The sequence below is a fragment of the Blautia sp. TF10-30 genome (genome assembly GCF_003481245.1).
GTDB lineage: Bacteria > Bacillota > Clostridia > Lachnospirales > Lachnospiraceae > Fusicatenibacter > Fusicatenibacter saccharivorans.
This window is the reverse complement of record NZ_QUKM01000001.1, coordinates 230687-346029: the sequence shown is the minus strand read 5'-3', so window position 1 is coordinate 346029 and position 115343 is coordinate 230687. Positions and strand designations below refer to the sequence as shown.

The window sequence follows — 115343 nt, the reverse complement described above, 5'->3', positions numbered from 1 at the left end:
GGCCATCCGCAAGAAAGTGTCCCCGTCCACTCATTAAGGTATTGGACCCACCCGCCCTCCCGATACTCCTGAGCGTCCCTTTCCCACAACAAAAATACAACTTGTCACGACAACCGTACAAGTTGTATTATAAATTCCAGAAAGGGGAATCACCAATCACATAGAACCAACCACCGGCAAAGCCAAATACTACACCCTGATGGAAGCCCTAAAAGAGCAGATTCTCTCCGGAACCATAAAACCCGGCCAGAAGCTTCCCTCCGAAAACGAACTGACCCGGGAATACGCCCTCTCACGCCACACCGTCCGAAAGGCCCTCGCTCTTCTCGAAAATGAAGGCTACATCACCGCCCAGCACGGCAAAGGAACCTTTTGCTCCGAGCGCGTAATCCAGCGTCATAATTCAAAAAACATCGCCGTCACCGGATACGACAACTCGCTGATCGGCCAGAGCAGTCCGATCGGGATCACGACCATTGCCCATCCGCAGGAAAAACTCGGTGAGATGGCAGCAGAGCTCATTCTCGAAAAAATCAGAAAAGTCCCGGAAGAAGAAAGCAGCGTCAAACGCCTGATTTCCCCGGAACTCATCGTAAGAGAATCCACCGCAGGAAAAAATCTGTCAACAGAGACGAAAAAATAGAAAAGAACCCAAGGGAGGAAAAAACAATGGGAATGGATGCAAAAACAGCAATCCTCGAACAGAAAACAGCACTTGGCATTGAGTTCGGCTCAACCAGAATCAAAGCCGTCCTGATCGGCGCAGACAACGCCCCGATCGCATCCGGAGATCACGAGTGGGAAAACCGCTATGACAACGGCGTGTGGACCTACACCCTCGAGGACATCTGGACGGGCCTGCAGGATGCCTATACCAAAATGGCAGCTGATGTCAAAGAAAAATACGACATTACCCTGACCCGCGTCGGAGCCATCGGCTTCAGTGCCATGATGCACGGCTATATGGCATTTGACAAAGCAGGAAACCTCCTCATGCCGTTCCGCACCTGGAGAAACAATATCACAGAAGAAGCAAGCGAGAAGCTGACCGATCTTTTCGGATTCCACATCCCGCAGAGATGGACTATCGCCCATCTGTATCAGGCAATCTTAAACGGTGAGCCGCATGTGGCAGATATCGACTACGTGACAACCCTTGCCGGATACATTCAGTGGAAAATGACCGGCGAGCGTGTCGTTGGTGTCGGCGAGGCATCTGGAATCTTTCCAATCGATTCTGAAACCAACACTTACTTTGCCGACATGATCGCCAAATTTGACGAGGCAGTCGCAGACAAAGCATATTCATGGAAAGCACTCGATGTTCTGCCGCACGTTCTGACCGCAGGTGACAATGCCGGTGTTCTGACAAAAGAAGGTGCCGCACTTCTCGACATGTCCGGAAATCTGGAAGCAGGCATTCCGCTCTGCCCGCCGGAGGGAGATGCCGGAACAGGTATGGCAGCAACAAACAGCGTCCGTATCAGAACCGGAAACGTGTCTGCCGGAACTTCCGTTTTTGCTATGATCGTTCTGGAGAAGAACCTCTCCAAAGTATACCCGGAGATCGATATGGTAACAACCCCGTCCGGTCATCCGGTTGCCATGGTGCACTGCCAGAACTGTACTTCTGATCTGAATGCATGGGTCAATCTCTTCCGTGAATTTGCGCAGACCTTCGGCATGGAAATCAGCACGAATGATCTGTTCGGCAAGCTGTACAACAAAGCCCTGGAGGGCGACGCAGACTGCGGCGGACTCCTTGCCTACAACTACTTCTCCGGCGAGCACGTAACCGGCTTCAACGAGGGCCGTCCTGTCTTCGCACGTACTCCGGATGCGAAATTCAATCTGGCAAACTTTATGAGAGTCAACCTGTTTACTTCCCTTGGCGCCCTGAAAGTCGGCCTTGATATCCTGATGAAAGAGGAGCATGTGCAGGTCGACCAGATTCTCGGCCACGGCGGTCTCTTCAAGACAAAAGGTGTCGGCCAGAAGATCCTCGCAGGTTCAATCGACGCACCGGTTTCCGTCATGGAGACAGCAGGAGAGGGCGGAGCCTGGGGCATCGCACTGCTGGCTTCTTATATGATCAATAAAGAAGAGAATGAAACACTCGAGGATTACCTCGATGCAAAAGTCTTCGCAGGAAATGCCGGAACCAAGATGGATCCGGACCCGGCAGACGTCGCTGGATTTGAAGTATTCACCGAGCGCTACAAAAAAGGCCTGCCGATTGAGCGTGCAGCAGTAGAGAGCTTAAAATGAACCATCGTTTGGGAAAGACAGAAAGGACAACACAATGTTAGAAGAACTGAAAAAAAGAGTATACGAAGCCAACATGCTTCTTCCAAAATACGGACTGGTTACCTTTACCTGGGGAAATGTCAGCGAGATTGACCGGGAAAGCGGTCTGTTCGTCATCAAACCAAGCGGCGTGGATTACGACCTGCTGACACCGGACGATATGGTTGTCATGGATCTGAACGGAAACAAAGTAGAAGGACGCTACCGTCCGTCTTCTGACACCCCGACCCATCTGGAGCTGTACAAAGCATTTCCAGAGATCGGCGGCATTGTTCACACCCATTCCTCCTATGCGACAAGCTGGGCACAGGCGGGAAGAAGCATTCCGTGCTACGGAACAACCCATGCAGACTACATCTACGGTGAAGTACCGTGCCTGCGCTGCCTGACAAAAGAAGAGATTGACGAGGCATACGAGGAAAACACCGGCCATCTGATCGTCAATGAGTTCAAACGGATGGGAAAAGATGTAAAAGCCGTTCCGGCCGTTCTTTGCAAGAACCACGGACCGTTCACCTGGGGCAAAGATGCGCATGAGGCTGTTCACAATGCTGTTGTCCTCGAAGAGGTTGCCAAAATGGCATACCGTGCCGAGACCATCAACCCGAGAATCCAGCCGGCACCGCAGGAGCTGCAGGATAAACACTATTACCGTAAACATGGTGCAAATGCTTATTACGGACAGAACTAAAAAAGAGTAAGAAGATAAGAAAAGTGTCATCCACAAACTGCAGGGCACACAGCCCGCAGGTGGATGACACTTTTTTGATAAAAACATTTTTATGATAGAAATCTGCTTTTAAAATCAAGTGGTCGTCTGACGCCGGATCAGAAGCGGCGGAACGGTCTTGTGAACCGGCTCGGCAAGCGGCACCGGGTGGCGTTTTTTCCGTTCCTGCATCTGGGAGACCAGAAGGGAAACAGCCTCGTCTGCAATCTGGTCAATCTGCTGGCCGACAGTGCTGATCGGATAGATAGCCTGCTCGGAAATCGGCGCACCGTCGAAGCCGATGAGTTCGTAATCGTCCGGCAGGGTATGGTATTTGCGGATCAGAAGATTTAAAAGAATATTGGCATGATCATCGTTGGAGAGGAAGATGCCCTTTTTCTGACCGGCATATTTTTGTTCGATGTTGTCAAAGATTTCCTGCAGCGGTGCTGCGGCTTCCTGATAGGAGAGTCCAAAATCCCGAATGATAACCTTGTGCGGTACACCGGCCTTTACACAGGCATCCTGGAAACCGGCGAGACGGCGGTAGGCAGGAACATTTTCTTTGGTCGGTGAGTTCAGATGAATCAGGACATCACAGTGGTTATGAATCAGAAGCGAAGTCGCTTCGTACGCGCCGAGGTAGTTGTCTGTATTGACACTGCTGACGAACTGGTCTTCGCGCTCAATTGCAACGACCGGGATCTGCAGATCGGAGAGTTCGCGGGAGGAGAGTGTATGGGAGAGGACAATGAGGCCCTCGATTTTGTACGACATCAGCTCCTGAATGTAGCGGTGCTCCGTCTCGTCGTGGCCGTTTCCGGCGAAGACGAGGAATTTATAGCCATATTTCTCATAAGAAGCAAGAATCTGATTCAGCATCTCGGAATAGTAGTTCATGGAGAGGCTCGGGATCAGGACGCCGACAAATTCGGTCTGTCCGTTCGCGAGAATTTTTGCCACTTTGTTTTCTTTATAGTTCAGTTTATCCAGTGCATCGGAAATGATCTGCTGATTTTCCGGTGTCAGGGAATCCGGGTTGTTGAAATACCGGGAAATGGTTGTTTTGGAAAAATGCGTGTACTGTGCAATATCATTAAAGGTTACATTTTTTTTTCGTGCCATAAGTTCAAGTGTCCTTCCCTTCAAAAGTGTTGCGTGAATCATGTAAGCTTTCAGAAAAAAACAAATAATATATGAAGATAGTATAACATTTCTCGCCCGCCGGAACAAGCGGGAATCGGTTAAGTAACCGGTTTTGTAAAAGTTCCACAAAAGCCAAAAACAAAATTATGGAAAATCACGAAAAGTAAAGAAAATATTGACGAAACCCACTGTCAATGCTATGATAAAGACAATGAAAGTAACCGGTTACTTGACCGGTTACACAAAACGAAGGACAGGACCAGCTGTCCAGAGATAACAGGAGGAATTGTGATGAGAAAGAAATTTAGTGCCAGGGCGGCAGCTCTTGGAATGTCTGGCGTGCTTCTTACTTCTGCACTGACCGGATGCACCTTCGGCTTCGCAAGCGATCCGGATGACCCGAACGCAGTAAAAGAAGAAGTGCCGATCGACATGACCACCGATACTTTCCAGTACGATACGTCGCTTTCCGGAACGAGTATCGTCATCATGAACACAAAAGCAGAAATCCAGACAGCACTGGAAGAGATTGCAAAAGTGTTCGAGGAGAAAGCAGGCGTACATATTGAGATCATGCCGGTAACAGACGGCGATTCTCCTTATACCAAAGTAGTCAGCCTCTACAACTCCGGAAACCCGCCGACACTTTCCATTCTGGATACGACCGATGTCATTGCACTGGCAGAAGAAAAAGCAGCCGACTTAAGCAATGAAGCATGGACCGGCGAGGCAGAAGAGTACCTGACCAAAATCAACGGAAAGGTTTACAGCTTCCCGCTCTGTATCGAGGGCCGCGGTATTATCTACAACAAGAGCGTGATTGAAGATACCTTAGGTACCGAGTTCGATCCATCCGATATCAAAACCCGGGACGATTTCGCAGCACTTCTCCAGAGCCTGCGGGACAACGGAATGAAGAATCCGATCTCCATGGCAAAAGAAGACTGGTCCCTTGGAGCACACCAGCTGCAGTACATCTACGAGACATACAACGGAACCTCCGACGGTGCAGCAGAAGTCATCAACGAGCTGAAGGACGGAACCTTATATCTGCCGGACTACACCCGCATGAACGAGTTCCTGAATACCTTTGACCTGTTAAAAGAGTACAACGTAGCAAAGGGCGATCCACTCGGCGCAGATTACGATGAGATGGCAATTGACCTGGCAGACGGAAAAACCGCTTTCTGGTTCAACGGAAACTGGGCATGGCCGAACCTTGAGGAGGCAGGAGCCGAGACGACCGACGAGTACGGTTTCCTTCCATACTTCCTGAACAATGATCCGGACGACTTCGTCAACAGCAAAATCCAGGCATCCCCGTCCAAACAGATCATGCTGGATGATATCGTGGCTACCGACGAGCAGAAAGCAGCAGCAAAAGAGTTCCTGAACTGGCTGGTTTACAGTGAGATCGGACAGCAGATGGTTGTAAAGACCTGCAGCCTGATTCCTCCGTTTAAAAACAACCCGAACGAGCCAAGCGATCCGTTAAGCCGCGACATTTACGAAAAAGTACAGAACGGCGGAGCATTCAACGCATCTGCGATCGTGCCGAACGATCACTGGTCTGTCCTTGGTGCGGCAATGCAGAAATATCTGGCCGGAAGAAGTGACCGCGAGGAACTGATAGATTCCATCCAGGCATACTGGGATGAGCAGTAAGCCGGAGGATATGAAGGAGGAACGAAAATGAAATCAAGCAACAAGGGAAAAGATTTCTGTGTATTTGCGCTGCCGGGCCTGTTCTGCTTCCTGGCAGTCGTCATGGTACCGTTTATCTACGGTATTTACCTGACCTTAACCGACTGGAACGGTGTTTCCAGCGTGAAAAACTTTGTAGGACTTTCCAACTTTGCAGCCGTTATGCGCGACGCGCAGTTCTGGAAATCCCTGCTGTTAACCTTTAAATATGTCATTGCGGTTGTTGTTCTCGTCAATGTGATCGCCTTTTTACTGGCTTACATCCTGACCCGCGGCATCAAAGGTCAGAACTTCTTCCGCGCCGGATTTTTCACCCCGAACCTGATCGGCGGTATCGTACTTGGATACATCTGGCAGTTCGTATTCTCCCGTGTTTTCGTCAGCATCGGCGAGACCACAGGATGGAGCCTGTTTGAAATTTCCTGGCTTTCTACCCCGAACAAAGCATTTGCAGCGCTGGTGCTCGTTTCAGTATGGCAGCTGGCAGGCTATATGATCCTGATCTACGTTGCCGGCTTTATGGGACTTTCCGAGGACGTGCTAGAGGCGGCAAGCATCGACGGTGCATCCGGCTGGGTAAAAATGAAAAACATTATCCTTCCGCTGATGATGTCCTCCGTTACTATCTGCCTCTTCCTGACCCTGTCCCGCGCGTTCATGGTATACGATGTCAACCTGTCCTTAACCGGCGGTGCTCCGTACGGAACCACCGAGATGGCAGCCATGCACGTATATGAGAAAGCATTCACATCGAGACAGTTCGGTGTCGGCCAGGCAGAAGCCTTTATCCTGTTTATCATTGTAGCCTGCATCAGCGGTATTCAGGTATACACCACCAAGAAGAGGGAGGTTGAAGCATAATGAATCAGAAGAAAATTGGCGGAACAAAGAAAAAAGTAACTGACGCGCTGGCTATGCTCCTTATGATCATCGTTTTCTGTGCGTTCATGTTCCCGTTTGTCATGGTTATCATCAACTCCTTAAAACAGAAACGTGATATCATCAAGAGTCCGTTCTCCTGGCTGTTTACGATCAAAGGTCTTTCGTTTGACAACTTTGTAAAAGCATTCAATCAGATGAACTTCCTGAATGCCTTCAAGAACTCTCTGGTTGTAACCGTAACAGCAACCGTACTGGTTACGGTACTCGCAGCCATGCTGGCTTACTACATCGTGCGTAATGTCAACGTATTTTCCAATATCATCTTTGCACTGATGGTTGCATCCATGATCATTCCGTTCCAGGCAATCATGATCCCGCTTGTCAGTGTATACGGCGGAACCTTAAACATTCTGAACCACAGACTGACCCTGATCTTCATGCACACCGGATTTTCCATGGCGATGTCCGTGTTCATGTTCCACGGATTCATCCGCGGAAGTATCCCGCTGGCGCTGGAGGAGGCCGCTTACATCGACGGCTGTACCCACACCCAGACCTTCTTCCGCATCGTGTTCCCGCTGTTAAAGCCGATCATTTCCACCATGGTAATCATGAATGCGATGGCATTCTGGAATGACTTCCTGCTGCCGTCCCTGGTGCTGACCGACAAAAAGCTGCTGACTCTGCCGCTTTCCACCTACAGCTTCTACGGAACTTACTCCGCAGATTACGGAACCATCATGGCAGGTCTTCTGCTCTGCGTCATCCCGATCCTGATTCTGTACGTGGCACTGCAGAAACAGATCATCAACGGTGTCGTAGCCGGAGCAGTCAAATAAGTAAATCATAGAAATCAAGAACAAGCCGGGCAAAGGAGGGCGGAATTAAAAATGCTTTCTTTTTCCGGCTTTTCTTATCAGAGACAACAAGAAAGAGACAGAAAGGAAATCAAACACATGAAAAACAGATTACACGTAAAAGCGCCGGGCAACTGGGTGAATGACCCGAACGGCATGATTTATTATAAGGGACAGTATCATCTTTTTTATCAGCATTTTCCGTACGCGCCGCGCTGGGGCACCATGCACTGGGGCCATGCGGTGAGTCCGGATCTGATTCACTGGGAGCATGTCGGCGTTGCCCTGTTCCCGAGTCTTTCCGAGGACCAGAACGGCTGCTTTTCCGGAAGCGCAGTAGAAGAGAACGGCGTGATGCATCTCTTTTACACGGGTGTTCACTATAATCAGGTAAATCCGAAGGATATTCATCAGTGCCTTGATCAGGATTTTACCTCGGCGCAGCTTCACCTTACTTCGAAGGACGGCATGCATTTTGATGTCTTCGGGGATAAGGAGGTTGTTATCCCGGCACTCACCAATCCGGAAATCGGCGACAATACGCACACGCGTGACCCGAAAGTCTGGAAGGGAAGCGACGCATGGTATATGGTGCTTGGAAGCACGACGAAGGATCACAAGGGCGAGGCATTATTCTATAAGAGTGAGGATCTTTCCCACTGGCATCTGGCCGGACAGGCGACGACGAAACAGAAGCTCGGCTGGATGTGGGAGTGCCCGGATCTCTTTAACGTAAACGGACGCAGCGTCTTTGTATTCTCCCCGATGGAACTGATCGAGGGCACCGACGGCTATGCGGATCGGGCGATCTGTATGCTGCCTGAGTTTGATGAAAAAACCTGCACAATGAAATTTCCGGAGAACTGGCAGCTTCTGGACTGCGGCGGTGACCTCTATGCACCGCAGACCATGACGGATGCGGACGGAAACCGGATTTCCATCGCATGGCTTCGGATGCCGGAACCGGTAGATGGTATATGGCAAGGCATGTTCTGCCTGCCGCGTGTGGTGGATGTACAGAACGATCATATTTACTTCCGTGTTCTGCCTGCCATCCGCGACGGATTCTGCAAAAAGACGGATTCCCTCGTTTCGGCATGCGGAGAGTGTGCCATGATCCGCGCCGAATTAAAAGAGGGTGAAAGCCTGGAAATCGGCGGCTATAAGATCTGGCGGCAGAGCGGAAAAGTCTGCGCAGACCGCACGGATGTCTATCCATCCGGTGCAAAAGGATGGCTTCATGCCGAGACGCCGCAGTTAAAAGAGGGCGATCTTCTTGAGATTTTCGTGGATCCGAATATGATCGAAATTTATGCAAACAACGGCGAGTACGTATTAAGCCAGGCGGTTTACGGGCTTGGAGAGACATTCTCCTATAAAATGGAGAAAAAACCGGAAATTTATCTGTGGAATGAATGAATCAGCCAAAAAAGTTCTTGACGCATACGGGATTTTGTTCTAATCTAGTACGTAACAGCTTTCTAACGTTAAAGTGACGGGCTGAAAAACGAGATTTCGAAAGATATCCGAAAAGAACGCAAGGAGAGATTATTATGAAGAAAGTAGTAAAATTCGGCGGCAGCTCCCTCGCAAGCGCAGAGCAGTTTAAGAAGGTCGGAGACATCATCCGCGCAGATGAGGGAAGAAGATACGTGGTACCTTCCGCTCCTGGAAAACGAAATTCTGCTGATACGAAAGTAACCGATATGCTGTATGACTGCTATCGCACTGCAGTTGCCGGAAGAGATTTCAAGAAGAAACTGCAGAACATCAAAGCGAGATATCAGGAGATCATCGACGGTCTGAACCTCAGCCTGGATCTTTCCCCGGAATTTGAAAAAATCGCAGAAAACTTTGCCGCAGCAGCCGGAGAGGACTACGCCGCATCCCGCGGAGAGTACCTGAACGGTATCGTGATGGCAAATTATCTGGGATATACGTATATTGATTCTGCAGAAGTGATCTGCTTCGACGAGAACGGAAACTTCCTTGCAGACAAGACTGACGAAGTGCTCTCCGAGCGTTTAAAAGATCTGGATAACGCAGTCGTTCCTGGATTCTACGGCGCAAAACCGGACGGAAGCGTAAAAACCTTCTCCCGCGGCGGATCCGATATCACTGGTTCCATCGTGGCAAAGGCCGTACACGCTGACATCTACGAGAACTGGACCGATGTTTCCGGTTTCCTGGTAACCGATCCGCGTATCGTCAAGGATCCGGAAGTCATTTCCACCATTACCTATCGTGAGCTGCGTGAGCTTTCCTACATGGGAGCTACCGTCCTTCATGAGGACTCCATCTTCCCACTCCGTCAGGAGGGAATCCCGATCCACGTGCTGAACACCAACGCACCACAGGATCCGGGAACCATGATCGTGGAGAATACCTGCAGTAAACCGAAATTTACAATCACCGGTATCGCAGGAAAGAAAGGCTTCGCATCCATCACGATTGAGAAGAGCATGATGAATACCGAGATCGGCTTTGGCAGAAAAGTACTTGGCGTCTTTGAGGATAACAATCTTTCCTTTGAGCATATGCCGTCCGGCATCGATACCATGACGGTATTTGTTCATCAGAGTGAGTTTGCAGCAAAAGAACAGCAGGTTATCGCAGGACTGCATCGTGCCGTACAGCCGGATTCTATTGATCTTGAATCCGATCTGGCGCTGATTGCTGTTGTAGGACGCGGTATGAGAAGAACGAGAGGCACAGCCGGAAGGATTTTCTCTGCACTTGCGCATGCACACGTTAATGTCAAGATGATCGATCAGGGTTCCAGCGAGCTCAACATCATCATTGGCGTTGAAAACCGCGACTTTGAAACAGCAATCAAAGCAATTTATGATATCTTTGTCGTAGCGCAGATCTAAAATGAATCTATAAAAAATCTCTGTCAGGAGTCTGAACTTCCGACAGAGATTTTTTATGGTTTTTATGCCGCCGTATCGCGGAATTCTTTTCGAATGGTGAATGTAAAAATACAGATTACCACACAGCAGATGATCCAGGCCGTCGGTTCGCAGAAGCCGCCGCAAGCGTTCACCTCTCTCCACGGGAATGTCAGCGGATTTTCAAAGCGTATCTGCACCGGACGCCGATGGAATGATGGAATATCTGCAGTGGAGACGGATTCTCGCAGCGGCAGACGATCTGCGGAACACAAACGAATTTTGCCCTTGTCGTTTTTGGGAACAGATGGTATAATCATTTCATAAATGCAAGACATTTGTGAAAAAATATCATAAAGGAACGAGGATGCAAGATGAAACGACGAGTATTACTGAAATTGAGCGGAGAAGCTCTTGCAGGAGAGAAACACACCGGTTTTGACGAGCCGACCGTCACAAAAGTGGCAAAACAGGTAAAAACTCTGGTAGACCAGGGGATTGAAGTCGGCATCGTAATCGGAGGAGGAAACTTCTGGAGAGGACGCAGTTCCGAAAATATCGACCGTACCAAAGCAGACCAGATCGGTATGCTGGCAACCGTTATGAACTGTATCTATGTATCAGAAATCTTCCGTTCCCAGGGAATGATGACCGCAGTTCTGACTCCATTCCCATGCGGAGAGTTCACAAAAGGATTTTCCAAAGACCGTGCAAACAAATATTTCCAGCACAACATGGTTGTATTCTTTGCCGGCGGTACAGGCCATCCATATTTCTCAACCGATACGGCAACCGTACTTCGCGCGATCGAGATCGAGGCAGACGAGATTCTGCTTGCAAAAGCAGTAGACGGTGTCTACGACAGCGATCCGAAAACAAACCCGGATGCAAAGAAATTTGACGAGATTTCCATTCAGGAAGTCATTGAAAAGGATCTGAAAGTGGTAGATATGACCGCATCCATCCTTTGCAAGGAAAACAAAATGCCGATGCTGGTATTTGGTTTAAATGAAGAGAACAGCATTGTAAATGCTGCAAACGGAAAAATCAACGGCACAAGAGTGACGGTATAATTAATAAAAATTCAGCAGTAAAACACTTGCTGTTTTACTGCGTAAGAAAATGATTCAGGTGTGAGCAGCTCTCCTTTTGCGAAGCAAAACTTTAAATGAGAGCTGCGAATGTCACAGTTCGCAGAACTGTGACCGTATAAGAGATAGCAGGAGGACAAATTTAATATGGCAAATCAGATCGACGAGAGAGTAAAACCGTTTGAGGTAAAAATGGGCAAATCCATTGCAAGCCTCGATTCCGAATTCGGAACCATCCGCGCAGGCCGTGCAAACCCGCACGTACTGGACCGCATTACTGTAGATTACTATGGAACACCGACTCCGCTGCAGCAGGTGGCAAACATCTCTGTTCCGGAAGCACGTATGATCCAGATCCAGCCGTGGGAAGCATCCCTGGTAAAAGAGATCGAAAAAGCGATCATGATGTCTGACCTTGGCATCAACCCGTCCGATGACGGAAGAGTCATCCGTCTGGTATTCCCGGAGCTTACCGAGGACCGTCGTAAAGAGCTGGTAAAAGAGGTAAAGAAAAAAGCAGAGGGCGCAAAGGTAGCCATCCGCAACATCCGCCGCGATGCCAATGATGCGTTCAAGAAACTTGCCAAAGAGGACGTTTCCGAGGACGAAATCAAAGAGCTCGAGGAGCAGACCCAGAAATTAACAGACAAATACATCAAAGAAGTAGATCAGATGGTGGACGTAAAATCCAAAGAAATTATGACCGTGTAATACAAAGAAAACGAGGGGCTGCCTGTCATTTGCAGGCAGCCTGTTATCGTTTACGGAGGAAAAAAGTATGGATAATGAATTAAAAGTGCCGAATCACATCGCCATCATCCTGGACGGAAACGGCAGATGGGCGAAAAAACGCAATATGCCGCGCGGCTACGGCCATATCGTCGGATGCGACAATCTGGAAAAAATGTGTGACGTGATCAAAGACATGGGTGTCAAATATCTGACCGTCTATGCGTTCTCAACCGAGAACTGGAAACGCTCCCGCGCCGAGGTGGAGGGCCTCTTAAAGCTGTTCCGCCAGTATCTGAAACGATGCATCAAAAAAGCACATAAAAATCAGATGCGCGTCAAAATCATCGGAGATCCGAGCGCATTCCCGCAGGATATTCAGGACAGCATTCATGAACTGGAGGAGTGCTCCAAAGATTACGATCACATGTACTTCCAGATCGCAATGAACTACGGTTCCCGCGATGAGATTCTGCGCGGCATGACCCGCATGATCGAGGATGTGAAAGACGGAACTCTCGCAGAGAATGCGTTTGATGAGAACGGAAAACTGACGGAGCAGTGTTTTGAGAGCTACCTCGACACCGCCGGAATCCCGGATCCAGATCTTCTGATCCGTACAAGCGGCGAGCAGCGCCTTTCCAACTACCTGATGTGGCAGCTTGCCTACACGGAATTTTACTTTACCGAGGTTCCGTGGCCGGATTTCCACGAAGAGGAATTGAGAAAAGCCATCGAACAATATAATAACAGAGACCGGCGTTACGGCGGCGTGAAGGAGGAATAAAAAAGATGTTTAAGACAAGACTGTTAAGCGGCATCGTGCTCGTCCTTGTGGCGCTGCTTACGATCTGCAGCGGCGGAACCGTGCTCTATATGACGGTTCTGTGCCTGTCGCTGATCGGTGCAGGAGAGCTGTTCCGCGTGATGAAGGTAAGAGAAGATAAATGGAATCTGTTGGAAATTACGGGCTATGCGGGCGTTGTGATTTTCTATCTGTCCCTGCTGCTTCATGACCCGATGTACCAGATGCTCGCGCTGATCCTGGATCTCGTGCTTCTGATGGCAGTATACGTATTTACTTATCCGAAATACAACGCCAATCAGGTGATGCCGGCGTTCTTTGCGATTGTCTATGTCGGCGTAATGCTTTCCTATGTATATCAGACCCGTATGCTGGACGGCGGAAAATTCCATGTATGGCTGATTTTCCTGTGCTCCTGGGGCTGCGATACGTGTGCATACTGTGTCGGCGTACTCTTTGGAAAACATAAAATGGCGCCGGTTTTAAGCCCGAAAAAATCCGTAGAAGGAGCTGTCGGCGGTGTCGTCGGAGCGATTCTGCTCGGCATCATCTATGCGGCTGCGACAAAGGGCGGCATGGTGGAATACGCCATCATCTGCGGTGTCGGCGCGCTGATCTCCATGGTCGGAGACCTTGCGGCATCCGCAATCAAACGAAATCAGGGCATCAAGGATTACGGAAAGCTGATTCCGGGCCACGGCGGTATTCTTGACCGCTTCGACAGCGTGATCTTTACCGCACCGATCATCTATTTCCTGTCGGTGCTTCTGATTCATTAAAAAAGCTTCCCCTACAGCATAAACGGGAAGCAGATGGGAGAAACTGGAATATGAAGAAAATAGCAATTCTTGGTTCAACCGGTTCGATCGGAACCCAGACCCTCGATGTCGTGCGTGCCAACGGCGATCTTGAGGTGGTCGGCATCAGCGCCGGAAGTAATATTACACTGCTCGAGCAGCAGATCCGGGAATTTCATCCGAAGTTTGCGGCAGTCGGCGATGAGGCGAAAGCGGCAGAACTCCGTGACAGAGTGAAGGATCTTCCTGTAAAAATCGGCAGCGGCATGGACGGCATGATCGAGCTTGCCACGATGCCGGAGAGCGAAATCCTTGTGACAGCGATCGTCGGCATGATCGGCATTCGCCCGACGGTTGCGGCGATGAAGGCAGGAAAAGACATTGCACTGGCAAACAAAGAGACACTGGTAACGGCGGGACACATTATTATGCCGCTGGCAGAGGAATGCGGTGTGCAGATCCTTCCGGTGGACAGTGAGCACTCGGCGATTTTCCAGTGCCTGCACGGGGAAAACAGAAAAGAAATTGAAAAACTTCTGATTACTGCATCCGGCGGTCCGTTCCGCGGAAAAACAAGAGCGGAGCTCGAAAACGTAACGGTAGAGCAGGCGCTCCGTCATCCGAACTGGTCGATGGGGCACAAGATCACGATTGATTCCGCGACACTCGTTAACAAAGGACTGGAAGTCATGGAAGCAAAATGGCTGTTCGGTGTTGATCTCGACCACATCCAGGTTGTGGTACAGCCAAAGAGCATTATCCATTCCATGGTAGAATTTAAAGACGGCGCTGTCATGGCACAGCTTGGCACACCGGATATGAAACTGCCGATCCAGTACGCACTGTATTACCCGGAGCGCCGCTTCCTTGCAGGCGACCGCCTCGACTTTGCGGCGCTGACACAGATCACGTTTGAAGAACCGAATATGGATACCTTCCTCGGCCTTCCGATGGCAATGCAGGCGTCCCGGACGGGCGGCTCCATGCCGACGGTCTTCAATGCGGCAAATGAACGCGCCGTTGCACTGTTCCTCGCGAAGAAGATCCGTTTCCTCGAGATTTACGACGTGATCGCCGGTGCAATGGAAGCACACAAAACGATTGCCGATCCGACGCTGGAGCAGATTCTCGCGGCGGAGCAGGAGACGTATGAATGGATTGCGAACAGATATAAGATGGGAGAATAAGACAGCATGATTGTAAAAATCCTGATAGCCGTACTCATTTTCGGAATCACCGTCATTATCCATGAGCTGGGGCATTTTCTTTTGGCGAAAGCGAATGGTATTACCGTGACGGAATTTTCGATCGGCTTTGGCCCGACGGTGGTAAAGACAGAAAAAGGAGGAACGGTCTATTCCTTAAAACTTCTGCCTTTCGGCGGTGCGTGCCAGATGCTCGGCGAGGACGGTGAAGAGGAGGGGGAAGGAACCTTTAACAGCAAATCCGTGTGGGCAAGAATTTCCGTCGTTGCGGCGGGACCGGTGTTCAACATGATTCTGGCATTTTTCTGCGCAATCTTTGTGATCAGTTACGCGGGAAGTTCCCCGGCGCGCGTCACAGAAGTGGCAGACGGTTCGCCGGAGGCAGAGGCAGGCCTGGAAGCGGGAGATATCATCACTTCCTATGAAGGAAGACATATTTCCATCGGAAAAGAGCTGAACTCTGTGATGACGGTACGGGGTGTGCCGACGGATGAGATTACGCTGGAGGTTAAAAAGGCCGACGGGGAAAAGAAAACGATCACATATGAACCGACGGTGACAACGCGGTATATGATGGGCTTTAACTACGATGACTGTGACCGCGGCATGGAATTCACGTATGTGCAGCAGAATATGCCGCTTGCCGCTGCGGGTGTTGTCGCGGGCGACCTGCTCGTATCGATCAACGGAGCGCCGATCACCTGTGTGGCAGATTTTACTGCTTACCAGACAGAGCATCCTTTCGATGGAAGCGCTGTGACGCTGGAGTATGAGCACAGCGGAAAGACGAAAGAGATTACGGTGACACCGGTTGAAAATACGTATGCGAATGTACAGTTTTCGTATCAGCTCCGGGAGAAACAGTCCCCGATCGGCGTGCTGAAATACAGCGTGCTGGAGATCAAATACTGGGTGCGCACCGTCATTGACAGTGTCAGTATGCTGATCACCGGACAGTATTCTGTGAACGATCTTTCCGGCCCGGTCGGCGTGGTGGATGCGATCGGAACCGCCTATGATGATGTAAAATCGCAGGGCGTTCTGGTTACGGTGATGACGATGCTGAACATGGTGATTCTGCTGTCATCAAACCTTGGCGTCATGAACCTGCTGCCGCTCCCGGCACTCGACGGCGGACGGCTTGTCTTTCTGATCATAGAAGCCATCCGCAGAAAACCAATCCGGCGAGACCTGGAGGGTATGGTTCACTTCGCGGGCCTGGTGCTTCTGATGGCGTTGATGGTCTACGTCATGATCCACGACGTCCAGCGGATCCTGTAAATCGAAAAATGAAAAGCAACAAAGCCTCATATTCTGCATACCATAAAAGGAGTGCAGGATATGGGGCTTTTTTATGAAAAATTTGCGTATGCAGCAGGAAATGACTGACCGCGGGCGGCTGGAAATCCGGGTAAATACAAGAATCCAGGCGCGGCCTGTTTCCGGGGCGCGGGTGACGGTTTCGTATACGGGAGATCCGCAGAATGTGATCGAGGAGCTGATTACCGACGGGGACGGCAGAACGGAGACGCTGGATCTGGCGACGCCGCCGCTCGAGTACAGTCTGGAACCGAATGTGAATCAGCCGTATTCCGAATATACGGTGAAAGTGGAGGCGGAAGGGTATGAACTGGTTGAAGTGACGGGCTCCGAGCTTCTTTCAGGAGAACAGTCCGTCCAGCAGGTGGACCTCAAACTGGCAGAGGGCGCAGCGTTTGCGGATGTGACGATCCCGGACCATACGTTGTTCGGCGAATATCCGGCGAAAATTCCGGAAAGTGAGATCAAGCCGACGAGGGAGAGCGGTGAGATTGTGCTGTCCCGCGTCGTGATCCCGGAGTATATCATCGTCCACGACGGAGCGCCGACCGACAGCACGGCACGCGACTATTATGTGCGGTACCGCGACTACATCAAAAACGTGGCGTGCTCGGAAATCTATGCAACATGGCCGGATGCGGCGATCCGGGCGAATATCCTCGCAATCATGTCATTTACGCTGAACCGTGTCTATACAGAATGGTACCGCAACAAGGGATACGATTTTACGATCACTTCGTCGACGGCCTACGATCACAAATGGATTTACGGCAGGAATATTTTCGACAGCATTTCCCTTGTGGTCGATGAAATTTTTGCTGATTACCTGTCGCGCCCGAATGTGAAACAGCCGATTCTGACGCAGTACTGTGACGGAAACCGTGTGAGCTGCCCGAACTGGATGAGCCAGTGGGGGTCCAAAAACCTGGCGGACCAAGGGTATTCAACGATTCAGATTCTCCGCAATTATTATGGAGACAATATGTATATCAACACGGCGGAGGAGATTTCCGGCATCCCGTCCTCCTGGCCGGGGTATGACCTCACCATCGGCTCGTCCGGGAACAAGGTACTGCAGATGCAGGAGCAGCTGAACGTGATTGCGGAGGTGTATTCATCGATTCCGACGGTCTATGAAAATGGCTATTTCGATGAAGAGACGCAGGACGCCGTCGAAGCGTTCCAGCGGCTGTTCGGCCTGCCGGTTTCCGGCATTGTGGATTATCCGACGTGGTACAAAATTCAGTCGATTTATGTGGCTGTGACGAGGATTGCGGAGCTGCAGTAGGTATACAAAAGTCTTTATAAGGGGCGTGTTTTCTGAGAAAAAACGCGGAAGATGCGCCCTTTGTGCGGCTTTTGAAACGGATCAGAAAAATTTTAAAACTGTCAAGAAAAAATACTTGACACCCAGCATCATTTCGTGTATGATAACCAAGGTGATCGCAATGGAAAAAATATTGGAACAGACATTACTGTATGATTTTTACGGCGAACTTCTGACTGAACATCAGCGTCAGGTATACGAGGACGTGGTGCTCAACGATTTTTCCCTGAGCGAGGTTGCGGCAGCGCGGGGCATTTCCCGCCAGGGAGTTCACGATCTGGTCAGACGCTGCAACAAGACACTGGAAGAGTATGAAGAAAAGCTTCATCTGGTACAACGCTTTGTGCAGATCCGGGAGAATGTAAACGAGATCCGAAAGCTGACAGACCCATCCGGTGATACCCCGAAAGAAGATGTGATGCAGCGGATTGCAGCAATTGCATCGGATATATTAGAGGAGCTTTGAGCATGGCATTTGAAAGTTTAACCGAGAAACTCCAGAATGTTTTCAAAAATCTCAGAAGCAAGGGCCGCCTGACTGAGGCGGATGTAAAGACTGCGCTGAAGGAAGTAAAAATGGCACTTCTCGAGGCGGATGTCAGCTTCAAAGTAGTAAAACAGTTTATCAAATCCGTACAGGAGCAGGCAGTCGGACAGGACGTCATGAACGGACTGAATCCGGGACAGATGGTCATTAAAATCGTAAATGACGAGCTGGTTAAGCTGATGGGCTCCGAGACAACGGAAATCGCACTGCGTCCGGCGAGTGAAGTTACCATTATTATGATGGCAGGTCTTCAGGGAGCCGGTAAAACAACCACAACCGCAAAGATTGCAGGAAAGTTAAAAGCCAAGGGAAGAAAACCTCTCCTTGCAGCCTGCGACGTATACCGCCCGGCAGCGATCAAACAGCTGCAGGTCAACGGAGAAAAGCAGGGCGTGGAAGTGTTCGCCATGGGAGATAAAAACCGTCCGGTGGATATCGCAAAGGCAGCGCTGGTGCATGCAAAGACAAACGGCTTTAACGTATTGATTCTGGATACCGCAGGCCGTCTGCACATCGATGAAGAGATGATGCAGGAGTTACAGGATATCAAAGCGGCTGTTCCTGTGGATCAGACCCTTTTGGTAGTAGACGCTATGACCGGACAGGACGCAGTCAATGTGGCCGAGATGTTCAGCAATAAAGTCGGCATCGACGGTGTAGTGCTTACAAAATTAGATGGTGATACCAGAGGCGGTGCGGCACTTTCGATCCGTGCAGTTTCCGGCAAACCGATTCTCTATGTCGGCATGGGCGAAAAGCTTTCGGATCTGGAGCAGTTTTATCCGGACCGTATGGCGTCCCGTATCCTCGGCATGGGCGATGTGATGAGCCTGATTGAAAAAGCGCAGGCGAACATCGACGAAGAGAAAGCAAAAGCCATGGAGCAGAAGATGAAGAAGGCACAGTTCGACTTCAACGATTATCTGGATTCCATGGAGCAGATGCGCAATATGGGCGGCATCTCCAGCATCCTGAATATGCTTCCGGGCGTCGGCGCGAAGATGAAAGGCCAGGACCTCGAGAGCATGGTGGATGAAAAAGATATGGCGAGAAAGGAAGCCATCGTGCTTTCCATGACGCCGAAAGAAAGAGAAAATCCGGATCTGATCAACCCGTCCAGAAAGCAGAGAATTGCAAAGGGCGCCGGGGTTGATATTGCGGAGGTAAACCGTTTCATCAAACAGTTTGAACAGTCAAGAAAAATGATGAAACAGATGACCGGAATGGTCGGTAAGGGTGGTAAAAGAGGAGGATTCAAACTTCCCTTTTAGCATAAAAGAAAAAATATAAATAAATACATGAATTTACAATGGAGGTAAAGAAAAATGGCAGTAAAAATGAGATTAAGAAGAATGGGACAGAAGAAAGCTCCTTTTTATAGAATCGTTGTAGCAGATTCCAGATCCCCAAGAGACGGACGTTTCATCGAGGAGATCGGAACTTACGATCCGAACCGCGAGCCGAGCGCAATCAGCTTCAACGAGGAGGCTGCTAAAAAATGGCTGGCTAACGGCGCACAGCCGACCGAAATCGTTGCCAAACTCTTAAAACAGGCTGGTATCGAGAAATAATTCATACGGGGGTATCTTGTAATGAAAGAACTTATCGAAGTAATTGCAAAATCTCTGGTTGATCATCCATCTGAGGTAGTTGTGACAGAAACCGTCAGCGGTGATGACCTTCTGCTGGAACTCAAAGTAGATCCGTCAGATATGGGAAAAGTCATCGGACGTCAGGGACGCATTGCGAAAGCAATCCGTACGGTTGTAAAAGCAGCTTCCTCAAAGAGCGACAGAAAAGTTGTCGTAGAAATTTTACAGTAAGTAAAAGATAGGAAAAGGAACCGACAGTTGTTGCCGGTTCCTTTCTTTACGCGGGCAACGAGACAAAGTCCGTGCTTGCACGGGACCTTGGCGACTGCCGCGATAACTTGAGAAACTCGCAAAGCGTGTTTCTCAAGTCGCAATACACAGTAGAACTGGTTGGAAAGGGTTTTTGAATGGAAGAATATTTGCAGATTGGCGTAATTACCACAACCCACGGCGTACGCGGTGAGGTAAAGGTATACCCGACGACAGATCCGGAGCGTTTTCTTTCTCTGGACCGCGTTTTTCTCGATACAGGAAAAGAAAAAAAAGAACTCCATGTAACTGGCGTGCGTTTTTTCAAACAGCTTGCCATTGTAAAATTCAAAGGAATTGACAACATCAACGATATCGAACGGTATAAAGGCTGCAGCCTCTATGTGACGAGAGAGGATGCCATTCCGCTGGAAGAGGACGAATACTATATCGCAGACCTGCAGGGAATGCAGATGTACACCGAGGACGGCGAACTGTTCGGCACGCTCCGCGATGTGATGGAGACCGGTGCGAACGACGTCTATATTGTAGATTCGAAAGAGCACGGAGAGGTTCTGATTCCGGCGATCCATGACTGCATTCTGGATGTGGACCTGGATGAGCAGAAGATGACGATTCACCTTCTTCCGGGCCTGATTGACTGATAAAGAGAGTAAAGAACGATGAAATATCATATTCTGACGCTGTTTCCCGAGATGATCGAGCAGGGGCTGCACACCAGCATCCTCGGAAGAGCCATCAACAACGGCTATATTTCCCTCGAGACGACGAATATCCGGGATTTTTCAGCAAATAAATTCAACCGCGTGGACGATTACCCGTACGGCGGCGGTGCGGGCATGGTCATGGAGGCGGAGCCGGTGTTCCGCGCCTACCAGTCGGTAGCCGAAAAGATCGGGAAAAAGCCGCGCACGGTCTATCTGACACCGCAGGGAAAAGTACTGAACCAGACGATGGTGGAAGAGCTGGCGCTTGAGGACGATCTTGTGCTGCTCTGCGGCCACTATGAGGGCATCGATGACCGCGTACTGCAGGAAGTGGTAACGGACTATATCTCGATCGGGGATTATGTTTTAACAGGCGGAGAACTCGGTGCAATGGTGCTGGTGGATGCGGTATCGCGGTTTGTGCCGGGTGTCTTAAGCAACGAGGAATCTTCGCAGTTTGAGTCACTGCAGGACAACTTGCTTGAGTATCCGCATTACACAAGACCGGAGACATGGCACGAGAAAAAAGTTCCGGAGGTGCTTCTTTCCGGTGACCACAAAAAGATCGAAGCATGGCGCCATGAGGCCTCTCTGGTGCGGACAGCCGAGCGGCGGCCGGACCTTCTGGAAAATGCATTCCAGATTTCCTGCGCATGCAATGAAAAAGAGGAATCGTCTGCCTGGGCGCACGATCTTTTGGCAGGCATGACACGCTATGGTGTAAGCCTTGATCTCGGACGAAAGAAGATCCGGAAACAGAAAAATCTGTTTGATGACCATGATCTGCTGATTCTGCAGCTTCCGGGAACGCTTGAGGAGGGTATGAAAGCAAAGAGCGAGTATATCCGCAGCTTTGCCGGAAAAGAAACACCGCTGGTGTTTTTGTGCCCGGACGGATTCTCGGAAGAGGAAGAAAAACTCGAAGAGCAGCTGGAAAAAAACGGTTTCCGTCTGGTCGCACGGCTTACCGGCATACCGTCCGCGGACGGCCTGCAGCGGTTTTCTTTCGCGCTTCGCAGTCTGCTGTACAGCGGCGAATGGAAAGTGAAAAAAATACTTGCATCTGCGGATGCATTATAGTATAATATATTTTGTTGTGAGTAAAGAGATGGTCCGCTGTTGCAAAAAGGCATTAAGAACATCCAGGGTAAAAAAAGGAGATAAAGAAATGAACGACATTATTAAGAAAATCGAAGATGCACAGTTAAAAGCAGAAGCACCGGAGTTCCGCGTTGGTGATACCGTTAAAGTTTACGGTAAAATCAAAGAGGGTAACCGCGAGCGTATCCAGGTATTCGAAGGCGTTGTCCTGAAAAGACAGGGCGGCGGAAGCAAAGAGACCTTCACTGTTCGTAAGAGCTCTAACGGCGTAGGCGTTGAGAAAACATGGCCGGTACACTCTCCGAACGTTGAGAAAGTAGAAGTTATCAGACGTGGTAAAGTAAGACGTGCGAAACTGAACTACTTAAGAGACCGTGTTGGTAAAGCAGCGAAAGTGAAAGAGCTGGTAAAATAATAAGTCGTTAAAAGGATGGCCGGAGGAACATGAGCAATTGTGTTTCTCCGGTTTTGTCTTACGGAGAATTACACTATGGGTATGAATACCAGATATGTAAAAGAATATTTCTACAAGAAAAAGATCCGTTCCATGCTTGTATGGAATCTGGAAATCATCGCAGCGATTCTTCTTGCGGCGGCATTTTCCTGGTTTTTCTGCAGAAGTGTCGTGGTGCAGGAGGGCTCGATGGAGCCGACTCTCGTGCCGGGGGAGCGTGTGCTGATGGACTCCGCCTGGTACCGCTTAAGTTCTCCGAAACGCGGGGATATCATCGCGTTCCGGACGAGTGAGGACAAGAAGGCGAGCATCCACATCAAGCGTGTGATTGCGCTGCCGGGCGAGACGGTACAGATCAAAGACGGACAGATCCTCATCAACGGGGAAGTCTATAATGAAAAAGATGAATTTCCGGCCATCACAAACGCGGGACTTGCCTCCGAGCCGATCACGGTCGGGAAGGGACAGTACTTTGTGCTCGGCGACAACCGGAACAACAGCGAGGACAGCCGCCACAACGGCATGGGACTCGTGGATTCGGACCGCATTGTCGGAAAGCTCTGGTTTACGATTTCGCCGTGGAAGAAAATCGGTTTCGTGTAAACGCAGCATAGAAGGAGAAGAAACATGAATTATCAGTGGTACCCGGGTCATATGACGAAGGCCCGCAGACAGATGCAGGAAGACTTAAAGCTCATCGACCTGATGATTGAGCTGGTCGATGCGAGAGTTCCTGCAGCGAGCCGCAACCCGGATATAGATGAACTTGGAAAGAACAAAGCACGGCTGATCCTGCTGAACAAATCGGACCTTGCCGATGAGCGCGGAAACGATGCCTGGATGGAATATTTCAAGGGAAAGGGATATTCTGTTGTGAAGGTCAATTCCCGTTCCGGAGCCGGCATGAAAGCGATCAACAGCGCCGTACAGGAGGCCTGCAAAGAGAAAATCGAGCGCGACCGCAAACGCGGCATCCTGAACCGTCCGGTCCGCGCGATGGTTGTCGGTATTCCAAACGTCGGAAAATCGACATTTATCAATGCGTATGCGGGCAGAGCCTGTGCGAAGACCGGAAACAAACCGGGCGTCACGAAGGGAAAACAATGGATCCGTCTGAGCAAACAGCTGGAGCTTCTGGACACACCTGGTATCCTGTGGCCGAAGTTTGAGGACCAGCAGGTGGGACTGCATCTTGCGATGATCGGTTCCATCAACGATGAGATCCTGAACGTGGAGGAGCTGGCGCTGTCCGTCATCGATTATCTGACGGCAGAATACCCGGGAACGCTGGAGAAACGCTTTGGCTTTGAAGGTGTGACGGATCGTGTGGAAATCCTGGGTGAGATTGCGCGTGTGCGCGGCTGCCTGAAAAAGGGAAATGAGCTCGATTACGAAAAAGCAGCACGGCTTCTGATGGATGATTTCCGGAGCGGAAAGCTCGGCAGAATCACGCTGGAAAAACCGGAATAAATGGATTTATCAAAATAAAAAATGCGGAGAACAACGATGACAGAGAAAAAACAATCGATATCCGCCATACGGGAAATTTTTGCGGCAGCTTCGGAGACGGAGCTGCCCGCCCTTTATCTGGAATATGAAGAGGATTCCCGTGCCGGCGTACAAAATCTGATTCAAAAATACCAGAAACAGGAAGAGGCCTTAAAAAAAGAGCGCGAGCGCACGGAACAGATGAAGATCTACGAACACAAATATGAGGATCTTGGCTGGATCTGCGGCATCGACGAGGTCGGAAGAGGCCCTCTGGCGGGCCCTGTGGTCGCAGGTGCGGTCATTCTGCCGCGTGACAGTAAAATCCTGTATCTGAACGATTCCAAGCAGCTGACGGCCAAAAAACGCGACGAGCTGTACGATGTGATCATGCGCGAGGCAGTGGCCGTCGGCATCGGCTATGCCTCCCCGGCGCGGATCGACGAGATCAATATTTTACAGGCAACGTACGAGGCGATGCGGGAGGCGATCAGCAAGCTTTCCGTGAAGCCGGATGTACTCTTAAACGATGCGGTGAAAATCCCGCAGGTGGACATCCGCCAGGTGCCGATCATCAAGGGAGATGCCAAGAGTGTTTCGATTGCGGCGGCAAGTATTGTTGCGAAGGTGACAAGGGACCGCCTGATGGAAGAGTACGACAAGGTGCTTCCGGGCTACGGTTTTGCATCGAACAAGGGCTACGGTTCGGCAGAGCATATCGCTGCTTTAAAAGAAATCGGCCCGTCACCGATCCACCGGCAGTCGTTTATCGGCCATTTCGTGTAAAGGCACTGCATCAAAAAAAGGAGAGGGTATCGCATTTGAACCAGCGGGAAGTAGGAACGAGACAGGAGAGCCGTGCGGCAGAATATCTGGAAAGCCTGGGATATCACATCCTGGTGCGGAATTTCCGGTGCCGCTTCGGTGAGATCGACCTGATCGCAAAACAGGACGACACATACATTTTTATCGAAGTAAAATACCGCACCGGCCGGACAGCCGGAGACCCGACAAGCGCCGTGGATGGAAAGAAACAGAAGAAAATTTCAAAAACAGCAGATTACTACCGCATGCTCCACCAGATCCCGATGGATGTGCCCTGCCGTTTCGACGTCGTGGCAGAGACACCGGAGGAGATCCGCGTATATGCGAACGCGTTTTATTATCAGGGGAGCGGCTGGTAGGAAGGGAGTTTTTATGATACCAATTCAATGGAAACAAAACGATAAAAAAACGATGCATGTCAACGAGGCGGAAAACGGCGTGGTCTATCTGACCTGGCCGGCGATTGAGAAAATTGAGGGCATCCGCCATGCATTTTCCACACGGATCGGCGGGGTGAGTAAGGAACATCTTTCCAGCATGAATCTCAGCTTTTCGCGCGGCGACGATCCGGCGAATGTGCGGGAGAATTACAGAAGATTCTGTGAGGCGGCGGGGTTTGAAGTGGAAAACATTGTTACCTCCGATCAGGCACACACGACGAAGGTCCGTTATGTGACGAAAGCAGACTGCGGCAGCGGCGTGACAAGAGACCGCGATTTTCATGATATTGACGGTATGATCACTGACGAGCCGGGCGTCGTACTTGCGACATTCTATGCGGACTGCGTGCCGCTCTACTTTGTCGACCCGGTGCACCGTGCAATTGGACTTTCACATTCCGGCTGGCGTGGAACGGTCCACAAGATGGGACAGGCAACGCTCGATGCGATGCACGAACGGTTTGGAACAGAAGCAAAAGATGTGATCGCAGCCGTCGGCCCGTCGATCTGCCAGGACTGCTACGAGGTGAGCGGTGACGTGATCGAAGAGTTCCGGGCAGCATTCCCGGAAACACTGCATGAGAAACTGTTCTACGGAAAACCAGATGGAAAATACCAGTTAAATCTCTGGGAGGCGAATCATCAGATCCTTCTTGCAGCAGGAGTGCCGGAGAAGCAGATTCATCTGCCGAACCTCTGCACCTGCTGCAACCCGGATTTCCTGTATTCCCACCGTGCATCGAAGGGAAAAAGAGGAAACCTCGCGGCATTCCTTTCCCTGGTCTGAAAACAGGATCGAAAACAGAATAGAAAGCATCAAAAAACGGACCTGGAAAAAACAGATCCGTTTTTTTGCTGTATGCATCCGGCGGACACAAAATCGATTATCTGTGTTTTGCCAGCAGTTTATTGATTTTCTCTGTCGTAGACTGTACTTTTGCAACGGATACGTCGTGGTTAAGCGTATCAATGATGCTTGCCATATATTTGCTCATTTCAGCCGGCTCATACCAAGGGCGGGAAACGAGTTCCGGTGTCCGGTAGGTCAGGTCGGTGGTGATGACCTTGCTGATATAGCCTTTCTCATAGTAAGCGTCGAATTTCTCAAGACCGTCGGTGAAGAGGCCGAATGTGGTGCAGACAAAGACATGTTCCGCGCCGCGTTCTTTGACCTGTTTTGCAACGTCGAGCATACTCTCACCGGAGGAGATCATATCGTCGATGATGACAACATCTTTTCCTGCTACGGAATCACCGAGAAACTCATGTGCCACGATCGGGTTCTTTCCGTTTACGATGGTGGAGTAATCTCTTCTCTTATAGAACATACCCATATCGACGCCGAGCACGTTGGAGAAGTATACGGCACGCGCCATCGCTCCCTCGTCCGGGCTGATGATCATCAGATGATCGTTGTCAATCGTCAGATCCGGAACAGAACGAAGAAGGGCTTTTAAAAACTGGTAGGTTGGCATGAAGTTGTCAAAGCCGCCGAGCGGAATTGCATTCATGACACGAGGATCGTGCGCGTCGAAGGTGATGAAGTTGGAAACGCCCATATTCATCAGCTCCTGCAGAGCAAGTGCGCAGTCGAGAGATTCACGTTTGGTGCGCTTATGCTGTCTTCCTTCATAAATGAAAGGCATGATTACGTTGATCCGGTGTGCTTTTCCCGTTGCAGCAGCGATGATACGTTTCAGATCCTGATAATGGTCATCCGGTGACATGTGGTTCTCGTAGCCGCATACCTTGTAGGTGATGCTGTAGTTGCAGACATCGACCAGAATGTAAAGATCGGCACCACGGACAGATTCGTTGATCTTTCCTTTTGCCTCACCAGAGCCGAAACGCGGGCACTCGCAGTCAATCAGGAAAGAATCCTCGGAATATCCGGAAAAGGGAACTCCGTTGCGGCGCTCGGAGAGCTCTTTACGGAACTGAACCAGATACGCATCGACTTTTTTTGCCATTTCCATGCTGCCCGGCAGAGCGGCGAGCTTTAACGGAGCAACCGGAATGGAATTTTCAAGTAAATCTAAATTAGCCATACAAACCTCCAGTAATCGACATTTTTTACAAACCATTTACTTCCTATTTATATCATCTTGGGAAAGGGTGCGTCAAGCAAAAAACGAAAGAATCCTTGCTTTTTGTGCAGGTTGTTGTTATTATAATGAATGAATGCCCGGAAGGTATGCAAAAAAAGCACGCTTTTTACTGGGCAAAGAGAAGTTATAAAGAAGTAAATGGAAAGGCCAAAACGTAAGATCTGTGAAAAACAAGACGAAACACATTATCAAGACAATAGAACCGGGCAGTATTGCTGAAGAACTGGAACTCGAACCGGGAGATGAACTGCTCCGCGTGAACGGGGAAATCATCGAGGACGTCTTCGATTACCACTTCCAGACCAACGACACGTATCTGGAACTCACGATCCGGAAAAAGGACGGCGAGGAATGGGATCTGGAAATCGAAAAAGAGTATGACGAGGAAATCGGCATCACATTCGAGAACGAGTTCATGGATCAGTACCGTTCCTGCAGCAACAACTGCATTTTCTGCTTCATCGATCAAATGCCGCCGGGAATGCGTCCCACCTTGTATTTTAAGGATGACGATTCGCGTCTGTCCTTCCTGCAGGGAAACTATATTACACTGACCAACATGAGCGACCATGATATCGACCGGATTATCCGCTACCATCTGGCACCGATCAATATTTCGTTCCAGACAACGAACCCGGAGCTCCGCTGCAAAATGCTGCACAACCGTTTTGCGGGCAATATCTTTCCGAAGGTCCAGCGCCTTTACGAGGCGGGAATCGAGATGAATGGACAGATTGTGCTCTGCAAGGGATACAACGACGGCGCAGAGCTGGAGCGCAGTATTTCGGATCTGTCAAAATATCTGCCGCATCTGAAAAGTGTTTCGGTTGTCCCGGTCGGACTTTCGAAGTACCGCGACGGACTGGCGCCTCTGGAACCGTTTACCAGGGAGGATGCAAAAGAAGTTCTTGCCACGATTCACAAATGGCAGAAAAAGCTGTATGAACAGTGGGGACTTCACTTTATCCATGCTGGTGATGAATGGTATCTGCTGGCGGGAGAGCCGATCCCGGAGGAGGAAAATTACGATGGCTATATCCAGCTGGAAAACGGAGTGGGAATGCTCCGGCTTCTGGAGGACGAGGTTGCGGAAGAACTTTCGAAACGAGAAGGGGATGACCGTCACCGCCATGTAACGATTGCGACCGGAAAAGCTGCGGCGCCGTCGTTGGAAAAACACATGCAGAAAATTCGTGAAAAATATCCGAATGTACAGGCGGAGGTTGTCACGATTATCAACTATTTCTTTGGAGAATCCATTACCGTATCCGGTCTGATTACCGGAAAGGATCTGATGGAGCAGTTAGAGGGAAGAGATCTTGGCGACTGCCTGCTGCTTCCGTGCAACATGCTCCGTTCGGGAAAAAACGTCTTTCTCGACGATGTGACGGTGGAAGAGGTGGAAGAGCGCCTGAAAACACCGGTACAGATTATCGATGAGCCGGGCAGCGACCTGGTGAAAGCCGTTGTGGAGGAAAACCAGGAGACGATACACAGAAGGAGAACAATGTATGAGCAAGCCGATTGTAGCAATTGTGGGCCGGCCGAACGTGGGTAAATCCACCCTGTTTAATGTATTAGCCGGAGACAATATTTCGATTGTAAAAGACACACCGGGTGTAACCCGTGACCGTATTTATGCCGACGTGGAGTGGCTGAACCACAAATTTACGCTGGTAGACACCGGCGGTATTGAGCCGGAATCCAAAGATATCATTCTCTCCCAGATGAGAGACCAGGCGCAGATCGCCATTGATACCGCAAATGTCATCATCTTCATCACCGACGTCCGTCAGGGCCTTGTAGATGCCGATGCAAAAGTAGCTGATATGCTCAGAAGAAGCCGCAAGCCGGTTGTGCTGGTGGTCAACAAAGTCGACAACTTCGACCGTCAGATGATGGATGTTTATGAATTCTATAACCTTGGCATCGGAGAGCCGCACGCCATTTCCGCATCCGGAAAGCTCGGCATCGGCGATATGCTCGATGAGGTGACAGGATACTTTGATCCGGAGATGGAAAACGAGGAGGAGAGCGAGATTCCGCGCATCGCCATTGTCGGAAAACCGAACGTCGGAAAATCCTCCCTGGTCAACAAACTGCTGGGCTCGAACCGTGTCATCGTATCCGATATCGCCGGAACGACGCGCGATGCGATCGATACCACGATCATGCACAATGGAAATGAATATATTTTCATCGATACCGCAGGTCTTCGAAAGAAAAACAAGATCAAAGAGGAGCTGGAGCGGTACAGCATCATCCGTACAGTATCTGCCGTAGAGCGCGCAGATGTCGTCGTTCTTCTGATCGATGCAACCGAGGGTGTCACAGAGCAGGATGCAAAAATTGCCGGTATCGCCCATGAGCGCGGAAAAGGTATGATTATCGCCGTCAACAAGTGGGATGCTCTGGAAAAGGACGATAAGACGATCTATCGTTTTACCGAAAAAGTAAGAAATACATTGGCTTACATGCCGTACGCAGAGCTTCTTTTCATCTCTGCGAAGACAGGACAGCGTCTTCCGAAGCTGTTCGAGACGATCGACATGGTTCTGCAGTACCAGAACCTGCGCGTACAGACCGGTGTCCTGAACGAGATTCTGACCGAGGCAATGGCAATGCAGCAGCCGCCGTCAGACCGTGGAAAACGACTGAAAATCTACTACATGACACAGGTTTCGGTCAAACCGCCGACATTTGTTATTTTCGTCAACGACAAAGAACTGATGCATTTCTCCTATGTTCGATATCTGGAGAATAAAATCAGAGAGTCGTTCGGCTTCCGCGGCACACCGCTGAAATTCATCATCAGAGAACGAAAAGAGAAGGAGCAGTAAAGAGTTATGGTACGGATCATATGCCTTTTGATCGGATACGCATTTGGCCTTTTTCAGACCTCATATATTTATGGAAGGACGAAGGGAATTGATATCCGGGAACACGGCAGCGGAAACGCAGGAACGACCAACGCGCTCCGGACTTTAGGGAAAAAAGCAGGCGCCATCACGCTTGCCGGCGACTGCATCAAATGCATTCTGGCGGTCCTGACGGTACGCCTGATCTTCGGTGCATCGCACCCGGAACTGCTGAAACTGCTGACGGTGTATGCTGCGGCCGGAACGATTCTCGGCCACAACTTCCCGTTTTACTTAGGCTTCCGCGGCGGAAAAGGAATCGCTGCGACCGCGGGTCTGATTATCTCGTTTGACTGGAGAATCACGCTGGTCTGTGCAGCGCTGTTTTTCCTGAATCTTGCAGTAACACACTATGTTTCCCTCGGTTCCATGATGGTTTACGTTGTCTTTTTTGCGATGGCCGTTATCATGGGACAGGCGGGCTGCTTTGCGCTGGAACCGCCGTATCTCTATGAGATGTACGTGGTGATCGCACTTCTTGCCGTGCTTGCCTTCTGGGAGCACCGTGCAAACATCAAGCGCCTCATCGCGGGAACAGAGCGGAAAACGTATTTATCCAAAAAGTCGGAGAAATAAAATATGGCAAAGATTAGTATCATCGGAGCAGGAAGCTGGGGAACCGCCCTCGGCCTCCTGCTCTGCAACAACGGGCATGACGTGACGATCTGCTCGGAAAATGAAAATGAAATTGAGAGCTTAAAGGAACACAGAGAGCATCTGACGAAGCTTCCGGGCGTAAAACTGCCGGATGAAATGAAGTTCACCTGCGATGTGCGCGGCTCCCTTTCCGGACAGGACATCCTTGTGATGGCAAAAGCATCCCCGTACGTGCGAACCACATGTAAAAAGTATGCGGCGGATATTCCGGACGGCCAGCTCATCGTCAATGTGGCAAAAGGCGTGGAAGCCGATACCCTGATGACGATGTCTCAGATCATCGAGGAGGAAGTGCCGGGAACGAATGTCGTTGTTCTCTCCGGACCGAGCCATGCAGAGGAGGTCGGCCGCGGCCTGCCGACCACGATCGTTGTCGGCGCGCATGACCGCGAGAGCGCACTGTATGTGCAGAATGTGTTCATGAGCCCGGTCTTCCGCGTTTACACAAGCCCGGACATCACGGGAATTGAACTTGGCGGAGCTCTGAAAAATGTCATCGCACTGGCAGCCGGAACGGCGGATGGTCTTGGCTACGGCGACAATACGAAAGCGGCTCTGATTACCCGCGGGATCGCGGAAATTGCACGGCTCGGCACGGCGATGGGTGCCCATGCGGAAACCTTCTACGGTCTTTCCGGTATCGGCGACCTGATTGTAACGTGTGCTTCCGTTCACAGCCGGAACCGGAAAGCCGGATACCTGATCGGCCAGGGCAGAACGATGCAGCAGGCGATGGATGAGGTTCAGATGATCGTCGAGGGCGTCTATTCCGCAAAAGCGGGTCTTACCCTGTCGAAAAAATTCGGAATCGAAACGCCGATCATTCAGGCAGTCAATCAGGTTCTGTTTGAAAACAAAAACCCGAAACAGGCTGTGGATGAACTGATGCAGCGTATGAAAAAAGATGAACTCGCCCCGGATCTCTGGGAGCGGTAAAAATAAGAAACCTGTCACTTCTGTGAAATGATACAGAGGCGGCAGGTTCTTTTTTTGTGCAGACCAAAATTTTTTCGGTAAAAATACGGGAAAAAGATGACAATGCTTTCGAAATCAAGTATAGTAATAGAAAGCGGAATAATTTTAACTGAAAAGATGCGGAGGAAAATACGGCAGGAGGAAGAAAGAATGAGAGGAGTAGAAACAAGAATTCAGGAAATCCGCCATGCCATTTTTACGGAAGTTGCAAAAATGGCGTATGACGTGGACTCCCCGGTGGAAAAGACGATCGAGGAAATTCCTTACCGTGTAATTCCCGGTGAGGTCGGAAATTTTAGAAATGATGTGTTTCTGGAGCGGGCGATTGTAGGAGAGCGGCTTCGCCTTGCAATGGGACTTCCGTGCAGAAGCGCGGCAGAGCACGCCCCGATCTCGGACAATATCAAACTGGCGGACCAGGCGGAGACATATTATACACCGCCGCTCATTAATGTCATCAAATTTGCATGCAACGCCTGTCATGAAAAACGGGTTCTGATCACGGAGGGATGTCAGGGGTGTCTTGCACATCCGTGCGTGGAAGTCTGTCCGAAAAAGGCCATTACGCTGGACCGCACCAATGGACGATCCTATATTGATCAGGATAAATGCGTCAAATGTGGTCAGTGTGCCAAGGTATGCGGATACCAGGCTATTATCATTCAGGAGCGTCCGTGTGCGAGAGCCTGCGGAATGGATGCCATCGGTTCAGATGAGAACGGAAAAGCAGATATCGATTACGAGAAATGTGTATCCTGCGGCCAGTGTCTCGTCAACTGCCCGTTCGGCGCTATTTCGGACAAATCCCAGATCTTCCAGGTAATCCGTGCGATCCAGTCGGGAGAGCGCGTCTATGCAGCGCTGGCACCGGCGTTTGTCGGCCAGTTCGGACCGAAAGTAACGCCTGGAAAACTGCGTGCGGCGATGAAAAAGCTCGGTTTTGCGGATGTCTTTGAAGTTGCGATCGGAGCGGATCTCTGTGCGGCACAGGAGGCAGAGGATTTTGTGAACGAAGTTCCGGAGAAACTGCCGTTTATGGCGACATCCTGCTGTCCGGCCTGGTCTGTAATGGCGAAGAAACTGTTCCCGGATTACGCAAACTGTATCTCGATGGCACTGACCCCGATGACGCTGACGGCGCGTCTGATCAAGAAACACAATCCGAATGCGAAGGTTGTCTTTGTCGGACCGTGTGCGGCGAAAAAACTGGAGGCCATGCGCCGGTCTGTCCGCAGTGAGGTGGACTTCGTTCTGACGTTTGAAGAGATGTCGGGCATTTTCGATGCGCGCCAGGTAGATGTGAGTGCACTTGAGGAAGATCCGGACGGCGTCAGCGATGCATCGGTGGACGGAAGAAACTTTGCTGTCTCCGGCGGCGTTGCAAAATCTGTGGAAAATGTAATCCGTGAAAAATACCCGGACCGCGAAATCAAGATGGCAAATGCAGAAGGTCTGAAGGAATGCCGGAAACTGCTGACAATGGCGAAGGCCGGAAAGTACAACGGTTATCTTCTCGAAGGCATGGCCTGTCCGGGCGGATGCGTGGCAGGAGCCGGCACGATGCAGTCGATCAAAAAGTCACAGGCGGCAGTCAACAAATATGCGGCGCAGGCAAAACACAAGATTTCCAGCCAGACAGAATATGTAAAAGAACTGGACAAGCTGGTAGACTAAAAAGAACAGCAAGGTGGAGAAAAAAGTGAAAAAGAAAAGAAAGATGGGCTTTGCGGCAGCGATTCTTGCAATGGTACTTCTGTTTGCAGGATGCGGCCAGACAGAGACAAAGTCGGAGAGCAGCGCAGCGGCATCGGAAACAGAAGATGAGACACTGGTCCATGTGCTTGCATTAAAAGGACCGACCAGCATGGGAATGGTAAAAATGATGAGCGATAACGACAGCAAAGAGTCACCTGCGGACACGTTTGAACTTGCCGCTGCCCCGGATGAGGTCAGCGCAAAACTGGTACAGGGAGAGGTGGATATCGCCGCGGTTCCGGCGAACCTTGCAAGCGTACTCTACAACAAGACAAACGGCGGCGTGCAGGTGCTCGCAGTCAATACGCTCGGTGTCCTTTATATCGTCGAGGACGGCGATACCGTACATTCCATTGCGGATCTGAAAGGCAGAACCATTTATGCGGGCGGCAAAGGTGCAACTCCGGAGTATGCTTTGAATTATATCCTCGAAAAGAACGGCCTCGTACCGGGTGAGGACGTAACGATCGAGTGGAAGAGCGAACACGCCGAGTGCGTGGCAGCACTTGCAGAAGATGCCGATGGAATCGCCATGCTGCCGCAGCCGTTTGTAACGACGGCACAGACGAAAAAAGAAACGCTGCGCACCGCACTTGACCTGACCGAAGAATGGAACAAAATCCAGGAGTCCGAAGGAACGGCGAGCACACTGGTGACAGGTGTTACCGTTGTGCGCACTGCCTTTGCCAAGGAGCATCCGGAAGCAGTTGCAGACTTCATGGAAGCTTACCAGGCATCCGTATCCTACGTAACCGAAAACACGGATGAGGCGGCAAAACTGATCGGGGATTATGACATTGTTCCGGAGGCAGTCGCAAAGAAAGCGCTTCCGGCATGCAACATTGTCTGCATCACCGGTGATGAGATGAAAGAGAAGCTTTCCGGTTATCTCGGTGTACTCAAAGACCAGAACCCGGAGGCAGTCGGAGGAGAACTTCCAGGAGATGACTTCTATTATTCCGAATAAAAACAAAAAAGAGAAACAGAGAAAAACGAAGCTCTGGCCGATCGTGTTCTGGCTTATGATCTGGCAGGCGGTAAGCGTTTTTGTCGGGCAGGAGATCCTTCTGGCATCTCCTGCCGCTGTTTTGAAACGCCTTTTTACGCTTGTAACAGAACCGGTCTTCTGGCAGTCCCTGCTGTTTTCCGGAGCACGCATCGGAGCCGGATTCCTTCTTGGTGCGGCGGTGGGAATTGCAGGAGCTGCACTTGCCGGTCGGTTTTCCATTGCAGAAGAACTCCTGACGCCGCTGGTTGCAGCAGTGAAAGCAGTGCCGGTCGCTTCTTTTGTGATTCTGATCCTGATCTGGGTTTCGTCGAAGAATCTTTCGGTTGTGATTTCGTTTCTGATGGTATTTCCGATCCTGTATACAAACACGCGGAACGGCCTGCGGGAACTGGACACAGCGCTTTTGGAGATGACAGACGTTTTTCAGGTTCCGCGGCCGGTGCGGCTGCGCTGGGTGATCCTGCCGCAGCTGTACCCATATATCCGGACGGGATGTTCACTTTCCCTCGGCCTTTGCTGGAAGGCCGGAACGGCAGCAGAAGTAATCGGCATTCCGAACCGATCCATCGGAGAGCATCTGTATCAGGCAAAAATATATCTCGACACACCGGGACTATTTGCCTGGACGGCAGCGATCGTGTACGTCAGCTTCTGTCTCGAAAAAGCTGTTTTAAAAGGAATGGATCTTGCAGAAAAAAGGATGCTGGTGATGAAATGAGAGAAGATACGATTGAAATCTGCCATCTGAAAAAAGCGTATGGAGAACACGTTATTTTTTCGAATCTTACGATGGAACTGAAAAAAGGAGCAGTGACCTGTCTGATGGCTCCTTCCGGGGCGGGAAAGACAACCCTGCTGCGGATTCTGGCAGGCCTGGAGCAGGCGGACGGCGGAAAAATCGGGGGACTGGAAGCCTTAAGAAAAAGTATGGTTTTTCAGGAACCGCGGCTGGCAGAAGAACTGACAGCTGCAGCCAATATCCAGCTCGCGGTAAGGCGCCGCATGTTTGGAAAAGAAAAAAGAAGCTTCCGTCATCTTTTGGAGGAGATGGAGGAACTCGGCCTTTCGGGCTGTGAAAACCAGGCTGTATCGGAACTGTCGGGCGGCATGCGCCAGCGGGTGGCGGTTCTGCGGGCCATGCGCATGGACGCAGATTTCCTCCTTTTGGATGAGCCGTTCCGGGGACTGGATGCGGGGACGAAAAAGAAAACGATGAACTATATCCGCAGAAAAGGAAAAGAAAAAACGATGCTTCTGGTCACGCATGATTTAGAAGAAGCCGAAGCAATGGGGGACTGGATCTGCACCTGCAGCAGACTGGATGGTATCCTCGAAATAAAGAGAAACAGAAAAAGCAGCACAGAAATCTGAAATGGAAAGAAACGGATTTTCTGTGCTGCTTTTGCTGTGAATCCGCAGTTACAGCAGGTCATCCGGTATGGAAGCAGAGCGGAGCTGTTCGTCCATCGTGTCGATGAGCGCCATGTCGGCTTCAGAAAGTTCGAAGTCGAAGACATCCGCGTTGGTAAAAATGCGGTCTGGATGTGTCGATTTCGGGATGACACTGATGCCCTGCTGGACGAGGTAGCGGAGACCGATCTGCGCTTCAGTGCGTACATACTTTTCTGCCAGCTGCTGCATAATCTCACGGTTCAGATAAAGACCTCTTGCGAGTGGCGCATACGCTTGAACGGCGATTCCATGTGAACGGCAGAAAGCGATGAGCGGTTTCCGGTTCCAGAGCGGATGACATTCGATCTGGTTGACGGCCGGGATGACGCCGGAAAATTCAAAGAGGGCGGTAAGGTGCGGCTCCTCGAAGTTGCTGACGCCGATCGATTTTGCACGCCCGGATTCGCGGATTTTTTCGAGTGCGCGCCACGTCTCCGGGTAGCAGCCCGGCACCGGCCAGTGAATCAGGTAAAGATCAACGTAGTCGAGACGGAGACGGTCGAGGCTGCGGTTGAAGGCACCTTCGATATCACCGACCCGCTGCGCGGTATTCCATACCTTTGTGGTAATAAAAAAGTTTTCCCGCGGAATCCCGCTTGCGCGGATCCCGCGGCCGATGCTGTCCTCATTTTTATAGGAGGAGGCGGTATCGATCAGACGGTAGCCGTATTTTGCCGCGGTGACAATTGCTTTTTCTGCCTCTTTTTCTGTCGATTTGTAAGTGCCAAGCCCCAGAAGCGGCATCGCTCTGCCGTCGTTCAATGTAATGGTTGGAATAGAAAGTGCCATAAAAACCCTCCGTATCTTGAATCAAAAAAAGATTTTGCCGTATTTCTCTCATAATTATGTTTAGTATAACATGAAAATTTAAAGAAATCAGACCAAATATATTAAAAAAGTTTAACACAATCGGGAAATGAAAAAAAATAACAAGCCATGCAAGAAAAAAGAAGGATGCCAGGACGGCCTGTACGGCGAATTGTACAGAAATTTTGTGGAGGCCGTATTGATTTTGTGCATGAAATAGAGTATAATAAATTTGAATTGATATTTATTTATCATTCCCTGTACAATCTGCAGGACGTTTCAGGAAAACAAAAGCGGACGAAACGGACGGCAGAGCAGAAAAACGGGGACAGAGGAGGCCATATTATGCATTTATTATATGACGAGAATGGAAATCCCATTCCGCACGGAGCTCACGACGAGCACCATCATCACCATGACCATCATCACGAGGGAGAAGACTGCGGACATGCCTGCAATGCATGCGGTTCCGAAGAAAAATGCAAGGACGAGAATCTTGCCCTTTTAACCTATATGCTGCAGCACAATGAACATCACGCAGCAGAACTCGACGAGATGGCCGACAAACTGGAAAAAGCCGGAATGGCGGACGCCGCAAAACAGATCAGGGAGGGAGTATCCGATTTCCAGAAAGGCAATATGCGCCTGTCCCTTGCACTGACACTTGTAAAAGAGCATTTGAAAGAAGTTAAGTAGAGGAGGCGTAAGCTATGTGCCTTGCAACGGTATACAAAAATCCGGAAAACACAGTTGTCTGTAAAAATGTGAGCCGCATCGATGTCGATGGAGAATACGTTCTGATCCGTGACATCATGGGTGAGGAGATCAGACTGCAGGGTAAGATCAAAATGGTAGATCTTGCAAACAGCATCGTAGAGCTGGACTGTGAATGATAATTGGTTGACGGAACCAGTTATTCTATAAAAGCGGTTTTAGGCCCCCGGGCTCTGCAAATCGGAACAAACAGAACAAGCGAACCGGGACTTAGAATAGGAATATATTATATTAAAGCGGAGGTAAATTGAATTATGAAACTTTCAGAAGAGATGAAAAACAAGACCCTTCTGTCTTTTGAGCTGTTCCCGCCAAAGACAGAGAAGGGATTGCAGAATCTGCCGGGTACCATCGACCACCTGATGAAGTACAACCCGTCTTACATTTCCTGTACATATGGAGCAGGCGGCGGAAATGTCGGAGCAAACCGTGAAGTATGTCAGATGATCAAAAATGCCGGAACTACACCGGTTACTCATTTCACCGTTATCAAAAACACAAAAGAAGGAATCAAAGAGCAGCTGGATCAGTATCTGGCTGACGGCGTAGACCATATGCTGGCACTGCGCGGAGATATTCCGCTTGGTGAGACTACAACCTGTGGTGACTTTGACTATGCTACCGATCTTGTAAAATTCGTACGTGATACCTACGGCGACAAATTTGAAATCGCTGTTGCAGGTTCACCGGAAGGCCACATCTCCTGCAGAAGTCTGGAGTCTGATATCGCAGTTCTGAAACAGAAACAGGACAACGGAGCAGACTACATCATGACACAGCTCTGCTGGGATATGGAGCAGTTCAAATACTGGCTGGATGCAATCCGTAAAGCAGGAATCACCATGCCGGTAGACGTTGGAGTAATGCCGATCCTGGATCAGGCCGCTACTATTAACATGGCACTTTCCAGAAACGGCTGTGTGATGGACAGAGAGCTTTCCAGAATGATCTCCAGACACTGGCTGTTCCCGAACCCATTTGCAGCAAAAGATGCAGAAGGAAAACCGTTCGACGTATTCTACGACAAGAAAGTTGCAGAGTTCAAAGAAGAGGGTATCGAATATACCGTAAAACAGATTGATGCATACCGTGCACTCGGTGTCAACGGAATTCATCTGTATGCACTGAATAAATGGAAAGACGTATCTGAAATCATCGACAGATCCGGCCTTTGCACACTGGTTTAATGAATTAATTACTTGAATTTGGGAGGCATCCGATTTTTATGGCACATGTAATAGCTGTCGCCGGAAAAGGCGGCGTTGGAAAAACAACATTATGCGGCTTGCTGATCCAGTATCTCTGTGAGACGGGAAAAGGACCTGTTCTGGCAGTCGATGCGGACGCAAACTCAAACCTGAATGAGGTACTTGGCGTAGAGGTAGAAGCTACCCTTGGAGATATCCGGGAGGAGATTGCCCGTGCAGAGATGGCATCCAAAAACCCGATTCCGGCAGGTATGAGCAAGGCAGATTATGCGGAATTTAAATTTGCAGGCGCTCTGACTGAGGAAGATGATTTTGACCTGCTTGTGATGGGAAGAACACAGGGAAAAGGCTGCTACTGCTTCGTCAATGGACTTCTGCAGAATCAGCTTGCAAAGCTGTATCCGAATTACCCCTTCATGGTTGTGGATAACGAGGCAGGCATGGAGCATATCAGCCGTGGTATACTTCCGGGAATGGATACAGCTATTTTGGTCAGTGACTGCTCAAGAAGAGGAGTACAGGCCGCTGCGAGAATCGCGGAGCTGATCAAAGAATGCGATATGAAGCCGAAGCAGGTAGGACTGATCGTAAACCGTGCGCCGAATGGCGTGTTAAATGAGGGAACCCGTGAGGAAATTGAAAAACAGGGATTAACTCTCCTTGGCGTTGTTCCGCACGATGATCAGGTTTATGAATATGACTGTGACGGAAAACCAACCGTACGTCTGCCGGAAGACTCTCCGGTACGCGCGGCATTAAAGAAAATCGTAGAAAACCTTGATTTATAAAAACAGAGAATCTGCCCTCCGCTTTGTACACGCTGCAGACGGAGGGATATTTCAAAAGTAAAATATCCCCCATGGGAGGATGTTTTTACCATAAAAATATTAAAATACAATCTTGAGGAGGACAAGATGAGCGAATTCAAATTAACAAGCGTAGAAGAATTCGAACAGGCCACGAATGAGCTCCTGGAAAATGGTGCAAAGGTTGGCGCTGACGCATGGCAGTTTCGTGTAAAAAACCAGACCCCGCACTGTAAATTCGGTGAGCAGGGAACCTGCTGCCGTATCTGTACGATGGGACCTTGCCGTATTACACCAAAGGCACCGAGAGGAATCTGCGGATGCGATGTACACGGTATTGTAGGACGTAACTTCCTGCGCTTTACAGCAGGCGGTTCCGCAACACATTCCGATCATGGCCGTGAGATCTGCCACACACTGCATGAGGCTGATCCAAACGGAAACTACAAAGTAAAAGATCCGGAGAAACTGATCCGTATCGCAAAAGAGTGGGGCGTAGAGACAGAAGGAAAAGATATTTACGATCTGGCACATGAGATGTCCGAGCTGGCTCTTTTAGAGTATGGTAAACCGTTTGGAACACAGAGATTCCTGAAACGTGCTCCGCAGCACACACAGGAAATCTGGGAGAGAGAAGAAATCGCACCGCGTGCGATTGACCGTGAGGTTGCATGTTCTCTTCATATGACTCATATGGGATGTTCTTCCCTTCCGGAAGCACTCGTTCGCCAGTCCCTTCGTTCCGGACTTTCCGATGGATGGGGCGGCTCCATGATGGGTACCGAGTTCTCTGACGTACTGTTCGGAACTCCAAAGCCGATCGAAACCGAGGCAAACCTTGGTGTTATGAAAGAAGATGAAGTAAATATCATCGTTCATGGCCATGATCCGTCACTTTCCGAGATGATCTGTGAATACGCAGACGATCCGGAGATGATCGCATATGCAAAAGAAATGGGAGCAAAGGGAATCAACGTGGCAGGTGTCTGCTGTACTTCCAATGAAGTAGCAATGCGCCGCGGCGTGCCGATGGCAGGTAACTTCCTGCAGCAGGAAAACGTGGTACTGACCGGTGCCTGCGAGGCCATCGTTGTTGACGTACAGTGTATTTTCCCGGCCCTTGGACCTTTAAGCAAATGTTTCCATACTAAATTCGTTACCACCAGCCCGATTGCGCAGATGCCGGATGCAGAATACATTCGTTTCAACGCAAAAACAGCAGGTGAGAATGCAAAAGCCATCGTAAAAATGGCAATTGAAAACTTTAAAAACCGGAAACCGGAGCTGGTACATATCCCGCATATGAAGCAGAAAGCAACCGTTGGATACTCTTTTGAGTCCATCATCAAGACTCTGGATAAAGTAACCAATTCCCAGGTTGACCAGACCGGAACTCTGATGCCGCTGTGGCAGTGTGTGGCATCCGGCGTTATCCGCGGTGCAGTTGCCATGGTAGGATGCAACAACCCGAAAGTCCGTCCGGACACCGCTCACATCGAGCTGATGAAGAAGCTGATCGCGCACGACGTTATCATCGTTGCTTCCGGATGCTCTGCACAGGCAGCAGCAAGAGCAGGTCTGATGGACAAACGTGCTAAAGATCTCTGCGGTGCAGGTCTGAAACGTGTCTGCGAGCTGGCTGATATCCCGCCGGTACTCCACATGGGATCCTGCGTTGATATCTCCCGTATGATGGTTCTTGTAGCAGAACTTGCTAAAATCGGTAATGTCAATATTTCCCAGCTTCCGGTTGTCGGATGTGCTCCGGAGTGGATGTCTGAGAAAGCAGTTTCCATCGGAAACTATGTTGTAGCAACCGGTATCGATACTTACCTTGGCGTAGAGCCGTATGTATCCGGATCCACTGAGGTAACAGGACTTCTGACCAACGGTGTCCGCGACTGGGTTGAGGCAGCTTACACAGTAGAAAAAGACATCGACAAGCTGGGCGATGCAATGCTCGCACGAATCGAAGAGAAACGTGCCGCACTCGGCGTATAAAAAGGACAGGGCGGTCCCTGACGTAAAAAGAGACCGCCCTTTTTGAAGTGAAAAGGTGTAAAATGAAAATAGCAGTAACTGGAAAGGGTGGCGTAGGAAAAACAACCATCGCAGCGACCCTTGCAAGACTTTATGCAGAAGAAGGCCATCCGGTTCTGGCTGCAGATGTCGATCCGGATGCCAATCTGGGCCTTGCGCTTGGATTTCCGGAAGAAATCCTCGATTCGATCATTCCGATTACCAAAATGAGAAAACTGATCGAAGAGCGCACCGAGGCAAGTGCAGACAACCGGTTTTACAAGATAAATCCGAGAGTAAGTGATATCCCCGATAAATACAGCAAAGAGTACAATGGAGTCAAACTCCTGACGCTTGGCACCGTGGAGACGGCCGGAAGCGGCTGTGTCTGCCCGGAGCATGTGATGCTGCGGAGAATCATCAACAGCCTGGTCCTTCACAGAGGGGATGTTGTCATCCTCGACATGGAAGCAGGCCTTGAGCATCTGGGAAGAGGAACGACGGAGGGCATGGATATGTTCATCGTAGTCATCGAGCCGGGTGCAAGAAGTATTCAGACCTATAAGAATGTCAAACGTCTGGCCGAAGAGCTTGGCGTTCATCAGGTTCATGTCGTGGCAAACAAAGTACGCGACGAAAAAGATGAGGCATTCATACAGGACCGTATCCCCCCGGAGGATCTTCTGGGCATGGTCCACTACAACCCGGAAATTATGGAAGCGGACAGGGAAGGTTCGTCTCCATATGATTACAGCGCGGCTGCAGTAGAAGAGATACGGAAAATAAAAACAAAAATCGATAAGTCAAACATGCCTGGCATGGAAAAAGTGTGATAGGAGGAAAAACACATGACATTATTCGAGAGAGTATTTGGCGGAAATGATGCAGTATACGGTCTTACCGAAGCTGCCATTGATGCCGCAATCGCAGCAAACGGAGAGGAAAAAGCAGTCAGCTTCCCGGACACTGCTTACGCACTTCCGTGTTACTATGCTGTAACAGGAGTAAAGGTTACCAACTTAAAAGAGATGAAAGAGGCTCTTGGCGTGGTAAAATCTCTGATGACAAGAGAAAATCAGCTGAATGATGTATTTATGTCCGGTGTTGCAACTGCACTCTGCGCAGAGTTCATCGAGGCAATTAAATACATCGACGGTGCAAAACCATATGATGAGCCGTGCTACGGCCATTTAAGCGATGCCATCATCCGTGAGCTTGGTGTGCCGCTTGTAACAGGCGATATCCCGGGCGTAGCTGTTATCCTTGGAAGCGCTCCGACCGCACAGGAAGGCGTGGATCTGGTTAAGAGCTATCAGGCACAGGGTATTCTTGTAACACTGGTTGGCGGAATCATTGATCAGTGTCAGGAATTAGGATACAAGACCGGCGCAAACGTACGTGTCATCCCGCTTGGAAAAGACGTAACATCTGTAATCCACGTTGTATCCGTAGCAATCCGTGCAGCCCTGATCTTCGGTAACGTAACTGCAGGCGATGCAGGCGCACTGATGACCTACACCAAAGACCGTGTACCGGCATTCGTAAATGCTTTTGCTCCTCTGGATGATGTGATCGTTGCATGCGGCGCTGGTGCGATTGCACTTGGTTTCCCGGTTATCACAAACGATGACAAAGACGTTCCGGCTATTCCGAAGAGTCTCATTATCCAGAAGGACGTTTCCAAATTCAACGCAACTTCTCTGGAAGCCCGCGACATCAAGATTAAAATTACAAACATCGATATCCCGGTTGCATTCGCATCTGCATTTGAGGGCGAAATCATCCGCCGCGGTGATATGCAGGTTGAGTTTGACGGTTCCCGTGTAGACTGTTGCGAGCTGGTTCAGACAAAAGATGCTTCCGAAGTAGAAGATCACAAGATCGAGCTGATCGGACCGGACATTGACGAGTTCGAGGTAGGTTCCAAGCACAGCATTGCATACGTTGTTGAGGTTGCCGGAAAGAGCATGCAGCCGGATTTCGAGCCTGTATTTGAGCGTAAATTCCACAGCTACCTGAACTGCATCGAAGGTGTGATGCATACCGGACAGCGTGATATGATCCGTATCCGTGTCAGCAAAGAAGCTTTCAACGCAGGCTTCCGTGCAAAACACTTCGGAGAAGTTCTGTACGCACAGGTGAAGAACGAGTTCGAGGCTGTTGTTGACAAATGTCAGGTTAAGATCTACACCAATCCGGAAGACTGTACCAAGATCCGTCACGAAATTGCAATTCCGGTATTCGACAAACGTGATGAGCGTCTGTCTACCATGACAGATGAATCCGTACCGGTATACTACAGCTGTATCATGTGCCAGGCATTCTCCCCGAGCCATGTATGTGTTGTTACACCAGAGCGTCTCGGACTTTGCGGTGCTGTTTCATGGCTGGATGCAAAAGCTACCAACGAGCTGGATCCGAACGGACCTTGCCAGGTTATCACAAAAGAAAAAGTAATCGATGAGAGAATCGGTGAGTACGAGGATGTTAACGAGGCTGTTCGTAAACTTTCCCAGGGCGCTCTTGATGATGTATCTTTGTACTCCATCATGGAAAAACCAATGACATCCTGCGGATGCTTCGAGTGTATCTGTGGTATCGAGCCGTTCTCCAACGGTGTCTGCATCGCAAACCGTGAGTACGCAGGCATGACTCCTCTGGGAATGACCTTCTCCGAGCTGGCTTCCATGACAGGCGGCGGTGTTCAGACTCCTGGATTCATGGGACACGGCAAACACTTTATCGCTTCCAAGAAATTTATGAAAGCAGAAGGCGGCGTTGCCCGTATCGTATGGATGCCGAAAGAGCTGAAAGAGCAGGTTGCAGAGAAACTGAATGAAACAGCAAAAGAGCTGTACGGTATCGACAACTTTACCGATATGATCGGTGACGAGACCATCGCAGAAGATCCGGAGACACTGGTTGCATTCCTGACCGAGAAAGGTCATCCGGCACTTGGCATGGATCCAATGATGTAATTCGTATTTTACAGGCTTATCCTGTGAAAGAATAAGCAGACCGGCATGGCTTGGGAGGGGATTCCAAAGCGGAGGAGGAAGCCCTTTCCGGCACATGCCGGCAGCTGTAAAGTGATTTTCTGGAAAAAAACGGCTGACGAAGAGAAAACGGATACTTTTTGTCAGAAAATCTTGGAAAATATCCTGGTAAATCTTGCATTCTCCGGGAAAAAACGTTAAAATAATAACAGGTGTGTCCATGAAGCGGAATCATGGAGATATGCCTGTATGGAATTTATTTTTAAGGAGGCTTTTTTTATGCCGTTTAATCGCAAACCACAAAAGTTTAATGCAGCAATTAAATCCGTTGTAATCGGCAGCGGAGACAAAACCGTAACTCTTGGCGGAGAAAACGTATTACCATTCTATGCTTTCGACGGTGAAATCAAAAACGGACCGAAGGTCGGCGTTGAAATCACAGACCTTGGTATGGAAGGAGAACCGGAAAGCGTAAAAGCATACTATGAAGGTGCAGCTACCATGGGCGAGATTGCAAAAAAAGCAGCAGCTATGGAAGGTGCAGATTTCCTCTGCCTTCGTCTGGCAGGCGGAGACCCGAACGGTCTGAACAAATCGGTAGAAGAACTCATTGAGACAGTCAAAGAGGTTGCTGATGCCGTTGACGTGCCGCTTGTTGTAGAAGGATGTAAAAACGTTGAGAAGGATTCCGAACTGCTCACAAAAGTAGCAGAGGTCCTTCAGGGAAGAAACGTTCTTGTTATGTCCGCAAGAGAAGAAGATTACAAGGCAGTTGGTGCAGCCGCAGGTCTGGCATACAGCCAGAAAGTCGGCGCTGAGTCCGCTGTAGATATCAACCTTGCAAAACAGCTGAATGTTGTTATGACCCAGCTTGGTGTCAGCGCGGACAGCATTGTTATGAACGTAGGTTCTGCAGCAGTCGGATACGGATATGAGTACGTAGTATCTACACTGGACCGTATCAAAGCAGCAGCATTATCCCAGGACGATAAAATGCTGCAGATGCCAATTATTACTCCAATCGCTTCTGAGACATGGAATGTAAAAGAGGCAATGGCAACAGAAGAGGAATCTCCGGAATGGGGAAATCAGGAAGTACGAGGAATCTCTATGGAGATTCAGACAGCAGCCGCATCTCTGGCTTCTGGTTCTGATGCAGTTATCCTCAAACATCCACAGTCTGTTGCAACCATTTCCAAAATGATTCAGGAACTGATGTAATCAGTACGTAAGGAAGAGATTAGGAGGATAAAGAATTATGGCATTATCAGGTATTCAGATTTTTAAAATGACCCCAAAGAAAAACTGTAAAGAGTGCGGATGTCCGACCTGTATGGCATTCTCCATGAAGGTTGCACAGGGCGCTATGGATATTTCAGCGTGCCCATATATGTCTGACGACGCTATGGCACAGCTTTCCGAAGCTACCGCACCGCCAATGAAGACCATCAAAGTCGGAACCGGCGACAGTGAGTACACCCTTGGCGGAGAGACGGTTCTCTATCGTCATGAGAAAACATTTGTAAGCAAAACCCGTTATGCAGTATCTCTCTGCAGCTGCATGTCTGACGAAGAGATCGACGCAAAACTGGAAGAAGACAAAAAAGTTGATTACGACCGTATCGGTGAGCGTATGTGCGCAGAGATGCTGTATGTAAACTATGCCGGAAATGGCGTAGACAAATACGTATCTCTTGTAACGAAAGCAGCAGCAACCGGAAAAGTTCTGGTACTTGGCTGTGAGGACGCAGAAGCTGCAAAAGCTGCTCTGGAAGTATGCAAAGCAGGCAAACCGATCCTGAATGGTGCAAATGCATCCAATTATGAAGAGATGAGCAAACTTGCCACAGAGGCAGGCGTTGTTCTCGGCGTAAGTGGCGCAAACATTGATGAGCTTCACGACACCGTAGAAGCAATCGAGAAACTCGGCAACAAGAACCTTGTTCTTGATACCACAGAAGCGACCATCAAAGAGACCTTTGCTACTACCGTACAGGTAAGACGTGCATCCTTAAAGGATACAGACCGTACCTTTGGTTATCCGTCTATTGTAAATCTGGCAAAAATTGCACAGGGCGACAGATATATGCAGCAGGCACTGCTTTCCCTGTTCACCATGAAATACGGTTCCATTATTGTTCTTGAGGAAATGGGATACGCAGAGGCACTTCCGGTATTCGGACTTCGCCAGAACGTATTTACCGATCCGCAGAAACCGATGAAAGTAGAGCCGGGCATCTACCCGCTGAACGGCGCAGATGAAAATTCGATCTGCCTGACCACAGTAGACTTTGCTCTGACCTATTTCCTGGTATCCGGAGAGCTCGAGAGATCCGGAGTTCCGGTAAACCTTGTAATCAACGACGCCGGCGGACTTTCTGTACTGACATCCTGGGCAGCAGGTAAATTCTCCGGTAACTCTATCTCCAAATTCTTCAAAGAGAATGTAGAAGATAAAGTAAAATCCAGAAAAGTTATCATTCCTGGTAAAGTAGCCGTATTAAAGGGCGACATTGAGTCCAAACTTCCTGGATGGGAAGTAATCGTTGCTCCGCTTGAGGCAGTTCAGCTTGTGAAATTCATGAAAGATCTGCAGGCAAACGGAGAACTGTAATACATAAAAATTCCGGGAGGAACTCCAGACAAGCGGAGTTCCTTCCGTGAAAAAAATAATTATGGGGGATTCCCAAAAGAAAAGGAGAAGAGATATGGCAAAATTTGTAACCATCGGCGAAAGACTTTCCGTTACAGCTCCTACTGTAAACAAAGCATTCGCAGCAAGAGATGAAGAGCCAATTTTAAAGAGAGCAAAACAGCAGCTGGATGCTGGTGCCGTTTACCTTGATGTAAACATCGGACCGGCTGAGAATGATGGAGAAGACATCATGAAATGGGCTGTTGAGCTGCTGCAGAGCAATTTTGACAATGTTCCGCTGGCTCTGGATACATCCAACAAAAAAGCAATTGAGGCTGGTATCTCTGTATACAACCGTTCCAAAGGAAAACCGATCGTAAACTCTGCAGATGCTGCAGGAAGAATCGAGTACGTTGACCTTGCGGCTGCAAACGATGCAATCGTTATTGCACTTTGCAACGGCGAAGGAATTGCAAAAGACAACGACGAGCGTATGATGTACTGCCAGACCCTTCTGGAAAGAGGTATGGAGCATGGTATGGAGCCGACCGATCTGTGGTTTGACCCGCTGTTTCTGGTTGTAAAAGGAATGCAGGACAAACAGATGGAAGTTCTTGAGTGCATCAAGATGTTCAGTGATATGGGACTGAATTCTACCGGCGGACTTTCCAACAACTCCAACGGTATGCCGAAAAACATCCGTCCGATCATGGATTCCGCACTTGTAGCTATGGCTATGATGCAGGGTCTGACCAGCGCCATCGTTAACCCGAATGACCTGAGACTGATGGAGACCATTAAATCCTGTGACGTATTCAAAGGCAACACTCTGTACGCAGATTCTTATCTGGAGCTTTAATCTTTAAATCTCGCAGGTTTTCCCCTGATGGTGCCGTAGCGTTTGCGAAAACCTGAGGCACCATCAGGGGTTTTTCTATCTAAAAGCGGAAAAATAAAAAAACAGCGGAGAATATATACGACTGGGGGATTTACAGATTATGGCAAAAGTAACCTTTCGATTTGAAGAGGGAGAACCGGTAGTCACCTACGCAACCGAGGGTGAGCGCCTTCTTGAAGTAGCGCAGAAGAGCAATGTGCCGATCGATGCACCGTGTTCCGGAAACGCATCGTGCGGTAAATGCCGCGTTCGTCTTGTGAGCGGTGAGCTGGATTCCAAAATAACCCGCCATATTTCTGAGGAAGAATATCAGAATGGCTGGAGACTGGCGTGCGTCAGCACCGTCAAAGGCGATGTTGAAGTGGAAGTGCCGGACATTGCATCCGCTTACCGGAGCCGCATGAAAGTGGCAGACCTTAGTTCACCGAGTGAAATTGCAATTTTTGAAGATACGAAAAAGAAAATTACAGACGCCGGTCTGGAGCTGAAAAACAGCATGCAGGTGATTACAATCTCAATGGAAGAGCCTACTCTGGATGATACGATGCCGGATAACGAGAGAGTAACCTGGGCTGTACAGGCAGCGACGGGGCTTGACCGGGTACGGATTCCGTACTCTGTACTGAAAAAAATGCCGGATGTCCTTCGGGAATCCCATTTTCAGGCACAGTGTGTCGTCCGGGTTACGCCAAATGACGTCTTTTTATACGATATGCTTCCAATGGAAGCAAAAGCAGTTGTCGGCGGTCTCGTTGTCGACATTGGAACAACGACAGTTTCTGCACTGATCGTGGATATGCTGAGCGGAGAAATCCTGGCAAAAGCCTCTTCCGGAAACGGACAGATCCGGTATGGTGCGGATGTTATCAACCGTATCATTGAATCCCAGAAACCGGGAGGCCATGAAAGACTGCAGAATGCAATCATCAAAGAAACCTTAAACCCGATGATCTCCAACATGTGCCGTGCAGCGAAAATCAGCAGTCAGCAGATTTACCGTGCGGCGATTGCCGGAAACACTACCATGGAGCATCTGATGATGGGCATCAATGCAGATCCGCTTCGGATGGAGCCGTATATTCCGGCCTTCTTTAAGACAAACTCACTGTTTGCATCGGATGTCAATCTTGCGATTCATCCGGACGCCCATATCATTCTGGCACCGAACATCGGAAGCTATGTGGGCGGAGATATTACTGCCGGCGCGTTGGTCAGCATGATCTGGAACCGGCCGGAGATGAGTCTTTTTATTGACCTTGGTACCAATGGCGAGCTTGCATTTGGAAACTCTGACTTTATGGTAAGCTGTGCCTGCTCGGCCGGACCGGCCTTTGAGGGCGGCGATATCAGCTGTGGCATGCGTGCGACCGACGGTGCGATTGAAAAATGTACGATTGATCCGGAGACGATGGAACCTTCGTACCATGTTATCGGAGATGAGGGTACGAAACCGATCGGCCTTTGCGGTTCCGGTATCATCGATGTGATTGCGGCGCTGTTCCGCGCGAAGATGGTCAATCCGAAGGGTAAATTTATCCGTGAGGGAAAACGGATCCGCCACGACAAATATGGCATGGGAAGCTATGTCATTGCGTTCGAGGAGGAGGCTGGAAGTGTCCGCGATGTTGAGATTACCGAGGTCGATATCGACAACTTTATCCGCGCCAAGGGCGCGATTTTCTCAGCGATCCGTACGATGCTGAACTATCTGGATATGGATGTTTCCATGATCGAGGAGGTTTACGTAGCGGGCGGTATCGGAAGCGGCATCAACATGAAAAATGCCGTTACCATCGGTATGTTCCCGGATATTCCGCTGGAAAAATTCCATTACATTGGTAACTCTTCCCTGACCGGTGCGTATTCAATGCTTTTATCGACAGCAGCAGAGAAGAAAACGTATGAGGTTGCCCGGAACATGACATATCTGGAACTCTCTACGGTACCAACCTATATGGATGAATTTGTAGCGGCGTGCTTCCTGCCGCACACAGACACGACGATGTTCCCGTCTGTGGAAGCATAAAACGGAAGCAGAACTTTCTGTTACGATTCAAGGTGAAACACATGTGGTTTTGCTTTGAATTGTGGCGAACCTTTTTGAGAGGAATTGGATTTACATGGCAGTAGACTTAAATTACGAAAAAGACAGCAAAGAGCGTATTCCGTATGAGCATTATCTGGAAGTGTATCAGAATGCAGATCCAAGAGAGATTTCCAGCCGGTGCGACGTTCCGTATGATGCGGAAAAACAGGAGTTTACCGTTTCCCTGATGGGTGTTTCCTACCGGATTTCGTGGCCGGAGTACAACGTATTTCATATTGGAGATGATGGAAGCGTTTCGCCGATAATTGGCTGGTATCCACTCGAGAAAAAACCGAATGCAAAAATTTTGGTATTGCGTTATCTGACAGAGGGCGGAGCTGCTCCGTCTACCGGAAAATTTTTGACGTACCGGGAGATTCCGTGGGGAGAAGTTTATTTTAAACAGTTCCAGGGAAGATGCCTGTTCCGTCTTGCGTTTGGCTTTGGCGGAAAGCTGGATGCATTCCGTGAGATCATGGAACGTGTCGGCGCTCAGGCGATTTCATCCGGTGATGTCGGATATGAGCTGGAGTTTATGAAAGGGCTTTTTGTACGACTGATTTTATGGGCAGGAGATGATGAGTTTCCGCCGTCCGCGCAGATCCTCTTTTCGGACAATTTCCCGGCTGCATTTACGCAGGGAGAGGATATGGCGGTTGTGGGAGATGTCACAATTGATATGCTGAAGGCTCTGGCTGCAAAATAGTTATGGTTTGAGGCCATCAGGATGGCTTCTGGATCGAAAAAAATAAGCGGAGGAAAATAACATGGGATTTTCAACAGTACCTTGCAATGAGTTTGTAGACGTGCTCGGTTCCAAAGCACCGGTTCCGGGCGGCGGCGGAGCTTCTGCACTGGTTGGCGCTGTCGGCACAGCGCTTGGCAACATGGTTGGTGCGCTGACAGTAGGTAAAAAGAAATATGCGGATGTCGAAGAGGAAATGAAAGAGCTGATGGCGAAAGCAACCACGCTTCAGGACGAACTGCTTCACCTGATCGAGCGCGATGCAGAAGTGTTCGAACCGCTCTCCAAAGCATACGGCATGCCGCGCGAGACAGAGGAGGAGAAGGCAGAAAAAGCAAGAGTCATGGAGATTGTGCTGAAGGATGCCTGCTCTGTTCCAATGGAAATTATGGAAAAATGCTGCGAAGCAATCGACCTGATCGTAGAATTTGCAGCAAAAGGTTCTGCACTTGCGATCAGTGACGCAGGTGTTGGCGCAGCATTCTGCAAAGCAGCCTTAGAGGGTGCTTCCCTGAATGTATATATCAACACGAAATCTATGAAAAACCGGGAATATGCAGAAGAACTAAATCGAAAATGTGATGAAATGCTTGCGGTCTATACCGTAAAAGCAGACGAGATTTTCCGGAACGTACTGGGAAGACTGAAAGCCTGAAAACAAACGGCCAGAGAAACTTCCCGGCAGCAAGCGGGTTGCAAAAGGAGTTCTCTTTGACCGAAAAGAAAAGCGGAGGATAAAAAAATGGCAAAACAGTTATTAGGAAAAGAAGTAACAGCAGCATTAAATGAGAAGATCAAAGCAAATGTAGCAGAGCTGGAAGCAAAAGGAGTAAAACCGACTCTCGGAATCATCCGTGTCGGAGAGAGAGAGGATGACCTTTCCTACGAAAGAGGAGCAACCAAACGCTGTGAGACCTTAGGCGTTGCATACGAGAAATTCCTTCTCCCGGCAGACGTTACCCAGGAAGAGCTGATGGCTACCATCGATAAAGTAAACAAAGACGATTCCATCCACGGCGTTCTGATTTTCCGTCCGCTTCCGAAACATCTCGATGAGGCAGCAGTCATCAAAGCACTCTCCCCGGAGAAGGACGTAGACGGTATCACAGACGGTTCCATGGTAGGCGTATTCGCCGGAACAAAACAGGGCTTCCCGCCATGTACTCCGCAGGCCTGCATGGAGATCCTCGACCACTACGGCATCGACTGCACCGGTAAAAAAGCCGTTGTCGTAGGCCGCAGCCTCGTTGTAGGAAAACCGGCAGCCATGATGCTGTTAAAGAAAAACGCAACCGTAACCATCTGCCATACCAGAACGAAAGACATGCCGTCTGTAGTTAAAGAGGCAGATATCGTGATCGTAGCAGCAGGCCGTGCAGGTGTTGTAGATGATACTTACCTGTGTGCAGGCCAGACCGTTATTGATGTCGGAATCAACGTAAACGAAGAAGGAAAACTCTGCGGAGACGTTGCATACGCAAAAGCTGAGCCGATCGTTGAGGCAATCACACCGGTTCCAGGCGGCGTAGGATCCGTTACCACATCTGTTCTGGTCGGCCATGTGGTAGAGGCTGCCATGAGAAAAAACAGCTGATCATAGGCTGAAGATAAGAAAGTGACAGAAAAAAGGCACTGTGCGTCCGAAAAAAGGGCGGCGGTGCCTTTTTTGCGTGCGCGGCAGTGCAGTTTTGGTGATAGGAGAGGGGGCCGGCTCATAGAATATAACAGTACATAGCAACAAAGATCAAAAGGGGGACAATAGCGCATGGATGCATATTCAGTATACCGCGATATTCAGAAACGAACGAAGGGCCAGTTCCTGATCGGAGTGGTGGGGCCTGTACGGACGGGAAAGTCCACCCTGATCCGCCGTTTCCTGGAGGTGCTGGCACTGCCGTATCTTTCGGAAAAGGAACAGGCGGAGGTACGGGATGCCCTGCCTTTAAGCGGGGAGGGAAAGACGATCACAACGGTGGAGCCGAAATTTGTGCCGAAAGACGCCGTGGAGCTGCAGCTTGGGGAGGGCGATCCGATCCGGCTGCGACTGATCGACTGCGTCGGCTTTCTGGTGCCGGACGCGGCGGGAAATCTGGAAAATGAGAAGGAGCGGATGGTGAAAACACCGTGGTCCGAGCAGGCGATTCCGTTCCGGGAGGCGGCGGAGATCGGTACGAAGAAGGTGATCGCAGAACATTCCACGATCGGTCTTATGGTGACGTGCGACGGATCGTTCGGCGAGCTGCCGCGGGAGAATTTTCTGCAGGCGGAGGAACGGACCGTTGCGGAGCTCAAAAAGCAGGGAAAGCCCTTCCTGATTCTTGTGAATGCGAAAAAACCGTACCGGGAGGAGACACAGCGGCAGGTAAAGGAGCTTGAAACAAAATTCGGCGTGGCAGCGATGGCGGTGAACTGCGACCAGCTCCGCAAAGAAGATATTCTGCATATGCTCGAAAAGGTGCTGTATGAGTTCCCGCTTCAGCAGATGGAATTTTATATTCCAAAATGGGTGGAGCTTCTTGCCGATGACCATCCGCTGAAGGCAGAGCTGCTGCAGAAGATCCGTGAGATGTGCAGGGAAAAGACGCGCCTGAAGGATGCAGTGGGCGGAAAAACAGCGATTGCCAGTCAGTATGTCAGCCAGACACTGCTGCAGTCGATGGATCTTGCGAGCGGTACGGTGAAGGTGCGGATTGAGGTGAAAGAGCAGTATTATTATGAAATGCTGAGTGTACTTGCCGGCGTGGAGATCAAAGGCGAGTATGATCTGGTGCAGACGATCCGCGAGCTGTCGGCACAGCGGGAAGAGTACCGCAAGGTAGAGGACGCGATTCATGCGGTGCGCGGATGCGGCTACGGCGTCGTGATTCCGGGGAGGGAGGAGATTCAGCTGGAGGAGCCAGCCGTGATCCATCAGGGAAACAAATACGGCGTGAAAATTAAATCGGTGAGCCCGTCGATTCATATGATCAAGGCCAACATCGAGACGGAGATTGCGCCGATCGTCGGAAGTGAGCAGCAGGCGGAGGATCTGATCGCCTATATCAAAGAGAGCGCAAAGAGCCCGGAGGGAATCTGGAATACCAACATTTTCGGCAAATCCGTCGAGCAGCTCGTTGACGACGGCATCCGCAGCAAAATCGCCCAGATCACCGAGGATGGCCAGGCAAAACTCCAGGATTCCATGCAGAAAATTGTCAACGACAGCCGGGGCGGAATGGTGTGTATTATCATTTAATACAAAAGCTGTTCGAATATTTTTGAGTAATTGTGCAATAATACTTGAAAAGCGAACCAAAATAGCGTATAATCCGAATTGTGAAAAGAAAAGAAGAAAAATGTAACTTCCTGGAATGTTCGATGATCTCATTATTTTGAACCTACATTTACTTTAAACGGGAGGCTTATTATTGTCATGTGGATGTCAGGCCACCCTGGAAACAGACGTCAGTGGAAGGCAGAAATGGTGACTGCGGCTACCCACCTAGCTTGCGTTGCTAGGAGTCAAAGTATGGGAAACGGCATTCCGGGGTTACAAAAGAGAAAAAAGAGAATCATGAAAATGGTTCTCTTTTATACGTTACATACAACCAAAAGGAGAAGGAACATGAAAAAACAGGGTTTTGGAACAACAAAAGACGGAAAAGAAGCATTGCTCTACACGCTCTCCAATAAAAACGGAATGGAAATCAGCGTAACCGATTACGGCGCACATCTGGTATCGGTTCTCGTTCCGGATAAGGATGGAAAGAAGAGAGACGTTGTCCTTGGATTTGACTCCGTAACTGGCTATGAGACCGACGGAAGCCATTTTGGAGCCACCATCGGAAGAAACGGAAACCGTATCGCGGGAGCAGCATTTGAACTGCACGGAAAAACATACCAGCTGGCAAAAAATGAGAACAACAACAACCTGCACAGCGGCCCGGACGGATACGATTACCGCCTCTGGAACGTAGAAGAGGCGGATGACAGCGCCGTTACCTTCGTTCTGATGAGCCCGGACGGAGACCAGGGATTCCCGGGAAACTTTGAAGTGTCCGTTACGTATACCCTGACCGATGAGAACGCCGTAGAAATCCACTATGAGGGAAGCTGCGATCAGGATACCGTTGTCAACATGACAAACCACAGCTACTTCAACCTGGCAGGCCACGATGCCGGATCTATTGAGAACCAGACACTTGTCTTAAAAGCGGAGCAGTTCAGCCCGGTGATCGATTCTGCATCCATCCCGACCGGCGAGCATGCACCGGTACAGGGAACCCCGATGGATTTCACCAGAGAGAAAGCAATCGGAGCAGAGATCGAAGCAGATTTCGAACAGCTCAAACTGACCGGCGGCTACGACCACAACTTTATCCTGGACAAGGCTGTCGAGGGAAGCATTGAGCTGATGGCAGTCGCATCCTGCAAAGAGAGCGGCATCACCATGGAAGCCTTCACGGATCTGCCATGCGTTCAGTTCTACGCCGGAAACTTCATTGCTCCGGTTACCGGAAAGAATGGGGTATTCTATGACAAACGCAACGGCTTCTGCCTGGAATCTCAGTATGTGCCGAATGCCATCAACCAGGAGGGTGAGGAGAAACCGATCCTCGAGGCAGGCGATACTTACGACACCACAACCGTATACAAATTCATTTTCTAAGATCCTATTTTATAGCAATCCCCGAAAATAATGCAAAAAATTCAGCACCGCAGAGCGTGAATTACTGCGTCACAGATTTTCGTCGTACCCCGGTACGCCTTCAAATCTGTTCCTTGCAATTCGCGCTCTGCAGCACTGCCTTTTTTGCATTATTTTCGGGTCTTGCTATAGAAACAGCATAAAAAAGCTCCCTTCCTGCAGCGTCCTGTGAAAACAGGAGCGCAGGCGGGGAGCCTTTTTATGGGAAAATATGCAGAAAACGAATTCTGAAAAAACAGAAAAAGAAAAGACCCTGTTTTCGAATCCAACAGAATCTTACCAGTTATGTCATATTCTTTTCAGAGGTGGGTAACCGCTTCGCCATCTGAATCAACCTGCAAGCGGAATAGCAGACACCTTTAAGCGGAGGATGGTGCCTGACTAAGAACAGGCGAAACCAGAATCTGAAACGGTTTACCCGGCCGTTTAATGCAATGCATAAATCTCGCTCGAAGGTTTCTAAAAATCTAATCGAAAATTTTCAGACATTCCATATCCCATAATAGTCTTTGAATGGAAGCTTTCATCGGAAGCATCAACCCTATGCATACAGAGCAGGTTTCCTGACTTACAGATCATCGTTCCACATTCCTTCTCATATGTTGCGGACATACAATGGATTTGTTATGCTTCACTCCCTGATTACAGTGACCGGATCGCCCAGGAATCTCACCTGAATTCCCTCTCTCACCAAAAGACGGATCTTCTTTTGATGCACTCTGGATGTTGATATGAAATTTATACACAGCCATACTATATACCATAGGGCGGTATTTGTCAAGGAAAAATCGCAAAAAGAAAAGGAATCAGACAAAAAGCCGTGTGCATAGAATGAGATATGAAGAGAAAAAATGATACATTGGAACTGATACTGTTAGGAGTGGGGATTCTCCTGCTGCTGTTATTGTTTGTTGTGAAGCGCCGTCTGGATGCGCCGGAAGAGACAGCGACAGCAGAAAGCAGGACGGAGACGATGGAAGGCAAAAAGCAGGAGGAGACGATACAGAACATGGAACAGGAAAACGCGGCTTTTCTGAACAGTAAAAAGGAAGAACAAAAAGAAACAACGGCAGCCGGACCGGTGCAGATCCGTGTCCTTCTGACGGACTGCGGAAAGCTGGGATACGCACAGAAACAGGTGTCCCTGCGTGGAAACGCAAGTCTTTCCATGAACGACGGCGCATACACAGCTTCCCCGCAGGAGACGATCTGTGTGACGGAACAGGAATGCGGGGAAGTTGTGCATGTGGTGCCGGCCGATGAGACGGCGGGAACGGCGGTTTCCCTGACGGGAAAGCCGGAAGACGAGACGGTTTATCCGGGAAGTTTTGTCATCTATAAAAGCGAAGAGGGACTTCTCGTTGTAAATGAACTTGATCTGGAAATGTATCTTCGGTATGTCGTGCCGAGCGAGATGCCGTCCTCCTATGAAAAGGAGGCATTAAAAGCACAGGCGGTCTGTGCGAGAACGTATGCGTGTGCCAGGATTCGTGAAAAAACGTGGGAGAACTACCACGCGGATGTAGACGACAGCGTGGAAAGCCAGGTCTACCACAATATGGAAGCGCAGCCGGAGACAGACGCTGCGGTGGCGGAGACAGAAGGAAAAATCATCACCTGCGGCGGGGAACCAATTCAGGCGTATTTTTTCTCAACCTCCTGCGGGAAGACGAGTACGGATGAAGTGTGGAATACGGCGGAGACGGCAGAATATCTGAAGAGCGTGACGGTAGGCGGGGAGAAGCAGGAACCGGAGACGGAGGAGGCGTTTGCATCGTTTATCACCAAAAGGGACAGCACAAGTCTGGAAGTGGAGGACGGCTGGTACCGCTGGCAGGTGACGATTCCGGCGGATGTGCTGTCAGAACGGGCAGCGGATCAGAAAATCGGGGAGATCACGGGGATTGAGGTGCGGCGGCGGTCAGAGGGAGGTGCGGCAGAAACCGTCCGTATCGAGGGGAAAAAAGGATCCATGGAAATCGAGGGAGAGTATCAGATCCGAAAGTTCCTCTCGGCGAAAGGCTGGCCGATTCAGAAAAATGACGGAACTGTAAGCTGTGAGATGGAGCTGCTTCCGAGTGCCTGCTTTATCGTGGTTCCGGAAAAAGAAGGGGAAACGGCTGTCTCCTTTACATTTTACGGCGGCGGCTACGGCCACGGCGTCGGCATGTCACAGAACGGTGCGAAACATCTGGCGGAGCAGGGAAAATCGTATGAGGAGATTCTCCGCTATTTTTACCAGAACATTGAAATCGGCGACTGCCGTTCCCTTTTTTAAAAAAATCACCGGAAACAGATTTTTTGTGCTATAATGGGCGAAAGTGAAAAACAGTTAGAAAATGACGAGGAGAGAAACATGGCGACAATCAAGGACATAGCGGCACGCGCCGGCGTTACGGCGACGACGGTTTCCCGCGTGATCAACAACCGCGGATACATCAGTGAAGAGACAAGAAAAAAAGTAACGCAGGCGATGCAGGAGATGAATTACCAGCCGAATGAGCTGGCGCGTTCCCTGGCAAAAGCGCATTCCAATACGATCGGGGTTATCGTTCCGCACATCTCGCACCCGTTTTTCAGTAAAATGATCAGTGCACTCGAGAGCGCGGCGGCAAAGCGGGGCTACAAGATTCTGCTCTGCAACTCGAAAGATCAGCCGGAGAAAGAAACCGAATATCTCGATATGTTCATCTCCAACCGTGTAACCGGCGTTGTGATGGCAAGCCGCGATGTGCAGATTGAAAAGTTTCATGATCTGAAAATTCCGATCGTCAATTTCGAGCGAGAGGAAAATACGGAGGCCATTACAATCCAGTGTGACAACGAGCAGGGAGGAGCGCTTGCAGCATCGCATCTTGCGGACTGCGGCTGCCGCCATCTGCTTCATTTCGGCGGAATCGTCGGAAGAGATATGCCGGCGGACCGGCGTGCGGATGGATTCCTGCGCGTCTGCCGGGAGCGGGGGATTGAAGGGGAAGTTCTTTTGAGTGACCGCTTAAGCTACGGCTCCATGCACTATGAATCCTATATTGAAAAGGGCCTTCTGGAGCACCCGGAGACGGACGGCATTTTTGCAAGCAGTGACCTGATTGCCGCACAGGTACTCCAGCGCCTTTACGCCATGGGAAAACGGGTGCCGGAGGATATTAAAGTTGTCGGGTTTGATGACACTGTGATCGCCGGGATTACCACGCCTTCCATCACGACGATCCATCAGCCGATTGAGGAAATGTCGGAGCTTTCCATTGCGTATATCGACCGGAGAAGAAAGGGAGAGGTGGTGCCGAATGTGACGACCATGCCGGTGAGCCTTGTGGTGCGTGGTTCGGCGTGAAACAGAAAAAAAGAGAGACTCCGCGGAAAAAATAAGCTGCGGAGTCTTTTTCTGTTCCAGAAAGTAAACGATAGACAGAAAATGGTAAAAAAAGACAAAGAAAAAGGCTGAAATTTGTTGAAAAATACAGTATGTAAACGGTTGACATATAATTGCGGCAACGGTATACTGCAAGTGAAAGAAACGTAACACAGATTTTCCGTTGCCGGAACGCTGTGACAGGATAAAGAATAAGATAAAGGAGAACGAACAACATGACAGTGGAATATCAGAGAAGACTCGAGAAACACTATGATGAGCTGAAATGGCTCTACTGCGAGCTGTATCCAAACGGACAGGGAAGATTTGAAGAGCTCTGTGCGAGCATGGAGCAGTGGTACAAAGAGCGGAATAAAAAATGGAAAGCACTCGACCGTAAGAGAGAAAAACAGAAGAACTGGTATAAGAGCCAGAAAATGCTCGGCATGATGCTGTACATCGATGCATTCGCAGACAACATCAGCGGTCTTGAGGAGAAGCTGGATTACTTAAAAGCGTGCAACGTGAATTATCTGCACCTGATGCCGTTCCTTGCCACTCCGAAAGGAAAGAGTGACGGCGGCTATGCCGTTGCCGATTACCGTACCGTACAGCCGTCCCTTGGAACGATGGAGGATCTGGCTGCACTCTCTGAAAAATGCCACGACCAGGGCATGAGTCTCTGCATGGATTTCGTTATGAACCACACTTCCGAGGATCATGAATGGGCAAAACGTGCACTTGCCGGTGAAAAAGAGTACCAGGACCGCTACTTCTTTTTCGATAACTACGACATTCCGTCCGAATATGAGAAAACCTGCCCGCAGGTATTCCCGACAACGGCACCGGGCAACTTTACCTGGAGAGAGGACTGTCACAAATTTGTCATGACAACATTCTACCCATACCAGTGGGATCTGAACTATGCGAACCCGGTTGTCTTCAATGAGATGGTCAACAACATGCTCTATCTCGTCAACCAGGGAATCGATATCGTCCGCATCGATGCCGTTCCATACATCTGGAAACAGCTCGGCACCACCTGCCGTAACCTGCCGCAGGTACATACCATTGTCCGCATGATGCGTATGATCACCGAGATCGTCTGCCCGGGCGTTCTGCTGCTCGGCGAGGTTGTCATGGAGCCGGAAAAGGTTGTTCCGTACTTCGGAACTCTGGAAAAACCGGAGTGCCATATGCTGTACAACGTAACGACGATGGCATCCACCTGGCACACCATTGCAACGGCAGATACCCGCCTGCTGAAACATCAGATGGATATTGTGACGAGACTGCCGAAGGATTATGTCTTCCTGAACTATCTGAGATGCCACGATGATATCGGCTGGGGCCTCGATTACGAATGGCTGAAACAGTTCGGCATCGCCGAGGCACCGCATAAAAAATATCTGAATGATTACTTCCGCGGCTATGTGGAGGGAAGCGATGCAAGAGGAGAGCTCTACAACGACGATCCTGTTCTGCAGGATGCGCGTCTCTGCGGAACGACGGCTTCTCTCTGCGGTCTTGAGGCGGCAGGCTTTGAGCAGAATGAAGAGAAGACGGCACAGGCCATCCAGAGAATCGAAATGCTGAATGCATACCTCTTCATCCAGTCCGGTATTCCGGTCATCTACAGCGGTGACGAGATCGGTCAGGTCAACGATTACTCCTACAAGGAGAGCGAGGACTACGACCGCAGATCCGACAGCCGTTATATTCACCGCGGCCACTTCCGCTGGGATCTGGAACCGGAGAAGGATAAAAAAGGAACGATACAGAATCGGATTTTTGCTTCGATGAAGAAGATGGAAGAGCTCAAATTCAAATATCGTCCGTTCGATGGGGAGGCGGATGTCTGGACCGAGGAAACGTACGATACCGCACTTCTCTGCGTCTGCAGAAAATCCGGCAATGAGATGGTGACGGGAATCTTCAACTTCAGCAACGAGGACCGTACCGCATGGATCGATATGGGAGAGTTCACCTGGAAGGATCTGTTTACCGGCGAAAAACGCGTTCTGCGCGGTGTTCCGGTTCCAGCCCGCGGTTACGCATGGTATTACCGCAAATGGGATTGAAATCCCTTGCGAAGGAAAGAAAAGTATGATATGCTTTGTAGGCTATCCTGCAATACAAGATGTGTGCAATAATGGGATAGATTCACGAAAACAAAGAAAAGGCGGTTTTGCCAGATGATAAAAACAATCCGCGGTTTTATGAAGCGCCTGAATGAGGACCATGTCGGTGCTTATGCAGCGCAGAGCGCGTATTTCATTCTTCTTTCCTTTATTCCGTTTGTTCTTCTGGTTGTTACGCTTGTAAAATATACGCCGCTGACACGCGACGATGTTTACAGCGTTCTGATCAATATGCTGCCCACGGAGTTTCAGAGCTACGTGGGCGGTATTGTAAATGAGATCTTTTATCAGTCCGTTGCTTATATGCCGATTACGATCATCACAACGCTGTGGTCGGCGGGAAAGGGCATTGCGGCGCTGACAAATGGGCTGAACAGCATTTATCACGTAACAGAGACACGTAATTACATCATCAACCGGCTGCGGGGCATGGCATATACCTTGATATTTGTCGTTGCATTCCTCACCAGTCTGGTGCTTCTGGTCTTCGGAACCCGCATTCAGAATAAGCTGACGGAACATCTGCCGATGGTGGCGCGTGTGACATCCTCTATCATGGGAATGCGTACCCTGATCACGACAGGCGTGCTGGCTCTTCTGTTTCTTGTACTGTATAAATGTATTCCAAACCGGAAGGCGAGCTTTAAGAGCCAGTGCCCGGGCGCACTGATCTCATCCCTTGCCTGGTCTATTTTTTCCCTTGTATTTTCCATGTACCTCGACATCGCGCTTGCGGCGTCCAATATGTACGGCAGTCTGACGATGATCGTGTTTATCATGATCTGGATGTATTTCTGCATGTGGATCCTTCTGATCGGCGCGGAGATCAACGCGTATTTTGAGGATAAACTGCGGAAACTGCAGAACGCGGCGATCGAGCATTTTATGGAAAATAAAGAGACGAATAAAGAAGCGGGAAAATAATGGCTTGACATCCGGGGGTCAAGACGGTACAATAAATATTGTTTATGAAAGTTTTATAAATAATCTAACAGGAAAAATGCTGTGAAGATGTTCAGAGAAATATTTTTTCCGCCAGAGAGAGGGAGTCATCGGCTGCAAGCTCCTTCAGGTTCAGGAATATTTCAAATTTCGCATTGGAGCAGATGTCCGGAACGCATAGCAGGATACTGGAAATGCAAGTAGGGACAGACGTTTGGTGTACGTTACAGCACCGGTTATGAGTGTCTGCAGGAAGTATCTGCAGAAATCAGGGTGGTACCGCGAAATTTCAGATCTCGTCCCTTTATGGGGCGGGGTCTTTTTTTCGTGAGCAACGAGCCAGACAGCCATGCTTGCATGGATATTTGGCGACTGCCACGAAAATCAGATGCTCCGCTGTTTGCAGCGGGGTATCTGACTGTTTTTCACATTTACCATCAAACAAGCAAGAAAAAGAAAGTAGGAGAGTCAAATGCAGGAAAAAAGTGTATTAACCGGCCATCTGTCTGAATTAAAACAGAAGATTGAAAATGGACTGGAAGAGCTGAAAAGCTCCAAAGAACTGTATGAATTTAAGAGCGAGTATCTGGAAGGAAAGAAAAGTAAGATCAGCGGGCTGATGAAAGAAATGAAAAACATTGCCCCGGAAGAGCGCGCAAACTACGGTAAATCCGTCAATGAGTTAAAAGAGTGGGCGCTTGGCCGCTTCCAGAAAGTGGAAGAGGAGATGAAAGAGCGCGAGCTGCAGAAGAAATATGAGTCCGAGAAAATCGACCTGACCCTTCCGGCAGAAGAGACAGCGATCGGAAACCTTCATCCGGTTACCTTGATCCGCAAACAGCTCATCGACATCTTTGCAGGCATGGGCTTTGAGGTATACGAGGGAAGAGAAATCGAGACCGATTACTACAACTTTACTGCACTGAATACACCACAGGATCACCCGGCAAGAGATATGCAGGATACCTTCTATCTCTCCCCGGAATTCCTGCTTCGTACCCAGACATCGGCAGGCCAGATTCATGTCATGGAAAACAAAAAGCCGCCGATCAAGATCCTTTCCCCGGGACGTGTTTTTCGGTCTGATGACGACGCAACCCATTCTCCGATGTTCCATCAGATGGAGGGACTCGTTGTCGACAAAAACATCACCCTCTGCGACCTGAAAGGAATGCTCGACGTACTCGTACAGAAGATCTACGGCGAGGGAACGACAACACGTCTTCGTCCATCTTACTTCCCGTTCACGGAGCCGTCCGTTGAGGTAGACTGCAGCTGCTTCGCCTGCGGCGGAAAAGGATGCAGCCTCTGCAAGGGAACCGGCTGGATCGAGGTCCTTGGAGCAGGTATCGTAAACAAACGCGTGCTGGAGAACTGCGGCATTGATTCAGAAGAGTACAGCGGCTTCGCTTTTGGCATCGGCCTGGAGCGTATCGCCATGCTGAAATACGGAATCAACAACATCAAACTGTTATTCGGTTCCGATCTGCGGGTTTTAAATCAGATTAACGAGAAATAAAGACGAAACAGTTTGAATTTGGAGGTTTAATATGTTAGTACCGTTAAGTTGGCTGAAAGAATATGTAGATATCGATGTTACCCCGGAAGAACTGGAGAAAAAACTGTTCGACGGCGGTTTTGAAGTAGAAGAGCGTTATCAGGTGGGAAAAGACATCAGCAACGTTGTTGTCGGTCTGGTGGAGGGCTGCGAGCCGATCCCGGAGACCCATCTTCATGTGTGCCAGGTAAATGCAGGAGAACACGGCACCATGCAGATCTGCTGCGGCGCAGACAACGTGCACACCGGCGGAAAATTCCCGGTTGCCCTTCCTGGCGCTTCTGTTTATGCAACAGCAAAAGATCATAAGACCATCGAGGGTGTTATGACCATCAAAAAAGGAAAATTAAGAGGATATGAGTCCTGCGGAATGCTCTGCTCCGGCGTGGAGCTCGGCCTTACCGAGGATCTGTACCCGGGCGCAGGCTACAACGGACTGCTTGTTCTGCCGGAAGATGCCGAGCTTGGCGCAGATGTCAAAGAGCTGACAGGTCTTGACGACTGGATCTTTGATATCTCCCTGACTGCAAACAGACCGGACTGCCAGAGTATCCTCGGTATCGCAAGAGAAGTATCGGCGATGCTGGAAAAACCTTTAAAAATGCCGGCAACCGATTACACCGAGACGGATGTGGAAAAAGAAGGCTTCTCTGTCCGCGTGGAAGCTCCGGAACTCTGCCCGCGTTACAGCGCTCATTACGTATATGACGTAAAAATCGGAGAGTCCCCGGCATGGATGAAACGCCGTCTGGCACTCGTCGGCATGTCCGCGATCTCCAACGTGGTTGATATCACAAACTACGTCTTAAAAGAGATCGGCCAGCCGATGCATGCTTTTGACTGCTCTTATCTGGAAGGCAATGAAATCTGTGTCAGAAGAGCAAAAGAAAATGAAAAGATTGTGACCCTCGATGAGCAGGAATACACAATGAATGAGAACAACCTCGTGATCTGCGACGGCGTAAAACCGGTTGCACTTGCCGGTGTCATGGGAGGCTTAAACTCCGAGATCCGCGACACGACAGAGGCTGTTATGTTTGAGTCCGCAAAATTCGCACGCGACAACGTCAGAAAGACAGCCCGTGCGCTTGGAAAAGCGACGGATGCCAGTGCAAGATATGAGAAAGGCGTGGACGAGTATTCAACCGTACTTGGTATGAAACGTGCGCTGCATCTGATGGAAGAGCTTGGCTGCGGTAAAGTTTCCCGTACCCATTTCGATGTGAACACCGGAAACTCCATCGATCCGACTCCGATGACCGTCAGTGTCAGCAAAGTAAACGGCGTACTCGGTATCGAAGTTCCGGAAGCAGAGATTCTCCGCATTATGAAAAACCTGAACTTTGCACCGGAAATCAACGGCGATGAGCTGACCATCCAGGTTCCGGCTTACCGTGAGGATATGCTGCCGGAGGGAGAGAACGATGTCGAGCGCTATCCGGACGTGGCAGAGGAAGTCATCCGTATGTACGGCTACGATCACGTAACCGATACCTTCCTTTCCGCTGCACAGGTAACGATGGGCGGCTACAATGAAGAGCAGAAAGGCGAGCTGGCACTGAAGAATACCTTATGCACCATGGGTATCTACGAGTGCATGCATTACTCCTTCTTCTCCCCTGCAGATCTGGATCTCTTGAAACTGCCGGCAGATGCAAAAGAGAGAAATGCCATCGAGATCATCAACCCGATCAACCAGGATCTGTCCCTGATGCGTACCACACTGGCAGCTTCCATGCTGAATGCCATTTCCAGAAATGAGAAACAGGGCACCCTTGAAGGAAGACTGTTCGAGGTAGCAAGCATCTACATTCCGGAGTCCCTGCCGCTGACATCCTACCCGGATGAGAGAAAAGTTCTCTGCGTCGGAACCTTCGGAAACAACGAGAGCTTCTTCACTATGAAGGGCATCGCCAACACTATCGCCGAGAGCATGGACATTGAGTTCACCTACGAGCCGGTTCAGAAATCCTTCCTGCATCCGTATCAGGCAGTGAAAGTACTCTGCGAGGGTACAGAAATCGGATACTTCGGAAAAGCAGCATACGATATCCAGAACGAGCTGAGCATGCGTACTTCCTCTTACATCATGGAGCTTGACTTAAAAGAGCTCTCCAGATGGTACGGCAAAAAACGCACCTTCCAGCCGATCTCCAAATTCCAGGAGGAGAAACGTGACCTGGCATTTGTCATGGACAAAAACATCAGCTGCGGCGATGTAGAGAACTGTATCCGCGAGGCAAACAAATACGTAAAAGAGATCCGTCTGTTCGATGTTTACGAGGGCGGCCAGATTCCGGAAGGCAAGAAGAGCATGGCGTTCACCGTCACCTTTGCACCGAAGGAAGAAGCATTTGACTTCGAAAAAGTACAGAAATTTGTCGAGAAGATCTGCAAGAAACTGCAGAATGAGTTCAACATCGAACTGAGAGGCTGATTTTTATGAAACTTTATATCATACGCCACGGTGAAACTGCGTGGAACGTAGAAGGCAGACTGCAGGGCCAGACGGACACCGAGCTGAATGAGAATGGTGTCCGTCTGGCGAAAGTGACGGCGGAAGGACTGAAAAATATCCCGTTTGACCTTGGAATTTCCAGTCCACTGCGCCGCGCAAAGCACACGGCAGAGCTCGTCCTTGCGGGCAGAAATGTGCCGCTTACGACCGACGACCGCCTGATGGAGCTTTCCTTTGGCTCCTGGGAAGGGCTTGGATGCCGGGCAAACAATTTTGAGATTCCGTCTGAACACTTCGACGATTTTTACAGAGATCCGTTCCACTTCTGCCCGGCGGGAGACGGAGAGACGATCCAGGAGGTCTGCGACCGGGCAGAAGCGTTCTATCATGAGCTGACTGCAAAACCGGAGCTCCAGGACAAGACGATCCTGATCGCCACCCACGGCTGCTGCATGCGTGCGCTGCTACGCAATGTCTATGAAGACAAGAACGACTTCTGGCACGGCGGCGTGCCGTACAACTGTGCGGTCAGCATCATCGAAGTACAGAACGGTGTTTCCACGCTGCTTGCGGATAATAAAATCTATTATGATCCGTCGGACTGCGTAAACTTTTATAAAGAAGTAAAATAAAAAATGATATTCAGAGGCAGACATAAAAGGAAAGTATTTCCCTTTGTGCCTGCCTCTTTAAATCGCGTTTGCCGTCTGATAGAAAGTGTGATACTATAGAAATAACGGATTTTAACACCAGTAGACAAGAAGTCCCCCGTTTCTGAAGCGGTGGGATGAATTGCTAAAAGAAACATAACGGCAGTGGCGGGCGGAGAGAAATCGGTATTCTCCACTGACATGAGGCAAGTCACAGTCGAACTATTTTCGACATGTCAGACTCCGTGAAATACCGACTATGAGTTGAAACAATGAAAGCGAAAAAGGAGGAACACAAGTATGTCCATGGTAACACTGGGAAGTACAGGAATCTGTGTAAACAAGAACGGCTTCGGCGCGCTGCCGGTACAGCGTGTCACGAAAGAAGACGCTGTTTATCTGCTGCGCAAAGCGTATGACGGAGGCATCCGCTTTTTTGATACCGCGCGTGCATACAGCGACAGCGAGGAAAAATTAGGCGCAGCGTTTGAGGGAATGCGTGAGAAGGTCTTTATCTCTACGAAGACGATGGCAAAGGATGTGGAGGGCTTCTGGAAGGATCTGGAGACAAGCCTTTCCCTTTTGAAGACGGATTACATCGATATCTATCAGTTCCACAATCCGTCCTTCTGTCCTAAGCCGGGAGATGGAACCGGCCTGTATGAGGCGATGCTGGAAGCAAAAGCACAGGGAAAAATCCGCCACATCGGTATCACGAACCACCGCATGAGCGTGGCAGAGGAGATCATCGAGTCCGGTCTTTACGAGACGCTGCAGTTCCCGTTCTGCTATCTGGCAACGGACCGTGAGAAAGCACTGGTACAGGGATGCAAAGAGAAAAATATCGGCTTTATCGCAATGAAAGCGCTTTCGGGCGGGCTGATCACAAACTCCGCGGCTGCATATGCTTTTGAAGACCAGTACGACAACGTGCTTCCGATCTGGGGCGTCCAGAGAGAAAAAGAGCTGGACGAGTTCTTAAGCTACATTGCCTGTCCGCCTGCCATGACGGATGAAATCAAGACGATCATCGAGAAAGACCAGAAAGAGCTCTCCGGCAACTTCTGCCGCGGCTGCGGTTACTGTATGCCATGTCCGGCAGGCATTGAGATTAACACCTGCGCGCGCATGAGCCTGCTTCTGCGCCGTTCCCCGTCCGCCAACCAGCTCACCGAGCGCGGCCAGGCGATGATGAAGAAAATCGAAGGTTGTCTCCACTGCGGCGCCTGCATGAAGAAATGTCCCTACGGTCTGAATACGCCGAAGCTTCTCGAAGAGAACTACGAAGATTATAAAAATGTACTGGCAGGAAAAACACTGGTATGAGTAATCTGATCTTCAGCCTGAACGCGACGATGCCGATCTTCCTGACAATGATTTTGGGACTTTTCTTTCGAAAGGTTGGTATTCTGGACGAATCGTTCACAAGCAAAATGAACAAATTTGTGTTTAAAATCGCACTCCCGGTGCTGCTGTTCCAGGACCTGTCGGATTCTGATTTCTCCGCTGTGTGGGATATCAAATTCGTTCTGTTCTGCTTCTTTGCAACACTGCTCTCAATTCTTGCGGTATGGGGACTTTCCCATCTCTTAAAAGAGAGAAGTGCAAGAGGCGAATTTATCCAGGCGGCGTACCGGAGCAGTGCGGCGATCCTTGGTATTGCCTTTATCCAGAATATCTACGGAAATTCCGGCATGGCGCCGCTGATGATCATCAGCAGTGTGCCGCTGTATAATATCATGGCGGTTGTCGTTCTTGCGGTATTCGGTCCGGAACGGGAGGAGATCACGGCAGATTTTGTGAAAAAGACGGCGAAAAATATCGTGACAAACCCGATTATCCTCGGGATCGCTGCAGGACTTCTCTGGTCGGTGCTTCGCATTCCAAAGCCGGTGATTCTGCAGAAAACGGTGCAGAATATTGCGGTACTTGCAACGCCGCTCGGCCTGATTGCGATGGGTGCGTCGTTTGAGGCAAAGAGCGCGGCAAAGAATATCCGGCCGTCGATTGCTGCAGCTGCGATTAAGCTGGTCGGTCTTGCAGCTGTCTTTCTGCCGATCGCCGTGATACTTGGCTTCCGTCAGGAAAAATTGGTGGCAATCCTTGTGATGCTGGGTTCCGCAACGACGGTGAGCAGTTTTATCATGGCGAAAAATATGGGTCATGAGGGAAGTCTGACGGCAAACACCGTTATGCTCACAACGTGCGGCAGTGCCTTTACGCTGACGTTCTGGCTGTATCTGATGAAAACGCTGGCGTTTATCTAACCGGATTGCGAATATCCGCTTTGATTTTCAGTACACCAAAAGCGTGTCCGGGATTTTGTCCGGGCACGCTTTTATCAATCATAAAAATCAGAAAAAGAGGGAAAAGAATGGACTTCAAAAATGCGGTCAAAGCATTACAGATTGGAAAAAAGGAAGGAAAAAAATTCCGCCTTTCTACGGAATTTGGGAAAAATCCGGAAGAAGAGCTCCCGTTTCCGGAATATCCGCGTCCGCAGATGCGCCGGGAAAACTGGACAAATCTGAACGGATGGTGGGAGTATGCGTTCACGGAAACGCAGAAAATGCCAAAACAGCGGGACGGAAAAATTCTCGTTCCGTTTTCCCCGGAGTGCGATGCGTCCGGCGTGAAGCGGCAGCTGCTTCCAAAAGAATATCTGTGGTACTTCCGCACGATTCAGCTTCCCAAAATTCCTGCCGGAAAACGGCTGCTGCTGCAGTTCGGCGCCGTGGATCAGGATGCGGTAATTTACTGCAACGGAAAGCGTGCCGGAGGCCATCTCGGCGGGTATCTTTCTTTTTCAGTGGATCTTACGCCGTATCTCAAAACGGGAGAGAACGAGCTTGCCGTCAAGGTGCGCGATGAGACGGACACGGACTGGAAGGGCCGCGGAAAGCAGAGCCTTACCCCGGGCGGCATGTTTTACACCGCGCAGAGCGGCATCTGGCAGAGCGTCTGGATGGAATGGGTGCCGGAGACGTATCTGGAACGCATCGTGATCACGCCGGAATATGATACGGCGAGCGTAAAAGTACGGGTTTTCCTCAACGGACCGGATGCGGGACTGACGAAAAAAATTACGGTGCGGGAGAGCGAAGCGCCGGATGCGAAGGTGATCTGCGTCCGGGAGACGAGAGAAAACGAGGCGGAGCTGATTCTCGGTAATTTTGCAGGCTGGAGCCCGGAACATCCGCATCTCTATGGGGTTTCCATTGAAGCGGGAGAAGACCGCATCGAGAGTTATTTCGGCATGCGCAAATTCGGCATTGGAAAAGATGAGAAAGGAATCACGCGTCTTCTCTTAAACGGAAAGCCGTATTTCCAGAACGGTGTCCTCGACCAGGGTTATTGGCCGGAAAGCTTCTACACGCCGCCGTCCGATGAGGCGATGGTTTATGACATTAAGACGGCCAAACGCCTCGGTTTCAATATGATCCGGAAACACCTGAAAGTTGAGTGCGCAAGATGGTATTCCCACTGCGACCATATCGGTATGCTGGTGTGGCAGGATATGATCAACGGCGGCGGCCGGTCGATTCAGACGTTCCTTTTGTACCTTCCGACCGTACTGCCGTTTGTGACAACGGAATTCAGGGATAACTGTTATCCGCTCTTTTCGCGGACCTCAAAAACGGGAAGAGAGTGGTGGAAGCGGGAGTGCCGCGAGACGGTTCATCAGCTTTACAATGCACCGTGCGTGTCGCTCTGGGTTCTGTTCAACGAGGGATGGGGACAGTTTGATGCCAGGGAGATGACAGAAATGGTGCGCGCTCTCGATCCGACGCGGCAGATCGACCACGCGAGCGGCTGGTACGATCAGGGAGCGGGGGACATCAAGAGCCTTCACAATTACTTTCGTCCGTTAAAAGTAAAACCGGAGGAGCGCGCGTTTGCTTTTTCTGAATACGGCGGCTATACGTATCCGGTACAGGAGCATCTCTACTCCGAAAAATCGTTCGGCTACCGCACATACCAGAACCAGGCACAGTACCAGAAAGCGATGGATGCACTGGCAGAAAAGATAAGAGAACTCACAGAACAGGGACTTGCCGCAGCAGTCTACACACAGCTTACCGATGTCGAGGAGGAGTCGAACGGCATCCTTACGTATGACCGGAAGGTGTGCAAATGGGAACCACAGGAGGCAAAAGATTTTTGCCCAAAAGAATAATTTGGTAAAATTTTTGTTGACAAAGCGAGGATAAGTTGCTAATATATTGGATAAGGCGTTGGAAGTTGTAAGAAATTGCTGAAAATCCGCGGCGCCTGCGGATGGAGGAAAGTTGGTGTTTATGGAACAGAAAAGAACATTATCCCTGCTGGTGGATAATACGCCGGGACTTTTAAGCAGAGTAGCTGGTCTTTTCAGCCGACGCGGATACAATATCGAGACGATCACCGCCGGTGTGACAGCAGACCCGCGATACACAAGAATGACTGTTGTTCTGTACTGCAGTGATGAAATGATTCTGGAGCAGATCAAAAAACAGCTGGCAAAACTTGTCGATGTGCGGGATATCAAAGAGCTGAAGCCGGACGAGAGTGTCAGACGAGAGCTGATGCTGGTCAAAATCCGTGTGAATGAAAATGAACGCCGCAATGTCATCGCCATCTCCGATGTCTTCCGTGGAAGAATCGTGGATGTGGGACAGGAAAGCCTGATTGTAGAGCTGACCGGAAACCAGTCAAAGCTCGAAGGGTTCCTGAATCTGGTACAGGGATACGAAATCCTGGAACTGGCCAGAACAGGAGTGACAGGACTCTCCAGAGGAGCCCACGATGTGCGTTACCTCGATTAACGCAGATCACATTACATACGTTTGCTGGAGGAATGAAATTTTTGTATAGAAAAGTTCATTTCCCTGACAAACAGCAAAAGGCAGAAATGCTTTTCGCTGTATAAATTGACCGACCTGCCGCCGGTCAAGACATTCTATATATTATGGAGGAAAATAAAATGGCAGCAAGACTTTTTTATCAGGAAGATTGTAATCTCTCTTTACTGGAAGGCAAAAAAATCGCAATTATCGGCTACGGAAGCCAGGGACATGCTCATGCACTGAACCTGAAAGATTCCGGCTGTGATGTTATTATTGGACTTTATGAAGGCAGCAAATCCTGGGCAAAAGCAGAGGCACAGGGATTCAAAGTATACACCGCTGCTGAGGCTGCAAAACAGGCTGATATCATCATGATCCTGATCAACGATGAGAAACAGGCTGCAATGTACAAAAAAGATATCGAGCCAAACCTGGAAGAGGGCAACATGCTGATGTTCGCTCATGGTTTCGCTATCCACTTCGGACAGATCGTACCTCCGAAGAACGTAGATGTAGCTATGATCGCTCCGAAAGCACCTGGCCACACAGTAAGAAGCGAGTATCAGGCTGGCAAAGGAACTCCTTGCCTGGTTGCTGTTGAGCAGGATTACACCGGAAAAGCTCTGGACAGAGCACTGGCTTACGGCCTTGGAATCGGCGGAGCAAGAGCTGGTCTTCTGGAGACAACCTTCAGAACTGAGACCGAAACAGACCTGTTCGGTGAGCAGGCAGTTCTCTGCGGCGGTGTATGCGCCCTGATGCAGGCTGGATTTGAGACTCTGTGCGAGGCTGGATACGACCCAAGAAACGCATACTTCGAGTGCATCCATGAGATGAAACTGATCGTAGACCTGATCTATCAGTCGGGATTCTCCGGAATGAGATACTCCATCTCCAACACAGCCGAGTACGGCGATTACATCACCGGACCGAAGATCATCACAGAAGAAACCAAGAAGACCATGAAGAAGATCCTTTCCGATATCCAGGATGGTACTTTCGCAAAAGACTTCCTTCTGGATATGTCCCCAGCAGGCGGACAGGCTCACTTCCGTGCAATGAGAAGAAAAGCTGCAGAGCATCCGTCAGAGAAAGTCGGAGAAGAAGTCAGAAAACTGTACAGCTGGAGCAACGAGGACAAACTGATCAATAACTAATCGGTTTGCTGTCAAATGATCCATATCGGGAGGCTGCCTTTGCGGGCAGTCTCCTTTTTTGTTCTATCGTTTTATCATAGAAAAAACACTTCCGCGCCATGCATATCCCCCAATATGATAGGGCGCGGAAGTGTTATCTTTTCTGTATTCGTTTTTTTTATGCCTCCTGACGACAGGCAGGAAAAGCACGGTAGTATTTGATATAAGAACTTAAAATATCAAAAAATTCGGAATTGGTCGGTTTTGTCAGAACCGGATGCACAGAAAGCGAAAAGAGCAGATCACGGTTTCCGCGGGTCCAGCAGACGGAAATAGCGGTGCGGATGTCTCGTTCGACGCAGGAGGACGATACCTGAAACGTTTGCGCGATCTTTGGGTACAGCGTTTTGCTGACCCGAAGGAGATAATCTTCGTCTTCCATGCATAAAGCGATACCATAGGCGAGATAGCGAAATCCGCGGTATTTTGCACCAATTCCTAAAGAGTGTAGTAGAAAGTAAATTTCAGTTTCCATTACGATGTCTCCTTTTATTCAGTTTTTACATAGTCTTTGCAGACGGGCATGCCAGAGGTGAAAGTTTGTATGGCATACGATTTTCCCCTTTCACTTATGATACGTGGAAAACGTCGAAAAATTACATATTCAGAAAGAAAAAGTGACAATATAGTAAAATAAAAGAGAATATGACACGAAATAAAGAAATAAATGTAATGAAACGGGAGAGGGAAAAATAACATTGATTTTTCAGAAGTTCGCTGGTATAATGAAAACATGATTACGGGGTATGGCGTAGCTTGGTAGCGCGCACGGCTGGGGGCCGTGAGGTCGCAGGTTCAAATCCTGTTGCCCCGATCGGTAAGAGTGTCGTTTTACGGCACTTTTTTTCTTACGGACAAAGACGTGTGCGGAAGAAAAATGAATTGCGCAGAAAAAACAGGGAGGAAGTTATGGGGAAAGTAACGATACAGAGTATGGCAAAGGAGCTGGGATTGTCCCGGAATACGGTTGCCATGGCATTAAAGGATGATCCGAAGGTAGCTCCGGTGACGCGGGAGAGAGTTCTTCGGATGGCGAAAAGAAATGGCTATCTGGGCGAAAATGTATATGTGGAAGAAGTTCGGGCACCGCAGGAGAAGCATTACAATATTATGGTTCTGCGTACGCGGGATGCCGCTGTTTATTGGGACCGTGTCGTGAGCGGCATCTCCGAGGAGGCGAGCCTCAATAACTGTCAGACGCGCGTTGCGGTCGTGACGGAGCGGGAGGAGGAGAACGGCATTCTGCCGCTCGGCCTGAATGAAAATATCGATGCGATCTTCTGCATTAAAATGCTGCCGCCGGAATATATGCAGAAACTGGTAAATCTGGGTTACCGCATCTTTCAGCTCGACCATTACTGCGGCATCGAACAGCGGCCGATGGGCGATATCGTGCGTGTGGACGGTGTGCAGCCGGTGAGTCTTCTGACGTCCCATCTGATCGGGCAGGGCATGACGCGGATCGGTTTCCTAAGTGAGCACAGCAGCACGTATGAGTCGATGCATGACCGGTATGTCGGTTTCCTTGCAGCGATGGAACAGGCGGGCATTCCGCTCGATGAGGAGCTTGTGCGCCCCAATATGGAGAGCGATCATTTTTATTACCCGGAAAATTTTGACAAGATTGTGGCGAGCTACGATACACTGCCGGAAGCGATTGTCTGCGGCAACGATATGATCGCCAAAAGATTGACAGAATCCTTCCGGAAAATCGGCGTGCGCGTGCCGGAGGATGTGGCACTGACCGGATTTGATGATGATGAGGACCGGATGCTGTATCCGTTCTTCTCAACCGTTCATGTCGATACGAAGTGGCTTGGCCGCCGTATGGTGCATGAATTTTTATGGCGGGAGGAGCACCCGGAAGCGCCGAAAGAACGGATTCTCGTTTCGGGGGAGGTTGTGGTGCGCCGTTCCTCGTGCAAGCGCCAGGGATAGAAAGAAATAGAAAAAACAGGAAAAAGTGAACAAAGAAAGAAAGCCAGGGACGCCCCGGCGGACGAGAAGAAAAACCGTCTGCCGGGGCGTTTCCGGCTCCCTTTTTGCGATGATTCAAATTCGTGCATAAATGCCATGTAGAAAAACACTAATTAATAATGCAAAATGGTGCATTTAAGGAAAGCTAAACTGAACAAAAATGACAAAAACGCAAGAATAAAAACCTCGTTAATATCACACATTAAAAAATAATAGTGCAAAATAATGCATTATATCGCCGGAAGGAAGGGAGAGAGCGAAATGCAGGAATGGACGGAGGACCGCTGCAACCTGGATATCGATATCATCGCACTGCCGGGCTGGTCGGATGCAACATCCAAAATTTCCCTTCTGATGGGCGATGAGACACAGCGACCGGACATCATCTGGTGGTGGAACATGGAAGCTGACTATACGAAATGGGTAGACGCAGGCCTTCTGATGGATGTTTCTCCGTATATGAAGAAATACACCAACATGGTTGACTACTACAACAGCGTAGATCCTGGCGTTATGTTCTATGCATCCGGAGACAACGGAATTTACCGTATCCCGGGCGACGTTGCAGAGCCGGCATGTGAGACTCTGTGGATCCGGAAAGACTGGCTGGACAACTTAGGACTGGCTGTTCCGACTACACTGGATGAGCTGGATGAGCTCAAGGAAATCCACGGAAAACAGGTAGAGGATTACCAGAAATACCTGGAAGAGTACAACAAATAAAACAACGAAATCATGTGTTAGAGCACCCGCCGGAGCCTCCTTTCCGGCGGGTGTATTTTTACGGAATCCTGCGTTTTGCGCTTGACAGAGATGGAGAAAAATGGTAACATAAGAGCCAAGTTAGGAAAAAGGCAAAGAAGAGGAATACTACATGGAGCTTCCGAATCCAGAAAGCTGTTGGGTGATGCGAAACAGCAGACGAATTCCGTGGAACTGACCTCAGAGCCGCTGCTCCCAAATTTAGAATAAAAAGAGTAGGTGCAGACGGAAACCCACCGTTAGAGGGGCAGGATATGCAGATGTTTCATCCGTATCCGCAGAGTGTACAGAGAAAATCTCTGTAAAACAGGAGTGGTACCGCGTAAGATAGCAAGTCTTTCGTCTCTTGTGTCAGAAGCCGACACAGAAGATGAGAGATTTTTTTATGCTTTCATCCCGAATTTATGTCGGCAGAATAAATTGTATTTCACTTTCTGGGAGGAAAAAATCATGATGAATGTAAAGAAGTATCAGAAACAGTATTATATGCCGCCGGTTCCGTGCATGGACTGGGCAGAAAAAGACAGCATTGACAAAGCACCGGTATGGTGCAGCGTTGACCTTCGTGACGGAAACCAGGCACTTGTAATTCCGATGAGCCTGGAGCAGAAGGTAGAATTCTTCAAACTCCTCGTCGAGGTTGGTTTCAAAGAGATCGAGGTCGGCTTCCCGGCAGCATCTGAGACCGAGTACGAATTCCTTCGCACCCTGATCGAGCATGATCTGATCCCGGATGACGTAACCGTTCAGGTTTTGACCCAGGCGAGAGAGCATATCATTCGCAAGACCTTCAAGGCATTAAAGGGCTGCAAGAATGCTATCGTTCACGTTTACAATTCCACTTCCTATGCACAGCGTCAGCAGGTCTTCAAAAAGTCGAAAGAAGACATCCTGAAAATCGCCGTTGAGGGAGCGAAGCTCTTAAAAGAGCTGACAGAAGAGGCCGGCGAGAAATACCGCTTCGAGTACAGCCCGGAGAGCTTTACCGGAACCGAGCCGGAATATGCGCTTGAGGTGTGCAACGCCGTTCTCGACGTATGGCAGCCGACTGCAGACCGCAAAGCCATCATCAACCTGCCGAGCACCGTGGAGCTTTCCATGCCGCACGTTTATGCAAGCCAGGTGGAATATATGAGCAAAAACCTGAAATACCGCAATAATGTCGTTCTTTCCCTTCATCCGCACAATGACCGCGGCTGCGGCGTTTCCGATGCAGAGATGGGTATCCTTGCCGGAGCAGACCGTATCGAGGGAACGCTGTTCGGAAACGGCGAGAGAACCGGAAACGTGGATATTATCACGGTCGGCATGAACATGTACATGCAGGGCGTCGATCCGGAGCTTGACTTCTCCGATATGCCGAAACTCTGCCATGCATTTGAATCCTTCACCGGTATGAGCATCAACCCGAGAAGCCCGTACTGCGGATCTCTCGTATTTGCAGCCTTCTCCGGTTCCCATCAGGATGCGATCGCAAAAGGCATGCACTGGATCGAGGAGAAAGCACCGGATACCTGGACCGTTCCGTATCTGCCGATCGATCCGACCGATATCGGAAGAAACTACGATGCAGACGTCATCCGCATCAACAGCCAGTCTGGAAAGGGCGGTGTCGGCTATATTCTGGAGACGAAATACGGCCTGAATCTGCCGGCGAAGATGCGCGAGGCTATGAGCTATACCGCAAAATCCGTTTCCGATCATCTGCATAAAGAGCTGCGTCCGGATGAAATCTTTGAACTCTTCAAGGACAGCTTCGAGAACGTAACCACACCGTATAACATCAACGGCGTTCACTTTAAACAGCTTGATGCGGGCAAAATTGAAGCACAGGTTACTTCCAACTATGAGGGCGGCGAGTATACAACCGTATTTGCAGAAGGAAACGGCCGTCTGAACGCAGTCAGCAACGCGCTGAAACAGCAGTACAATCTGCAGTATGATCTGGTCAGCTATACGGAGCATGCTTTAGAGCAGAGTTCCAAATCCCGTGCGATCGCCTATGTCGGCATCAAGAAGCCGGACGGAACACTTTCCTGGGGTGCAGGCGTAGACCCGGATATCATCCGTGCTTCCATCGATGCGCTGGTAACTGCAATCAACAACCGATAAGAAAAGAGAGAGAATATGCTGTTTAAAAACAAAATCGAATATACCAAAGAGCTGTTTGTGGAGATTTACCGCACCGAAATGAAAAAAGTGCTGCTCGTGCTGCGGATCATCACCGGTCTTGCTGTTGCGGCTGCCATTCTCTTCATGATCTACGGTGCAGTGACCCGCGGATCCGTTCTGCCGGGCGATTTCTTCAATCTGGGAATTTCTGTCCTGATGGCACTGCTGTGTACGTTTCTGCCGAATCTGATGGCCCGTTCGCAGATGAAAAAATGCAAAAAGAAAGGCCTTCTCGGAGAACGTACCCTTCGTTTTACGGAGCATGTGCTCACGATGACATACGAAAAAGAGGGCAGAAGCACCGATATTCCGCTGGAGCAGCTGGCAAAGGTCACGGAGTTTGACAACTATATCCGTATCACCATCGGCGGCAGAAGTACTTTTCTTGACAAGAAACGCTTTGAGATCGGAGAAGCAGCAGCGTTTGTGACCTGGGCGGAAGACAAAATCGCAGAAAATGCGGAAAAAGAGGAAGAGGCGCTTGCCCTGGAAGAAGCAGCAGAATCCCCGGCCCTGGAAGAAGGCGAAGCAAAAACGGAGGAGTCCGACGAAAATTAAATCATACATTCTGACAAAAAATATTTTGGCAGAATGGTGGAAAATGGCTGTGCATTTTTGTGCACAGTCATTTTTTGTATATTTTTGTTGTTTTTTCATACTTCATCCATTATAATAAAAGGAAGCGTACAGGTAAAACTAATCTGAAACGTATCCGGCCGGGAGTCAGAGAGGCTCTGCCGGGAGTCAAAGTGAAGGAGAGAAAGAGCATGGAAGTATTATACAAAAGTACCAGAGGCAATGGAGAAACCGTAACTGCATCCCGGGCAATCTTAAAGGGTCTGTCCGACGACGGCGGATTATTTGTACCGACCTCCATTCCAGCACTGGATGTTCCCATGGAAAAACTTGCGGCTATGAGCTATCAGGAAGTAGCATACGAGGTAATGAGCCGTTTTCTTACCGACTTTACAGAAGATGAACTGAAAAACTGTATTGCAAACGCATACGATGCGAAATTTGACACAGAGGAAATTGCACCGCTGACAAAAGCAGACGGTGTTTACTATCTGGAGCTGTTCCACGGCGCAACGATCGCGTTCAAGGACATGGCACTTTCCATTCTGCCGCATCTGATGACGACCGCCGCAAAGAAAAACGGCGTGAAAAATGAGATCGTCATCTTAACTGCTACATCGGGAGATACCGGAAAAGCAGCAATGGCAGGCTTTGCAGATGTGCCGGGCACCAGAATTATTGTATTTTACCCGAAGAACGGCGTAAGCCCGATTCAGGAAAAACAGATGGTAACACAGAAGGGCAAGAACACCCACGTTGTAGCCATCCACGGAAACTTCGACGACGCACAGACCGGCGTGAAGAAAATGTTTAACGATAAAGAGCTTGGAAAAGAGCTGGCAGATAAAGGTTTCCAGTTCAGCTCTGCAAACTCGATCAACATCGGAAGACTCGTTCCGCAGGTCGTCTACTACGTATATGCTTACGCAAACCTGGTGAAAAACGGAGAGATTGCAGACGGAGAAAAGATCAATGTAACCGTTCCGACCGGAAACTTCGGAAATATTCTCGCTGCATTCTATGCAAAACAGATGGGACTGCCGATCGCAAAACTGATCTGCGCTTCCAATGAGAACAAAGTTCTGTTTGACTTCTTCCGCACCGGCGTTTACGACAGAAACAGAGACTTTATTCTGACAACATCACCGTCCATGGATATCCTGATCTCGAGCAATCTGGAGCGTCTGATCTACCGCATCGCCGGAAACAGCGAAGCAGCAGACCGCGAGCTGATGCAGGATCTTGCAAAGGACGGAAAATATGAGATCACCGATGCGATGAAAAAAGAGCTGGCAGACTTCTACGGCAATTATGCATCCGAACAGGAGACAGCAGACGCGATTGCAAAACTGTACAGCGATACCGGATATGTGATTGATACCCATACCGCGGTTGCAGCGGCTGTATACGGAAAATACCGCGAGGAAACCTATGACGAAACCAAGACCGTCATCGCATCTACCGCAAGCCCGTATAAATTTACAAGCAGCGTTCTTGCAGCGATTGCACCGGAGTATGACACCCTTCCAGTACTGGAGCAGGTAGACAAGCTGTCTGCACTTGCCAATACCGAGATTCCGCGTGCGATCGAAGAAATCCGTACTGCACTGGTGCTTCATACGACAGAGTGTGATGTAGATCAGATGCCGGAGACTGTTCGGGCGTTTTTGAAATAAGATAAAGCAGGAGCAGAATTTTAAAACAGGCAGAGCACACAGCAGGCTTTGCCTGTTTTTGCAGGGAGAGAAGAATAAATAATGAAAAATAAAGTAATCAGGGGAGTACTGGCGGCAGCCTGCGTGACAACCGCTGTCAGTGCTGCGAACGTATTTGGAGCAGGCACAGAGCAGAGTCTGGTAAATGAGGCTTCTGCTGTTACACAGGAAGAAACAGAAGAAACATCGGAGGCGGAAACCACAGACGAAAATACGCCGGAGATGACAGAAACGGAGACGCCGGATTCGACAGCGGAAAATGCCGCCTCGGATCTTCCGGCGGCAGAAGTACAGAGCGGAAATCCCGAAGAGACGGCGGTATCCGTGCAGGCTGGAAGCTATTACCCATGGGTGAATGAGAACGGGATCTGGTATTTTAAGGATCCGGATGGTACCATTGTCAAAGGAGCCTGGAGAGAGTACGACAAGAACCGTTACTACCTGAATAATGATGGAAAAATGGCGGTCGGCTGGAAAAAACTTGATGGAGCCTGGTATTATTTCCAAAGCTGGGGCGGTGTTTACCGGGATGCCTTTTACACCGTGAAAAATGTACCGTATTATTCTGATGCGGACGGAAAAATGGCGACCGGCTGGAAACTGATCGATGATGTGTATTATTATTTTGATGATCAGGGCGCGATGTACCGGAATCGTTTTTTTGAGTATGACAAGAATACGTATTATGTTGATGCGGATGGAAAAATGGCATCCGGGTTCGAACAGATTGACGGGATCTGGTATTACTTCCGAAGCTGGGGCGGCATGGCACAAAACACCTTTCTGACGCATAAAAATAATATTTATCATGTTGATGCGGATGGAAAGATGACGACCGGCTGGCTGCTGCAGGATGGAACCTGGTATTATTTCCGAAGCTGGGGCGGCATGTACCGCAGCACCTTTTTCAAAGCACCGACAGGAAGTGCACTTTACTATGCCGATGAGAACGGAAAGATGGCTGTCGGAAAAAAACAGATCGACGGTGACTGGTACTATTTCAAGGACTGGGGCGGCATGTATCAGAATGCATTCATCAAAAACGGAACGAGTGTCTGCCATGCGGCTGCAGATGGAAAACTGACCGTCGGCTGGCTGCAGCAGGGCAGTACATATTACTATTTTGATGAAACCGGAGAGCAGTATTTTGACCGCTTTTTTGAATATGACAACAATACATATCGTGTGAATGCAGATGGAAAGATGGTAACCGGCTGGCAGAAAATCAATGGTACGTATTATTATTTCCGGGGCTGGGGCGGCATGTACCGTAGTACCTTTTTCCAGCTTGGCGGTGAAACGTATTATGCCGATGCGGATGGAAAGATGGTGACGGGCTGGCTTTCGAAAGAGAACCAGTGGTATTACTTCCGGGAAAATGGTGCGATGTACCGCAATACCTTCTTTACGCATTTAAACAACAGTTACTATGCCGATGCCAACGGCGTGATGGTGACGGGAGAGCGGACTATTAACGGCGCTTCCTATTACTTTAAAGACTGGGGAGGCATGGCAAAGAACCAGTGGCTCAATGCACAGAAACGGATGGTAAGCGGTGATCCGCAGACGGGCTGGTATTACTTTGGAAGCGACGGAAAGATGGTAAAATCGTATTACGCTCTGCTGAAAAAGAACAGCAGCAACTGGTACTACAGCTTTGACGAAAACGGAGTGTGCATTCTCGGCTCGAGCCAGTATGTGCGTGCAAAGGACAGCGTAAGCGGAAAATATTATACGATGGAGCATCAGTATTACACGGATCCGTCTGTGAGTGACCGTGATTTCTTTGCGGCTATCTGCAGTGCGGAGGCGGGTGTCCAGAGAAAAACCGGTATGACGGCAGTTGCGATGGTCATCCGGAACCGGATGGCGGCACAGAATATTTCGCTCCGCACAGCGATTTATAAACAGCAGCAGTTTGAACCGGCGCGGAACGGAAGTCTGACAAACTATCTGACGGGAATTGCGGAGCAGAGCAGTTCGATCATCAATCAGCTGAAAAATAATGGAGCCTACGGTGCAGTGGATGAATCCCGGTCGATCATGGATGCATATCTGAAGAACGGCACAAAACGTGTGATCCCGGGCTTTGGCGATACGAGAGATGATTTTGATTATCTATATTTCATGACTCCGAAAGCATTTGAAAATCTGAATATGGATAAAGAAAAATGTGTGACATATACATACACCTATAAATGGACAACTTCCAGCGGAACAGCGCGGGAAGATTCCCATATTTTCTTTGTGAACTGGGTGAAAAAACAGAGCTGATCGGACGTCATATCGAAAGAAGGGGCGAACAAAAGATGACATTACAGGAAACAATCGAACAGATCCATCCGCTTTCGAAAGAGGCGATGGATCGTGCCAAGGCTCACTGGGACGGCATTGCAAAGCCGCTCCACAGCCTCGGAAAGCTGGAGGACGTGCTCATCCAGATTGCCGGAATCACCGGAAAAGAGGAGATTTCGATTGAAAAAAGAGCACTTCTGACGTTCTGTGCGGACAATGGCGTTGTGGAAGAAAACGTGACGCAGAGCGGTCAGGAAGTGACAGCGACAGTTGCGGAAAATTTTCTGCAGGAGAAGGCGACAGCAGCCATTCTCTGCCGCGGTGCGCATGCGGATCTGTTTCCGATTGATATCGGAATGGCGCGCGATACGAAGGTTCCGCGGTATAAAGTTGCGTATGGAACAAAAAATATGGCAAAAGGTCCGGCGATGACAAGGGAAGAGGCCGTTCGTGCGCTTGAAACAGGAATCGCCGTGGCGGAAGAAAAAATTGCGGCGGGCTATCAGCTGATGGCAACCGGTGAGATGGGCATTGGAAATACGACGACGAGCAGTGCAATGGCAGCCGTTTTCCTGAATCAGCCGGTTCCGGAACTGACGGGACGGGGCGCCGGGCTTTCGAGTGAAGGTCTTGCGCGGAAAATTGCAGCGATTGAAAAAGCAATTGCCATCAATCAGCCGGATCCGTCCGATCCCATCGATGTGCTGGCAAAGGTCGGCGGTTTTGACATTGCCGGCATGGCGGGTGTCTTTCTTGCAGGGGCTGCACATGGCGTTCCGGTTGTGATGGACGGCTTTATTTCCTGTGTGGCAGCGCTTCTTGCTGCACGGATTGCACCGTTTGCAAAGGACTATATGATCGCTTCGCACGTATCGAAGGAGCCGGCGGCGCATCTGCTGCTTGCAGAGCTTGGAAAAGAAGCCTTCCTGCACTGCGATATGTGTCTGGGCGAGGGAACGGGCGCCATCATGCTTTTCCCGATTCTGGATCAGGCAAATGCCGTATACCGCGGCATGGCGACATTTGACGAGGCACAGATCGAAACGTATGTGCCGCTGACTTAAAAAAGGCAGGTGAAACGATGATACATCTGGTTACAGGCGGCAGCGGCAGCGGAAAATCGGCGTATGCGGAGCAGTGTATTCTGGATTTTGGCGGAACACGGAGGGTTTATATCGCAACGATGCAGCCGTTCGGTGCGGAAGGGCAGGCGCGTATTGCACGCCACCGGAAGATGCGCGCGGCAAAGAAGTTTTCGACGATTGAGTGTTATACGAATTTAAAAGAAGTGGAGCTGGAACCGGGAAGCGATGTGCTGCTCGAATGTATGTCGAATCTCACGGCAAATGAAATATTTGATCCATCCGGGGCGGGAAAAGCGCGGACGGAGGAGGAAATTCTTGCGGGCGTTTCCCGTCTGGCCAATCAGGCGCGGAATCTGGTTCTGGTGACGAATGAAATTTTTTCGGACGGATACCGATATGAGGAGGAGACGATGGAATACCAGCGGATCCTGGGAAACATTAATGTACGTCTGGCAGAGATGGCGGACTGTGTGACCGAGGTTGTGTATGGGATTCCCGTCAGAATAAAAAAAGAATAAGATGAAAACGATATGGAATAATTTTAAAGTGGCGTTTGCCATGTACTCGAAAATCCCGATGCCGCCGGCAGACTGGGAAAAAGAGAACATGAAATATGCGTTGTGTTTCTTTCCGTGGGTCGGACTGGCTGTCGGTGCAGTTTCGGCGGTGCTTTTCTGGCTGCTGCAGCAGATTGGCGCGGGAAGCATGCTGCGGGCTGCAGTGCTGACGGCAGTTCCGGTTCTGGTGACGGGCGGCATTCACCTCGACGGCTATCTGGATACGATGGATGCGTTAAGTTCCTGGAGAGAAAAACAGCGCCGACTGGAAATCTTAAAAGACCCGCACGCCGGAGCATTTGCGATTATTATGGGATGTCTGTATTTTGTACTGTACGCGGGCGCAGCCGGAGAACTTGTCTGGAAGATTTTTCCGGCGTATGCATTTGGCTTCGCAGTTTCGAGATCGTTCAGCGGTCTTTCGATCGCGTTTTTTCCAAATGCCAATCCGAAAGGAACAGCGGCAGCGTTTGGCATGAGCGCAGAGAAAAAAAGAACGGCGGCGGTGCTTGTTGTGACGATTTTTGCCGTGACGGCGCTCTCAGCTTCGTTCTGCGTCTGGGCGGCACTGGATGTACTGGTTGTATCGGCACTGGTATTCTGTTATTATAAATGGAAAAGCAGTAAGTATTTTGGAGGAATTACAGGAGATCTCGCAGGCTATTTCCTTTCGCTCTGTGAGCTGGCACAGCTCCTGTCTCTTGTGGTACTTTCTCTTGGAATGGAGAACTGGAAATGAAATTAGTAATTGGAGGGGCTTTTCAGGGAAAGCTTGACTTTGCAAAGAAGATGACCGGAAAAGAAACAGGATGGGCCGATGGGGCAGCAGTTTCGAAAGAGGAGCTGTCGGCATGTTCCGGCGTATATGATTTTCAGGAACTGGTCCGCAGATGGCTCCTTCTGGAAGAGGAGACCGGGACTGCACCGGAAGCAGAACTGGAAGAACTGCTGCAGAAAAATCCGGAAATCTGCATTGTTACGAATGAACTCGGTTACGGAGTGGTTCCGATCGAACCCTTCGACCGGAAATGGCGGGAAAAGACGGGGCGCATCTGTACGGAGCTGGCAGCAAAGGCTGATTCGGTAACCCGTGTGGTGTGCGGAATCGGAATCCTGCTGAAAGGTGAGGAAAAACATGATTAAAATTGCAATGATCCGCCATGGAAAAACCTATGGCAATACATTAGGACGGTATATCGGCGTGACGGATGAACCACTGTGTGAGGAAGGGAAAAAAGAGCTGGAACAGCGGACGATGGATACCGTTGAGCTTCTGTTCGTCAGCCCGCTGAAACGGTGTCTGGAAACGGCAGACATTCTGTATCCGTATGCCAAACAGGTCAAAATCCCGGAATTTGCAGAGTGCAATTTTGGTGAGTTTGAGAACAAAAATTATCAGGAATTAAAAGATAATCCGAAATACCAGGAGTGGATTGATTCCATGGCGACGCTTGCCTTTCCGGGCGGTGAGAGCCCGCAGCAGTTCAAGGACCGCTGCATCGCCGGCTTTGACAAGATGGTGGATACGTGTATCCGCCGCCATTACCGTAACGTGGCGATGGTGGTGCACGGAGGCACGATCATGAGTATCCTTGAGCAGTACGGCGTGCCACAGAAGAGTTACTATGACTGGCGAGTAGAAAACGGCTGTGGATATCATCTGTATCTCTCGGAGCAGAACTGGAAAATGGGCCGCAGAGAAGCTGTGGTGGAATCGGAGATAAGGCGGTAAACAAAAATGGTGACAGCAGAATGCCATGCCCATATTTTTATGGACGGTGTGGATTACAAAAAGGCGGCGGCAGCGCATGAAAACGGCCCGCGGGAGGATCTGATCCGGGAACATCTGGCGGCGTATCAGAAGGCAGGGATTTCCTATGTGCGTGACGGCGGAGATCCGTACGGGGCGGGTGTTCTTGCACGGAGCCTTGCGCCGGAGTACGGGATCACATACCGCACACCGGTTTTTGCGATTCACAGGGCGGGCCGTTATGGAAAAATTGTCGGACGCGCATTTTCAGACGGGAAAGAGTATTGCGCGCTTGTGCGTGAAGTACGCCGTGCGGGCGGAGATTTTATCAAGATCATGACGACGGGAATCCTGGATTTCGCGACAAAGGGGCATGTGACCAGTGAGCCGCTTTCCAGGGAAGAGGTTTTTGCAATGACAGCTGCGGCGCATGATGCGGGGCTTTCTGTGATGGCGCATGTGAACGGCGCACAGGCTGTGATGGATGCGGCAGAGGCAGGCGTGGACTCGGTTGAGCACGGGAACTTTCAGAATGAAGAGAGCATCTGCTGTATGGCAGAGCATGCAACAATCTGGGTGCCGACAATTGTGACGGTTTCGAATCTTCTGGAGAACGGCAGATATCCGGCTGAAACGCTGGCGTGGATTTTTGAGACGCAGAAAAAAGGTCTGCAGCTCGCATTTGAAAAGGACGTTGTGCTTGCGGCGGGAAGTGATGCCGGCGCATACGGCGTACTTCACGGAAAAGGAATCCGGGAAGAAGAGAGTGTAATGCGAAAAATCCTTGGGGCAGAAAATGGGCAGGAGCTGGAAAAGCGGCTTGCGTTTGGAGAAAAAAAGATCCGGGAAAAGTTCTGAAAATTTTCTGCGTTTCAGGCTTTAGAAAAAATTTAGAATTAAACGGGCAGACAATGCTTGCGCTTTCGCCCGGACTATGGTAAGTTTAAATCACTTTTACAAGAACTTTAGAGAAAATGAAACAGGGATATTCTGAGACAGAGGGTAAATGCTATCCTCTGTTTTTTGCGTGCAAAAATGACAGTCTGGATGTCCGCATCGACGGAAGGGAGCAAATGAAAGCAAAAGGAAAACTGGGGCTGCAGGGCTTTCTTTCCTTCCTTTTTCTGGCGGCGGGATGGTATCTGATGCAGTATTTCTGCGCCTATGTCGTACTGTCCGGGTCCATGGAACCGGAGATCCCGACGGGATCTGTTGTGGTTGTGGATGGACGGAAGAAGGAATGGAATCCGGGGGATGTGATTACCTACCGGAGAGGAAATATGGTGGTGACACACCGGATCGTGGAAAAGAGCGAGGAAGGATACTGTACTAAGGGGGATGCCAACGCGGAGGAAGATGCAGGCATCGTTTTGGAAAAACAGGTGATCGGGAATGTGATCGTAGCTCTTCCCTGGCTTGGCTTTGGTATTATCTGGCTCCGGCAGAGAGGAACACTCTTTTTTCTGGCCGTGGGAGCGGTGATGCTTTTTACAATCCGGCAGCTTTGGCACGGTAGAAAAATCATGCAGGAAAACAAGTTATAAAAAGAATTAGCAAAATTATTTAGGAAAACAGGAGGAATTGATCTATGAAAAAACAGCGGAAAATCGTATTCTGGGCAGCATCACTGCTTCTGACAGGAGCCCTGGCAGCGGGCGGAACACTGGCGTATCTGACGGATAAGGATTCTGTGACGAACCAGTTTGTTGTGGGAAAAGTAGATATCGAAGGAAATGAACCATCGTACGCACCAGATCCGGACGGAAAGACCAATCATATCGTGCCGACCCAGGTGATTCCGAAGGACCCGCGTATCAAAAATAAAGGTAAAAATGATTCTTACGTTTATATGGATGTTTCCATACCAATCGCAAAAGTGATCGTTGCAGATACATCCGGAAACCGTTTAAACGGCGGGGCAGCCGTCGATACGGAACTGTTTTCGATGAATCAGCTTTCGAAAAAATGGGTGCTGATGTACAAGAAAAAACAGAACAATTCGATGGTATATACATATCTCTACAATGAAGTGCTCGCAGCTGGCAAAGCGACGGATCCTTTATTTACGAGCGTGACAGCAGCTAATATCGTGGAAGGGCAGCTGGATGAAAAAGAGGTCGATATTCCGATCAATTATTATGCAATCCAGGCGCTGAATACCGGTGAGGGAAGTACGGCTGCCGAGCGGGCAGCAAAGGCCTGGGAGAAGTATGTAAATCAGAATAATGGGCAGAAGGGGCAGGTAACGGCACCGCAGTCGGAGCCGGAACAGACAGAAGCACCTGGAATTTAAGCAGTTTTCTGGGGGACAAAAGATGAAGAAAAAGACGAAACGGCTGTTTTTCCTTGCGGGTGCGGCCGGGTGTACGATGGCGGCGGCCATTTGGCTGCTGCCGGGAACTTCGGCGTATTTTACAGATCACGAGAGTGTCTGGAATCGTATGGTGTTCGGACATAATACAAGTACTATCGATGAAGAATTTCCGACACCGACGCCCGTACCGCCAGGGAAAAGTGTGGTAAAGAGAGTAAAAATCAGAAATGAAGGTTCCGTTGCCTGCTATATTCGAGCGGCACTTATATTCAGTGAACCAATTGAAGCGATTGAGGGACTTGATACGGAAAACTGGGTAAAAGGAGAAGATGACTACTATTATTACAAAAAACCGGTTTCAGAAGGCGAAAGCACGACGGAATTGTTTACCGGAATCCGCGTTGCAAAAGAAATGGAACAGAAAGAACTTGAGGTTTCGGTCTATGAGGAATCGGTGCAGATCCAGAAGGGGAATATGGTATTTCACGGCTATCGGGAGGCATGGGATGCTTATGAGAGAGGTGGTCAGACATGAAAGGAAAACGCGTCAGGATCGGATGTGCGGCGGCAAGTCTTCTGATGGGAATCAGCGGAACGTATGCATATTACCGGAGCAGTGTTGAGACCATTAACAAAATAGCTGTCGGAGATGTAAATATTGGAATCTGGGAATATGAGGAAGACGGGGATGGAGAAAAGAAGTATGAGGGACCGGAAAACGGCATTGTACTGCCTTCCCAGGTGATTTCAAAAATTCCGCGGATCACCAATTATGCTGAACCATGCTATGTCCGGGTAAAGCCTGTGTTTGATGAGGAAGAAACGCAGGATTACCGTCTGGGGGAAGAGGACCTTGGGGGAATCGAGGACGTCTGGCTGAAAGCAGGAGAGTATTATTATTATCCCAAAGTGCTGGGAAAGCAGGAATCTGTCGATTTTTTCCGTACAATCACCATTCCATCTGCGTGGACCAGTGAGGCGGAGGGACAGGTGCTGTCCGTTGAAATCCAGGCGGAGGCCGTACAGGCAGCGAATGTGATGCCGGATTTTACGGCAGAAGCTCCGTGGGGAGAAGAACTGGAAATTGAACAGTGTGTCCACGAGGCGGATAATACCGTTTCGGAGGTTTCGCAGCAGAGCTTCCTCACCGTTTCGTACGAAGGAGCAGCGCGGAATCTGATCTTGGCACCCGACAATTTCTTTCGGAACTTTCCAGTGCTGATGCCGGGAGATGAATGGGAAGATACGTTCACACTGGTGAACACGACAGCAAGCCGTGCAGAATTTTTTCTGCGGACGGAACTTCCGGAAGAACTCAGTGAAACAGAAAAAGAACTGCTTTCCAAGGTGAAACTGGAAATACGAGAGGGAGACAGCGTGATTTATGAAGGTGATTTAGAGAGTGAGGGACTATGGGCAGCAAAAAGTCTTGGAATATGCAGTCCAGATGAACGGAAAGAAATCTGTTTTTCAATCCGTGTGCCGTCAGAACTTGGAAATGAATGGGCACTTCGGAAAAGCGGGGTAAAATGGATTTTTTCTGTCGAAGGAGAAGATCTGCCGCAGGAAGAAGGCCCCTCTATCTGGCACAGCGCGCCAAAAACAGGTCTGCGCGATCCGTCAGCAGCGGTCCCCATTGGAATTGCCGTGACAGGAGCCTTCCTGTTTCTTACCGCGGGCCGGTCTGAAAGGAGGAAAGAATGAAAAGAGCAAAGAAAAGCTTCTGGTTTCTCGCAGGAATTCTGCTGTTGTTGGGATTTTGTTTTCGGGAAGATGTTCTGGCTTCGAGTCTTACGAGTCTTCCTTCTCTTTCGAAAGCCGGAATCGGAGAAGTTGTATCATCGGACTCTGTTATTGACGGCCGATATGATTTTACCCCGCTGATCGGAAGTGAGACAAAAATCCGTTTTGGAAGTACAGATGGAAGTACCTGGGACAATCTGTTCTGCAAAAACGGAGAGAGCCATTCGAAATGCTGTTCCACATGGTGGCCGGCGGCCGATGTGAAGGGATGGAGTAATCTCCGTTCCTTCACGCCGCTGGAGTCGAAAAAAGGAAAAATGTATGCGGAATATACGAATGTTGGAGAGTGCCACGGGGAAAATATAACGATGCGGATCTGGCTGGAAGACTGGCAGAACACGGTTGTACCATCAGGGTATGAGGACGTGGATGCGGTAGTCGTGGCGATTGACCACAATAAGCCGGTCATTGATATTAAAGGTCTGCTCTGGATCAAGGTACGGTTTGCTTATTACGACAGTAAAGGAAATCCGCTGAATGTGAAAGGATATTTTACACTTTCAGATCTGGACTTTAAGCAGGGCTTTTATCTGGCTGATGAGACAGAACATATCTATCTGACGAAGGAGGCAGATGCCAGAATCGTCTACGATGCCAGAACAGAAGCGATCTGGTCGGCAAGACGCGGCTCTGAGCCGGACGGTGGAACAACTCCGGAAAATTCGGAAGGCTGGGTTACATTTACCTTTGAAGGAAATTCCCAGACGATGATTTTCTATGATGGAGGCACTAACGACGCGGTAACTGGTCCCGGCGGCGGAGTGAAAGCACCGAAAAAATGGCCGGATAATTTTGTAAACGATACTTCCAGTACGTACAACAACTGGCATGGAGCATCCCGGGAAACGGGAATAACTGTTGTGCCGTGGAATACTTCGGAATTTGGTTACACAGCGAACGTTCCCTGTCATCTGTCGAAAGTAGGAGATCTTGTAGTGAAAAAAATGGATGCAGAGACAAAAGAAGCTATTTCGGGTGCAGAATTTACCGTGTACCGCTGGAAAAACAACACCTGGAGTGAATTCAAAAAGATGAACTGGGTGAAAAAAACGGGTTCTTATCTGCTGGAGGGAATTCTGGATACAGACAGTGAAAATGGAAAATTCCGTGTTGTGGAGACAAAGAATCCAGCTGGTTATGCAGGAAGCTGGGAGCAGGAATTTTCCATTGACAAGGAAGGCATGCAGACGATCCATCTGGAGGCAGAAAACACAAGAAAAACAGGCTCACTGAAGATAAAAAAGACGGAAGAAAACTCAGGGAAAGCACTTTCTGGTGCAACATATCAGGTGATTGCGAGCGGAGCAATTACAACGGTAAACGGAACAGTGCTGTTTCCGGATCAGGCGGTAGCAGCTGTGCTGAAAACGGATGAAAATGGAGAGGCGTTCAAAGACGGGCTGGAGTACGGAACGTATCTTGTGCGGGAAACGGCGGCTCCAAATGGATATGTGCTGGATCCGACGGAAAAGAAAATAACGATCGGGGAACAAAACGCACAGATCACACTGACGTTTACAAACTGGAAGAACCGTTTTGTTCTGCAGAAAGTAAGTCAGGGAGACGGAAAAGTGCTTCAGGGAGCAGCCTTTCATATCTGGACGAAAGATGGAAGTTTTGATGAGACAAAAAAGACGGATGCAAATGGAAAAATTGAGCTGACGGGACTTTTGGACGGTGTCTGGTACTATCAGGAGACAGCATCTCCGGAGGGCTATCTGCTGGACAGCACATGCCGGGAATTTGTGGTAGAAAACGGAAAAATTGACGGTAAATCGGAACTGTCGGTGACGGTCGAAAATGATGGAACACATCTGACAATTGAAAAAATAGATGCAGAGAGCGGAAAACGAATTTCCGGCGCAAAGCTGGTATTAAAAGATATGGATGGAAACCGTGTGGACAGCTGGATTTCAGGAGAAAGCGGCCCGCATGAACTGGAAAAATTAAAGTCGGGTTCTTATGTCCTTGTGGAGGAGGCCGCGCCGGATGGATACCTTGCGGCAGAACCGTTTTCGTTTGTGCTGGAGGCAAAACAGGAAGTGCAGACCGTGACGATGAAGGATCTTGCATGTGAAACCTTGACAATTACAAAGAAGATCAAGGCGGATGAGATTACATGGGCACATGGAAATCCAACGTTTCTGTTTTCCGTGAAGGGAAAGGATCTGTATGGAAAAGAACATACATACCAATGCTATCTTACGTTTACAAAAACACAGGTGGAGAAAACGACAGATCAGGACGGCTACACGGAACAGTCGGTACAGATCCGGGGAATTCCGGCAGGAAACGATTACCGGGTACAGGAGAAGAAGGTGTTGCGGTATTCGCTTATGCAGGTGACAGGTACGAAGAATGTTACCGTGAAAAAACTAGAAGAGCCGGCATATGGAAAAGATCCTGCGCGCGTCTTTTCGGTATCGGTAAATCTTTGCGGACATCCCAAAGAAAGTGAGGTTGTATTTGAAAATCAGAAATACCGCTGGGATGATTATGGACACAACAGTATTGTAAAAAACCGGATTCCGGTTGAATAACAAAACGGAAAAACATTCCACCATCGGTTCGGGTGGTGGAATGAAAACAAAATGGAGAGAGAAAAAATCAGCAGAAAAAGAAGGGGGATTGCAGTTCTAACATTGGCGGCGCTTTTTTTCTGGTATCTGCCGCAGATTCAGGTAAGCCGGCAGATTCGAAAAGAACAGGAAGAAGCGGTGGAGATGTATGTCAGAGAAGAAAAAGAAGAGAACAAAGAGGAAAACGAAAAAAGCGAAGAAGTGCAGGAGCAGGAACCGGGCAGTACAGATCAAAATCTGTTTCGGACAATTGATTTTGCGGGACTTCGATCAAAAAATAGAGAAATCTGCGCGTGGCTCTGGATTCCGGGCTGCGCCTTAGATGTTCCGGTTGCGCACGGGCAGGATAACGCATATTATCTGACACACGATGCGTTTTGCAGGGAGCGGATTTACGGCAGTATTTTTGCACCGTGTGATACACCGGAGGATTTTTCTGAACGTCACACGATTTTATATGGGCATAATATGCGGGATGGAACGATGTTCGGAGGATTGAAAAAGTATCGTGAGACGTCGTGGGAACAGGAATTTCCGTATCTGTACCTGTATTTGCCGGGTGAAGCATGGCAGTGCCGTATTTGGAGTGTGGAGGAGACGGATGCCAAAAGTGATGTTTACCGGCTGGGAGCATGGAGCGATGCGGACTGGAATGCATGGGTACAGGAAAGAAAAGAAAACAGCATTATCTTTGGCAGCGGTGAGGAAAAGGAAGTTCAAAAGATACTTACCCTTTCCACCTGCATTGGTGACGGCAGCAGTTCACAGAGACTGGCTGTACATGCGGCGGTGGAGATGATTTTTGCAACAAAATCTGGAAGGGAAGAGGGTTCTGTGCTAGAATAAGACAGAATCAAAAGACTTATGATACAGAGCAGGAAAAAGGATGGCGATAAGACATGAAAGAACTGTACACGGCAGCAGGAATTTTTGTTGTTCTGATACTGCTGGGAGTTTGGATGGTACAGAATAACAGAAATGAACAGGAAAAGAAGCTGGTACAACTGCGGAAGAAATGGGGAAAAAAGCAGGAGAAACGGACGGCACGGGAAAAGAAAGAAAAACTGGAAGCGTGTCTGAGACGAAAAGCAGGGGAAAACTTCTGCGTGGACGCGATTACCTGGAATGACCTGGATCTCGATGCGGTTTTTGACACAGTTGACCACACAGTGTCGGTGTGCGGGGAAGAATATCTGTACACGGCGCTTCGGATGCCGGTCACAACAACAGAAATCAGGGAAGAGCGGGAACGGCTGATGAAGCTTTTTGCAGAGAACCAAAAAGCCAGAGAAGCAGTGCAGAAAGCACTTCTTTTGATGGGAAAAGAAAAGATGAATCCGCCGACAGAAGAAATAGCCGTACTGATGGAGGCGGAGCCGGGAGAGAAGGGGAAATATCTTCTGATGGCCGGTATTGCTGTGCTTGGAATTGGACTGCTGTTTGCACTGCCTCCGCTGGGTGTGGCTGTTCTGTTTGCTTCTATGGTCGGCAACGGACTGATGCATGGAAGGGAGAGCAAAAAGCTGGAGAGTGCATTAAAAGCGTTTGGCTGTATCCTGCGGCTGCAGCGGACAGCCAGGGAACTTGGAAAAGAAAAAATTTCCGGACTGGAAATGTATCAGAAGCGTCTGGAAGAACAGGAAAAACAACTCCGTCCGATTACAAGAAAATGCAGAACACTTGTGAATACGAAAGAATCGCAGGGCGGTGCAGCAAACATGATTTTTGCATACTTTCACACGTTCTTTCTGCTGGATCTGATCGAGTATTCTTCGGTTGTTTCCGGAGTGAAATCGTATGAAAAAGCGATTCTGCAGATGGCAGAGGATCTTGGACTCCTGGACTTTGCACTGTCTGCAGCATCGTACCGGGAGAGCCTTTCGTATTACTGCCGGCCGGAATTCCTGGATGAGAAAAAGGCGGGCTGTCGGATCGATGTGGAGGAGCTTTATCATCCGCTTCTGACACATCCGGTGGCAAACAGTCTGTATGCGGAGGGCGGAATTCTGCTGACCGGCTCGAATGCGTCGGGAAAATCCACATTTATGAAAAACATGGCAGTGAATGCAATTCTGGCACAGGCACTGAACACGAGTCTTTCGAAGCGGTACCGCGGTGTTGTGTGCCGGATCATGACATCCATGGCACTCCGCGATAATCTGGCACAGGGAGAGAGTTACTTTGTTGTGGAAGTAAAATCTTTAAAACGGATTCTGGAGGCAAGCCGTGAAAAAACACCGCTTCTGTGCGTCATTGATGAGGTGCTGCGGGGAACAAACACGACGGAGCGGATTGCAGCGTCAGAGAATGTGCTTGCTGCCCTGCGCCGTGCAAATGTGCTCTGTCTTGCAGCAACACATGATACTGAACTGACGTATCTGCTGGAAGATCTCTACACCAATTATCATTTTGAAGAGCAGATTACCGCGCAGAGTATTTCCTTCCCGTATCGCCTGGAACAGGGGCCGGCAAGAGGAAAGAATGCGATTGCGCTGCTTGGAAATATGGGAATTGATGAAAAAATTGTAAAACAGGCAGAAAGAAGAGCTGCGGAGTTTGAAGCAACAGGAAGCTGGGAAAAGAATAAGTTTCTGAGATAGAAAAACAGCCGGGAAAAATTGATCTTTTTTGAAAAAATATGCGAAAATGGTTCAGCATTTTTTCATTGTGTGTTATGATAAAATAGATCGCGTGATCCGGCAGAAAAACCGCCGGATCTGTTAAGGAGAAAAACATGAGCAGGACAGGCTTGGAAGATGCATATATTATGCGCGGCAGCAAGAAACTCCGCATGGGATATACGACGGGTTCCTGCGCTGCAGCGGCAGCGCGGGGAGCGGCGTTTATGCTGCTTTCCGGGAAAGAAATACAGGAAGTGAAAATCCATACGCCAAAGGGCATTGTTCTGAATCTGGAATTGCTGGATATCCGGAGAAGTGCCGAAAAAGTAAGCTGTGCCGTCCGAAAAGACGGCGGGGATGATCCGGATGTGACAGATAAAGCATTGATTTACGCGGAAGTGACGTTTGGAACAGAAGAGGGAATTGTAATCGATGGAGGATTCGGCGTCGGGCGTGTGACAAAGCCGGGGCTGGATCAGCCGGTCGGAAACGCGGCGATCAACCATGTACCGCGCCAGATGATCCGCGAGAATGTGGAGGAGATTCAGAAAAAACTCGATGATTTCCGCGCACTGCAGGTTATCATCTCCGTACCGGAAGGGGAAGAACTGGCAAAGCATACATTCAATCCGAGACTTGGCATCACCGGCGGCATTTCAATCCTTGGAACGAGCGGGATTGTAGTGCCGATGAGCGAGGAGGCGCTGATTTCCACGATCCGCGTCGAGATGGAAATGCGGAAAGCACAGGGTGACCGCGTCCTTCTGGTGACACCGGGAAATTACGGACAGGACTTCTTAAAAACGTATCCGTGGGTCCGTGCAGACCATTCCGTTAAGTGCAGTAATTACGTCGGAAAAACACTGGAATTTGCAGCTGAGCTCGGCTTTGACGCCATCCTTTTTGTGGCACATCTTGGAAAATTTGTCAAGGTGTCCGGCGGAATTATGAATACCCATTCCCATGAGGCAGACTGCCGTGCGGAGCTTCTTACGGCGCAGGCGGTGCGTGCAGGGGCGGATCTTGCACTGGCAAAAAAACTGCTGGAGACCGGAACGACGGAAGAAGCGGTGCAGATTTTAAAGGAAGCAGGATGCCTGAAAGAGACCATGGAAAAAGTGACAGAAAAAATTGCTTTTTACATGAATTACCATATTGAGGGCAGAGTGCAGACGGAGGCGATTGTTTTCTCAAGCAATGAGGGCCTGCTCGGGGAAACCCCGGGAGCGGGAGAACTTCTGGAGCGCCTGCGGGAGCAGGAAGAAAAAGAAAACAGAAAAGAGTAAAAACAAAATGACAGGAATTTTATTTGGAACAGGAATCGGACCGGGAGACCCGGAGCTTATGACGTTAAAGGCCGTCCGTCTGATCCGGGAAAATGATACGATTGCAGTACCAGGAGAGAAACCGGAAGAGAGCATTGCCTACCAGATTGCTGTTCAGGCAGTGCCGGAACTGGCAGAAAAAGAGCTCGTTGCTATTCCAATGCCGATGACAAAGAATGCCAAAGAACTGGAGGAAAATCACCGGCGCGGTGCAGAAAAAATAGAGGAGCTGCTGGATGCAGGAAAAAACGTAGTATTTCTGACACTCGGAGATCCAACCGTGTATTCTACCTACCTTTATGTACACAGACGGGTACTGGAAGACGGTTACGATGCGAGAATTGTAAGCGGTGTTACATCGTTCTGCGCGGCAGCAGCATCTCTTTCCGAGGGACTGGTGGAAAATTCCGAAGAACTGCATGTGATTCCGGCGTCTTATCAGATTGAAGATGCACTGGAACTTTCAGGAACAAAGGTTCTGATGAAAGCGGGTAAAAAGATGCCGGCTGTGAAACAGTTCCTGAAGGAAAAGAACTGCCGGGCGGTGATGGTAGAAAACTGCGGCATGGATACGGAACAGAAGTATTTCAGCGCGGAAGAAATCCCGGACCAGGCAAGTTACTATTCACTGATTATTGTAAAAGAAAAGAGGAAAAAATAGATGGTACATTTTATTGGAGCGGGCCCTGGAGCCCCGGATCTGATTACGGTAAGAGGACAGAAGCTGCTTGGTGAGGCGGACATTATCATTTATGCAGGTTCTCTTGTCAATCCGGCACTGCTGGATCTGAAAAAAGAGGGCTGTGTGGTATATAACAGTGCAACCATGACGCTGGAGCAGGTGATTGATGTTATGAAAGAGGCCGAAAGCAAAGGCCAGACTGTGGCAAGACTCCACACGGGAGATCCGTGCCTGTACGGTGCAATCCGCGAACAGATTGATGCGCTCGATGCCCTTGGAATCGCTCACGATGACTGTCCGGGTGTCAGCTCTTTCTGCGGAGCGGCTGCTGCCCTTGAAATGGAATATACGCTGCCGGATATCTCCCAGAGTGTTGTCATCACCAGAATGGCCGGAAGAACACCGGTTCCGGAGCGGGAGAGCATTGCGTCTTTTGCGGCACATCAGGCAACGATGGTTGTATTCTTAAGCACGGGACTCTTAGAGGAACTTTCCCGTGAGCTGATTGCAGGCGGCTATACGGCAGATACTCCGGCAGCGATCGTTTACAAAGCAACCTGGCCGGAGGAGAAGACGTTCGTCTGCACCGTTGGAACACTTGCCGAGACGGCGAAAAAGAACCAGATCACCAAGACAGCGCTGATGATCATCGGAAATGCCGTTTCCCAGGGAAATTACCGCAGAAGTGATCTGTACAATCCGGCGTTTACCACCGAATTCCGAGAGGCAGAAAAATAAGATGAAAATAGCCATAGCAAGTTTTACAAGAAACGGATGCGTCTGGAATCAAAAACTCTGTGCGGCACTGAAAAAACACAGCTGTGAAGGATATGCACTGGAAAAGTACGGGAAAGAAGCGGGAATTCCTGCGATTGCACCGTCGCTTCCTGCATGGACAGAGCGCATGTTTCAGAAAATGGATGCGATTTTGTTTATCGGGGCGTGCGGGATTGCGGTGCGCAGTATTGCACCGTACGTGAAAAGTAAAAAGACAGATCCGGCGGTTCTGTGTATGGATGAACAGGGAAAGTTTGTGATTTCATTACTTTCCGGCCATATCGGCGGAGCAAACGAGCTGACGGAAGAAGTTGCAGCTGTAACGGGTGCGGTTCCGGTCATTACAACGGCAACGGATGTCAATCACAAGTTTGCGGTCGATGTCTTTGCTGTAAAAAATCATTGTGAAATTTGTGAGATGGAGCTGGCAAAAGAGGCAGCGGCGCTTCTGGTGGACGGAAAAACGGTTGGATTCTGCAGCCGTTTTCCGGTGGAGGGAACAAAACCGGAGGAACTGATCCCGGAAGAGGCGGCAAAACCGTCGATGGGAATCTGCATTACCACATCGGAAGAGGATTCGCCATATGAGAGAACACTTCACCTGATCCCGAAGGTGATTACCGTCGGCATCGGCTGTAAGAAGAATACACCGGCCGGCCGGATTGAAGAAAAGGTTCTTGCGGCACTTGCGGCGGCCGGGATTTCTCCAAAAGCAGTTCGACAGGCGGCAAGTATTGATCTGAAAGCGCAGGAGCCGGGAATTCTGCAGCTGGTGGAAAAGTATGGCTGGCAGTACCGGACCTTTTCTGCAGAAGAACTGGAAACGGCGGAGGGGGAATTTACGCCGTCTCCGTTTGTGAAGAAGATTACAGGAATTGACAATGTCTGTGAGCGCAGCGCAGTTCTCGCCGGCGGCAGACTGATAAAGAAAAAAAAGGCAGCGGACGGTGTAACAGTTGCACTGGCTGCGGCGGACTGGAGGGCAGTATTTTGAGTACAATTTTTGTCGTGGGCATCGGCCCCGGAGCATATGAAAAAATGACGATCGAGGCGGCGGATGCGCTGCGGAACTGCGATGTGATCATCGGCTATACCGTCTATGTGGATCTGGTAAAAGAACATTTTGCAGGAAAAGAATTTCTGACGACGCCGATGCGGAAAGAGGTGGAGCGCTGCCGTCTGGCATTTGAAACTGCGGCAGAGGGAAAACAGGTTGCTATGATCTGCAGCGGAGATGCCGGCGTTTACGGTATGGCAGGTCTGATGTATGAGCTTTCGGAAGAATGGCCTGATATTGAAATTAAGGTAATTCCAGGCGTGACCGCCGCAACGGGAGGCGCTGCCGTTCTTGGTGCACCGTTGATCCACGACTTCGCCCTGATCAGCCTGAGCGATCTTCTGACACCGTGGGAGAAAATTGAAAAACGTCTTCTGCTGGCATCGGAAGCGGATTTTGTCATCTGTCTTTATAACCCGGGAAGCCATAAGAGAGCGGATTATCTGGAAAAAGCGTGTGATCTGATGCTTCGTTACAAAGCGCCGGAAACCGTCTGCGGAATCGTAAGCCAGATCGGAAGAGACGGGGAGACGAGCCGGACCATGACGCTTGCAGAACTTCGCAATACAAAAGTGGATATGTTTACGACGGTATTTATCGGAAACAGTCAGACAAAGGAAATCCGGGATCACATGGTAACGCCGAGGGGATATCGCTATGAATAAAGTAATCGTCTTTGCCGGAACGACGGAAGGCCGGGAAATCTGCAGTTTTCTGAAGAAATATGAGATTGCATCCCTTGCCTGTACGGCGACAGAATACGGCAAGTGCCGGATCGAGGAGGGCGGTGCCCTGACGGTTCGAAGCGGAAGACTGACAGAAGAAGAGATGGAACAGCTTTTTGGCGAAGAACAGCCGGAAATGGTTATCGATGCAACCCATCCGTATGCCGATCTTGTGTCGGAAAATATCCGGTCTGCATGTGAAAAAGCAGGAAAAACGTATCTTCGGCTGCTGCGGCCGTCGCTTGCGGCAGATCCATCCTGCGTCATGGTCGATACGACAGAAGAAGCGGTATCGTATCTGGCGGGTACAGAGGGAAAGATTCTGGTGACAACAGGAAGCAAGGAACTCGCAAAATTTGCAGAGCTTCCGGATTATAAAAACCGTGTGTATGCCCGGGTGCTGCCGTTGCCAGGCGTAATTGCATCCTGCGCGGAACTTGGATTTGATGCCGCACATACCATAGGCATGCAGGGACCGTTTTCTATGGACATGAACGTTGCAATGCTGCAGTCGTTCCATGCCGAATGGATGGTAACGAAGGAATCCGGAAGAAACGGCGGCTTTGAAGAAAAAATTGAGGCAGCCAAAAAGGCCGGTGTCCGTGTCGTTCTGATCGGCCGTCCGAAAGAGGAAGAAGGACTCTCGGAGGACGAGGTCAAGCGGTATCTCGTTGAAAAATTTGATCTGTCCGTGAAACGGGACGTCGTGATCGCCGGAATCGGACCTGGTGCAGAAGCACAGATGACGCTGGCGCTCGTAGACGCGTGTGAGCAGGCGGATGTGCTGATCGGTGCGGGACGCATGACAAAAGCAGTAGAAAAATATCAGAAGCCAATGCTTGCAGAATACAGCCCGGAAAAGATTTACGAGTATCTGAAGGCGCACCCGGAATATGAAAAGATTGTTCTTCTGCAGTCGGGTGATGTCGGCTTTTACAGCGGAGCAAAGAAACTTCAGGCCGTCCTTGCGGAAGATGCGGATTTTTCTGTCCGTGTAGAGCCGGGAATTTCTTCGCTGGTTTATTTCTGTGCCAAAATCGGAGTGTCCTGGGAGGATGCAGCATTTGTGAGCCTGCACGGGCAGCACTGCAACTTTCTGGAGACGGTCCGCCGAAACCGGAAAACTCTGGCGATCGCCGGCGGAAAGGGCAGTGTCAGGGAAATCTGCCAGACGTTAAGTTCGTACGGCTGGGAGCAGATTGTGCTACATGTGGGAACGGATCTGTCGTATCCGGAAGAACAGATTGTGACAGGAACCCCATTCGAACTTGCTAAAATGGAGTTTGCTCCGCTTGCGGTTCTTCTGTTTGAAAACCCGAATCCGGAACCGGAGTTTACAGCCGGCATGGCAGATGAAGTATTTCTGCGTGACAAAGTACCGATGACCAAGCGGGAAGTGCGCAATGCATCTCTTTCTCATCTGCAACTTTCTTCGAATTCTGTTGTCTATGATATTGGATCGGGCACAGGTTCTGTTTCGATTGAGATGGCGCTTCGTGCAGCACAGGGAAAGGTATATGCGATAGAAAAAAATCCGGCAGCCGTTGCACTTCTGCAGGAAAATAAAAAGAAATTTGCAGTGGATCATCTGGAAATTATTGAGGGAACTGCACCGGAAGCACTCGAAGCACTCCCGGTTCCGACGCATGCATTTATCGGCGGGTCTGCCGGAAACTTAAAAGAGATTCTGGAACTGCTCCTGCGGAAGAATCCGAACATCCGCGTGGTATTAAATACAGTAACCGTGGAAACATTAGCGGAGGCAGCATCGTGTTTCAAAAAACTTGCGTTTGAAGAGCCGGAAATCGTCTGCCTGCAGGCTTCCAATGCGAAAAAGGCCGGAAGAAGCCATCTGATGATTGCCCAGAATCCGGTTTATATCTTTACAGCCCAGGGAGGTGCCAAAGAATGAAAGCACCAAGAATCATGCTGGCAGCAGGAAGGAGCGGAAGCGGGAAAACGATGATCACCTGCGGACTGCTCCGTGCACTGCAGCAGATGGGAAAGCAGCCCGCAGCGTTTAAATGCGGCCCGGATTATATCGATCCGATGTTTCACGAACAGGTAATCGGCGCCCCGTCGTGTAATCTGGATCCGTTTTTCACAGAGGAAGAAACAACACAGTATCTGTTCTGCAAACATGCAGCGGGTCATGACATTTCCGTATTGGAAGGCGTTATGGGGTATTACGACGGTCTTGGCGGAATTTCTACCAAAGGCAGCGCCTACGATCTCGCCGGTATGACAAAAACGCCGGTTCTTCTGGTTGTCGATGCCAAAGGCATGAGCGTTTCAGCGCTTGCCTTTATCAAGGGATACCTGCAGTACAAAGAGGACAGCAGGATCGCCGGTGTAATCTTTAACCGGATGTCAGAGATGCTGTACCGGGAGATCGCGCCGATGGCGGAAAAAGAACTTGGCATTTCCTGTGTCGGCTTTGTGCCGGAACTGAAGGAATGCCACTTAGAAAGCCGCCACCTCGGCCTTGTGATGCCGGATGAGGTGGAAAATCTGCAGGAGCAGGTCAATCTGCTTGCAGAAACACTGCAGAAGACACTGGATTTTGAAAAAATTCTTGCGATTGCAGAAGGGGCAGAAGAGCTCTCGGGAAAAATGCCGGAAGTCCTGCGTAAGGTGACAGAAAGCGAAGCAGCCGCCAAGGTGCGTGCTGCGAAGCCGATTCTTGCCGTTGCAAAGGATGAAGCATTCTGTTTCTTTTATCGGGATAATCTGGAGCTTCTCGCGTCGCTTGGAGCCAAAATCGAATATTTTTCGCCGCTTTCCGATGCGGAGCCGCCAAAGAATACAGACGGATTTCTGTTCTGCGGCGGCTACCCGGAGCTGCACGCAGAAGAGCTTTCGGAAAACCAGACCATGAGAACGAAGATCCGCGATAACATCCGTCAGGGAATGCCGGTTCTTGCAGAATGCGGCGGTTATATGTACCTGTCAGAATCCATGGAGGATATGGATGGAAATGTGTATCCTATGGTACAGGCTGTTCCGGGAAATGTTTACCGGACAAAAAAGCTGGGAAGATTCGGCTATATCACCCTCACGCCAAACACGAAGGATACCTTTCGGAACGGCGGAAATCCGGTGCGCGGCCATGAGTTCCATTACTTTGACAGCACAGACTGCGGAAGTGCATGGCATGCGGCAAAACCGCTGCGGAAGCGGAACTGGGAATGCATTCATGCGACAAAACGGATGATGGCGGGATTCCCGCATCTTTACTATATGGCAAGTCCGCACCTCGCACTGGAATTTCTGGAGCAGTGTGTCTCTTACCGGAAAGAACAGGAGAAAACAAGATGAAAACAGCATTAGCAGCCCTGATTGTGGGCTATGGATTGGACCTGCTGCTTGGAGATCCCTCCTTTTTGTACCATCCGATCCGTGTGATCGGAAATCTCATTGCCCTGCTGGAAAAATGGCTGCGGAAGGTATTTCCGAAAACGCCAAAGGGAGAGCTTGCCGGAGGAGTTTTTCTCGTGATCCTCGTCTGTCTGGCGGGATACGGTGTTCCGGCACTGCTGCTCTTTGCGGCATTTAAAATTCATCCGGTCATCGGCTTCCTTCTGGAGGTTCTCTGGTGCTGGCAGATTCCGGCAACGAAATGCCTGAAGGATGAGAGCATGAAGGTCTATCAGAAATTAAAAGAAAACGATCTTCCGGGGGCGCGCTATGCGGTTTCCATGATCGTAGGACGTGATACGGAAAATCTTTCGGAAACAGGAGTGACGAAAGCTGCCGTGGAAACGATCGCGGAGAATACGTCGGACGGTGTCATTGCACCGCTCCTCTTTCTTGCCATCGGCGGACCGGCATTAGGCTTTCTGTATAAGTCCATCAATACCATGGATTCCATGGTGGGATACAAAAATGACAAATATCTGTATTTTGGACGGTGTGCGGCAAAGCTGGATGATGTCGTCAATTACATACCGGCGAGAATCAGCGCATGGCTGATGATTCTTGCGTCTGCATGCGAGCGCATGAACTGGAAAAATGCAGAAAAAATTTACAAACGCGACCGTTACTGCCACGCCAGCCCAAATTCTGCGCAGACAGAAGCAGTTATGGCAGGGGCGCTGGAAGTACAGCTTGCCGGAGATGCCGTGTATTTCGGCAAAGTCGTAAAGAAACCAACGATCGGCGATGACATCCGCCCGGTCGAGGCGGAAGATATCAAAAGAGCAAATCATCTGATGTATCTGACCTCGTTCCTCGGACTGGTGTTCTTTGCGGGAATCCGCGCGATCTTTTTATTTCTGTAAAAAGAGAAGATAGAAACACAACGGAAAAGAGAAAGGAAGGCATATGGTATGAGACAAAATCCACATGGAGGAGACATTTACACGAAAAAATGCAGAGTCGATTTTTCTGTGAATGTCAATCCTCTTGGAGCTCCGGAAAGTGTGAAAGAGGCGGTGAGAAAGAGCGCGGAATCGGTGGAACAGTATCCTGACGCACTGTGCCGGGACCTGACCCGGGTACTGTCGGAAAAGGAGCAGCTTCCAGAAGAAAATATTCTGTTTGCAAACGGCGCCGCGGAGCTTATTTTTGCCCTGACACAGGCTCTCCGCCCGAAAAAAGCGCTGATTGCAGCGCCGGGATTTGCAGAGTATGAAGCAGCACTTTCAGCGGCAGGGTGTTTTATCCGTATGTATCTGCTGCAAAAGGAAAAAGGCTTTCTTTTACAGGACGATTTCTGCGATGATCTGACCGACGATCTGGATCTTGTTTTTTTATGTAATCCAAATAATCCAACCGGCCTTACGATTCCGCAGGAACTTCTTTTAAAGATCCTGGATAACTGCCGGGAGCGTAACATCTATCTGGTGCTGGATGAGTGTTTCATAGAATTTCTGCCGGAGCCGGAAAAAGTGACGATGCAGGGAAAACTGGACGAATATCCGAATCTGCTGATTCTGCGTGCGTTCACAAAGATTTACGCAATGCCGGGCCTGCGTCTTGGCTATCTGCTCTGCAGCGACGAGGATCTGCTGGATCGGATCAGCCGCAGCATGCAGTCGTGGAATGTTTCGATTCCGGCGCAGATGGCAGGCCTTGCCGCCCTGAACGAGGATGCTTACGTCAAAGAAGCACGGGAACTGATCGGAAAAGAACGCGCCTGGATGAAAGCAGAACTGGAAAAAGCAGGTCTTACCGTATGGGATTCCTGTGCAAATTATCTGTTCTTTGAGGGACCGAAAGGACTTGCCGCACGGCTGGAAAAAGGCGGCATTCTGATCCGCGACTGTTCCAACTACCCGGGCCTTGCCGACGGATATTACCGTGCAGCCGTACGCACACATGAAGAAAACCAGATTCTGACAGAAGCCGTTTCACAGATTCTGCAGTGGTTTTAGGAGGAAAAACGATGGCGAAAGTAATTATGATACAGGGAACGATGTCAAATGCGGGAAAAAGTCTGCTTGCGGCGGGCTTATGCCGGATTTTCCATCAGGACGGATACCGTGTGGCGCCGTTCAAATCACAGAATATGGCGCTGAATTCGTTTATTACGAGAGAAGGCCTTGAGATGGGACGTGCACAGGTCATGCAGGCGGAAGCGGCCGGGATCGAACCGTCCGTTTTGATGAACCCGATTCTGTTAAAGCCGACGAATGACACCGGTTCGCAGGTGATTGTAAACGGTGAGGTACTGGGAAACATGAGTGCGCGGGAATATTTTTCCCACAAAAAAGAGCTGATCCCGGACATCATGAAAGCGTACCATGCACTGGAAGAACAGTATGATATCATTGTGATCGAGGGAGCCGGAAGTCCGGCGGAGATCAACCTGAAAGCCGATGATATCGTCAATATGGGAATGGCAAAGCTTGTGGATGCACCGGTGCTCCTCGTCGGAGATATTGACCGCGGCGGCGTTTTTGCTCAGCTTTACGGTACCGTAGAGCTTTTAGAGCCGGATGAGCGCGACCGCATCAAGGGTCTGATTATCAACAAATTCCGCGGGGACAAAACCATCCTGGACCCGGGCGTTGTGATGCTGGAAGAAAAAACACACATCCCGGTGGTCGGCGTGGCGCCGTATCTCCACATCGAAGTGGAAGACGAGGACAGTCTGACCGAGCGATTCACCAGAAAAGAGGAGATCGGTCTCATTGACCTTGCGGTCATCCGTCTCCCGCGTATTTCAAACTTCACCGATTTCAACCCGTTCGAGCGGATCGAAGGCGTATCACTCCGCTACATAAGCTCTGTCTCCGAACTGAAAAATCCGGATATGATTCTGCTTCCGGGAACGAAAAACACGATGGAGGATCTGCTCTGGATGCGTCAGAATGGTCTGGAAGCGGCCGTACTGAAGGCGGCTGCGGCCGGAAAAGTAATTTTCGGTGTCTGCGGCGGCTTCCAGATGCTCGGAGATACGCTGAGCGATCCGCTGCATGTCGAAGCCGGCGGAACGATCAAAGGAATGGGACTCCTGCCGATGGATACTGTATTTGCCGGTGAGAAGACGAGAACCCGCGCGGAGGGCGCTTTTGGAAAAACAGAAGGCGTTCTTGCCGGGATCGAGGGAACCCGGATTGAGGGCTATGAAATCCATATGGGAGAAACGGTGCGGAAAGAAGAAACAGAAGCATTCACGCTCATCGATGATCAGAACCGTGCTGATTCGGATAAGCTGGACGGTGCACAGAAAGGAAATGTGTACGGTACGTATGTGCACGGCATTTTCGACAAAGAAGAAGTTGCCGAGCGGATCGTGGAAGCACTTGCAAAGAATAAGGGAATTGCCATGGAGCAGATTCACGGTGTCGATTACCAGACATTCAAAGAGACACAGTACGATATTCTCGCAGATGCGCTGCGCGAGCATCTCGACATGAAGAAGATTTATCAAATTCTGGAAGAAGGGGCATAAAGATGAAGATAGAACTGGAGCAGGTAAGCCCGCACGAGATTGAAAAGAGAAGCTTTGAAATTATCACGGAAGAATTAAACGGAAGAACGTTTCCAGAGGATCAGGAACTGGTTGTAAAGCGGTGTATCCACACAAGTGCGGATTTTGATTATGCGGATAATCTCTGCTTTTCGGAGCATGCGGTGGCAAAAGGCATCGAGGCGATCCGGGAGGGAGCCTGCATTGTGACGGATACGCAGATGGCAAGATCCGGCATCAACAAAAAGGTGCTTGCGCGCCACGGCGGTGAAGCGCTCTGCTTTATGTCAGACGAAGATGTTGCAGCAAGAGCAAAAGAAACCGGAAGCACCCGCGCGGCAGCCTGCATGGAAAAAGCGGCGGAGCTGGATAAAAAGCTGATTATTGCGGTTGGAAATGCGCCGACGGCACTGGTCCGCCTCTATGAACTGATCGGGGAAGGAAAAATAAAACCGGCGCTGATCATCGGAGTTCCGGTCGGCTTTGTCAATGTGGTACAGTCCAAAGAACTGATTATGCAGACCAATATCCCGTATATCGTGGCACGCGGACGAAAAGGCGGCAGCAATATCGCGGCGTGCATCTGCAACGCACTCCTGTATATGATGGATCAGGACCGCGGATATTAAAAATAGATGAAAAAACGGAAAGCAGAAGTCTTGACAGATTTCGAATCACCATTTATACTATGGAACATGGAAAAAGGCTTGGAAGGGAACAAGTAGACGTACAAAAACGCGGACAGAAAGCAGCCGGCAGATGAGAGGCGCATGCAGGTTCTGTACGATTCGAATACATCCCGGAGTTGCGCACCGAATAAAACGGGCGGCAGAAGAACTATGATGCACGTTTTTAGTAGGCTGCGACGTAAGAGACGAACGTTACAGCGTCAGGGTATTCAGAGGTTTTGGATACCGACAAAGGCAGCTGCCGTGAGACAGCTGTGAAGTAAGGTGGTAACACGGGAGATACGGGCTCTCGTCCTTTGAATCGGAAAGGACGGGAGTCTTTTTGTATAAAAAACTTTGGTCCCAGACGGTAACACATACCCGAAAGTCAACCGAAAAAAGGAGAAAAACAAAATGCAGATTTATGACGAACTGATCGCCAGAGGCCTTCTGGCACAGGTAACCGACGAAGATGAAATCAGAGACCTGGTAAACAATGGAAAAGCAACGTTCTATATCGGATTCGACTGCACCGCAGACAGTCTGACCGCAGGTCACTTCATGGCACTGACCCTGATGAAACGGATGCAGATGGCAGGAAACAAACCGATCGCCCTGATCGGCGGCGGCACCACCATGATCGGTGACCCGTCCGGAAGAACCGATATGAGAAAAATGCTGACCCGCGAGGAGATCGACCACAACGCAGAGTGCTTCAAACGTCAGATGGAGCGTTTCATCGAGTTCGGCGAGGGAAAAGCTATGATGCTCAACAACGCAGACTGGCTGCTGAACCTGAACTATGTAGAACTGCTCCGTGAGGTAGGTGCATGCTTCAGCGTCAACAACATGCTCCGTGCAGAGTGCTACAAACAGCGTATGGAAAAAGGTCTTTCCTTCCTGGAGTTCAACTACATGATTATGCAGAGCTACGACTTCTATCACATGTTCCAGAAATACGGCTGCAATATGCAGTTCGGCGGCGATGACCAGTGGTCCAACATGCTGGGAGGAACCGAACTGATCCGCCGTAAACTTGGAAAAGATGCCTATGCAATGACCATCACCCTTCTGACCGACTCTCAGGGCAAGAAGATGGGTAAAACCGCAGGAAACGCTGTATGGCTTGACCCGAACAAGACCAGCCCGTTCGATTTCTACCAGTACTGGAGAAACGTGGACGATGCCGACGTCTTAAAATGTATCCGTATGCTGACCTTCCTGCCGCTGGAGCAGATCGACGAGATGGATTCCTGGGAAGGAAGCAAGCTGAACGAGGCAAAAGAGATCCTGGCCTATGAGCTGACCTCCATGGTACACGGCGAGGAAGAAGCAAAGAAAGCGCAGGAAGGCGCACGTGCCGTATTCTCTACCGGAAGCTCCGAGCATATGCCGACCAGTGAACTTTCTGCAGAGGATTTCACGGACGATAAAATCGATATCGTAACCCTTCTTGTCAAAGCAGAGCTTGCAAAGACCAGAAACGAAGGACGCCGTGCCGTAGAGCAGGGCGGTGTATCCGTAGACGGTGAGAAAATCACAGATCCGAAATATGCCGTAGAAAAAGCAGCCTTCGGCGAGGACGGTATCGTTCTGAAAAAAGGAAAGAAGAATTTCAAAAAAATTTGCGTTAAATAATTAAGTGTGCTATTATAAAAGAATGGATTCCCGGAAGAAATTCCGGGACACACTGAATTATTTGGAGGACAAACAGTCATGGAAAAATATGGCGTAAACGAATTACGAAAGATGTTTCTTGAGTTCTTCGAGAGCAAAGGACATCTTGCTATGAAGAGTTTTTCGTTGATTCCACACAACGATAAAAGTCTTTTACTGATCAACTCCGGTATGGCTCCGCTGAAACCTTACTTCACAGGCGCAGAGATTCCGCCGAGAAGAAGAGTAACAACATGCCAGAAATGTATCCGTACCGGCGATATTGAAAATGTAGGAAAAACAGCCCGTCACGGCACCTTCTTTGAGATGCTCGGAAACTTTTCCTTCGGTGATTATTTCAAACACGAAGCAATCGCATGGTCCTGGGAGTTTTTAACACAGGTAGTAGGGCTCGATCCGAATCGTCTGTACCCATCCATCTATCAGGACGATGATGAAGCATTTGATATCTGGAACAAAGAGATCGGCATCCCGGCAGACCGTATTTTCCGTTTTGGAAAAGAGGACAACTTCTGGGAGCATGGCGCAGGTCCGTGCGGTCCGTGTTCTGAGATTTATTATGACCGCGGAGAAAAATACGGCTGCGGCAAACCGGGATGTACCGTTGGCTGCGAGTGTGACCGTTACATGGAAGTATGGAACAACGTATTCAGCCAGTTCAACAACGACGGCGAGGGCCACTACACCGACCTGATCCAGAAGAACATTGATACCGGTATGGGACTTGAGCGTCTGGCCGTTGTCGTACAGGATGTAGATTCCATCTTCGATGTCGACACCATTCAGGCACTCCGCAACAAAGTATGCGAAATCTCCGGAAAAGAGTATGATAAAGATCATGAGACCGATGTTTCCATCCGCCTTATCACAGACCATATCCGTTCCGCAACATTCATGATTTCCGATGGAATCATGCCGACCAACGAAGGAAGAGGCTACGTACTGCGCCGTCTGATCCGCCGTGCAGCACGTCATGGCCGTCTGCTTGGCATTGACGGACTGTTCCTTGCCCGCCTTTCCGCAAGCGTAATCGAAGGCTCCAAAGACGGATATCCGGAACTTGAAGAGAAAAAAGATTTCATCTTCAACATTCTGAACAACGAGGAGACCCAGTTCAACAAAACCATCGACCAGGGACTTCATATCCTCTCCGAGCTCGAAGAAAAAATGCAGAGCGAAGGCAAAAAAGTTCTGGACGGACAGGATGCATTCAAACTGTACGATACCTACGGATTCCCGCTGGATCTGACCAAAGAGATCCTCGAGGAGAAGGGCTACGGCATCGACGAGGACGGTTTCCATGCAGCAATGGAAGAGCAGAGAGAGCGTGCAAGATCGAGCCGTGAAGTAACAAACTACATGGGTGCTGATGCAACCGTTTACGATGAGATCGACCCGTCCGTAACAACTGAGTTTACCGGATACGATCATCTGGAGGATACCTCCAAAGTAACCGTTCTGACGACAGAGACTGAGATTGCAGAATCTCTGATGGAAGGCCAGAAGGGAACCATTTTCGTAGAGAAAACTCCGTTCTACGCTACCATGGGCGGTCAGGAAGGCGACTGCGGTATCATCAAAGGAGCAAATGGTGTATTCGAAGTAGAAGATACCATCAAACTCCGCGGCGGAAAATACGGCCACGTCGGTGTCATGAAATCCGGTATGATTTCAAACGGCGAGGAAGTTACACTTCAGGTCAACGAAGAGGCAAGAAAAAATATCGAGAAGAACCACAGCGCAACACACCTTCTGCAGAAGGCATTAAAGACTGTTCTCGGTGCACACGTAGAGCAGAAAGGTTCTCTCGTAACCCCGACCAGACTCCGTTTCGACTTTGCCCACTTCCAGGCTATGACACCGGAAGAACTGGAAAAAGTTGAGAATCTGGTAAATGAAAAGATTCAGGAGCAGATCCCGGTTGTAACCGACATCATGGATACTGAGGAAGCAAAGAAATCCGGCGCGATGGCTCTGTTCGGTGAGAAATACGGCGACAAAGTACGTGTCGTTTCCATGGGAGACTTCTCCAAAGAGCTCTGCGGTGGTACCCATGTAAAGAATACCGCTGAAATCGGACTGTTCAAACTTGTTTCTGAGGCAGGCGTTGCAGCAGGTGTCCGCAGAATCGAAGCTCTGACCGGACCGTCTGTTACTGCATACTATAAAGCACAGGAAGAGAAAATACATGAGGCAGCAGCTCTCTTAAAGACAACACCGGCGGATCTCCTCGAGAAGATCGCTCATCTGCAGGCAGAGGCAAAAGCACTCCAGGCAGAGAATGAGTCCTTAAAGAGCAAACTGGCAAAAGAAGCGCTCGGCGATGTTATGGATAAAGTAACCGAAGTCAAAGGTGTAAAACTTCTCGCTGCATCCGTACCGGATGTCGATATGAACGGACTGCGTGACCTTGGCGACCAGCTGAAAGAAAAACTGGGAAGCGGCGTTGTTGTTCTGGCATCTGCAAAGGACGGTAAAGTAAGCCTTCTTGCCATGGTAACCGATGATGCGATGAAGAAAGGTGCACATGCCGGAAAACTGATCAAAGAAGTGGCAGCCGTTGTCGGCGGCGGCGGCGGTGGACGTCCGAACATGGCACAGGCCGGCGGAAAGAATCCGGAGAAGATCGACGAAGCAGTTGCAAAAGCTGCTGAGGTACTGGAAGGCCAGATCGCATAACAATAAGCAGGAAAAACAGCACAAAATCCTGCCGCCTGCAGGGCAGAAAAAGGAGCCAGGCAGGCGGCAGGGAAAAATTTTGCAAAAAAATGAAAAAACTTGTTGACGTACGAGATTTTTCTGGTATAATAAGAACAGTGCAAAAAATACCCATACAGTTGTATTATGCACAATCTACAACTGGAGGGAGGTTAGGTGTGAGACTATGTCAAATGTAATCGTTAAAGAAAACGAAACGTTGGACAGCGCTTTACGCAGATTTAAGCGTAGCTGTGCAAAAGCTGGCATTCAGCAGGAGATTCGTAAAAGAGAGCATTACGAGAAACCAAGTGTTCGTCGTAAAAAGAAATCTGAAGCTGCCAGAAAACGTAAGTATAATTAATGTGCAAAAAATCCCCGGCGATCTGTTTTGCCGGGGATTTTTATACTTGTAACTTAAAGTCGCAGGTTTTGACAAAACAGCAAGGCGGTGACAAATGAGAATTTTGTACAAAATAGCAAACAAGCTGTTTCGTATCGTGAAAAAGATTCTGAAGCTGCTTACCAGCCGTATGGTCATTATCGGTGTTGCACTTCTTCTGGAATTTTGCTGGCTGGCCGGAATTATGATGCAGCTCAATGAAAAATCTGTCTACATCAACTATGCGGTCACGATCCTTTCCCTGATTGCAGTGCTTTCGATTATCAATAATCCGAAAATGAATCCCGGCTACAAACTGATGTGGGCAGTCTGTATCCTGGCGCTTCCGGTAACCGGAATCTGCCTGTACGGCATTCTCGGCCATTCCAGTGTGGCAAGAAAATTCCGTACACATTACGATACAGTTCTGCTTTCGCAGGGAGGCGTTCTTGGAGAGGAAGAAGAGACGCGTAAAAAGCTCGAGGAAGAAAATATCCTGGCAGCGGGGCAGTCTTCCTATCTGACCAATTATGCGCATTATCCTGTTTATGAAAATACAGAAACAGAGTATTACCCGCTGGGAGATGTATGGTTTGAGCACTTTATTGAGGAACTCAAAAAGGCAGAACACTACATTTTTATGGAATATTTCATCATCAGCGAGGGGTATCTGTGGGATACGGTGCTGGAGATTCTGAAGGAAAAAGCGGCCGCCGGTGTGGATGTGCGGCTGATTTACGATGATTTCGGCTGCGTGACGACGCTGCCGTATCAGTATTATAAATCGCTGCAGCAGATGGGCATCAAGTGTGCGGCGTTCAATCAGTTCCGACCGGTGCTGAATGTCATTTTAAATAACCGTGACCACCGGAAAATTGCCGTGATCGACGGTCATACGGCTTTCACGGGCGGCATTAATCTTGCGGACGAATACATTAACCGCAAGGAGCGGTTCGGCCACTGGAAGGATTCCGGAATCTGTCTGCATGGTGAGGCGGTATGGAGTTTTACGGTGATGTTTCTGCAGATGTGGAGCACAATCACCGGTATGGAATGCAATTTCGAATCATACCGGCCGGAGATCTATCACGAGGAAGCGTTTAAAAAAGACGGTTTTGTGCAGCCGTACGGCGATTCCCCGCTGGATGGAGAGACAGTAGGCGAGCATGTTTATCTGAACATTATTTCACAGGCGAAAAAATATCTTTATATTTTTACTCCGTATCTGATTCCGGACAACGAGACGCTGACCGCTCTCTGCATGGCGGCAAAGCGCGGAGTCGATGTGCGGATTGTAACGCCGGGCATCCCGGATAAGAAGATTGTCTATATTCTGACGCAGGCCAATTACGAGATCCTGCTGGAATCCGGCGTTCAGATGTACCAGTATACGCCGGGCTTTATCCATTCCAAGAGCTTTGTCTGTGATGATGAAGTTGCGACGGTCGGAACGATCAACATGGATTACCGGAGCATGTACCTGCATTTTGAGTGCGGTGTCTGGATGTACGGCAGCAGTGCGGTTGCCCAGGTAAAAGAGGATGCGCTGACCACGTTTGAACAGTGTGAGCAGATCAATATGGACTACTGCCGAAAGAAAAATTTTGCAGTCCGTGCACTCCGCGGTGCGCTGAAGTTTCTGGCACCGCTGCTGTAAACGGAACAGACAGCATAGTTCTGCGGTCGTCTGCATAGCCTGTAGGGAAGAAAGAGCAGATGTTTCGGGGGAATATGAAGAGAAGAACACGAAATATCGTCTGGAGCCTGCTGATGATCCTGGCGCTTCTTGCAGCGCCCTTGAAAGTGACTGCGGCAGAGCAGAATGGAGAATCTTCCGACAAGCAGCAGAACGAAACAACGGAACAGAAAACAGAAGAGACGGAGGAGACAGCACCGGAGATGACACCGGACCTTGGGCTGGCTTCGCCGTCTGTTCTTTTGATGGAGGCACAGACCGGAACTGTTCTGTACGAGAAAAATGCGTCGGAACAGCGAAGCCCGGCGAGCATCACAAAAATCATGACGCTGCTGCTGATTTTTGAAGAGCTCGAAAAAGGGACGCTCCAGCTGACCGACGAAGTGACGACGAGTGCGCACGCCAGAAGTATGGGCGGGTCCCAGGTTTTTCTGGAAGAGGGCGAAAAGCAGACCGTTGAGACGATGATCAAGTGTATTGTCGTTGCTTCGGGAAACGATGCATCTGTAGCGATGGCAGAGCATATTGCGGGGACAGAAAGCGAGTTTGTCAGCCGGATGAACCAGAAAGCAAAAGAACTCGGCATGAACGACACGAAGTTTGAGGACTGCTGCGGCCTCACGGATTCCGACGGCCATTACACGACAGCGGCAGATGTGGCGAAAATGTCTCGGGAGCTGATCGAGCGCTTTCCGCAGATCCTGAACTATTCCTCTATCTGGATGGAAGAGATTACGCATGTCACACAGAAGGGAAGCAAACCATTCACCCTCACTAATACAAATAAGCTGATCCGCGGCTATGAGGGCTGTGTGGGACTGAAAACAGGAAGCACCTCGAAGGCGAAGTACTGCGTCTCGGCAGTGGCGAAGAAAAATGATCTGACGATGCTGGCAGTCGTGATGGGAGCACCAGACTACAAGGTGCGGTTTGCAGATGCAGCGTCACTGTTCCAGTATGGGTTTTCGTCCTGCAGCATCTACATAGACCGGGAACGCGATCCCCTGCCGGAACTTTCGGTTGTTTATGGAAAGCAGGATACGGCAGAACTGGAATATGCGGAAGAATTCCGCTATCTTGCGACGGGCGGGACGGTGATCGGTGAAGTGGAAAAAACGATAGAACTGCCGGAAGAGGTGCAGGCCCCTATCCAGAAAGGCGAGTGTGCCGGAAGAGTTGTTTACAAAGCAGACGGTGAGGAACTTGGTTCCGTTGCGATTTTATATGGAGCAGACGTGGCAAGAGCCGGCATGTGGGACCTGTTCGGATGTACGATGAAACAATATTTTCTTGGGACGGCATAAAGCCGGAGTATCATGCGCGAAAAGGAGAAAAACATGGCAAAGAAAAATTACTATGCGGTAAAACAGGGAAAGGTTCCGGGCATCTACCGGACATGGGATGCGTGCAAAGCGCAGGTACACGGTTATCCTGGCGCAATTTACAAGGGATTTGAGCGTCTGGAGGAGGCAGAGGCCTTTCTGGGCGGCGGTAAAATGCCGGAACCATTGCTGCGGGAAACAAAAGGAACGTATTCCGCTGCCCCGGAACGAAAGGCAGTACAGAGCACGGCAGCACCCGATCCTTCTTCTTGGGACTGGGAACACCTGATTCTGGCAGAAAAACCATGCGAAGACCCGGAATACGCCGGTGTCGGCAGGAGCGCCGTCGCATACGTGGATG

104 protein-coding genes, 1 tRNA gene, 1 other RNA gene, 1 riboswitch and 2 other annotated features (2 of these 109 running past the window's edge) are annotated in these 115343 nt (G+C 49.7%); of the genes, 102 read left to right on the top strand and 4 right to left on the bottom strand.

Going from position 1 to position 115343, the window contains the following annotated elements; translation table 11 throughout:
* The 4 genes from DXD02_RS01595 to DXD02_RS01580 form a co-directional block, all read left to right on the top strand.
* A protein-coding gene (locus DXD02_RS01595) for a DUF5662 family protein (protein ID WP_243106343.1) crosses the window boundary here: on the top strand, window positions 1-37 show its 3' portion. Its footprint begins 581 nt before the window's first position; the window shows 37 of its 618 coding nt (coding positions 582-618); its start codon lies beyond the left edge, outside the window; its stop codon occupies window positions 35-37.
* A gap of 162 nt (window positions 38-199) precedes the next feature.
* Window positions 200-643, top strand: a complete 444-nt coding sequence (locus DXD02_RS01590; RefSeq protein ID WP_118666287.1) for a GntR family transcriptional regulator — start codon at window positions 200-202, stop codon at window positions 641-643.
* A gap of 32 nt (window positions 644-675) precedes the next feature.
* On the top strand, window positions 676-2268 hold the full coding sequence (locus DXD02_RS01585) for a xylulokinase (RefSeq protein ID WP_334294908.1): 1593 nt from the start codon (window positions 676-678) through the stop codon (window positions 2266-2268).
* 34 nt (window positions 2269-2302) lie between these two features.
* Window positions 2303-2998 carry an L-ribulose-5-phosphate 4-epimerase gene (locus DXD02_RS01580; RefSeq protein WP_022461490.1) on the top strand — a complete coding sequence of 232 codons (696 nt, stop codon included), beginning with the start codon at window positions 2303-2305 and terminating at the stop codon, window positions 2996-2998.
* Window positions 2999-3112: 114 nt separating this feature from the next.
* On the opposite strand, the gene DXD02_RS01575 is transcribed toward DXD02_RS01580, so the two are convergent.
* On the bottom strand, window positions 3113-4141 hold the full coding sequence (locus DXD02_RS01575) for a LacI family DNA-binding transcriptional regulator (RefSeq protein ID WP_055266684.1): 1029 nt from the start codon (window positions 4139-4141) through the stop codon (window positions 3113-3115).
* Between the two features lie 312 nt (window positions 4142-4453).
* Between DXD02_RS01575 and DXD02_RS01570 the strand changes: the two genes are divergently transcribed.
* From DXD02_RS01570 to pgeF, 24 genes are all read left to right on the top strand, one after another.
* On the top strand, window positions 4454-5827 hold the full coding sequence (locus DXD02_RS01570; RefSeq protein ID WP_118659136.1) for an ABC transporter substrate-binding protein: 1374 nt from the start codon (window positions 4454-4456) through the stop codon (window positions 5825-5827).
* Window positions 5828-5854: 27 nt separating this feature from the next.
* Window positions 5855-6727 (top strand): carbohydrate ABC transporter permease, encoded by an 873-nt coding sequence (locus DXD02_RS01565; RefSeq protein ID WP_022461493.1) that lies wholly within the window; start codon window positions 5855-5857, stop codon window positions 6725-6727.
* Window positions 6727-7587, top strand: coding sequence for a carbohydrate ABC transporter permease (locus DXD02_RS01560; protein ID WP_022461494.1), 861 nt, complete (start codon window positions 6727-6729; stop codon window positions 7585-7587). The genes DXD02_RS01565 and DXD02_RS01560 overlap by 1 nt, the downstream gene beginning before the upstream one ends.
* Before the next feature lie 117 nt (window positions 7588-7704).
* A complete protein-coding gene (locus DXD02_RS01555) occupies window positions 7705-9024 on the top strand; it encodes a glycoside hydrolase family 32 protein (protein WP_118659182.1) in 1320 nt (439 codons plus the stop codon).
* Between the two features lie 134 nt (window positions 9025-9158).
* Window positions 9159-10478: an aspartate kinase gene (locus DXD02_RS01550; RefSeq protein WP_117509063.1), complete on the top strand. Its 1320-nt coding sequence runs from the start codon at window positions 9159-9161 to the stop codon at window positions 10476-10478.
* A 392-nt stretch (window positions 10479-10870) separates the two neighbouring features.
* Window positions 10871-11569 carry a UMP kinase gene (pyrH, locus tag DXD02_RS01540; protein ID WP_022461497.1) on the top strand — a complete coding sequence of 233 codons (699 nt, stop codon included), beginning with the start codon at window positions 10871-10873 and terminating at the stop codon, window positions 11567-11569.
* A 210-nt stretch (window positions 11570-11779) separates the two neighbouring features.
* The gene (gene frr, locus DXD02_RS01535; RefSeq protein WP_373141022.1) at window positions 11780-12298 is read left to right on the top strand and encodes a ribosome recycling factor; all 519 of its coding nucleotides are present in this window, start codon (window positions 11780-11782) and stop codon (window positions 12296-12298) included.
* Window positions 12299-12365: 67 nt separating this feature from the next.
* Window positions 12366-13103, top strand: a complete 738-nt coding sequence (gene uppS, locus DXD02_RS01530; RefSeq protein ID WP_118639900.1) for a polyprenyl diphosphate synthase — start codon at window positions 12366-12368, stop codon at window positions 13101-13103.
* A 5-nt stretch (window positions 13104-13108) separates the two neighbouring features.
* Complete coding sequence (locus tag DXD02_RS01525; RefSeq protein WP_022461500.1) at window positions 13109-13900, top strand: phosphatidate cytidylyltransferase; 792 nt, start codon at window positions 13109-13111, stop codon at window positions 13898-13900.
* Window positions 13901-13950: 50 nt separating this feature from the next.
* Window positions 13951-15105, top strand: coding sequence for a 1-deoxy-D-xylulose-5-phosphate reductoisomerase (locus DXD02_RS01520; protein ID WP_117760369.1), 1155 nt, complete (start codon window positions 13951-13953; stop codon window positions 15103-15105).
* A 6-nt stretch (window positions 15106-15111) separates the two neighbouring features.
* Window positions 15112-16404, top strand: a complete 1293-nt coding sequence (gene rseP, locus DXD02_RS01515; RefSeq protein WP_022461502.1) for an RIP metalloprotease RseP — start codon at window positions 15112-15114, stop codon at window positions 16402-16404.
* A 73-nt stretch (window positions 16405-16477) separates the two neighbouring features.
* Window positions 16478-17731, top strand: coding sequence for a peptidoglycan-binding protein (locus DXD02_RS01510; RefSeq protein WP_117509058.1), 1254 nt, complete (start codon window positions 16478-16480; stop codon window positions 17729-17731).
* 160 nt (window positions 17732-17891) lie between these two features.
* Window positions 17892-18236, top strand: coding sequence for a YlxM family DNA-binding protein (gene ylxM / locus DXD02_RS01505; RefSeq protein WP_330377042.1), 345 nt, complete (start codon window positions 17892-17894; stop codon window positions 18234-18236).
* A 2-nt stretch (window positions 18237-18238) separates the two neighbouring features.
* A complete protein-coding gene (ffh, locus tag DXD02_RS01500) occupies window positions 18239-19588 on the top strand; it encodes a signal recognition particle protein (protein WP_117509057.1) in 1350 nt (449 codons plus the stop codon).
* 54 nt (window positions 19589-19642) lie between these two features.
* Window positions 19643-19888 carry a 30S ribosomal protein S16 gene (gene rpsP / locus DXD02_RS01495; RefSeq protein ID WP_022461506.1) on the top strand — a complete coding sequence of 82 codons (246 nt, stop codon included), beginning with the start codon at window positions 19643-19645 and terminating at the stop codon, window positions 19886-19888.
* Between the two features lie 21 nt (window positions 19889-19909).
* Window positions 19910-20140, top strand: coding sequence for a KH domain-containing protein (locus tag DXD02_RS01490; protein ID WP_022461507.1), 231 nt, complete (start codon window positions 19910-19912; stop codon window positions 20138-20140).
* A gap of 176 nt (window positions 20141-20316) precedes the next feature.
* Window positions 20317-20823 (top strand): ribosome maturation factor RimM, encoded by a 507-nt coding sequence (gene rimM / locus DXD02_RS01485; protein WP_022461508.1) that lies wholly within the window; start codon window positions 20317-20319, stop codon window positions 20821-20823.
* Between the two features lie 18 nt (window positions 20824-20841).
* Window positions 20842-21966: a tRNA (guanosine(37)-N1)-methyltransferase TrmD gene (gene trmD / locus DXD02_RS01480; RefSeq protein WP_117760368.1), complete on the top strand. Its 1125-nt coding sequence runs from the start codon at window positions 20842-20844 to the stop codon at window positions 21964-21966.
* 88 nt (window positions 21967-22054) lie between these two features.
* Window positions 22055-22402, top strand: coding sequence for a 50S ribosomal protein L19 (gene rplS / locus DXD02_RS01475; protein WP_022461510.1), 348 nt, complete (start codon window positions 22055-22057; stop codon window positions 22400-22402).
* Window positions 22403-22483: 81 nt separating this feature from the next.
* Window positions 22484-23044, top strand: a complete 561-nt coding sequence (lepB, locus tag DXD02_RS01470) for a signal peptidase I (protein WP_243038274.1) — start codon at window positions 22484-22486, stop codon at window positions 23042-23044.
* Between the two features lie 24 nt (window positions 23045-23068).
* Complete coding sequence (ylqF, locus tag DXD02_RS01465; protein ID WP_022461512.1) at window positions 23069-23911, top strand: ribosome biogenesis GTPase YlqF; 843 nt, start codon at window positions 23069-23071, stop codon at window positions 23909-23911.
* A gap of 36 nt (window positions 23912-23947) precedes the next feature.
* Window positions 23948-24715: a ribonuclease HII gene (locus tag DXD02_RS01460; protein WP_055266587.1), complete on the top strand. Its 768-nt coding sequence runs from the start codon at window positions 23948-23950 to the stop codon at window positions 24713-24715.
* Between the two features lie 35 nt (window positions 24716-24750).
* Window positions 24751-25113 carry a YraN family protein gene (locus DXD02_RS01455; protein WP_022461514.1) on the top strand — a complete coding sequence of 121 codons (363 nt, stop codon included), beginning with the start codon at window positions 24751-24753 and terminating at the stop codon, window positions 25111-25113.
* Between the two features lie 13 nt (window positions 25114-25126).
* Complete coding sequence (pgeF, locus tag DXD02_RS01450) at window positions 25127-25981, top strand: peptidoglycan editing factor PgeF (protein ID WP_055226466.1); 855 nt, start codon at window positions 25127-25129, stop codon at window positions 25979-25981.
* A gap of 97 nt (window positions 25982-26078) precedes the next feature.
* On the opposite strand, the gene DXD02_RS01445 is transcribed toward pgeF, so the two are convergent.
* A complete protein-coding gene (locus DXD02_RS01445; RefSeq protein WP_055226464.1) occupies window positions 26079-27242 on the bottom strand; it encodes a ribose-phosphate pyrophosphokinase in 1164 nt (387 codons plus the stop codon).
* Window positions 27243-27465: 223 nt separating this feature from the next.
* On the opposite strand from DXD02_RS01445, the gene DXD02_RS01440 reads away from it, so the two are divergent.
* From DXD02_RS01440 to DXD02_RS01405, 8 genes are all read left to right on the top strand, one after another.
* Window positions 27466-28860 carry a DUF512 domain-containing protein gene (locus DXD02_RS01440; RefSeq protein ID WP_117800929.1) on the top strand — a complete coding sequence of 465 codons (1395 nt, stop codon included), beginning with the start codon at window positions 27466-27468 and terminating at the stop codon, window positions 28858-28860.
* Window positions 28814-30142: a ribosome biogenesis GTPase Der gene (gene der / locus DXD02_RS01435; protein ID WP_022461518.1), complete on the top strand. Its 1329-nt coding sequence runs from the start codon at window positions 28814-28816 to the stop codon at window positions 30140-30142. Before DXD02_RS01440 ends, der begins: the two co-directional genes overlap by 47 nt.
* A gap of 6 nt (window positions 30143-30148) precedes the next feature.
* Entirely contained in the window at window positions 30149-30796 is a 648-nt protein-coding gene (gene plsY, locus DXD02_RS01430; protein ID WP_055226461.1) for a glycerol-3-phosphate 1-O-acyltransferase PlsY, read from the top strand.
* A 3-nt stretch (window positions 30797-30799) separates the two neighbouring features.
* On the top strand, window positions 30800-31813 hold the full coding sequence (locus DXD02_RS01425) for an NAD(P)H-dependent glycerol-3-phosphate dehydrogenase (RefSeq protein WP_118666285.1): 1014 nt from the start codon (window positions 30800-30802) through the stop codon (window positions 31811-31813).
* Between the two features lie 189 nt (window positions 31814-32002).
* Entirely contained in the window at window positions 32003-33526 is a 1524-nt protein-coding gene (locus DXD02_RS01420; protein WP_022461521.1) for a 4Fe-4S dicluster domain-containing protein, read from the top strand.
* 25 nt (window positions 33527-33551) lie between these two features.
* On the top strand, window positions 33552-34574 hold the full coding sequence (locus tag DXD02_RS01415; protein WP_243106320.1) for an ABC transporter substrate-binding protein: 1023 nt from the start codon (window positions 33552-33554) through the stop codon (window positions 34572-34574).
* A complete protein-coding gene (locus DXD02_RS01410) occupies window positions 34552-35334 on the top strand; it encodes an ABC transporter permease (RefSeq protein WP_118666284.1) in 783 nt (260 codons plus the stop codon). Before DXD02_RS01415 ends, DXD02_RS01410 begins: the two co-directional genes overlap by 23 nt.
* Complete coding sequence (locus DXD02_RS01405; protein WP_118666283.1) at window positions 35331-35987, top strand: ATP-binding cassette domain-containing protein; 657 nt, start codon at window positions 35331-35333, stop codon at window positions 35985-35987. Before DXD02_RS01410 ends, DXD02_RS01405 begins: the two co-directional genes overlap by 4 nt.
* Window positions 35988-36035: 48 nt before the next feature.
* Here the strand turns inward: DXD02_RS01405 and DXD02_RS01400 are convergent, their stop codons facing one another.
* Window positions 36036-36857, bottom strand: a complete 822-nt coding sequence (locus tag DXD02_RS01400; protein ID WP_055226455.1) for an aldo/keto reductase — start codon at window positions 36855-36857, stop codon at window positions 36036-36038.
* Between the two features lie 363 nt (window positions 36858-37220).
* Here DXD02_RS01400 and DXD02_RS01395 point away from each other — a divergent pair, with 363 nt between their 5' ends.
* From DXD02_RS01395 to ilvC, 29 genes are all read left to right on the top strand, one after another.
* The gene (locus tag DXD02_RS01395) at window positions 37221-37571 is read left to right on the top strand and encodes a hypothetical protein (protein WP_055218122.1); all 351 of its coding nucleotides are present in this window, start codon (window positions 37221-37223) and stop codon (window positions 37569-37571) included.
* Between the two features lie 14 nt (window positions 37572-37585).
* Complete coding sequence (locus DXD02_RS01390; protein ID WP_022462432.1) at window positions 37586-37768, top strand: CooT family nickel-binding protein; 183 nt, start codon at window positions 37586-37588, stop codon at window positions 37766-37768.
* Window positions 37769-37903: 135 nt separating this feature from the next.
* Window positions 37904-38836, top strand: a complete 933-nt coding sequence (locus DXD02_RS01385; RefSeq protein WP_022462431.1) for a methylenetetrahydrofolate reductase — start codon at window positions 37904-37906, stop codon at window positions 38834-38836.
* A 38-nt stretch (window positions 38837-38874) separates the two neighbouring features.
* On the top strand, window positions 38875-39645 hold the full coding sequence (locus DXD02_RS01380) for an ATP-binding protein (RefSeq protein WP_118666282.1): 771 nt from the start codon (window positions 38875-38877) through the stop codon (window positions 39643-39645).
* Window positions 39646-39771: 126 nt separating this feature from the next.
* Complete coding sequence (gene cooS, locus DXD02_RS01375) at window positions 39772-41664, top strand: anaerobic carbon-monoxide dehydrogenase catalytic subunit (protein ID WP_117760360.1); 1893 nt, start codon at window positions 39772-39774, stop codon at window positions 41662-41664.
* Window positions 41665-41726: 62 nt separating this feature from the next.
* Complete coding sequence (locus DXD02_RS01370) at window positions 41727-42515, top strand: ATP-binding protein (RefSeq protein WP_117509047.1); 789 nt, start codon at window positions 41727-41729, stop codon at window positions 42513-42515.
* A 15-nt stretch (window positions 42516-42530) separates the two neighbouring features.
* Complete coding sequence (gene acsB / locus DXD02_RS01365) at window positions 42531-44660, top strand: acetyl-CoA decarbonylase/synthase complex subunit alpha/beta (protein WP_117509046.1); 2130 nt, start codon at window positions 42531-42533, stop codon at window positions 44658-44660.
* Between the two features lie 297 nt (window positions 44661-44957).
* Window positions 44958-45899 (top strand): acetyl-CoA decarbonylase/synthase complex subunit delta, encoded by a 942-nt coding sequence (gene acsD, locus DXD02_RS01360; protein WP_117509163.1) that lies wholly within the window; start codon window positions 44958-44960, stop codon window positions 45897-45899.
* Window positions 45900-45936: 37 nt separating this feature from the next.
* Window positions 45937-47292 carry an acetyl-CoA decarbonylase/synthase complex subunit gamma gene (acsC, locus tag DXD02_RS01355; RefSeq protein ID WP_117509045.1) on the top strand — a complete coding sequence of 452 codons (1356 nt, stop codon included), beginning with the start codon at window positions 45937-45939 and terminating at the stop codon, window positions 47290-47292.
* 94 nt (window positions 47293-47386) lie between these two features.
* The gene (gene acsE / locus DXD02_RS01350) at window positions 47387-48172 is read left to right on the top strand and encodes a carbon monoxide dehydrogenase/acetyl-CoA synthase methytransferase subunit (RefSeq protein ID WP_022462424.1); all 786 of its coding nucleotides are present in this window, start codon (window positions 47387-47389) and stop codon (window positions 48170-48172) included.
* 139 nt (window positions 48173-48311) lie between these two features.
* Complete coding sequence (acsV, locus tag DXD02_RS01345) at window positions 48312-50237, top strand: corrinoid activation/regeneration protein AcsV (RefSeq protein WP_117509044.1); 1926 nt, start codon at window positions 48312-48314, stop codon at window positions 50235-50237.
* 94 nt (window positions 50238-50331) lie between these two features.
* Window positions 50332-51003 (top strand): DUF3786 domain-containing protein, encoded by a 672-nt coding sequence (locus tag DXD02_RS01340; RefSeq protein WP_117509043.1) that lies wholly within the window; start codon window positions 50332-50334, stop codon window positions 51001-51003.
* 61 nt (window positions 51004-51064) lie between these two features.
* Complete coding sequence (locus tag DXD02_RS01335) at window positions 51065-51697, top strand: cyclodeaminase/cyclohydrolase family protein (protein WP_117509042.1); 633 nt, start codon at window positions 51065-51067, stop codon at window positions 51695-51697.
* Window positions 51698-51784: 87 nt separating this feature from the next.
* Window positions 51785-52636, top strand: coding sequence for a bifunctional 5,10-methylenetetrahydrofolate dehydrogenase/5,10-methenyltetrahydrofolate cyclohydrolase (locus tag DXD02_RS01330; protein ID WP_117509041.1), 852 nt, complete (start codon window positions 51785-51787; stop codon window positions 52634-52636).
* A 171-nt stretch (window positions 52637-52807) separates the two neighbouring features.
* The gene (gene spoIVA, locus DXD02_RS01325; protein ID WP_022461834.1) at window positions 52808-54277 is read left to right on the top strand and encodes a stage IV sporulation protein A; all 1470 of its coding nucleotides are present in this window, start codon (window positions 52808-52810) and stop codon (window positions 54275-54277) included.
* Window positions 54278-54381: 104 nt separating this feature from the next.
* Window positions 54382-54576: non-coding RNA, 6S RNA (ssrS, locus tag DXD02_RS01320), on the top strand.
* A gap of 70 nt (window positions 54577-54646) precedes the next feature.
* Complete coding sequence (locus tag DXD02_RS01315; RefSeq protein WP_055226541.1) at window positions 54647-55690, top strand: aldose epimerase family protein; 1044 nt, start codon at window positions 54647-54649, stop codon at window positions 55688-55690.
* A 575-nt stretch (window positions 55691-56265) separates the two neighbouring features.
* A riboswitch (cobalamin riboswitch) is annotated at window positions 56266-56466 on the bottom strand.
* A gap of 101 nt (window positions 56467-56567) precedes the next feature.
* Window positions 56568-58007: a SpoIID/LytB domain-containing protein gene (locus tag DXD02_RS01310; protein WP_118666281.1), complete on the top strand. Its 1440-nt coding sequence runs from the start codon at window positions 56568-56570 to the stop codon at window positions 58005-58007.
* A gap of 78 nt (window positions 58008-58085) precedes the next feature.
* Complete coding sequence (locus DXD02_RS01305) at window positions 58086-59063, top strand: LacI family DNA-binding transcriptional regulator (RefSeq protein ID WP_118666336.1); 978 nt, start codon at window positions 58086-58088, stop codon at window positions 59061-59063.
* 254 nt (window positions 59064-59317) lie between these two features.
* Complete coding sequence (locus tag DXD02_RS01300; protein ID WP_118666280.1) at window positions 59318-61162, top strand: alpha-amylase family protein; 1845 nt, start codon at window positions 59318-59320, stop codon at window positions 61160-61162.
* A gap of 114 nt (window positions 61163-61276) precedes the next feature.
* A complete protein-coding gene (locus tag DXD02_RS01295) occupies window positions 61277-62146 on the top strand; it encodes a YihY/virulence factor BrkB family protein (protein ID WP_118666279.1) in 870 nt (289 codons plus the stop codon).
* Between the two features lie 72 nt (window positions 62147-62218).
* Window positions 62219-62471: a binding site (T-box leader), on the top strand.
* Between the two features lie 165 nt (window positions 62472-62636).
* Window positions 62637-63683: a phenylalanine--tRNA ligase subunit alpha gene (gene pheS / locus DXD02_RS01290; RefSeq protein WP_022461828.1), complete on the top strand. Its 1047-nt coding sequence runs from the start codon at window positions 62637-62639 to the stop codon at window positions 63681-63683.
* 31 nt (window positions 63684-63714) lie between these two features.
* Entirely contained in the window at window positions 63715-66159 is a 2445-nt protein-coding gene (gene pheT / locus DXD02_RS01285; protein ID WP_055226441.1) for a phenylalanine--tRNA ligase subunit beta, read from the top strand.
* Window positions 66160-66164: 5 nt separating this feature from the next.
* Window positions 66165-66812, top strand: coding sequence for a histidine phosphatase family protein (locus DXD02_RS01280; RefSeq protein ID WP_022461826.1), 648 nt, complete (start codon window positions 66165-66167; stop codon window positions 66810-66812).
* 318 nt (window positions 66813-67130) lie between these two features.
* Window positions 67131-68156, top strand: coding sequence for an aldo/keto reductase (locus tag DXD02_RS01275; RefSeq protein ID WP_022462278.1), 1026 nt, complete (start codon window positions 67131-67133; stop codon window positions 68154-68156).
* Window positions 68153-69097, top strand: a complete 945-nt coding sequence (locus DXD02_RS01270) for an AEC family transporter (protein WP_117812881.1) — start codon at window positions 68153-68155, stop codon at window positions 69095-69097. The genes DXD02_RS01275 and DXD02_RS01270 overlap by 4 nt, the downstream gene beginning before the upstream one ends.
* 107 nt (window positions 69098-69204) lie before the next feature.
* Window positions 69205-71007, top strand: a complete 1803-nt coding sequence (locus tag DXD02_RS01265) for a glycoside hydrolase family 2 protein (RefSeq protein ID WP_118666278.1) — start codon at window positions 69205-69207, stop codon at window positions 71005-71007.
* A 121-nt stretch (window positions 71008-71128) separates the two neighbouring features.
* Window positions 71129-71635 carry an acetolactate synthase small subunit gene (gene ilvN, locus DXD02_RS01260; RefSeq protein ID WP_022462281.1) on the top strand — a complete coding sequence of 169 codons (507 nt, stop codon included), beginning with the start codon at window positions 71129-71131 and terminating at the stop codon, window positions 71633-71635.
* A gap of 158 nt (window positions 71636-71793) precedes the next feature.
* Window positions 71794-72813 (top strand): ketol-acid reductoisomerase, encoded by a 1020-nt coding sequence (ilvC, locus tag DXD02_RS01255; protein WP_022462282.1) that lies wholly within the window; start codon window positions 71794-71796, stop codon window positions 72811-72813.
* A gap of 157 nt (window positions 72814-72970) precedes the next feature.
* Here the strand turns inward: ilvC and DXD02_RS01250 are convergent, their stop codons facing one another.
* Window positions 72971-73327, bottom strand: coding sequence for a sporulation initiation factor Spo0A C-terminal domain-containing protein (locus DXD02_RS01250; RefSeq protein WP_022462283.1), 357 nt, complete (start codon window positions 73325-73327; stop codon window positions 72971-72973).
* A 265-nt stretch (window positions 73328-73592) separates the two neighbouring features.
* Here DXD02_RS01250 and DXD02_RS01245 point away from each other — a divergent pair.
* The 37 genes from DXD02_RS01245 to DXD02_RS01065 all read left to right on the top strand — a co-directional run.
* Window positions 73593-73666: transfer RNA gene (locus tag DXD02_RS01245), tRNA-Pro, on the top strand.
* Between the two features lie 95 nt (window positions 73667-73761).
* A complete protein-coding gene (locus DXD02_RS01240) occupies window positions 73762-74790 on the top strand; it encodes a LacI family DNA-binding transcriptional regulator (RefSeq protein ID WP_117804052.1) in 1029 nt (342 codons plus the stop codon).
* 300 nt (window positions 74791-75090) lie between these two features.
* Window positions 75091-75552 carry an extracellular solute-binding protein gene (locus DXD02_RS01235; protein ID WP_158554951.1) on the top strand — a complete coding sequence of 154 codons (462 nt, stop codon included), beginning with the start codon at window positions 75091-75093 and terminating at the stop codon, window positions 75550-75552.
* 125 nt (window positions 75553-75677) lie between these two features.
* Window positions 75678-75941 (top strand) — a binding site (T-box leader).
* Between the two features lie 100 nt (window positions 75942-76041).
* The gene (locus tag DXD02_RS01230) at window positions 76042-77703 is read left to right on the top strand and encodes a 2-isopropylmalate synthase (protein ID WP_199691629.1); all 1662 of its coding nucleotides are present in this window, start codon (window positions 76042-76044) and stop codon (window positions 77701-77703) included.
* A gap of 15 nt (window positions 77704-77718) precedes the next feature.
* Window positions 77719-78321: a hypothetical protein gene (locus tag DXD02_RS01225; protein WP_117509030.1), complete on the top strand. Its 603-nt coding sequence runs from the start codon at window positions 77719-77721 to the stop codon at window positions 78319-78321.
* A gap of 209 nt (window positions 78322-78530) precedes the next feature.
* Window positions 78531-80015 carry a threonine synthase gene (gene thrC, locus DXD02_RS01220; protein WP_118666277.1) on the top strand — a complete coding sequence of 495 codons (1485 nt, stop codon included), beginning with the start codon at window positions 78531-78533 and terminating at the stop codon, window positions 80013-80015.
* 81 nt (window positions 80016-80096) lie between these two features.
* Window positions 80097-82328, top strand: coding sequence for a cell wall hydrolase (locus tag DXD02_RS01215; protein ID WP_118666276.1), 2232 nt, complete (start codon window positions 80097-80099; stop codon window positions 82326-82328).
* Between the two features lie 35 nt (window positions 82329-82363).
* Window positions 82364-83413 (top strand): nicotinate-nucleotide--dimethylbenzimidazole phosphoribosyltransferase, encoded by a 1050-nt coding sequence (gene cobT / locus DXD02_RS01210; protein WP_022462290.1) that lies wholly within the window; start codon window positions 82364-82366, stop codon window positions 83411-83413.
* A gap of 17 nt (window positions 83414-83430) precedes the next feature.
* A complete protein-coding gene (locus DXD02_RS01205; protein ID WP_117509027.1) occupies window positions 83431-83952 on the top strand; it encodes a bifunctional adenosylcobinamide kinase/adenosylcobinamide-phosphate guanylyltransferase in 522 nt (173 codons plus the stop codon).
* Between the two features lies 1 nt (window position 83953).
* Window positions 83954-84730 (top strand): adenosylcobinamide-GDP ribazoletransferase, encoded by a 777-nt coding sequence (locus tag DXD02_RS01200; RefSeq protein WP_055226435.1) that lies wholly within the window; start codon window positions 83954-83956, stop codon window positions 84728-84730.
* A complete protein-coding gene (locus DXD02_RS01195) occupies window positions 84727-85134 on the top strand; it encodes a bifunctional adenosylcobinamide kinase/adenosylcobinamide-phosphate guanylyltransferase (RefSeq protein WP_022462293.1) in 408 nt (135 codons plus the stop codon). The genes DXD02_RS01200 and DXD02_RS01195 overlap by 4 nt, the downstream gene beginning before the upstream one ends.
* Window positions 85127-85723, top strand: a complete 597-nt coding sequence (locus DXD02_RS01190) for a histidine phosphatase family protein (RefSeq protein ID WP_022462294.1) — start codon at window positions 85127-85129, stop codon at window positions 85721-85723. The genes DXD02_RS01195 and DXD02_RS01190 overlap by 8 nt, the downstream gene beginning before the upstream one ends.
* Before the next feature lie 6 nt (window positions 85724-85729).
* On the top strand, window positions 85730-86599 hold the full coding sequence (locus DXD02_RS01185) for an amidohydrolase family protein (RefSeq protein WP_207741833.1): 870 nt from the start codon (window positions 85730-85732) through the stop codon (window positions 86597-86599).
* A gap of 116 nt (window positions 86600-86715) precedes the next feature.
* Window positions 86716-87285 (top strand): signal peptidase I, encoded by a 570-nt coding sequence (locus tag DXD02_RS01180; RefSeq protein ID WP_117509026.1) that lies wholly within the window; start codon window positions 86716-86718, stop codon window positions 87283-87285.
* Window positions 87286-87329: 44 nt separating this feature from the next.
* Window positions 87330-88034: a SipW-dependent-type signal peptide-containing protein gene (locus tag DXD02_RS01175; RefSeq protein ID WP_117760344.1), complete on the top strand. Its 705-nt coding sequence runs from the start codon at window positions 87330-87332 to the stop codon at window positions 88032-88034.
* A gap of 22 nt (window positions 88035-88056) precedes the next feature.
* Window positions 88057-88590, top strand: a complete 534-nt coding sequence (locus DXD02_RS01170) for a hypothetical protein (protein ID WP_022462298.1) — start codon at window positions 88057-88059, stop codon at window positions 88588-88590.
* Window positions 88587-89759, top strand: a complete 1173-nt coding sequence (locus DXD02_RS01165; protein ID WP_118666275.1) for a hypothetical protein — start codon at window positions 88587-88589, stop codon at window positions 89757-89759. Before DXD02_RS01170 ends, DXD02_RS01165 begins: the two co-directional genes overlap by 4 nt.
* Window positions 89756-92398, top strand: a complete 2643-nt coding sequence (locus DXD02_RS01160) for a SpaA isopeptide-forming pilin-related protein (protein WP_118666274.1) — start codon at window positions 89756-89758, stop codon at window positions 92396-92398. The genes DXD02_RS01165 and DXD02_RS01160 overlap by 4 nt, the downstream gene beginning before the upstream one ends.
* Before the next feature lie 51 nt (window positions 92399-92449).
* Window positions 92450-93283, top strand: a complete 834-nt coding sequence (locus tag DXD02_RS01155) for a class B sortase (RefSeq protein WP_118666273.1) — start codon at window positions 92450-92452, stop codon at window positions 93281-93283.
* 53 nt (window positions 93284-93336) lie between these two features.
* On the top strand, window positions 93337-95037 hold the full coding sequence (locus DXD02_RS01150; protein WP_118666272.1) for a MutS-related protein: 1701 nt from the start codon (window positions 93337-93339) through the stop codon (window positions 95035-95037).
* Window positions 95038-95171: 134 nt separating this feature from the next.
* A complete protein-coding gene (gene cbiD, locus DXD02_RS01145; protein ID WP_055226415.1) occupies window positions 95172-96344 on the top strand; it encodes a cobalt-precorrin-5B (C(1))-methyltransferase CbiD in 1173 nt (390 codons plus the stop codon).
* 7 nt (window positions 96345-96351) lie between these two features.
* Window positions 96352-97044: a precorrin-2 C(20)-methyltransferase gene (cobI, locus tag DXD02_RS01140; protein WP_022462304.1), complete on the top strand. Its 693-nt coding sequence runs from the start codon at window positions 96352-96354 to the stop codon at window positions 97042-97044.
* A complete protein-coding gene (gene cobM / locus DXD02_RS01135; protein ID WP_022462305.1) occupies window positions 97045-97803 on the top strand; it encodes a precorrin-4 C(11)-methyltransferase in 759 nt (252 codons plus the stop codon).
* Window position 97804: 1 nt separating this feature from the next.
* Window positions 97805-98836, top strand: coding sequence for a cobalt-precorrin 5A hydrolase (locus DXD02_RS01130; RefSeq protein WP_118666271.1), 1032 nt, complete (start codon window positions 97805-97807; stop codon window positions 98834-98836).
* Window positions 98833-99564, top strand: coding sequence for a precorrin-3B C(17)-methyltransferase (cobJ, locus tag DXD02_RS01125; protein ID WP_022462307.1), 732 nt, complete (start codon window positions 98833-98835; stop codon window positions 99562-99564). The genes DXD02_RS01130 and cobJ overlap by 4 nt, the downstream gene beginning before the upstream one ends.
* A complete protein-coding gene (gene cobK / locus DXD02_RS01120; protein ID WP_117801002.1) occupies window positions 99557-101536 on the top strand; it encodes a precorrin-6A reductase in 1980 nt (659 codons plus the stop codon). The genes cobJ and cobK overlap by 8 nt, the downstream gene beginning before the upstream one ends.
* Window positions 101533-102942 carry a cobyrinate a,c-diamide synthase gene (locus DXD02_RS01115; RefSeq protein WP_117509017.1) on the top strand — a complete coding sequence of 470 codons (1410 nt, stop codon included), beginning with the start codon at window positions 101533-101535 and terminating at the stop codon, window positions 102940-102942. The genes cobK and DXD02_RS01115 overlap by 4 nt, the downstream gene beginning before the upstream one ends.
* Window positions 102939-103904, top strand: a complete 966-nt coding sequence (gene cbiB, locus DXD02_RS01110) for an adenosylcobinamide-phosphate synthase CbiB (RefSeq protein WP_118666270.1) — start codon at window positions 102939-102941, stop codon at window positions 103902-103904. The genes DXD02_RS01115 and cbiB overlap by 4 nt, the downstream gene beginning before the upstream one ends.
* A 48-nt stretch (window positions 103905-103952) precedes the next feature.
* Window positions 103953-104999 carry a threonine-phosphate decarboxylase CobD gene (cobD, locus tag DXD02_RS01105; protein ID WP_118666269.1) on the top strand — a complete coding sequence of 349 codons (1047 nt, stop codon included), beginning with the start codon at window positions 103953-103955 and terminating at the stop codon, window positions 104997-104999.
* Between the two features lie 11 nt (window positions 105000-105010).
* On the top strand, window positions 105011-106522 hold the full coding sequence (locus DXD02_RS01100; RefSeq protein ID WP_118666268.1) for a cobyric acid synthase: 1512 nt from the start codon (window positions 105011-105013) through the stop codon (window positions 106520-106522).
* Between the two features lie 2 nt (window positions 106523-106524).
* Window positions 106525-107169, top strand: a complete 645-nt coding sequence (locus tag DXD02_RS01095) for a precorrin-8X methylmutase (RefSeq protein ID WP_055218068.1) — start codon at window positions 106525-106527, stop codon at window positions 107167-107169.
* A gap of 453 nt (window positions 107170-107622) precedes the next feature.
* Window positions 107623-108846: a tyrosine--tRNA ligase gene (gene tyrS, locus DXD02_RS01090; protein ID WP_022462314.1), complete on the top strand. Its 1224-nt coding sequence runs from the start codon at window positions 107623-107625 to the stop codon at window positions 108844-108846.
* A gap of 78 nt (window positions 108847-108924) precedes the next feature.
* The gene (gene alaS / locus DXD02_RS01085; protein ID WP_118666267.1) at window positions 108925-111564 is read left to right on the top strand and encodes an alanine--tRNA ligase; all 2640 of its coding nucleotides are present in this window, start codon (window positions 108925-108927) and stop codon (window positions 111562-111564) included.
* Window positions 111565-111769: 205 nt separating this feature from the next.
* Window positions 111770-111946 (top strand): 30S ribosomal protein S21, encoded by a 177-nt coding sequence (gene rpsU / locus DXD02_RS01080; protein ID WP_004222305.1) that lies wholly within the window; start codon window positions 111770-111772, stop codon window positions 111944-111946.
* A 94-nt stretch (window positions 111947-112040) separates the two neighbouring features.
* Window positions 112041-113621: a cardiolipin synthase gene (cls, locus tag DXD02_RS01075; protein WP_117801014.1), complete on the top strand. Its 1581-nt coding sequence runs from the start codon at window positions 112041-112043 to the stop codon at window positions 113619-113621.
* 74 nt (window positions 113622-113695) lie between these two features.
* Window positions 113696-114964, top strand: a complete 1269-nt coding sequence (locus tag DXD02_RS01070; protein ID WP_243108183.1) for a D-alanyl-D-alanine carboxypeptidase family protein — start codon at window positions 113696-113698, stop codon at window positions 114962-114964.
* A 33-nt stretch (window positions 114965-114997) separates the two neighbouring features.
* On the top strand, window positions 114998-115343 hold the start of the coding sequence (locus DXD02_RS01065; RefSeq protein ID WP_055218059.1) for a ribonuclease H1 domain-containing protein. Its footprint extends 389 nt past the window's final position; the window shows 346 of its 735 coding nt (coding positions 1-346); the start codon lies at window positions 114998-115000; its stop codon lies beyond the right edge, outside the window.

Coding starts and splice junctions, on each gene's coding strand:
- DXD02_RS01150 (WP_118666272.1), top strand. CDS start 93,337: ATGAAAGAACTGTACACGGCAGCAGGAATTTTTGTTGTTCTGATACTG.
- cobT (WP_022462290.1), top strand. CDS start 82,364: ATGACATTACAGGAAACAATCGAACAGATCCATCCGCTTTCGAAAGAG.
- DXD02_RS01155 (WP_118666273.1), top strand. CDS start 92,450: ATGGAGAGAGAAAAAATCAGCAGAAAAAGAAGGGGGATTGCAGTTCTA.
- DXD02_RS01270 (WP_117812881.1), top strand. CDS start 68,153: ATGAGTAATCTGATCTTCAGCCTGAACGCGACGATGCCGATCTTCCTG.
- DXD02_RS01570 (WP_118659136.1), top strand. CDS start 4,454: ATGAGAAAGAAATTTAGTGCCAGGGCGGCAGCTCTTGGAATGTCTGGC.
- tyrS (WP_022462314.1), top strand. CDS start 107,623: ATGCAGATTTATGACGAACTGATCGCCAGAGGCCTTCTGGCACAGGTA.
- DXD02_RS01590 (WP_118666287.1), top strand. CDS start 200: ATGGAAGCCCTAAAAGAGCAGATTCTCTCCGGAACCATAAAACCCGGC.
- pheS (WP_022461828.1), top strand. CDS start 62,637: ATGCAGGAAAAAAGTGTATTAACCGGCCATCTGTCTGAATTAAAACAG.
- acsE (WP_022462424.1), top strand. CDS start 47,387: ATGGCAAAATTTGTAACCATCGGCGAAAGACTTTCCGTTACAGCTCCT.
- DXD02_RS01130 (WP_118666271.1), top strand. CDS start 97,805: ATGAAAATAGCCATAGCAAGTTTTACAAGAAACGGATGCGTCTGGAAT.
- ffh (WP_117509057.1), top strand. CDS start 18,239: ATGGCATTTGAAAGTTTAACCGAGAAACTCCAGAATGTTTTCAAAAAT.
- DXD02_RS01175 (WP_117760344.1), top strand. CDS start 87,330: ATGAAAAAACAGCGGAAAATCGTATTCTGGGCAGCATCACTGCTTCTG.
- DXD02_RS01095 (WP_055218068.1), top strand. CDS start 106,525: ATGAAGATAGAACTGGAGCAGGTAAGCCCGCACGAGATTGAAAAGAGA.
- DXD02_RS01185 (WP_207741833.1), top strand. CDS start 85,730: ATGGTGACAGCAGAATGCCATGCCCATATTTTTATGGACGGTGTGGAT.
- DXD02_RS01225 (WP_117509030.1), top strand. CDS start 77,719: ATGCTGTTTAAAAACAAAATCGAATATACCAAAGAGCTGTTTGTGGAG.
- plsY (WP_055226461.1), top strand. CDS start 30,149: ATGGTACGGATCATATGCCTTTTGATCGGATACGCATTTGGCCTTTTT.
- DXD02_RS01385 (WP_022462431.1), top strand. CDS start 37,904: ATGAAACTTTCAGAAGAGATGAAAAACAAGACCCTTCTGTCTTTTGAG.
- DXD02_RS01380 (WP_118666282.1), top strand. CDS start 38,875: ATGGCACATGTAATAGCTGTCGCCGGAAAAGGCGGCGTTGGAAAAACA.
- trmD (WP_117760368.1), top strand. CDS start 20,842: ATGAAATATCATATTCTGACGCTGTTTCCCGAGATGATCGAGCAGGGG.
- pheT (WP_055226441.1), top strand. CDS start 63,715: ATGTTAGTACCGTTAAGTTGGCTGAAAGAATATGTAGATATCGATGTT.
- DXD02_RS01315 (WP_055226541.1), top strand. CDS start 54,647: ATGAAAAAACAGGGTTTTGGAACAACAAAAGACGGAAAAGAAGCATTG.
- cooS (WP_117760360.1), top strand. CDS start 39,772: ATGAGCGAATTCAAATTAACAAGCGTAGAAGAATTCGAACAGGCCACG.
- DXD02_RS01390 (WP_022462432.1), top strand. CDS start 37,586: ATGTGCCTTGCAACGGTATACAAAAATCCGGAAAACACAGTTGTCTGT.
- DXD02_RS01400 (WP_055226455.1), bottom strand. CDS start 36,857: ATGGCACTTTCTATTCCAACCATTACATTGAACGACGGCAGAGCGATG.
- DXD02_RS01200 (WP_055226435.1), top strand. CDS start 83,954: ATGAAAACGATATGGAATAATTTTAAAGTGGCGTTTGCCATGTACTCG.
- uppS (WP_118639900.1), top strand. CDS start 12,366: ATGGATAATGAATTAAAAGTGCCGAATCACATCGCCATCATCCTGGAC.
- DXD02_RS01370 (WP_117509047.1), top strand. CDS start 41,727: ATGAAAATAGCAGTAACTGGAAAGGGTGGCGTAGGAAAAACAACCATC.
- ilvC (WP_022462282.1), top strand. CDS start 71,794: ATGGCAGCAAGACTTTTTTATCAGGAAGATTGTAATCTCTCTTTACTG.
- DXD02_RS01420 (WP_022461521.1), top strand. CDS start 32,003: ATGAGAGGAGTAGAAACAAGAATTCAGGAAATCCGCCATGCCATTTTT.
- DXD02_RS01170 (WP_022462298.1), top strand. CDS start 88,057: ATGAAGAAAAAGACGAAACGGCTGTTTTTCCTTGCGGGTGCGGCCGGG.
- DXD02_RS01560 (WP_022461494.1), top strand. CDS start 6,727: ATGAATCAGAAGAAAATTGGCGGAACAAAGAAAAAAGTAACTGACGCG.
- DXD02_RS01160 (WP_118666274.1), top strand. CDS start 89,756: ATGAAAAGAGCAAAGAAAAGCTTCTGGTTTCTCGCAGGAATTCTGCTG.
- DXD02_RS01555 (WP_118659182.1), top strand. CDS start 7,705: ATGAAAAACAGATTACACGTAAAAGCGCCGGGCAACTGGGTGAATGAC.
- acsC (WP_117509045.1), top strand. CDS start 45,937: ATGGCATTATCAGGTATTCAGATTTTTAAAATGACCCCAAAGAAAAAC.
- rpsU (WP_004222305.1), top strand. CDS start 111,770: ATGTCAAATGTAATCGTTAAAGAAAACGAAACGTTGGACAGCGCTTTA.
- DXD02_RS01565 (WP_022461493.1), top strand. CDS start 5,855: ATGAAATCAAGCAACAAGGGAAAAGATTTCTGTGTATTTGCGCTGCCG.
- DXD02_RS01330 (WP_117509041.1), top strand. CDS start 51,785: ATGGCAAAACAGTTATTAGGAAAAGAAGTAACAGCAGCATTAAATGAG.
- DXD02_RS01490 (WP_022461507.1), top strand. CDS start 19,910: ATGAAAGAACTTATCGAAGTAATTGCAAAATCTCTGGTTGATCATCCA.
- rseP (WP_022461502.1), top strand. CDS start 15,112: ATGATTGTAAAAATCCTGATAGCCGTACTCATTTTCGGAATCACCGTC.
- pyrH (WP_022461497.1), top strand. CDS start 10,871: ATGAAACGACGAGTATTACTGAAATTGAGCGGAGAAGCTCTTGCAGGA.
- DXD02_RS01205 (WP_117509027.1), top strand. CDS start 83,431: ATGATACATCTGGTTACAGGCGGCAGCGGCAGCGGAAAATCGGCGTAT.
- frr (WP_373141022.1), top strand. CDS start 11,780: ATGGGCAAATCCATTGCAAGCCTCGATTCCGAATTCGGAACCATCCGC.
- cbiD (WP_055226415.1), top strand. CDS start 95,172: ATGAGCAGGACAGGCTTGGAAGATGCATATATTATGCGCGGCAGCAAG.
- lepB (WP_243038274.1), top strand. CDS start 22,484: ATGAATACCAGATATGTAAAAGAATATTTCTACAAGAAAAAGATCCGT.
- DXD02_RS01405 (WP_118666283.1), top strand. CDS start 35,331: ATGAGAGAAGATACGATTGAAATCTGCCATCTGAAAAAAGCGTATGGA.
- der (WP_022461518.1), top strand. CDS start 28,814: ATGAGCAAGCCGATTGTAGCAATTGTGGGCCGGCCGAACGTGGGTAAA.
- DXD02_RS01520 (WP_117760369.1), top strand. CDS start 13,951: ATGAAGAAAATAGCAATTCTTGGTTCAACCGGTTCGATCGGAACCCAG.
- spoIVA (WP_022461834.1), top strand. CDS start 52,808: ATGGATGCATATTCAGTATACCGCGATATTCAGAAACGAACGAAGGGC.
- DXD02_RS01165 (WP_118666275.1), top strand. CDS start 88,587: ATGAAAGGAAAACGCGTCAGGATCGGATGTGCGGCGGCAAGTCTTCTG.
- DXD02_RS01445 (WP_055226464.1), bottom strand. CDS start 27,242: ATGGCTAATTTAGATTTACTTGAAAATTCCATTCCGGTTGCTCCGTTA.
- cbiB (WP_118666270.1), top strand. CDS start 102,939: ATGAAAACAGCATTAGCAGCCCTGATTGTGGGCTATGGATTGGACCTG.
- DXD02_RS01585 (WP_334294908.1), top strand. CDS start 676: ATGGATGCAAAAACAGCAATCCTCGAACAGAAAACAGCACTTGGCATT.
- cobK (WP_117801002.1), top strand. CDS start 99,557: ATGAATAAAGTAATCGTCTTTGCCGGAACGACGGAAGGCCGGGAAATC.
- ilvN (WP_022462281.1), top strand. CDS start 71,129: ATGGAACAGAAAAGAACATTATCCCTGCTGGTGGATAATACGCCGGGA.
- DXD02_RS01305 (WP_118666336.1), top strand. CDS start 58,086: ATGGCGACAATCAAGGACATAGCGGCACGCGCCGGCGTTACGGCGACG.
- DXD02_RS01235 (WP_158554951.1), top strand. CDS start 75,091: ATGCAGGAATGGACGGAGGACCGCTGCAACCTGGATATCGATATCATC.
- acsB (WP_117509046.1), top strand. CDS start 42,531: ATGACATTATTCGAGAGAGTATTTGGCGGAAATGATGCAGTATACGGT.
- rplS (WP_022461510.1), top strand. CDS start 22,055: ATGAACGACATTATTAAGAAAATCGAAGATGCACAGTTAAAAGCAGAA.
- cls (WP_117801014.1), top strand. CDS start 112,041: ATGAGAATTTTGTACAAAATAGCAAACAAGCTGTTTCGTATCGTGAAA.
- DXD02_RS01180 (WP_117509026.1), top strand. CDS start 86,716: ATGAAACAGGGATATTCTGAGACAGAGGGTAAATGCTATCCTCTGTTT.
- DXD02_RS01070 (WP_243108183.1), top strand. CDS start 113,696: ATGAAGAGAAGAACACGAAATATCGTCTGGAGCCTGCTGATGATCCTG.
- DXD02_RS01340 (WP_117509043.1), top strand. CDS start 50,332: ATGGCAGTAGACTTAAATTACGAAAAAGACAGCAAAGAGCGTATTCCG.
- DXD02_RS01215 (WP_118666276.1), top strand. CDS start 80,097: ATGAAAAATAAAGTAATCAGGGGAGTACTGGCGGCAGCCTGCGTGACA.
- cobI (WP_022462304.1), top strand. CDS start 96,352: ATGACAGGAATTTTATTTGGAACAGGAATCGGACCGGGAGACCCGGAG.
- DXD02_RS01115 (WP_117509017.1), top strand. CDS start 101,533: ATGAAAGCACCAAGAATCATGCTGGCAGCAGGAAGGAGCGGAAGCGGG.
- DXD02_RS01190 (WP_022462294.1), top strand. CDS start 85,127: ATGATTAAAATTGCAATGATCCGCCATGGAAAAACCTATGGCAATACA.
- cobM (WP_022462305.1), top strand. CDS start 97,045: ATGGTACATTTTATTGGAGCGGGCCCTGGAGCCCCGGATCTGATTACG.
- DXD02_RS01100 (WP_118666268.1), top strand. CDS start 105,011: ATGGCGAAAGTAATTATGATACAGGGAACGATGTCAAATGCGGGAAAA.
- DXD02_RS01300 (WP_118666280.1), top strand. CDS start 59,318: ATGACAGTGGAATATCAGAGAAGACTCGAGAAACACTATGATGAGCTG.
- DXD02_RS01310 (WP_118666281.1), top strand. CDS start 56,568: ATGAAGAGAAAAAATGATACATTGGAACTGATACTGTTAGGAGTGGGG.
- DXD02_RS01265 (WP_118666278.1), top strand. CDS start 69,205: ATGGACTTCAAAAATGCGGTCAAAGCATTACAGATTGGAAAAAAGGAA.
- ylxM (WP_330377042.1), top strand. CDS start 17,892: ATGGAAAAAATATTGGAACAGACATTACTGTATGATTTTTACGGCGAA.
- thrC (WP_118666277.1), top strand. CDS start 78,531: ATGGAAGTATTATACAAAAGTACCAGAGGCAATGGAGAAACCGTAACT.
- DXD02_RS01335 (WP_117509042.1), top strand. CDS start 51,065: ATGGGATTTTCAACAGTACCTTGCAATGAGTTTGTAGACGTGCTCGGT.
- cobD (WP_118666269.1), top strand. CDS start 103,953: ATGAGACAAAATCCACATGGAGGAGACATTTACACGAAAAAATGCAGA.
- acsD (WP_117509163.1), top strand. CDS start 44,958: ATGCCGTTTAATCGCAAACCACAAAAGTTTAATGCAGCAATTAAATCC.
- DXD02_RS01575 (WP_055266684.1), bottom strand. CDS start 4,141: ATGGCACGAAAAAAAAATGTAACCTTTAATGATATTGCACAGTACACG.
- DXD02_RS01295 (WP_118666279.1), top strand. CDS start 61,277: ATGATAAAAACAATCCGCGGTTTTATGAAGCGCCTGAATGAGGACCAT.
- DXD02_RS01460 (WP_055266587.1), top strand. CDS start 23,948: ATGACAGAGAAAAAACAATCGATATCCGCCATACGGGAAATTTTTGCG.
- DXD02_RS01410 (WP_118666284.1), top strand. CDS start 34,552: ATGACTTCTATTATTCCGAATAAAAACAAAAAAGAGAAACAGAGAAAA.
- DXD02_RS01280 (WP_022461826.1), top strand. CDS start 66,165: ATGAAACTTTATATCATACGCCACGGTGAAACTGCGTGGAACGTAGAA.
- DXD02_RS01275 (WP_022462278.1), top strand. CDS start 67,131: ATGTCCATGGTAACACTGGGAAGTACAGGAATCTGTGTAAACAAGAAC.
- DXD02_RS01250 (WP_022462283.1), bottom strand. CDS start 73,327: ATGGAAACTGAAATTTACTTTCTACTACACTCTTTAGGAATTGGTGCA.
- rpsP (WP_022461506.1), top strand. CDS start 19,643: ATGGCAGTAAAAATGAGATTAAGAAGAATGGGACAGAAGAAAGCTCCT.
- DXD02_RS01195 (WP_022462293.1), top strand. CDS start 84,727: ATGAAATTAGTAATTGGAGGGGCTTTTCAGGGAAAGCTTGACTTTGCA.
- DXD02_RS01240 (WP_117804052.1), top strand. CDS start 73,762: ATGGGGAAAGTAACGATACAGAGTATGGCAAAGGAGCTGGGATTGTCC.
- DXD02_RS01395 (WP_055218122.1), top strand. CDS start 37,221: ATGCATTTATTATATGACGAGAATGGAAATCCCATTCCGCACGGAGCT.
- DXD02_RS01525 (WP_022461500.1), top strand. CDS start 13,109: ATGTTTAAGACAAGACTGTTAAGCGGCATCGTGCTCGTCCTTGTGGCG.
- alaS (WP_118666267.1), top strand. CDS start 108,925: ATGGAAAAATATGGCGTAAACGAATTACGAAAGATGTTTCTTGAGTTC.
- pgeF (WP_055226466.1), top strand. CDS start 25,127: ATGATACCAATTCAATGGAAACAAAACGATAAAAAAACGATGCATGTC.
- acsV (WP_117509044.1), top strand. CDS start 48,312: ATGGCAAAAGTAACCTTTCGATTTGAAGAGGGAGAACCGGTAGTCACC.
- DXD02_RS01550 (WP_117509063.1), top strand. CDS start 9,159: ATGAAGAAAGTAGTAAAATTCGGCGGCAGCTCCCTCGCAAGCGCAGAG.
- DXD02_RS01580 (WP_022461490.1), top strand. CDS start 2,303: ATGTTAGAAGAACTGAAAAAAAGAGTATACGAAGCCAACATGCTTCTT.
- ylqF (WP_022461512.1), top strand. CDS start 23,069: ATGAATTATCAGTGGTACCCGGGTCATATGACGAAGGCCCGCAGACAG.
- DXD02_RS01230 (WP_199691629.1), top strand. CDS start 76,042: ATGATGAATGTAAAGAAGTATCAGAAACAGTATTATATGCCGCCGGTT.
- DXD02_RS01425 (WP_118666285.1), top strand. CDS start 30,800: ATGGCAAAGATTAGTATCATCGGAGCAGGAAGCTGGGGAACCGCCCTC.
- DXD02_RS01510 (WP_117509058.1), top strand. CDS start 16,478: ATGAAAAATTTGCGTATGCAGCAGGAAATGACTGACCGCGGGCGGCTG.
- rimM (WP_022461508.1), top strand. CDS start 20,317: ATGGAAGAATATTTGCAGATTGGCGTAATTACCACAACCCACGGCGTA.